The sequence below is a fragment of the Corallincola holothuriorum genome (assembly GCF_003336225.1).
Classification (GTDB): domain Bacteria; phylum Pseudomonadota; class Gammaproteobacteria; order Enterobacterales; family Neiellaceae; genus Corallincola; species Corallincola holothuriorum.
On record NZ_QPID01000001.1, the window covers coordinates 343375 to 458717 of the forward strand.

The window sequence follows — 115343 nt, forward strand, 5'->3', positions numbered from 1 at the left end:
CTGAATTCTTGCTCTGTCTTGGCGAACGGCGTCACGTAGACGGTTTTCTACTGCGCGCTGGTTACGTACAGGAGACATATCGATAAAGTCGATAACGACTAAGCCACCCACATCCCGCAGGCGCAACTGGCGAGCAATCTCGTCAGCAGCTTCCAGGTTGGTATTGACTGCTGTTTCTTCAATATCGCTACCTTTGGTCGCTTTAGCCGAGTTGATATCGATTGACGTCAATGCCTCTGTCGGATCGATAACAATAGAGCCACCAGAAGGTAATTTAACTTCACGTTGAAACGCTGATTCGATCTGGCTTTCAATTTGGTAGTGAGAGAACAGCGGTACTTCACCGGAATAAAGCTTCACTCGTTGTACGAAGTCGGGACGCACTTGCGAGATGTGTGCTTTTCCTTGCTCGTAAACGTGTGGGTTATCAATAATCACTTCGCCAATATCGCGACGCAGATAATCACGGATAGCGCGAACGATGACATTGCCTTCCTGATGGATAAGGGCTGGGGCTTTAGTGGCTTTGGCCGCTTCGTCAATGCGCGTCCAATGGTTAAGCAGGTTAGTTAAATCATACTTTAACTCTTCCGCTGACTTACCAACGCCGGCAGTACGTACGATGAGGCCCATACCGTTAGGCACATCAAGTTCGCTAAGTGCCGCTTTCAGCTCAGAGCGCTCATCACCTTCAATACGGCGAGAGATACCACCTGCTCTAGGGTTATTTGGCATAAGTACCAGATAAGAGCCTGCCAAACTGACAAAGGTCGTCAGTGCAGCACCTTTATTACCGCGTTCCTCTTTGTCGACCTGAATGAGTACTTCCTGGCCTTCTTTGATGATCTCGCGAATATTAGGGCGGCCTTGGAACTCATAACCTTTAGGGAAATAGCTACGAGCAATCTCTTTTAGAGGCAGGAAACCGTGGCGTTCAGCACCATAGTTTACAAAAGCAGCTTCAAGACTGGGTTCTACGCGGGTAATTGTACCTTTGTAGATATTGGCTTTTTTCTGTTCTTGATTCGGATTTTCAATATCTAAGTCGTACAGCTTTTGACCGTCGACAAGCGCAACGCGGAGTTCTTCTTCCTGCGTTGCATTAATAAGCATTCTTTTCATGCGTGTGGCTCAACTTCTCATATATTGTAGCCACAGCCCATTACGCCGATTATGACGTGCGCTGGTATTACGCCGGTCCCTTGCAACCTCCCGGTTGTATGACACAGTGCTTGCCGACTCATGGTCGGCTCCAATTTTTAAAACCGCTGCTCTATATTCAGGGAAGCAACGATCAGGAATAGGTTCCAGTAGCTCGCAAATCGTCCAGCATAATGCGCTATGGCGTCTCTTAAAGGACGAAACTTTTCTTTGGCAGAGCACAGAGGCGTAATCCGACGAGGTAGGTTGGTTCCGCCCGGAACGAATACAAATGGGCGATAAATTCATGGAACCAAGCTTAACGTGCGGTTAAATTACGCGATATGATGCCTAAGCGTTGCCTGCTTGCCGGTTGTTTTTGGGCGTTAATCAGGCGAACGTCGACGAACTATAGCAACCCCACTTGGAACAGGCAATCTTAAACGCTTTCTGATAGACTCTCGCGCCATGACACAGAGCACAGATTTACCACGTCCCCAGGTCCAAAAAGTGGTCATCACCGATGATCATGTGGGCCAACGTATAGACAATTATCTCCGCCTAAAACTTAAGGGCACACCAAAGAGTCTGATCTACAGGATCATCAGAAAAGGTGAGGTTCGTGTTAATGGCAAACGGATAAAAGCTGAATATAAACTGACATCGGGCGATGAAGTTCGTATCCCGCCGGTGCGCGTTGCTGAAAGAGAAACGCCCGATATTTCGGCCAAACTGGATCAGGTTGCTAAGTTAGAGCAATGCATCTTGTATGAAGATGACTGGCTACTGGCGATCAATAAACCATCAGGTATTGCTGTTCATGGCGGCAGCGGTTTGAAATTTGGCGTTATTGAGGCATTGCGTGCGTTACGCCCTGATGCCAGGTATTTGGAACTTGTTCACCGCATTGATAGGGAAACGTCCGGCATTTTGTTAGTCGCTAAGAAGCGATCAGCGTTACGTGCGTTACACCGTCAACTGCAAGACAAAACGGTGCAGAAAAATTACCTCGCCTTGGTAAAGGGACGTTGGCCGGAACGTCGAAAAGTGTGTGATTATCCGCTGCAAAAAAATGAACTGCAAAGTGGTGAACGGGTGGTCAGAGTGAACCCCGACGGGAAGCCTTCTGAAACACGAATTAAGATCCTTAAACGCTTAAAGGGCGCCACCTTGATTCAGGCAAGCCCTGTGACTGGTCGTACTCATCAGATACGCGTTCATACGGCAGCCGCTGGTCATCCTATTGCCTGTGACCCTAAGTATGGTAGTGAGCCCTTTACCAAGGCGATGTCTGAACTTGGTTGCTCACGTTTGTTTCTCCATGCGGCTGAGATTCGCTTTGCTCACCCCAAAGATGAAACCACACTGTTTATAGAAGCGCCGTTAGACGCCCCCTTATTAAAGGTAGTGGAGCGTATTGGCGTAGAGGAACACGCCCCGCAAATACCACGTGAACCATCCCGTAAACGGGCAAATCAACGTAGGAAAGCGAAATAGTGGTTGGAAAGTTTGATCTGATCGTTTTTGACTGGGACGGCACGTTGATGGACTCAACGGCGCGTATCGTATCCAGTTTACAGAAAGCGTCTGCGCTAAGTGGATTGCCTGTGCCATCGGACGAGGCTGCGGCAGGCATTATCGGTTTGAGCCTCGATCAAGCATTTACAGAGTTATTCAGGCCTGCGTCCATCACAGCGCAACAGCGTGACGAATTGATGGACCACTATAGACAACAATTTGTTGTCGATAATCCTCAACCCATGCCCATGTTTGCTGGTTCTTCCGCTCTGCTGGCGTTACTTCAGCGCAATCAAAAGCAGCTTGCTGTCGCCACAGGTAAATCGCGAAAAGGCTTAGACCGAGTGCTGGAAGAGACTGGGGTAGGGCAATATTTTCACGCTACTATTTGTGCTGATGAAGCGGAGTCAAAGCCTCACCCCGACATGTTACACCGACTCATGGCTATCTTTAATGTTAAGCCAGAGAAGACGTTGATGATTGGCGATACAGACTATGATCTGCAGATGGCGGAAAATGCAGGCGCAAAAAGCATCGGGGTAACTTATGGGGCTCAACCAAAGGAGCGCTTGCTGCCATTTTCGAGCTTAGCATTGGTTGATTCGGTGGCCGAACTCAGAGATTGCCTGCTGCAACCCTGCTAAGTATCTTCGCCACCATATAAGGTCCGGTACACGCCTTCGGCACTGATTAACTCATGGTGGCGCCCCGACTGACAGATCTGTCCATCTTCAAATACATAGATAGTATCGGCTTGTTTAACCGCACTCAGGCGATGGGCGATGACAATTGTTGTACGCTGCTGAAGGAAGCTTTTTAGATTGCTATGAACTTTAGCTTCGGTTTCTGTATCGAGTGCAGATGTCGCTTCATCTAAAATCACAATAGCAGGGTTACGCAATACCATGCGGGCTATGGCTATACGTTGACGCTGACCACCGGAAAGTCTGACCCCCCGCGTGCCGATAGGTGTATCCAGGTTTAATTCCATCTCGGCTACGAAATCGGCGAGCTCGGCAACCTTAAGTGCGTCCCAGCAGGCATCAGAAGAGTAATGCTCTCCCATGCACAGGTTATTACGGATGCTGTCATTAAATAGCGTAGGGTGTTGCAGGACGGTGGCAATATTTTCACGCAAGGCGTCGGGGGCTATGTTGGATATTTCGCAGCCGCCATAGCTAATACTGCCACTGCTCTTGGGATAAAGCGCGAGTAGCAGTTGGATCAGGGTTGATTTTCCGCCGCCACTGGCACCAACAATAGCGATCTTTTCGCCGGCAGCAATGTCCAAATTGATACCGCGTAGGATCTCTCTGTCGTCTTCATAGTTAAAGGTAAGCCCCTTCACGTTGATAGCAACGGGCTCTCCTTTTGTAAACGGATCTGCGTTACCGTTTTGCTCGGGAATAGTTGGGTAAGTAAAGATCTTGTTGAGTCGCTGCAGGGCACCGTTAGCGCTGTAGAAGGCGACCTGCATACCGAGTAACTCATTGACCGGTGTCATCATGAACCATAAGTAGCCAAACACGGCAAATATCTGGCCCACCGTCAGGTCAGAGAAAACTACCATCAACATGGCAACCGCCCTGAACAGCTCAAAACCAATGAGAAAAACAAGAAAGCTTAGCTTGCCCGCCGCTTCACTCTTCCATCCAAATTCAATTGCCCGATGTTTGACGTTACCAGCACGCTCGGCGATGCGCTTGAGGTAATGCTTTTCTCTATTCGCCGTGCGTATCTCATGAATCGCATCCAGCGTCTCTACCAGTGACTGCTGAAACAGCTCGATGGCGGAGTTTTCATCCTTTTTTAGTTCTTTAACTTTGCTTCCCAGTATCTTAGAAAAATAGATAACGATCGGGTTACACAGCAAGATGAAAAGACCAAGGCGCCAATCGATCAACAGAAGGATCACCGCCGTACCGAGTATCGTCAGGCCGCTAATAATGAGTTTGCTTAGGGTTTCACCTACAAACCGATCAATGGTGTCGACATCGGTGATTAGGTGGGAGCTAAGGCCACCACTACCGATGGTTTCATAGCCCTTTAAAGAGATCTGTTGTATTTGCTGCAGCAGGCGTTGCCGGAGCTTTAGGGTCAAACTTTTCGATATGATGGTGAATTGGCGACTTTGTAACACACTCAGTAGTACGCTACTGATCCGCAGCGCCACGGTGAGCACGAATATTAAAGTGATATAAACCGTCGCATTTTGCCAACTAGTTGGCAGCAGCATATTGAGGGTATCTAGTGTGCTTCCCGGGTTATTTAGCAGTACTTCATCAACCATTAATGGCATAAGCAGAGGTACTGGGACGCTTAACGCGGTTGCTAGAATGGCGACGACATTAGCGATTAGTAAAGGGCGCTTAAAACCGCGGATCTCATTGCTTATCCACTGCCAACTTAGCAGGCGGGGTTGTCTATCTTTCATCCAGTTATCGAATTATTTACGTTAAAAATGCATTAATAAGGCGCGAGAGGTTAGCATGTCCATTCCCATTGCCCAAAAAATCGGGTAGTTTTGTCCGGCTAGCGATGTAACATGGCGGAATTATGAGCAAACAAGAATTTTACCGGGAGCTTCAGCTGCAGGCTGCGGCATTAATCGAAGGTGAAACGGATCATATAGCGGTGTTGGCTAATTTGTCTGCGTTGATATGGCAGCGCTTGCCAGACATCAACTGGGCTGGTTTTTACTTCGCCAAGGGCGAAGAGCTTGTGCTGGGGCCGTTTCAAGGCAAACCAGCCTGTTATCGAATCCCTTTTAATCGAGGTGTTTGTGGTGCTGCAGCGCGTGAGCGGCGAGTTATCCGTGTCGACGACGTGGAACAGTTTGAAAGTCATATAGCATGTGATGCAGCCAGTAATTCTGAGCTGGTTGTACCTATTTACTTAAATGGGGCGGTATTTGCGGTGCTGGATATAGATAGTCCACACCTTGCCCGATTTGATCTAGAAGATGAAAAAGGCTTGAGCGTTTTTGCCGATATTATTGAGAGCGCACTCTCTCAGTAGTGAGACAGACAAACGCAAATAAGGACCTAACGGAAAAGTTTAATGGAAAACCAAAGTAAAGCTCAGTCGATTGAGAACACCCTTAAGTTGTTAACGGATACGTTCCCTAGTTGTTTTACAACAAGTGGTGAAGCTAAGCCTCTTAAGATTGGCATATTTCAAGATTTGGCAGAGCGTTTTGCTGATAATGAAACTGTCAGCAAAACTCAACTCAGGGTCGCACTGCGCCGTTACACCAGCGGGTGGCGCTATTTAGAATGCGTAAAAGAGGGTGTTGAACGAGTTGACCTCGACGGCGCATCTGCCGGGGTGGTGTCATTAGAACATGCAGAGCATGCCGCTGTGCAGGTTACCGAAAGTAAGCAGCGTGCAGCTGAACGCAGAAAACAGCGCCTGGCTGAAAAAAGCGCCGAGAAAAAAGCAAAAGCGGCCAAAGTAGCAAAATCTATCCCCAAGCGGGGAACCAAACCTAAATCTTCGTCCCCTAAGACTAAAGCCCCAGAGCTTAAAGACGTATCAATAGATGCGCTTTCTGTTGATCAGTCGGTAGTGATGACCTTAGGGACTCGTCCTGTAAAAGGGATCATTACTGACATTGGTAAAGACGAAGTGCAGGTACGGTTGAGCACTGGTATGGTGTTAAAAGTGCAACCAACGCACTTAAAAGTTGAAAAATAGAGGATTCCTTTTGAAGAGACTCATCACTCATAGCGTTACTTCGCTGCTCATCGGTGGCTTGTTATCTGCATCCGCCTATGCGCTTGCGCCAAAGTATGACGAATCGAGCTTGCCAGCATTGGTGCAGCAAAGTCAGCATAAAGATGCTGCAATGCGGATCACTAATACGTTTCAACGTTCGCATTACAAAAAGATCGCGTTAAATGATGAGATGTCTTCGCAGATATTAGACCGATATCTTAAGCAATTAGATTTTCGGCGGAATATCTTCCTCGCTAGTGACATTGAGGCGTTTGAAAAGTACCGCTTTGAACTAGATAGCGCGTTGAAGAAAGGGCAATTGGCACCTGCTTACGAGATCTACGACGTTTTTCAAAAGCGCCGCTATGATCGCTACGTATATGCATTGAGTTTGTTGGATAAGCCTTTCGATTTTAATACTGACGACAAATATGTCTATGAGCGTGAGGATGCGCCTTGGGCCAAAAATAGCGCAGAGCTTGATGAACTATGGCGACAGTGGGTTAAGTATGAAGCGTTAAACTTAAAGCTTGCTGGTAAGACGCCTGATGAGATCAAAGAGTTATTAAGTAAGCGTTATAACTATGCCATTAAGCGTCTCACACAAGCTCAGAGTGAAGATGTTTTCCAAACATTTATCAATGCATTCGCCCGCTCGATAGAGCCGCATACATCTTATCTTTCCCCGAGAAATGCTGATCGTTTTAAGATGGAGATGAATCTTCAACTTGAAGGTATTGGTGCTGTGTTGCAATCGACAGATGATTACACAGTGATTAGAAGTCTTGTCAAAGGTGGCCCTGCTGAAAAAAGTAAGCAGTTGGCTCCACAGGACAAGATTGTGGGAGTTGCCCAAGAGGGCAAAGAGATGGTCGATATTGTCGGCTGGCGTTTAGATGATGTGGTTGATTTGATTAAGGGCCCTAAGGGCACCGAAGTCAGACTCGAGATCATGACAGAAAATGCAGGTGGTGATGCTAAGAGCAAGGTTGTCACCATCGTACGTGACAAGATCCGCCTTGAAGATCGTGCCGCAAAACTGACGTATGAGAAAGCAGAACTTGAAGGGTACGAGGGCAAGAAAGTTGCGGTGATTGAGATACCGGGTTTTTATGTCAATCTCAGTAAAGACGTACAAAAATTGCTGCTTGAGCTTAATGAAGTTAAAGACGTTGACGGCTTGATTATCGACCTACGCAATAATGGCGGAGGCTCTTTAGAAGAGGCCAAACTGCTGACGGGTCTGTTTATTGATAGTGGCCCTGTGGTACAGGTTCGTTCGCAGAACGGACGCATTGAAGAAAAAGTTGATGTCGACAATGAGAAGCTTTACCAAGGCCCGTTGACTGTCTTGGTTAACCGCTACAGCGCTTCTGCTTCTGAGATCTTTGCTGCGGCATTACAGGATTACGGTCGCGCCTTGGTTGTCGGTGAGCAAACGTTTGGTAAGGGGACTGTGCAACAGCATAAAGGTATCGGTCGAATATATGACCTGTACGATTCTCCTATGGGTGATATCCAGTACACCATTGCTAAGTTCTACCGTATCAGTGGTGGCAGCACGCAAAATAAAGGTGTTGTTCCGGACATCAAATTCCCTAGTGAAGTTCGCCCTGGAGAGTTTGGTGAAAGCACAGAAGACAATGCGTTGCCTTATGACCAAATCACTCGAGCACGATACAAGAGTTATGGCGAGCCGACGCCAGCATTGGACAGCCTGGTTCAGAAGCATGAATCGAGGCTAACTCAAAACCCTGAATTCGTATATGTGTATCAAGATATTGAAGAGTATCGGGCACGAAAAGACGACACGTCAATCTCGCTCAACGAGAAGCAACGTCTAGCTCAACGCGAAGCTGAAGAGAAGAAACGTTTGGCTCGGCTGAATGAGCGTCGGGTACGGCACGAGCTGAAACCATTAGAGTCACTCGAAGCATTCGATGACTTAAAGGACGAAGAAAAAGTGCCTGACCAAGACCTTTATCTTTCAGAGACAGTTTACATCACACTGGATCTGGTGGAAGCAGGGCGGTTGGCGAAGGCCAACTAGGAAACAGTCTTAATTTAGAAAGCCGCAATCGTCAGATCTGCGGCTTTTTGCATAAATAGATACCAATAAAAAATAATACAAAAATTGAGCGGAACACTTTAGATGTACCGCCACAAAAGCCTCCACTCCAGGACGTAATTCATGAGTAATCAAAACGATACGCTTAAATCGCCATCGATTGTCGACGCATTAATCCCCATTGTTTGTTTGGTGGTGATGTTGGCAACATCAGTCACGCTCTACGGAGATAACTCCTCCTATGGGCCGAATCAAATTGCGCTGCTATTGGCTGCCACTATTGCGGCATTGGTGGGGCTAAAGAATGGCTATCGATGGGATCAGTTAGAGCAAGGGATCGTGAAGGGGATCTCTATCGCTATGGGTGCCATTTTGATCCTGCTGGCCGTCGGCGCGTTAATCGGGACATGGCTGTTGGCGGGTACAGTGCCAGCGTTGATCTACTACGGCTTACAAATTATGCATCCGGACTGGTTTTATGCCGCGACGTGTCTTATCTGTGTGATTGTGGCAATCAGTATTGGCAGTAGCTGGACAGTTGCTGCCACTGTTGGTGTAGCATTTATCGGCGTAGCAAATGGTTTTGGCTTGTCGTTGCCGGTGACTGCGGGTGCAATTATCTCAGGCGCATATTTCGGCGATAAAATGTCGCCCTTATCGGAAACAACCAATTTAGCTCCGGCAGTTGCTGGCAGTGAGCTGTTTGAACATATACGTCATATGACGTGGACCTCTATCCCAAGCATCGTATTGGCACTTATCATCTTTTCATTTATGGGCATGGGAGCAGGTGCTGACGTGGCCTCAGAGCGGATCGCATCGATAAGTGATGGTCTAAACGAGCAGTTTAGTATCAGTATCCTGAATATCGTGCCGTTATTGGTTTTATTAGCTTTGGCAATTAGTCGCGTACCTGCGCTTCCTGCGGTTTTTTGTGGTGCTTTAGTTGGCGGGGTATGGGCAGCGATTTTTCAACAGGACCTCATTCAAGCGACGTTCGCTACCGATGAGTTACGCGGCGGTATGGCAACACTCAACGCGGTTTGGACGGTGATGTTTGACGGTATTTCGGTAAACACTGGAAATAGCGATGTTGATGAACTGGTGAGTGGTGGCGGTATGTCGAGCATGCTAAATACTATCTGGCTTATCATCAGTGCAATGACGTTCGGCGCAGTGATGGAATCGACGGGTCTTCTGCAACGTATCGTGAAGGCGCTGCTTCGCTCGGTTAAAAGCACTGGTTCACTTATCGCCAGTACCTTAGCGACCTGTTTCGGTACAAACATCATTACTGCGGACCAATATATCGCTATCGTCATGCCTGGGCGTATGTACAAGGATGCATATGCTGAAAAAGGGTTGGCCCCAGTGAATTTGTCGCGCACGTTAGAGGATGCGGGAACGATTACCTCACCGCTGATCCCTTGGAACTCCTGCGGTGCCTATATGCAGAGCGTATTATTGGTCAACCCGCTTGAATACTTTATGTATTGTTTCTTCAACTGGACCAGCCCCTTGGTCGCTTTGCTATACGGCTATATCGGCTTCAAAATTAAGCCATTGAAAGACGCCAAAGTTGTCGCTGCGAGAGGTCATAACGCCTGATGAAAACAGAACAAACCCCAACGGTAAAACGGCTTGTAGATTATCGCCCACCGAATTTTACCATTAGCACGGTGGAGCTTGATTTTGTACTCGACGAGAGCAAGGCGATCGTTACCAACCGCATGCAAGTAAGCAGAGCAGGGAGGCACAATGAACCCTTGGTATTGGACGGTGAAGGCTTAACGTTGGTGTCATTGGCTATCGACGGTCAACCGTTACCAGCTGAGCGTTTTCAATGTTCGGACACCACACTGACAATATCATCGTTACCAGAGTGTTTTGAAGTCACTGTTGTCACTGAAATTGACCCTAAAGCAAATACGTCACTAGAAGGGCTGTATCTGTCTGAAGGTTCATATTGCACGCAGTGCGAGGCCGAGGGCTTCCGCAAAATAACCTATTATCTTGATCGTCCAGATGTGCTTGCTGTGTTTACTACGCGTATTGAAGCTGACGAAAAATGCAGTTACTTGCTATCTAACGGCAATAAGACCGAAGAGGGTCGCCTGCCGGACGGCAGACATTATGCCTCTTGGCATGATCCTCATCCTAAGCCCTGTTATCTATTTGCTCTCGTAGCGGGTGAATTTGATCTGTTGTGCGACAGTTATCGCACGACGGAAGGTCGTGATGTTGCATTGCAGCTGTTTGTAGATAAGGGCAATAAGCCACGCGGCGAGTTTGCGCTTGCCGCGTTAAAGCGTTCAATGGCGTGGGATGAGCAGCGCTTTGGTCTAGCTTATGACCTTGATATTTACATGGTCGTTGCTGTCGACTTCTTCAATATGGGCGCAATGGAGAACAAGGGGCTTAACGTATTCAATAGTAAATACGTTTTGGCAGAGCCGCAGTCCGCTACGGATACGGATTATCACAATATCGAAGCGGTGATCGGTCATGAGTATTTCCACAACTGGACCGGTAACCGGGTCACTTGTCGCGATTGGTTCCAATTATCACTGAAAGAGGGGCTGACGGTTTTCCGTGACCAAGAGTTCAGTGCCGATATGGGGAGCCCTGCTGTAAATCGCTTGCAGAATGTTCGGGTTATTCAGACCCAGCAATTTGCTGAAGATGCCGGGCCTATGGCGCATCCGATCAGACCTGCGCAAGTGATCGAGATGAATAACTTCTATACGGTCACGGTTTACAACAAGGGTTCGGAAGTGATCCGTATGATCCACACTTTGTTGGGCGAAGCGTCGTTTAGAAAAGGGATGGATCTGTATTTTCAACGTCATGATGGCCAAGCTGTAACCTGTGATGACTTCGTGCTGGCAATGGAAGATGCGTCAGGGATCGACTTAACGACATTTAGACGTTGGTATAGCCAGTCGGGTACCCCTGAAGTAACCGTGACGGATAGCTACGACGAGGTGCGTGAGTGTTATACATTAAACTGTACTCAAGTAACGCCGACCACCGCAGATCAAACAGAGAAAGCGCCACAGCATATCCCCTTAGCTATTGCGCTATATGCCGACAACGGCGAGGAGCTTCCTCTAAACGATCAAGTTGGTGAGCTGCAACATTCGGTACTCGATTTCAAGCAGACTGCACAAACATTTGAGTTCTTTGGGATCAAGCAGAAGCCGACACCAGCTTTGCTCGTAAACTTTTCAGCGCCAGTAAAACTGCATTTTGATTACACTGAAGCGGACTTGGCCTTTTTGGTTAAGCACGCCAGCGACGCTTATGTTAAGTGGTCGGCACTTCAGTCACTGTTGTCTGAGGCTATCTTTGCAGCAGAACAGAAAGGCTTGGATTCATTGGTGCTGTCTGACGTTATTATCGCAGCGTGCGAGGCTTTAATTAAAACGACGCAACTCGATGAGGCGATCGTCGCTGAAATCCTTTCGGTGCCATCGGTAGCAACACTCATTGAACAACGCAGTTTTAGCGATATTAGCCGTCTTGCTATGTTACGTGACAGTGCCGTCCGGTGTCTGGGTGAAAGACTAAGTGAGGTTATTTCTGCGCGGCTAGCTACGCTAAGACCAGGGCCATACCAATATGCGGCTAAAGATGTCGCACAGCGTTCACTGTCAGGGGTATTGATTAGCTACTTAGCCGCAGGCGCTCCAACGCATTTGCCGGATATCGTCGAGCGCTTTAATCGCGTAGACAATATGACCGAGAAGCTGGCGTTACTGGCGGCAGCAAATCATTGGCAGCTCAGCTGTAAAGAGCGTCTGTTAAGTAGTTATGAGGCGGCGTGGAAGCACGACCCGCTGGTGATGGATAAATGGTTGTCTATACAAGCTTTAAGCCCGGCAGATGGCGCAATTTCTACAATCCGCCGCTTATTTGATTACGAGGTATTTAGCTTTTCTAATCCGAATAGGGTAAGAGCTTTAGTCGGGACATTTGCGGCAAGCAATCCATACCAGTTCCATCGTATTGATGGTGAGGGGTATAAGTTGCTAACCGAGGTCGTGATTAAGCTGAATAAGCTCAACCCGCAGGTAGCAGCTAGAATTATCACGCCTTTAACCCAATGGAAAAAGATGGACGTAACGCGACAAGGGTTAATGAAAGGATGTCTGCAAGAGGTTTTAGCGTTGCCCGAACTGTCGAAAGACCTGTTTGAAATAGTAGATAAAAGCTTGGCGCAGTAGCGCCAAGTATTCTTGTAGAAGAACTGATTTTACTGATGGCTGTTTACTATTTTAATGTGCGTTTGAGCTTCCATGAGTTTCAAGCGCTCTACAAAGGGCAAGCAAGTACCGTATTGGTCTCTGATCAATACGGTCGTCGTATTCAGCTCCCCGCCACCAGGTTTCGCCCATTTTTAAGCCAAAGAGGGATTGAAGGGCGATTCGAATTACAGACAGACAGTGAAAACAGGTTCGTAAGCCTCAAAAAAACTTAATATTAGAGTATTCACTTCAAACGCCATCTTCATGCAGAACATCATGGCTAGCGTGACTCAGTTGGTGCATTTTAAACAGGTGTATAAATCGGTTTTTCAAAAAACGATACACAGCTCAAAAATTCGTTAAAAACCCACGCGTTGAGACTGGTCTAATGACTTGAAATGTTATCCTTTTGTTGTAACTATGCTGTGTTAATGCAACCTAACCATACAGAAATTCAAAATAACAAATGGGTTGCTTTACTGGGGAGAACATATAATGACAACAGGGCAATCCCGTTTTATCAGACGACCCATAGCCAAAGGTATTTCTATCGCACTGCTGGCCTTATCTGGCCATCAAGCCGCAAATGCAGTGACTTTCGACTGGGGTGAAATTGAGGGCTCTTTTGACTCTACTTTCACCGTCGGTGCAAGCTGGCGGGTTGAAGATCGTGACTATGATCTGATTGGTAAGTCAAACCAACCTGAATTCAATAATTCAACCAATAATTGGCAGGGTTATGATCCTGTCACTAATCCGATATTTGATCCTGCGACAGTTTGGGCCAACCCAACGGGGATATATTCAACCAATAGCGACAATGCGAACCTGACGTATGACGCTGGGGATTCATTTTCTCAGATCGTTAAAGGTGTGCATGAGCTTGAGTTGAACTATCAAAACTTCGGGCTCTTTGTTCGTGGCATGTATTTCTATGACTTTGCCATGATGGACACAGATGAATGGGATAATCCGGTAACCGGAGAGTCTTATGATCCTTGTCGCGACGGTGAAGCGAAAGATGAAGTTTGCCGCGATATTCGACTGCTGGATGCCTACATTACTGCAGACTTTGATTTAGGCGAAAATGGCGATATGCCGTTGTCTTTGCGTCTAGGTGACCAAGTAGTTAACTGGGGTGAAAGTACCTTTATTCCTCACGGTCTTAGTGAAATTGTTCCTGTTGATATTGCACAGTTACGAACCCCAGGCGCAGAACTGCGAGAGGCGTTTATTCCTGTAGGCATGTTGTTTGCCTCCTTGGGCCTGACGGAGAACGTCACTTTAGAAGCTTTTTACCAATATGATTGGGAAAAGTCAGTCTTACCACCGCCCGGCTCATACTTTTCAACCAATGACTTCGCTGGTTCGGGCGGCCATTTGAATACTGTACAGTTACAGTTCGCGCAAAACCCCGATCAAGATCTGGATGGCTTAGTGTCACGCCTGAACGGCTTGGATGGCCAGTACCAAGCGTTAACAGGGATGAGCCTCCAGCAGCTCATGGATAACTGGGATGTTTTGCCGTCAGAAGTGCAGGATCAGGTAGCCGGTTTGTATATTGCTTCCGGTACGGAACAAGCACTGAAAATCGGTACGGAGACGCCTGATGATGGCGGCCAATACGGTATTAAGCTGGGCTGGTTCGTTCCCGAGTTAAACGATACTGAATTTGGCTTCTACTATGTTAACTATCACAGCCGTCGTCCGATTATCTCAGGCTATGCATCTAATTTTTGTGTAGATCCTAACTCTGGCGTGTGTGCTGGCGATAGCAGTGTTGTTGATGATCTGAATATGATCGCAGCCAACACGATTGATAATGACAACGTCAGCGAGCTGACTGCATTTACCCGCGGGGTTTTAGTTTACCCTGAAGATATCAATATGTTCGGTTTGAGCTTCAACACCGGTATTGGTGATACGTCTGTTGCTGGTGAGGTGAGTCACCGCCAAGATGAACCTCTTCAGATCGATGATGTGGAATTGTTATTTGCGTTTATGCCAGAGCAGTTGGCAAATGCGGACCCTGACACCTACGGCGCATTAGCCGGTATTTCGCAGCTTGATGCGCCGGCGCCCGGCGGTTGGGTTGATGGCTATGTCGAGTCAGATACTACTCAGATGCAGTTTACATTGACGCACCTGTTTGGTCCTACATGGGGCGCAGATAATTTCTTCGCGTTGGTTGAATTTGGCGGCATCTATATTCATGACATGCCAGACCATGATGATCTTCGTTTAAATGCACCGGGTACCGATCGCAGTGGTGGTTTCCCAGAGAAACAAGGCCTTGAGCTGGCCGTTCAGGATGGTGTTGAAACAAACCCATTCCCGGATGATTTTTCATGGGGTTACCGCTTACGCACACAGTTTGTTTTCAATGATGTGTTCTCTGGCGTAAATATGTCACCGCGTTTGTTCTTTGCTCACGATGTATCGGGTACCACCCCCGATCCGTTATTCATGTTCATTGAAGAACGCAAATCAGCCGGTTTAGGTGTAGGCTTTGACTATCTACAGCGTTGGAGTGCTGACTTTAGCTACAACACCTTTTGGGACGGTAAAGGCACATCCAATCGTATGGAAGATCGTGACTTCGTTTCTTTCAATATCAAGTATTCGATCTAACGGGGAAGAGAACAACAATGATAAAAATTACTCTCGTTGCGTCAGCAATTTCGATGATTTTCGCAGTGTCTGTTCAAGCCAAGGTCTCAGAGGCTGAAGCGGCAAAATTGGGTGACACTCTTACACCTATTGGTGCCGAAAAAGCGGGTAACGCCGATGGCAGTATCCCGCCTTGGGAAGGGGGCATTACGGCCCCTCCAGCTTCTTACGAAACGGGTATGCATCACCCTAATCCTTATCCTGAAGATAAGGTGTTGTACACCATCACGAAAGAGAACCTGGCGGAACACCAGGAACTCCTCACACCAGGGCAGATCGCGCTGTTTAATACCTACCCAGACAGCTTTAAAATGAGCGTGTATCCGACTCGGCGCAGCGCGTCATTTCCGCAAGTGGCCTACGATTGGACAAAAACCAATGCCACGAGAGCGGAATTGGTTGATGGAGGTAATGGTTTAAAGAATGCCGCTATTGGTACTCCATTTCCTATTCCTGCCAACGGTCTGGAAGTGATTTGGAATCACCTGACCCGTTATCGTGGCCAAGCTTTAACTAGGAAAGCAGGGCAAGCGGCACCGACGGCTAATGGCTCTTATACCTATATCGGCCTAGATGAAGCTCTGTTGCTACCCTACAACAATTCAAATGCCGATCCCGCAGTACTTGAAGAGACAAACATTCTTTTCAAATTTAAGCAAAAAGTAACCCAACCAGCTCGCCTTGCAGGCACGGCGTTGTTGGTTCACGAAACCATGGATCAGATAAAAACGCCACGCCAAGCATGGACCTACAACACCGGTCAACGTCGCGTGCGTCGTGCCCCCAATGTTGCTTATGATGCTCCAGGCACAGCAGCCGATGGCTTAAGAACGACTGACGACTATGACATGTTTAATGGTTCGCCAAACCGTTACAACTGGACACTGGTGGGTAAGAAGGAATTGCTTATTCCTTACAATACTTATGAGTTACATAGTGACAAACTCGCCTATGACGATATTTTGAAAGCAGGACATATCAACCCTGAATATGTGCGCTACGAAAAGCATCGTGTATGGGTGGTTGAAGCTAATCTGAAAGAAGGCATCAGCCATATCTATAAGAAGCGGGTGTTTTATATCGATGAAGATAGCTGGCAGGTGAGTGTTGCCGATATGTACGACAACCGTGACCAACTCTATCGGGTCGCGATGGCGCACGGGCTAAACTATTATGAATTGCCTGCCCATTGGTCGACACTGGAAGTCTTTCATGACTTGAACTCGAAGCGCTATATCGCCATTGGCTTAGATAATCAGGAGGCGATGTATAACTTCGGCGTAGAACTAAAGGATAATGCATTTAGTGCGTCGGCACTTCGTAAAGAGGGTCGCCGTTAAACAAGTGCACTAGCGGGTCGGACGACCCGCTTTTCTTTTCTGACAATTTGAGTATTTCATGGGTCGCATAGCTAGTTTTTGGGTGAGCCTTATTGGTGCTTCAGCCCTTTTTTCTGCTTCATCAATTGCAGGTTCCGATTCGAAGGCACTTATGGTGCCTAATGTCACTAAGGCGTTAACATTAGATTTTTTCTCCGCGCAGAAACAACATTATGCCGTCGGTGAGAGGGGGCATATCCTCAAGTCTGATGATGGCGTCAACTGGATCCAGCTAGAGGTTCCAATAAAAACCACATTAACACGTTCGTTTTTTGTCGATGATGGCCAAGGATGGGTAGTTGGTCATGAAGCATCCGTACTGCACACAATCGATGGCGGTGAGTCGTGGGAGATCCAGCATGCCTGGTTAAAAGAGGATCGCCCATTACTGGATCTGGTATTCCTCACTGAACAACACGGTATTGCGGTCGGCGCTTACGGTTTATACCTAGAGACAACCGACGGTGGTAATAATTGGCACCAAAGATTTCTCACGGAACTGTTACATGAGGAAGATCGTGAATATCTCACAGAGATCCGGCTAGAGGATGAACAAGCATACCTTGAAGAGCTAAACAGTTTGCTACCACACTTTAATGCGATCACCAGAGTGGGAGAGCGTTTGGTGATGGTTGGTGAAATGGGGCTGGTTGCAGCGAGTGACGACAATGGTGCCAGTTGGCATAGTTTAGAGGCAAGCTACGAGGGGTCGTTCTTCTCGGTATTGGCGCTTAATAATCACGATTTCATGGTGGCGGGTTTACGAGGCACGGTACTGCGATATCAAGCTGGGATGTGGTCAAATATCTCGTTGGACCAACCCATCACGATCAACAATATGGTTAATTCTGAAACGGGTGTATGGGCGTTAGGTAATGGAGGTCATTACTATATTGTTGATGGAGATAGTGGGCGCAATCAACACTTCCAGCTGTCAACCACCCCGGCGTTACTCGATGTTTTGTTCTCCGGCACAGTACCGGTGATGGCAAGCGCCGATGGCATATTGATCGAACCGCAGCTAAAAGCGGCAAATTAAGGTAGTAAAAATGGGACTTTCTAGAACGGTCGACCTCTGCGAGTTAGCTATTTTTCGTCACAGAGGGGCCGTGATTACGCTGTTTGCCTTGATGACCGGCTTTCTGTTGTACCAAGCCACCATGCTTCGTATGGATGCTGGTTTTATAAAGAATATCCCGTTGCATCACCCCTATATGAAAACCTACATGAAGCATCAAAAGGATTTTGGTGGTGCGAACTCCGTGTTGGTCGCGGTAAGGGCAAAGTCAGGCGATATATCTAACCCGAAATTTTTTAAGACATTAAAGAAAGTTCATGATCAACTGTTCTTTATTCCCGGTGTTAATCGCACCGCTGTATCGTCTGTCTATTCACCAAGCACGCGCTTTGTCGAAGTTGTAGAGGACGGTTTTGCCGGTGGCCCGGTTATTCCTGCTGACTTTGATCCTGATGATCTGCAGGATTTGGAGAAGGTAAGGGAGAATATTAATAAGGCCGGTATTGTCGGGCGTCTTGTTTCTGAAGATTTTTCAGCGGCCATGGTTCGGGCCAGCTTACTTGAGTTTAACCCTGAAACAGGAGAGAAGCTTGATGTATTGGCGCTAGCTTCGCAGCTTGAGGAACAGATACGCGCGGAGTATGGCGATGACGATATAGATATTCATATTATCGGTTTTGCAAAGATGATCGGTGACATCGCCGATGGCGCAAAATCTGTCGTGACGTTTTTTGCTATCGCTTTTGCCATCACGGCGGTCTTGGTGTTTATTTTTAGTGGCTCACTGCCGATGACTGTATTGGCGTTGTCATGCTCTCTCGTCGCTGTCGTTTGGCAGGTCGGATTGCTGACTGTGCTTGGCTTCGGCTTAGATCCTATGTCGATATTAGTGCCGTTTCTGGTGTTCGCTATTGGTGTGAGTCATGGCGTGCAGATGATCAATTCGGTTGGTCGGTTGTGCAGTCAGGGAATGACAGGGAAAGAAGCCGCACAACTCAGCTTCCGCAGATTGCTGGTACCAGGTGGGATAGCCTTACTCTCCGATACGATCGGTTTTCTCACCATTCTTTCTATAGATATCGGAATAATCCGTGAGCTAGCGATTACAGCTAGCTTAGGTGTTGCCGTTATTATTTTAACCAACCTCATTTTACTGCCAGTACTACTTAGTTATACGTTCAAATCAGCAAACGCAGATTGTCATACGGAACCTCGGGTTTCTAGAGTGAACTGGCTGTTCCAGATCGCTGCTATGTGTGCCGATAAACGGGTCGCTGCGGTAATCCTGATAGGTGCAGCTGTCTTGTTTGGCGCATCATGGAAATACGCTGAGAAGATGCAAATTGGTGACTTACAGGCGGGGGCGCCGCAGTTACATGCGGATAGTCGTTATAATCAGGATACTTTCTTAATCACAGAAAAATTTTCTGTCAGTGTTGACATTATTACCGTGATTACGGAAACCAAAGAGGAAGCCTGTACTTACCATGAGTACATGAATGCCATTGATGAATTTCAATGGCGCCTAAGTAGCTTACCTGGGGTGCAATCAGTTGTTAGTTTGCCTAGTATCGCAAAGAAGGTGAATGAAGGGTATAACGAGGGCAGTGCTCGCTGGCGAACGCTGCCGTTTGAAACCGCTTCATTGGTTCAAACTGTCGCCCGGGTCCCGACCTCTTCAGGATTGCTCAATGGTGACTGCAGTGTGCTACCTATCTATATTTTCCTTAAGGATCATAAAGCTAAGACGATACAAGACGTGGTTGACGCGGTAAAAGAACTACGTCGCGAATATGAACGTCCGGATCTTAGATTTAGGTTAGCATCGGGTCCGGTAGGGGTGATGGCTGCTAAAAATGAAGCGGTCAGCGCAGCACAAGCGCCAATGTTGCTGTACGTTTATAGCGCAGTGATTATTCTCTGCTTGATCAGCTTCCGTTCTTTACGCGCAACGATCTCAGTTGTGTTGCCGCTTTATGTCGTGTCGACGATGGCTCAGGCATTGATGACCATATTAGACATTGGTTTGACCGTCGCAACGTTACCGGTGATCGCTCTTGGTGTTGGCATTGGGGTTGATTACGGTATCTATATTTTGTCGACCATGGTCGGGCGGTTAAGCCAGGGCGTATCGGTTAAGACGGCCTATTTAGAAGCACTGCGAGAGCGTGGTAATGCCGTACTTTTCACCGGCTTCACCCTCGCTATCGGTGTCAGTACTTGGTTTTTCTCGGCGCTCAAGTTTCAGGTCGATATGGGTATTTTGTTAACCTTTATGTTCTTGGTGAACATGCTCGGTGCGATCATTTTACTCCCCGCATTGGCCAGTTTCTTTTGGCCAAAACAAAGCAAGTAATCGAGAAGGCCGCATTTGCGGCCTTTTTTGTAAAGTTTGCGAAACAAAACAAGTGATTGGACACATTGTAGGATCTCATATCTAAGCTAACCTAAGAGCTAAAGACCAGTTCAAAATAGTAAAGACAAAAACAAGGCACTGGTCTTATAACAACAAGCCTGCAAGGTGATATTTATGGCCCAACATGAAGCCAACTTCTCTGTACTCCTAGAACGATTGAATTCACTGATATATACCAAGCTTCCACAACAGGAAGCCGTTATGGTCGAGCAGTTAGCTCAACGTTTATATCGCAATATTTCTTTAGAGGATCTCGCTGGCCGCAGTGACAGTGATCTTTATGGCGGCGTGATGAGCCTTTGGCATCTGATGCAATCCCATGACCTTGAGCATCCAAGCATTGAAGTGTTTAACCCAGAAGTAGCAAGCCATGGCTGGCATTCAAACCACACCATCATAGAGTTAATTCAACAAGATACACCGTTCATGGTGGATTCGTTGCGGATGGCGTTAAAACGCCTGGGGATCACCGCCCACTTACTGCTCAATGCGCCGCTCTCGATAGAGGTGAAAGACGGCGAAATATCCGCGTTGCAGCAGCTTGATGCCAACGCTGAGCGCAACATAACCGCATTTCATGTCGAGATAGATCGGCAAACCTCAGAGAGTGATAGGCATAAGATAGCCGAAGAGTTGGCATCAGTATTTCGCGACGTAGCACTTGCGGTGGCAGATTGGATGCCAATGCAGACGCAACTGCAATCGGTGCTAGCCAGCCTTGAAAGCGCTCCGTTTCCAGGAAATGAGGAGGAGCGCCACGAGGCGATCGAGTTCTTAGCCTGGGTTAAAAACCATAACTTCACTCTGATGGGGTATCGAGAATACAAAGTCGAGGCGGTGAAAGGCGATCACATCTTAAGTCAGGTGGATGGCTCTAGCTTGGGCTTGATGCGCTCCAGCCATACTAAACGCTCACGTAATTTAAGCTCATTGCCGACCAGCGCCAGAGAAAATGCGTTAGATAGCAGCCTGTTGGTACTAACTAAGACAAACTCAAAATCGCGCGTTCATCGACCGGCATATATTGATTATATCGGTATCAAGCAATTTGACGGTAAAGGTAAGGTGATCGGCGAGCACCGATTTATCGGCCTCTATGCGGCGTCAGTTTATAACCAGAGTGCGACACAGGTACCGCTGATCCGTAATAAGCTTGAAAGAGTGATGGCAGGCTCTGGCTACGCCGTTGGCTCCCATGCCTACAAAGCGCTTCTGAATATTCTTGAAACTTACCCACGCGACGAACTATTGCAAAGCCCAGAGTCCGAACTGTTGAACATTGGGCTCGGCGTGCTGCAAATGCAAGAGCGTGACATGACTCGTCTGTTTGTGCGCCGGGATCTTTTTGGCAGATTCTTCTCCTGCATGGTTTATGTACCGAAGGAGCGTTACAACACATTGTTGCGACAACAAACGCAGTCGATTTTGAAGCGATACTTTAACAGCGTCGAACCGGTTGAGTTTACGACGTTCTTTTCAGAGTCGGTACTCGCGCGCACCCACTACATAGTGCATGTCAAAGATAATACGATGGATATCGATGTGAAGCAGATTGAACAGAACTTAATCGAAGCGGCGCGCTCATGGGAAGACAAATTCCAGGATGCACTACTTGGGCAATTTGGTGAGGAGGAGGGCAAAAGGCTGCATCAGAAATATGCTGACGGCTTTCCTCGCGGTTACAAAGATGATGTGCTTCCTGGTAGTGTACTCGCAGATATTGAACAGCTAGAACGTCTGACTGAACAACACCGTTTGGGTATGCTGTTTTACCGCGCTCAGGAGGAAAAACAGAGCTCAAAAGAGGTGAGGTTAAAGCTCTATCATCAAGACCTGCCGTTGCATCTTTCGGATATCTTGCCGCTATTAGAAAACATGGGCTTACGTGTAATTGGTGAGCGTCCATATAAGATCCGCGATAACAGCGGGTTGCTGCATTGGGTGCTCGAGTTTCATATGGCCCATACCAATGAAAAGCCACTCGATATCAGTAAAGTCCAGGGGCGCTTTGTTGAAGCGCTGAGCGGCGTATGGGATGGGATTTATGAAAATGATGGATTTAATCGGCTGATCTTAAGTGCCGGTCTAACTGGGCGACAGGTTTCTATGTTACGTGCATATGCCAAGTATATGCGCCAGATTGGCAGTAGTTTTAGCCAGCAATATATTGAAGAAACACTCTCGCGCTATCCAGCGATCGCCCGTCAACTGTTGGCAATATTTGAAACTAAGTTTAGTCCAGCGATTCAGCAAAGAGATCTCTCTCTATTATTGATTGAACTCGAAGCATCGCTTGAAAGTGTCAGCAGCCTAGATGACGACCGAATAATTCGCCGCTATGCCGAATTAGTTGAAGCGACATTACGCACTAACTACTACCAGGCGTTAAGCGATGGCCGTGATAAAACGTACATCTCTTTCAAATTGTCGCCTGAACATATCTCTGATGTGCCACTGCCGCTACCCAGATTTGAAGTGTTTATCTATTCACCGCGGGTGGAAGGGGTTCATCTACGCGGCGGTAAAGTAGCCCGTGGAGGATTGCGCTGGTCTGATCGTCGGGAAGATTTTCGTACCGAAGTGCTCGGCTTAGTTAAAGCTCAGCAAGTTAAAAATACAGTGATTGTGCCCGTCGGGGCGAAAGGCGGTTTTGTTTGTAAAAAATTACCTGGCAGCAATGACCGCGAAGCATTTCTAGCCGAAGGGCAAGCGTGCTACCGCACCTTTATTCGCGGTTTATTGGATATCACTGACAACGTAATTGAAGGCAAGGTCATTCCGCCGAGTAACGTGGTTCGCCATGATGAAGATGACACATATCTGGTTGTCGCGGCAGACAAAGGAACCGCCACTTTTTCTGATATCGCCAATGAAATATCCGCACAGTACGACTTTTGGTTAGGGGACGCATTTGCCTCAGGTGGTAGCGTAGGATACGACCACAAAAAGATGGGGATTACGGCTAGAGGGGCGTGGGAATCGGTAAAACGTCACTTCAGAGAGATCGGTGTCGATTGTCAGCAGGATGAGTTCACCTGCGTTGGTGTTGGTGATATGGCAGGGGACGTGTTTGGCAATGGCATGTTACTCAGTGACAAAACCAGGCTTATCGCGGCGTTTAATCATCAACATATTTTTATCGACCCCGCCCCTGATGCCGCTAGTAGCTTTGCCGAGCGCACGCGCTTGTTTCATTTAGCTCGATCCAGTTGGAGCGACTATAACCAAACATTGATCTCGAAAGGCGGTGGCATATTCGAACGCAGCGCCAAGGCGATCCCTTTAAGTGCAGAGATCCAAACCCTTTTAGGTAGCACTGAACGGTCATTAACGCCGACAGAGTTGATAAAGCAACTGCTGCAGATGCCTGTTGACCTGTTGTGGAACGGCGGTATCGGTACCTACATCAAATCCGAAGCTGAGAACAACAGTGATGTTGGCGACCGTGCTAATGACGCCGTGAGGGTTAATGGCCAGCAGGTAAAAGCGAAAATTGTTGGTGAGGGCGGAAATCTTGGCGCCACGCAGCTTGGACGTATTGAATACGCCGCCAAGGGGGGCCGGGTTAACACCGACTTCACTGATAACGTTGGCGGTGTTGACTGTTCTGACAACGAAGTGAATATCAAAATTCTACTAAACACCTTAGTGAATAATGGCGATCTAACGGTAAAACAGCGCAACAAACTGTTGTACGAAATGACTGATGATGTGAGCCGTATTGTATTGGACAACTGTTACCGTCAAACCCAAGGTTTGTCGGTATCGCAGCTACGTGACGAAGAACAAGTAAAAGAATACCAGCGCTTTATCCATGCAATGGAGCGCGAAGGATTGCTCGATCGCAACCTCGAGTTTTTGCCTAACGACGAAGAGTTAGCAGAACGACTACTCGCAGGGAAAGGGCTGACGAGACCTGAACTCTGCGTGTTGTTGGCTTATGGCAAAATGTACCTTAAAGAGCGTTTATTGGTGCCGGAAGTGACAGATGTCGGCTACCATAACCGTTCACTGGTAGGGGCCTTCCCAGCTCAGTTGCAAAAGAAATACAAAAAGCAGATGCAGCATCATCCGCTTCGGGCAGAGATCATTGCGACACAGATCGCCAATGCCTTGGTTGATGATGTGGGCTTTAATTTTGTCGGCCGACTACAAGACGAAACGGGTGCATCAGAGGCCGAAATCGCGAACTGCTATACCATGGCCCGCGAAGTGTTTCAGCTGGAATACTTATGGCAAGCAGTGTCTGTTTGCGACAATAAGATCCCGGCGATCGTACAAAGTGAATTGCTGTTTCAAATGCGTCGAATTATCCGCCGCGCCACACGTTGGTTTCTGCGTCACCGCGATAGAACACTCACTATTGAGCAGACGATAAAGCGTTATCAACCGACCTTTGATGAACTGCGCAATAACCTCGCCGAGTACCTGATTGATGATGAGGTTGCAGAGCTTTCTCAAGCTATTTCGCAATTGGAGCGCGAAGGACTGCCGACAGAGGTTGCCACCCACATGGGGCAGCTTAGTACACTGTTTTCAGCGTTGGACATCGCCGAAGTTGTCATTGAATCAGAGCGTCCAATCACGTTGGTGGCGGATGTCTATTTCAAACTCGGTGCCCGACTTGATCTGCACTGGTTCCTGAAACAGATCTCGGAGCAACCCGTCTCGAATCACTGGCAAGCGTTAGCCCGAGCCTCTTTTAGAGAGGAACTTGATTGGCAGCAGCGCGCTTTATCTATTGTGGTGTTGCGATACTGTAGCGGCCTATGCGAGCCTTTAAAAATGCTGGACACCTGGTTTACCGAGCATGAAAAAGAGATCCAGCGCTGGTTCCATATGCTTGGTGAATTCCGTACCAGTCAAAGCCATGAGTTCGCCAAGTTCTCAGTCGCCTTGCGTGAGCTTATGCTTCTGAGTCACAATTGCGAACCGAAATAAGAGCTGGGTGCCATCGCGGCACCCGCAACAGATAACGGTTAATGATGCTGTATAAATTTGCGCGTGCCTTTCTTTTCGCCCGTGATCCGGAATGGGCTCACGATTTTACGATCCACCGCTTCAGCCAATTGCGTGATAGCTGTCTGTTGTCGCTATTACGCCAAAACCTGCCAGCTAAACCGGTCACGGTGATGGGGATCGAATTCCCTAATCCCGTGGGCTTGGCTGCGGGCCTTGATAAGAACGGTGAATGCATCAATGTATGGGATGCGTTAGGTTTTGGTTTCGTGGAGATAGGCACCATTACTCCTAGAGCACAGCCGGGTAATGATTCTCCTCGGATCTTCCGCTTAGTGGAGCATCATGCGTTGATTAATCGCATGGGCTTTAATAACAAAGGCGTTGATCACCTTGTTGATGAAGTGAAAAAGTCCAACTTCAAAGGTGTTTTGGGAATAAATATTGGCAAAAATAAAGACACACCAGTCGAGCAGGGCAAAGATGACTATCTCATCTGTATGGATAAAGTGTATCCGCATGCATCCTATATCGCTGTCAATATCTCATCACCTAACACGCCGGGTTTAAGAAGCCTGCAATATGGTGAAGCGCTCGATGAGCTGCTCGCTGCATTAAAGCTGCGACAAAGCGAGTTAGCTAAAATCCACGGTAAATACGTGCCGTTGGCAGTTAAAATCGCCCCCGATCTTGATGATGAGGAGCTCGCGCAAGTGGCGACATCCTTGATCAATCACAATATCGATGGTGTCATTGCGACGAACACGACACTAGAAAGATCGGCGGTAGCAGGACATAAGCATGCCGATGAAGCAGGGGGGCTTAGCGGGCGTCCAGTAGCACAAAGCAGCACACAAATAATCAGTAAATTAAGTGCCCTGTTAAAAGGCGAAATACCGATAATTGGTGTCGGTGGTATCGACAGTGCTGAAGCCGCTCAAGACAAGATCAACGCTGGCGCCAGTTTGGTACAGCTGTATACCGGCTTTATTTATGAAGGCCCACCGCTAATTAAAGATATCGTCAACCGACTGAAACTCTAAACTGATAGTTAATTAAATAACGTGGCTTAACGGCCACGTTATTTTTTATCACACTTTTTTATTAAAACACTTGCTTAACTTGGCCATGGTAAAGACAATGGCCGCATATAAAAAATACAATAAAACTAATAGAATAGAGTAAATAGATGTTAATGCAGCCTAGACAGGGATGGCGCTGGTACTTCGATGAGTCGGCAGATCGCTTATGTGTCGCTCTAGACGATGATATGCATTTTAAGACGCATTTTCGTCGTAAACAGCTTTGTCCCGTTGCGCTTCAGTCGCAACCATTCTCAACGGATGATGCAAAAGAGTACCACCAGATTTTGGAAGTGCTTCTGGCCTATAAGCTGTTGCCTCAGCCGCTGCTTGTCCAGTGTGCGCTTAATGCCGTTGCGGCAAAACGTTTCTTATTGCCCATGATGCCGAAAAGCTGGTTTTTTACTCCTGGTGCAGCACAACTTAATGTTCATGACGATTTGTTGGTTGAGTTGCAGTGTCTGAGTGGGGCGGTCGGGCAATTTTTGGTGCTGGAAACGACGGAGCAGGCGTGCCTGTGTATGCTTTTAGATGACTCAATCGCTTTGAGTGATAGTAAATCGATGCAGATGTTTGATTGCATCAAAGTGATGAACGATCGCGTAGTGGGTTATGTAAGTACCAGTCAATCTTTTACCGGCTCGCAAATCGCCTAACCATTTTTATCCCTATCCGGTTAGGCGTCTTCAATATCCCTTCTGTTAAGCAGCCAATAAGCTAATCCTCCGTAGCCAATCGTTTGCAACCAAAGCAACGAGTACTGAGGAAGGATCTGCGAAAAATCTGCGCCCATCTGGTTGAGCATAAGAAAGCTTTGGATCGCCGGGGTTGATGGTACGAGATTGGTTAACCAAACTAACAGCGGCGGGACTGAGGACAGTGGCCAGATAAAGCCTGCACTGAACGCTAGGATTAGAGAACTGAGCAGCACAAGTAGAGATAAGATCTCTGGTCGTCGAATCAGCTGCCCAAGTACAACGCCCAAAGCAATCACGGATAAGATGAATGGAATTATTAATCCCCACAGCTCTAATGGCGAAGCTAACCGGGTGATGTCATAAAACTCGAAGGCAAAACCAAAATAGTAGAGCGCTCCGAGTGCATAAATTCCCCCAAAGGTCAGCACACGAACGATAAGTAACCGCCATATTGGTATTTGCAACCAATAACCTTCGCTCCGCTTCTTGCTGTGGTTTTGATGACTGCTTAATTCGCCGACGGCCATCAACAGCGTCTGATGCAAAATAAGTACAAAGACTGCAGGGACGACATAATTGACGTAACCCATGGTGCTGTTGAATACCGGTTTCACATTGAGTTGTAGCGGTGAGTACTGTTTTTCTGCACGGGGTAGTGCATCGCCGGATAGTATGTGGTTTAACACCTTAACTTCAGCTCCCAGCGTACCTGCGGCTTTCGCCATCCCTTCAACGACGGTGCTGTAAATCAAAAAATAGCTGGCGTTGCCAGCATAGCCAAGCACGGGGCTCTTACCCAGCAACAGGTCGCGGTAGAAGTCGCTTGGTATGACCAATATGCCACCAGCTTCACCACTGAGCAGCATGGTTCGCGCTTCCGCGATGGTATGCACGCGCTTCACCACTTTAACTTCCGGCGTGGCATCTAGCATCCGTTCTAACTTGCGACTAAGTTGGCTGCCATCCTCATTAACAATCACAGTATGTTGTTCACGTGGCACTTGGTTGGAATAGGGCAAGGGGTAAAGAAACGAATAGGCAACAATGCCTCCGAAGATGGTAAAAGCAACTGAGAAGTCACTTAAAATCGCCCTAAATTCGAGTCGGAATAACTGTAACCAAGCCACTATTTAGCACTCCACCGACTGATGTTGATTCGCCTTGTCGGTGAGAATCACCAGAACAAACGCGGCGCAAAGCGGTGTAAACAGTGCACCTAACCAACCCAGCTGCGGCAAAGATTGCATCAATGTCGCTGCGTAATTAGCCTGCATTATCTGAAGTTCAACATAATGGCTCACTGGTAACATGTTGCGCCAGATCTGAGCCATTAACGGCATATCGGAGGATGGGAAAGTTACCCCCATAAATGCAAACGCAGGGGCTGTGTAGCCAGAAGCAAGGCTCATGGCATGTGATGCATTTTTAAATATCAGAAAGAGCATCGCCCCCACACCCTGGCAGGCAATAATCATTAGCAGTTGTCCAAGCAATAAAATTAGCCAACTGCCATGCATTGGCCAGCCAAGTAAATCATACATAAAGATGAGAAAAGCAACGCCCATTGCCAGATGAAGAAGGGTGTATGGCAGTAATTTAGCCGTTAAGGTTAAGATCGGTGTACCGTTTAACCAAGTGTGCAACTGGCCAGCCTTAATACTGGCATTCAGCGCCAGAACGGCTGTTACGACAATAACAATTTGCCAGATGGCCGGGATTGCTGCGGTAACAAGGAAGTGCCCGTAGTTACTATTGCTGTTAAACAGTGGTGTTATTTGTCCGCGGATCGGCACCGCTTTCGCGAAAGCCTGTTTAATTTCTGGGCTTGAATTAGCCATGTTTTTAAACAGATCAACGCCAGCAGAAAAGGTGCCATGGGCTTGCATCAATGCCGAATTAACTAACTTGGCAACCAGTAGCACCTGACCATTAGTAAATGCAGTGACTTGGGGAGGGAAACCTTTGATGGTCTTCTTTTCCAAACCAACCGGCACAACAATCAGCGCATATATCTCACCGCCCCGCAGTGCAAGTGTACCTGATGCCACATCATCGTATTCATCGCTGATAGCAATCACCGAGTTGGCATCATAGTAACGCACAAGCTGCCGAGACATGGCCGACTTATCGAGGTCAACCACGCCTACTTTGACATCACTGGCCACACTGGCGGAAAAAATATACCAGAAGGTTAGAAACAGCAGGGGTGGTAACCAAAATAGGAGCGCCTTAAGCCAAAAGTCGCCGCGAATAAGCTGCCACTCTGCATGCCATTTTGATTTAAACCCTTCCATATTAATAGCTAGCAAGCACACTCATGCCTGCTCGCAACCCTGGAATGGGTGTGACAGGCCTAGCTTCAACTTCAAATGTGCGCATATCAAAACCTTGGCTACTGTCCGTACTACGCCACGTGGCAAAATCGCCCATGACTGCAACATGGTGCACCTTAAAGGTAATGCTTTGCTCCCCTAACGCCGGGATAACGGCTTCAAATTCACTATCTTTATTAAAGCGTTTAAGGCGATCTTCACGAACATTAAACACCGCCCAGGCGTCGTTCATATCGATCAGTGTGACGACAGGGAACCCCTGTGGCGCAAGTTCGCCTGGACGCAATAAAACGGCACTGATTTCACCACTGTGACGACTGTTAACCTGGGTATCTGCAACATAGGCTTCAACCTCGGCAACAATGCCTGCCGTCATTCTGGCATTGGCTTGCGCCGCCCGTTGTGTTTCTTTCCGCGCGCCTTCCTGCGCCATTTCGTATAACTGCCGTGCTGTACTCTCGGTATATTTTGCTGCCTGCCACTCGGTATACACTTCGTCGCGTTTCTGCTCCGCCAAAACGCCATCTTGGTAAAGGTTGTCGATCCGCTGATAAGTCTTCTCAAATAGTTTGGCGGCGGCTTTTGCCATAAGCCATTGATCTTTTGCTGCTGCGATCGCCTGGCGGCGGGCACCATTTAGGGCTTCATCAGCCAGCGCTGACGCAGCCTCGTTGCCAGCCTTTGCCTGGGACAGCTTAGCGGCGAGTTCAGGGCTGTTGATGGTAAATATTGCTTGGCCGACCGTGACAGAGTCCCCTTTCTTTACCAGAAGTTCACCGATACGACCGGGCACCTTGGAAGAGACACTATATTGACGCGCTTCAATCTGGCCTTGTAGTCGCATAGGTTGCGGTTGATAGGCGAGGTAAAAGCGGTAACCGAGCCAACAAACTATCAGGAGTAGAGCTGTAATGATGGCGACTATTTTAAATTGGCGCATTACTGAACCTCGGGCGCAGAATTGTTTTGGTAGCTTTCAAAGTTATTAATTCCACCACTGATGGCCATTAACTGAGAGAGTGAAATAACATAATGATATGAGGCGACAAGACGCTGAGTTTTAATAGAGGCTAAAAAAAGCTCGGCATCAATAACATCGATAGAAGTGGCTAACCCTTGGGAAAATGCTTTGCTACGTAGATGAAGGTTTTCTTCCGCCAACGCAATACTGCTTTTTAAACCCGCATACTCTTCTAGTGCCTGCTGCGACTCACGGTATGTTTTTTCTACCAGCGTCGTCAGGTCTCGTGTCGCCTGAGCGCGCAGGTAATCCACTTGTGTCACAGTGCTGTGTGCCGCATTAAGCTTGCCGGAACGCCCACCAGGATCCAACAATGGCACACTGACTCCAACACCGACAATCCAGTCAGGTCTTAGGTCGGAAACAATGGAGTCATCTTCATAAACATTGTACTCACCGAAGAGGTAAACGTCGGGATAATAGTTACCTTGTTCTACTTTCACTAATCCCTTGGCTTGCTCACGTTTGGCTGATAATAAATTGAGTCCGGGGTAAGTGGCTAAGGTGTTGCGTAAGAAGTCAGATTTTGGCGGAATAGTTTCATTGGTAAACAGCGCACTACTGGGGATGGTATTGTCCTGTGATTTAATCATTTGCGTTAATGCTATTTGAGCAATTTCGACTTGGCGCTCCGCTTTTTTCCGCTCAACGGTTGCTCTATCAAGGGAAGCCTCAGCCTGCAGCCGTTCAACTTTGGCGATCTGACCTTGTGCCTCATATTTCAAGGCGATGTCGCGATGTTTTTGCAGGCCTTCTTCGACCTGTACCCGTGTGCGTAATACCTCTTTCGCCAATACCGTACCAAAATAGATTTTTGCTAAGTCTTCAAACTTGGCGTGTTGTTCCATCTCTAACAGATGCCTAGCTTCTTCTGTCCGATAGTGGGCAATATCTTGTGCTGCTTCAATCTTAAATCCAGTAAAAACAGGCCAAATAGCCGTCACAGAGCTTTTGAACTGGCTCTGCTTGGCTATCTGTGTCGTGAGGGCCTCATTAAGTTCACCTGCTACATTTGGGAACAGCTCACCAAGATCTGGCGCATTGTTCATTCGATCAAGGATTTGAGAAGGCTTTAATTCTATGTCGTCATCAAAGTAGGTGTATCGACCACGGAGATCGACTTTAGGTAGGTAGAGATCACCTGCAGCGTCTTGTAAGTGTTTATTCTTATCAATATTGGCACGCTCAGCGGCGAGGCCGTCGTTGTTTTTAAGCAGCGCCTGCCATGCTTCGGAAAAACTGACACTCTCAGCAGCAGATGGCAACGCTAGCTGCCATAAAGCCAATAAGAGTGCCATTGAAAACGATCTGTTCCCTGATAACTGAATAACGCTCACTTCAATTTAATCCTTTAAGCTAAACAATACGTTATTAAAAAAACAAAATAGTTTTATTAGTTAGTGCAGCTTATTTATCCGTTCCCACATTTGACTTAACTCATTGAACACCTGCGCATCGCTGCCGGGCAGTTCTAAAAGCTTTAACCGAGAGATAGTCGATTCTGCGAGATCGAGCTGACTTTGGTTGTGATGCTCACTGCGCCTGATTTTAATAAGCACCTTTAATAAGCTAATGGCTAACTTATAGTTTTTCGGTGATAACTGAAGTGCTTGCTCAAGAACATTGGCTGCGGGAGTCAGTTTGTTCTTTTTATAGAACTCCACGGCCATGGAGTTAAGTTGCTTCGGCGTAAAATGGATCTCTTCACGCTCATCGGCTTCCTGTTCAACATACTTTCCTACCACCTGGCTGGTCAGCGTATCACCGCCTATCTGACGCTTTATCGCTTCAAGTAGCTTCATGGACTCTTCGCGCATGTTGAGTTCATGGAAGACTTTTACTTTATCTAGGTTATCTTCGATAGAAACGCTTGGGCGCAAGGAGACGTGGTTCTCGACCATTTTTTTAGCTTTATCTTCTTCGTTGCGTGCATTGTGCAAGCGTGCCTTTGAGATCACTATCTGTTCTTTAAAGTAATGTGCGTCTTCGTAGTCTTGTTCAATTTGGTTTAGCTTCCGTTCTGTTTCTGCCAAGATCGTTGTCGCTCGGCTATCTGTCAATGAGTTAGCAAAATCGATCCCAGCACGTATCACGTTCAGCTGTAGCTCCGGTGAGTCATGTATTGAGTTGCGTGCATACTGCGCCATGTTTTTAGTCGCAATATATTGCCCTTCATGATCATGGGTTAAACGAGCTAAGTCCCATGACTTCTTATTGCGTTCAATATTTCGAGGGGCGAGGGCAGTTGCCTTTTTTATCTCGCTGTAGGCGCGTTCGTAGTCTTCAGCTTCAATATAGTACTCAGCTAACATCTCATAAGTCGCAAAGCGCGTTTCCGGTTGCGTGGTTAGCTTCGCCAGTAACTCGTCAATTTCAGCTAATTTCTCCTGCTTTAGCAATGACTTAACAAAACCGATGTAGGTCCAGGGGTATTTATAGCTACAAAGAAGATCACGGTAGAATAGTTCGGCACTGCCGAATTCACGCAAATTCAACAGCGCTTCCGCTTTCATGCGCAGCAAATTGGCCTGATATTTTTTTAGTTCAGGAGAAAGAAGATGGCGTTCCGCATAATAGATGACCTTAGAGTAGTTACCACAATCTATAGCTTGATAGATATTGAATAGCTTCTGCTTGATCAGCAGTGTCGCCTCTAGTCGTGATTGCACTGCTTTTGCGGATAGAGGTTTTACCCAAAAATCATCTGGCTGAAGTTCAACAATGCTATTAACAAGCGCTTCACTGGTCTCAGAGCTAAGGAAGATAAGTACGGTTCGCTTATTGACGTACCCTTTAAACTTCAACTCTTCCAGCAGGTGGAAGCCATCTTTATCACTATTTACATTGAAAGCACAGACAACGACGTGAAAGTTATTTTCTTCACACAGACGCAGACCATGGAAGGCGTTCTGTGCACTTTTGATGTTCCTTATCCCCATTCCTTCAAATGCAGCTTTGAGCGTGTCATGAACGATAGGGTTGTCATCTATGATCAGGACATTTAGGCCTGGAAGGTTATCTAGCTCGCTATGGTCAACCGCATTCATTTATTAGCTACTTTAGAGGAGTTTTGTTAACAATATTAAAACAGAGTATACAAGTCAGCGGGAAAAGGTGGCAGTCCGATCGTTTATGTTTATGCGCAGGGACGCACATTTTGTTAACGCATAACTGCTATGGCAGGGAATAGCTAGTTTAAGGTAAGGGGAAAATACTCATTGTTGAGTTAAGGTGGATATTGCTGAAAATTGGTTGCGGGAGCCGGATTTGAACCGACGACCTTCGGGTTATGAGCCCGACGAGCTACCAGACTGCTCCATCCCGCGTCCGAGGAGGTGTATCACTATAAACAAGTAGTTGGTTGCGGGAGCCGGATTTGAACCGACGACCTTCGGGTTATGAGCCCGACGAGCTACCAGACTGCTCCATCCCGCGTCCGAAGACACTACTCTTTGCATATATTCGGCAACCAAGTAACTGAATGATTCAGGAAATTGGTTGCGGGAGCCGGATTTGAACCGACGACCTTCGGGTTATGAGCCCGACGAGCTACCAGACTGCTCCATCCCGCGTCCGAAAATATCTCTCAGTACGCAACCAAGTCCTGGTGTCTTTTCCGAAGAAAAAGAATTGGTTGCGGGAGCCGGATTTGAACCGACGACCTTCGGGTTATGAGCCCGACGAGCTACCAGACTGCTCCATCCCGCGTCTGAGAGGGACGCATCATAGGGAAGTGATCTGTGAGATGCAAGCACTAGTTAATCGTTTGCTGCATCTTTAGCCAGACAAAGACATTCTATGTGGTTTTCTCTATAATGCGCTGTCCTTTTTCTCGCAGCCGAACATTTATGACCCTGCCATTTTTTATTACTGCCCCTTTAGGCACTGAAGACCTTGTAGCGCGCGAAGCCGAACAGTACGGCGCCGCCGAAGTAAAAGTTACGCGTGCTGGCGTTAGAGTCGAGGCGGAAACGGCATTCATTTATCGTTTTTGCCTTAATAGCCGAGTCGCTTCTCGTTTACTATTTCGATTAGGTGAATATGACGTTAATAGCGCTGATTCACTGCATGCGGCGGCAAAACAGATCGATTGGCAACAGCATATGCATGCAGATGCGACGATCGCAGTTCATTTCGATGGCACCAATGATTGGATGCGGAATACCCAATTTGGTGCGCAAACAGTTAAGGACGCGGTTGTAGACTATATGCGTGATGCTGGGTTGCCACGGCCTAATGTTGATAAAACCCATCCTGACCTGCGTATTCATGCTTATTTGCATCGTGATCGGATCAGTTTGGCGATCGACCTCTCCGGGCCACTGCATATGCGTGGCTATCGCGACAAAGCAGGTAAAGCACCGATGCGCGAAACACTTGCCGCAGCTATGTTAATGCGCGGTAATTGGCAAGCAAGTGATGATCAGCCTTTAGTCGATCCCATGTGCGGTAGTGGCACTATTCTGATTGAAGCGGCCATGATGGCGGCGAATGTTGGCCCGGGTTTGCTACGAGATTTCTTCCCGTTTCAACGCTGGCCGTTGGCAAATCAAAATGAATGGAAGTCGGTACGAGATGAAGCAGAGATAAAGGCGAAAGAAGGGCGCGCAACAACTGGCAAACGCTTCTTTGGCTTAGATCTCGACCGCAGCGTACTCGGGCTGGCAAAAGATAATGCCCATGCAGCAGGTGTCGGTCACCTGATCAATTTCGCTTATGGTGACATAGCAGACTTGACCAATAAGTACGGCGCCCAAGGGACGGTGATCTCTAATCCGCCATATGGCGAACGTCTTGGTACGTTGGCTGAAGTGCTTGCCTTGCATTATCAGTTCGGCACCCAGTTAAAGGCACACTTTGGTGACTGGCGTGCATTGATATATAACATTGATGGCAGCTTATTGAACCAGTTGCGCATGCGGGCAGATAAAAGGCACACACTTTACAACGGTCAACTGAAAGGCACGTTAGCCAGCTATCAGATTAGTAGCAGTGAGCCGAAACCTATCGCAGAAGACTTTATCAATCGTGTGAAAAAGAACATGAAGCGATTGAATAAGTGGATTAAACAGTCGGATACCGATTGCTACCGTGTCTATGACCGAGATTTACCCGAATATAACCTAGCTATCGATTTCTACGGTGATTGGGTGATCGTTCAGGAGTTTGCGGCACCGAAGACGATAGATGAAAAGAAAGCCCAAAACAGGCTAAATGATGCGCTAGTCGCACTTGCAGATCTGCCGCAAGTGGACAGTCGCCAGATCGCGTTGAAAACCCGAATGCGGCAACGGGGCGCACAGCAATATGAGCGCCAGCAACAAGCTAACGTCTGGTTTAAAGTTAACGAGGGACAGTGCCGCTTCTGGATCAACCCGCTTGATTATCTAGACACTGGTTTATTCCTTGATCATCGCACTGTGCGCATGGAGCTTGGTGCTATGGCCGAGGGCCAACGGGTACTGAATCTTTTTTGTTACACTGGCACTGCGACCTGCCATGCTGCCAAAGGCGGTGCAACTTCGTCAGTTAGCGTAGACATGTCCCGCACCTATTTGGACTGGGCAGCTCGAAACTTTGAACTCAACGGCATGGATCCAAAACAGCATCAGCTAATTAAGGCTGACTGCATGAAGTGGTTAGTTTCAACTTCTGACCGCTTTGATCTGATTTTTATAGATCCGCCAAGCTTTTCCAATTCGAAGAAGATGGAAGGGCATTTTGATGTACAACGTGATCATGTGGAATTGCTAGCCTACGCAAGAGAATTGTTAACCCCTGGTGGGGTGATCGTATTTTCTAACAACCTTCGCGGCTTCAAGCTAGATAGCGAAAAACTGGCAAAATACGACTTGTCTATACAAGACGTGACAGAGGCCAGCCTGCCAGAAGATTTTAAACGAAATCAACGAATTCACCACTGTTTCCTATTGGAGTGTGAGCGTTGATTGAGGCAATCCTCTATAGCACTGATGGTTGTCACCTTTGTCAGGAGGCGCAGCAGTTATTAGCACCTTTGGTTGATAATGGCATGCAGCTGAGAGTCGTTGACATAATGGATAATGATGACGACTTGCAGCGTTTCCGCATTCGTATTCCGGTATTGGCACTAAACCATTCTATTGAACTTGATTGGCCGTTTGATATTCAGCGTGTCCAGCATTCTATTGAGAGTATTTCATGACCCTGCTTGTTTTAGAGGACGCTTGCCTGGCATACGGCCAGGTACCTTTGTTAGAAAACGCAAACTTTACCATTGAAGCTGGCGAGCGAGTTTGTTTGGTTGGCCGCAATGGCGCTGGAAAATCCAGCTTAATGAAAGTGATTTGTGGTGATGTCCAGCTAGATGATGGCCGGCTGCAATTGCGAAGCGATGTGCGCATGGCACGCTTAGATCAAGACCCGCCGGCGAAAGCTGACGTTACAGTCTTCGACTACATCGCTGGCGGGCTAGGAGACACTGGTAATCATCTGCGTGATTTTCAGGCACTGAGCTTGTCTATGGATGCTGATGATGCGGCCGCCATGTCGAAACTTGCTGATTTGCAAAGTAAACTCGATGCAGTTGATGGTTGGAGCTTTCAAAGCCAGATTGAAACAATTGCGAAGCGACTCGAATTGGATATTAACGCTGATCTGGCCAGCCTCAGTGGTGGTTGGTTGCGGCGAGTAGCGCTTGCTCGCGCATTGGTCACGCAACCCGATCTGTTGCTACTTGATGAGCCTACTAACCATCTGGATATCGACGCAGTACTCTGGCTAGAGCAATTTATCACCCAGTTTAAGGGTGCGATCATCTTTATTAGTCACGACCGAACATTTATCCGTAAGCTGGCAACTCGTATCGTTGATCTTGACCGAGGCGTGCTAACGAGCTGGCCGGGAAATTATGACAAGTATCTGGAAGGTAAGGCGACCTGGCTGGAGACTGAAGCGAAACATCAAGCTGAGTTTGATAAACGGTTAGCAGAAGAAGAGAAGTGGATCCGCCAAGGGATCAAAGCGCGACGCACTAGAAATGAAGGAAGGGTGAGGGCGCTCAAAGCGATGCGGCAGGAGCGTAGCGAACGTATCGAACGCCAGGGTCGCGCAGCGATGCAGATTAATGAAGGTGAGAAGTCGGGTAAATTGGTCTTCGAGCTTAAAGAGGTCGCATTGTCCCGTGGCGATAAGTTGCTGTTTGATGGTATGACGACACAAATCATGCGCGGTGATCGTATCGCACTGGTTGGCCCCAATGGTTGCGGTAAATCGAGCTTAATTAAGATGCTTCTTGGCGAAATCTCCGCCACTCAAGGTGCATTCCGTTGTGGCACGAAACTGCAAACTGCCTACTTCGACCAATACCGTGATCAGTTAGACCCGGATAAAACTGTAGTCGATACGGTCGCTGACGGTCGCCAAGAGTTCGAGTACCAAGGGCGTATGCGTCACGTGCTTGGCTATCTTCAGGACTTTTTGTTTGCACCGAAACGGGCGTTACAACCCGTTAGAGCTCTATCCGGCGGCGAAAAAAACCGACTGCTGTTAGCAAAGCTTTTCCTAAAGCCTTCTAATTTGTTAATTCTTGATGAACCTACAAATGATCTGGATGTCGAAACGCTGGAGTTGCTAGAAGAGTTGGTTGCTCAGTATCCCGGTACGGTTTTATTGGTAAGTCATGACCGTGCTTTTATCGATAATGTGGCAACGAGTTGCTGGCGCTTTGAAGATACCGCAGGCCTTAATATTCATGTCGGCGGGTATTCAGAGCTGCCGATGTTGGAAAATGGCCTAAAACGTGAAGCAAGCGCCGAAACGAAACCAAAACCAACGGTTAAGGCTTCTGCACCAAAAACCAAAAAGTTATCATACAAGCTGCAGCTTGAGCTGGACGGATTGCCGCAACGCATTGAGGTCTTAGAGCAACAAGTAGCCGAATTACAAACACAGATCAGTGAGACCGAATTCTTTTCCCAACCTGTCGCTAAAACGCAGCCGGTTCTTGATTCACTCAATGCAGTGGAGAAAGAGCTTGAAAGTGCTTTCGAACGATGGGAAGAGCTTGATTCACAAGCCAACGGTTAGCTGAAATTAGGGTAGACCAATGCGTATAAAACAATTATCAACCGCTTCTTTTCTTCTCAGTTTTATTCCTCTGAGCGCAACAGCGGTTACCTACACAGTCGAAGACCTTGGTACTGTGGACAATGTAAAAAGCAGTTACGCAATGAAGAGTAATGCTGCCGGCGACGTTGCCGCAACTGCAAAGGATCGATTCGAGCCCAACCTCGGTATAGATCCGGAAGATGGTGATGATGAACTTGACGATGATATTGACGATAACATTAACGACGATATCAACGACGAAATTGAAGACGATGATGATGAAGATGAAGATTACCTAGAGCCGCCCCAAGGAAATGAAGTTGCATTTGCTACTGATGGTAATGTAACCCAGCGCTTGGTTATTTTTGACGAAATAGAAGATGAAACCAACGAGCTTTCGGGTAGCACCAATGATATCGCTTTTGCTATTAACGATGGGCAGATGATCGTCGGCATGGGTACCGCACCTTATTATGCTATTCCCTACACTGAGGAGGATGGTGATGAGCTCACCTATTTTGCCCGTGACTTCCAAGCTAGAGGTTATGTTTATGTAATAGATGAAGCCCTGCCTCTGTTGGCACCAAATATAGAATATGGTGGTGTCAGTGTAGCTTCAGACATTAATAACAGTAATTTAGTTGTCGGTTATGCCAGCATAGATCTGACTGAGTCGAGCCGTGAATACGCAGAAGAGAGTTGCCCCGAACAGGATGTCCCGTTAGCAGTATGTACTCGATCGCTAAACTATCAGTTACGCGCTTATCAATGGCAGCTAGATGACCAGGGTAACGTTTTATCATCGAAAGATTTGGGGATGCTCGCTACCCCGGATGAAGATGACGAACGACAGTTTATCAGTCAAGCACTCGCGGTAAATGCGCAGGCTGTCTCAGTTGGGATGAGCTACGCATTTGAGGACGGTGACGACGATTTTATTCGTACATATGCAGCAATTTATCAAAATGACCAGGTGATCGATATTACTGATCCTGATGAGTATCGCGCCAGTGTCGCTTACGACATCAGTGATGAGAATGCGCAAGGCATCAGCTATGTTGTTGGTGATGTGACGCGTCTTATTAATGGTTATTGGCGGAGTAAGTTTTTCTATTATGAGTTGGGTAAAGAGGGAGCCGAATTGATCTCTGCCTATGGTGACAACTCGCCGGTGACAGATTTCTATAACGGTTCATCCAGTACCGCGCGTAGCGTCAATAGCAGCGGCTATGTGGTTGGTTTCGGCGAATACGAAAGGGTCAATCCGCAAATACCACGGCGCAAGCACGCTTTCGTTTATGACATCAACACCAACACATTTAGTGATATTAACGCCTTATTACCTTGCGATTCAGATTATGAGATCGTCGAAGCTAACCATATTGATGAAGAGAATAACATCATGGCTGTAGCTCTAATCACTGTGCCAGCAGTAGATGACGAGGGAGAGCCGATTATTGGTGATGATGGCGAACAAGAAACTGAGAATGTTGCGAGAGCCGTCCGATTGACCGTTGACCTTGATGGCATTCCAGAGATTTGCCCTGAGGAAGAAGAAGAATCATTTTCCCGTTCAGGCGCCGCAAATAGTTTTGTTAGCTTCTTGGGCTTGCTAAGCGCCGCAATCCTGCGTAGACGCTGGCTTATTCGAAAAGTTGATTAACTAATAGCCAATATGACTTTGTGTCATCATGTTGTCTGACTGAGTATATAAGTGTAGGCGGGCTGTCACCGGCGCGCTTTCTTCTGAAAAACGAGGATGACACTGTATGATGAAACGGCAAAAAAGAGATCGTATGGAGCGTGCACACGCTCGTGGTTATCAAGCTGGCGTAATAGGTCGTTCAAGAGAAGACTGTCCGTACCAAAGTATTGAGCCTCGCTCTCAATGGATGGGGGGATGGAGAGAAGCGGTAGAAAACAGAACCGCAGGTATTACCCCTAAGTGACAAGTATGTTCTATCGATAAGCCCACATCACAGTGGAATCAAAAAAGCCCCTCGGAAGGGGCTTTTTTTCGCCTGTATCAGCGATTAGAAAGTCGTTGTATCAGTGAAAAGACCCACTTTAAGATCTGTCGCTTCATAGATCTTCTTACCATCAACTTCAACGATACCGTCACCGATACCCATTACGAGTTTACGGCGGATAACACGCTTCAAGTCGATTTTATAGGTGACTTTCTTTGCTGTTGGCAACACTTGGCCGGTGAACTTTACCTCGCCCACACCAAGTGCGCGACCACGGCCTGGGCTGCCGCCCCAACCGAGGAAGAAACCAACCAGCTGCCACATCGCATCAAGGCCCAAACATCCCGGCATCACAGGATCACCAATGAAATGGCAATCAAAGAACCACAGGTCTGGAGTTACATCTAGCTCGGCGATCAATTGACCCTTACCAAATGCGCCACCGTCGGCGTTTATCTCGATGATGCGATCCATCATGAGCATATTAGGCACTGGCAATTGAGCATTGCCCGGCCCGAATAACTCACCACGACCACAGGCTAATAGTTCTTCTTTGCTGTAACTTGATTGCATGATTTCTTCCATTACCATTTTAGGCGGCTAGATTAGCGAACAGGTGTACGCTGAACAACTCCGATCAGCGGAAATATTACTTCCATGGGTTTAACATAGACCAAATCGATGGTTTTTCGTGGCTATGAATACTGTCAACTCGCCGTTGAATACGACCGAATACCGATTCATCGCCATAGTCACCGAATTCATCTAGTTCACCGGCAGGCCTTGCCATCGTTAACGCGATCGCTTCTTCCACTGTATCAACGGGATATAGTTTCAACTTATCATTGGTGATCGCTTCAATTGTTTCTTCTGACAAGTTTAATTCGTTAGCATTCGCTTTCGGTAGGATCACACAGACATTTTGCTCTGGTGCCATACGTTTTGCCACATGCCAAAAACCTTCAATTTTTTCGTTTATACCGCCGACCGCCATGACCTGACCGAACTGATCGATCGCACCTGTCACCGCAAAACTTTGGTCGATCGGCAGGTGGCTGAACGAAGAGAGCAGGGCGAGTAACTCTGCTAGCCCTGCGCTGTCACCGTCTACGTGATAATAGCTCTGCTCAAACACTAAACTGCAGGACAGGGGTAAAGGTGTATCCCTTGAAAACAAGCTATGCACAACAGCACTTAAAATCATGGTGCTTTTAGCGTGAATATTGCCAGCCATGTCAGCTTTACGCTCGATATCGATGACATCACCATCGCCGATATGAACGGAGGCCGTGATCCGAGCTGGCTCTCCAAACTGTTCACCTGCAGCATCAATCACGGTCAAACCATTAATTTGGCCTATCTGTTTACCGGTCAGTTGCAATTTCACCTGACCGGACTCAATGCCATACATATGTTCATCAGCAACAAGGCTCAGTCTTTTCTTAGAAGCAGCGATCGCTTTCTCTATGTGCTTCTTATCCAGCTGCAACGATTTTTCGGCATGACAGTAATGACAGGCTTGTGCCATCAAATTACCCAGCTCTCTGCTGGTGAGTAACAGCCGTTTGTTATCTTCACATTGTCGAGACGACCAAAGTAACACTGAATCCAGCGCCGAGTCGGACAGCGGCAGTAAACCTCGTGCTTTGGCTAACTGTTTGATATACAGCCGGTATTTTAGATGGTCAGCGGAGCTATCTACTTGAAAAACACTTCTTATATCGCAGATAAGTGAGAAAAACTCAGTGAATTCAGGATCTTGAAGTTCTAATTCGGCTAAACATTGACGATCACCTATAAGGATCAAGCGAATATCTAATGGCACGGGTTCAGGGTTAAATGCTGTGGCAACGTGTTGACCTTCAAGTGGCAACCAATCGAGCATCCCCGTCAAAATAACCGCTTTTAGGCGTCCCCAGATATCAGGACGCTCAATGAGATGTTCAGCTTTTATAACCAAAACACCACCATTGGCCAGGTGTAATAGCCCGGGTTGCAATAGTTGCTGATTGGTAATGACAGTGCCGGCTTGTGTTTCGTAGCGGATCTCACCAAACAAGCGGCGCTCATCCAAGCGATAGCAATGTATTAAAGGAAACTCATTGACTTGGCTATGACTCACTAATACCGCAGGGCTCATATCCACATCAGTATCAGCCAAGGCCAATTCAGCGAGATAACCCCTTAAATTTTCAGTATCACCGTAGGCTGCAAGAATCGACTCAAACGATGGGCCTTGAGCATCTGATTGCAACGCTTGATAGTACTGATTAATCTCTTGGCAAAAAACTTCTGCAGATGCAGGAGGTAGCGAAAGTAAACGTGGGCAATAAGGATTGTTTGCTCTTGGTACGTAAACCCAGTCTCGGCTAGCCAATTGGTGCTCTGCAGATAAGCCTTGTGACAAAAGATCAGCTATTAAAGATTCGTCGTCAAAGCCGCCACGGGAATTAAAGAATATGTGTTGGCCGCGGCACGCGTCGGAGAAGGCGATGGAAATAGTTTCGACGGCTGCTGTCTGACCGAGCGACAAGTCGACTTGGCAGGCTGAAGTATCGCGGGTGTCAGGCGCTAAGGGCTGCTTTAAAAATTCTGGGCCGATGGCAGAGGCTGGCAGTGGGTTTGGCGTTTTAAGCAAAGGGATCCTCAATAGCTAGTGATATCAAACGTCTAATGAGTGAAGTATACGATACAGTGGTGAACGAAACATCCTATTTGCATGTAGCGCCAATGCGAAGTGCGCATAATGTATATTATGTTAAATCACCAATTATTAGACGCTACCGTTTATCGCCTTGCATTAGGATGAGCGTGACAAATATTTTAGATGGGATCAGGACAAACAACCCTCCGCCAATAAGTAACGCAACCCAACGAATGGATGCAACGCCACCTGTACTGGCGAGATCGGTAAACAAAAATATAGACACACCCGTAGCGACCATTGCGATACCCAGTACCATCAAGCAATTAAATAACCACTTCCACTTCTGTTCGCTCACGGTGTTCTCTGTATGTAGTTAGTTAATGCATTAATAATGCGAGGACCGTTAGCGCTGTATGATGAGCTAAAACAAAAATGGTGCAATATCTTGTCGATGAATGCGTGGCAATGACTAGTTCGGCCCTGAAAAAACGAACTGAAATTCTATTACTTCGGCGTTAGCTTTCTGAACTTCAAGTGTCAGTATCCAGCGCATATCGTTTTGGGTGCAACTCGCTAAATACATATCACCTTTAAAATGCCCCACTTTATGTTGGTCGAGCAATACGGGGATGTATCCCATATACATATTGTCACCAGTCAGTTGGCTACCGATGACAACAGCTGATGACTCAGAAAGCATTATGTTTATCGGTAGTGGGATCTCATTGGCGTACTCTTCTTGTTCCAGCCAAAACGCAGCAGTTATCCCTGCGACTGTTGTATTGCATTTAGTTAGTTGTGGGCGACAATCATTACTATCCAGGTTTTTTGGTGCATCGTGCTCACCACAAGATTGCAAAGTAAAGACGATAAAAACTACCAACAAAAATGGTGAAAGCTTGTGGAATGTATTCATTAGCATGCGCTTTCTCTCACTACGAAAATCTTTAATTAGAAGCCCATTTGTTGTGTGGGGTCATCGCTATCTTTTTACAAATGAGTGACGTAGAATGCCGACCGGTTTAACGTTAGGTTAAAAACCACTGATATTTTGTGATTTTAACTGGCGCTTTTACTGAAACACCATAACAATTTAACGATTCGACCTCTTAAGTCGAACAACGTAGCAAAAAGCAGCAGCGGAAGCCCGAATATGAGCCAAGCAACCACCTCTCACGCTGATTATAACTACACCGTAGTACGCCAATTCACAGTGATGACCATCATCTGGGGAATTGTCGGCATGGCGGTCGGCGTTCTAATCGCGGCCCAGTTAATCTGGCCAGCATTAAATTTTGAAACTCCTTGGCTGACCTACAGCCGATTAAGACCTCTTCATACCAATGCGGTTATCTTCGCATTTGGTACTTGTGCATTAATGGCGACATCTTTATATGTTGTCCAGCGCACGTGTCAGACAAAACTCTTTGGTGGCTCGTTAGCTAGCATTGTGTTCTGGGGGTGGCAGCTCGTTATTGTCTCTGCGGCAATCACCTTGCCGATGGGGCTGACTACTTCAAAAGAGTATGCAGAACTTGAGTGGCCGATCGATATCTTAATTGCTGTCGTCTGGGTCATCTACGCTGTGGTGTTCTTTGGTACGCTAGCTATTCGCAAAACGTCACATATTTATGTGGCAAACTGGTTCTTTGGCGCTTTCATTATCACCGTTGCCATACTGCACATTGTTAACAGCATGGCGATGCCTGTATCACTGTGGAAGTCATACTCAATTTACGCTGGCGCTGTCGACGCGATGGTTCAGTGGTGGTATGGACATAACGCGGTAGGTTTTCTGCTGACCGCAGGTTTCTTAGGAATGATGTATTACTTCGTACCTAAGCAAGCTGGACGTCCGGTCTACTCATATCGCTTATCAATTGTTCACTTCTGGGCATTGATCAGTCTTTACATCTGGGCAGGCCCACATCACCTTCATTACACCGCCCTGCCCGATTGGACACAGTCTGTTGGCATGGTAATGTCAATTATTCTATTCGCCCCGTCTTGGGGGGGAATGATCAACGGTATCATGACTCTGTCTGGTGCTTGGCATAAGTTGCGTACGGATCCGGTATTACGCTTCCTTATTGTTTCTCTCTCTTTCTACGGCATGTCGACCTTTGAAGGTCCAATGATGTCGATTAAGACGGTAAATGCACTCTCCCATTACACTGACTGGACCATTGGTCACGTTCATTCTGGCGCGTTAGGTTGGGTGGCGATGGTTTCCATCGGTGCCGTATACCACCTGATCCCAGTACTGTTTAACCAAGGCCGCATGTACAGCACTAAGTTAGTGAATGTACATTTCTGGTTAGCAACAATCGGTGTGGTGTTGTACATCGTAGCTATGTGGATCAGCGGTATAATGCAGGGGATGATGTGGCGCGCGGTTAACACCGACGGCACCCTCACCTACAGCTTCGTGCAAGCACTAGAAGCATCGTATCCGTTCTACTTCGTACGTTTTGTTGGCGGAGTGTTCTTCCTGGCAGGTATGTTCGTGATGGCATATAACGCCTTCAAGACCATAGCAGCGCCCGACGGCTCACTTGAAGAAGTGGTCGACGGCGAAGTTCAGCCAGCATAAGGGAGCGCGAAACAGATGAAATTTTCACACGAACTTATAGAAAAAAATGTTGGCATGTTGGCGATATTTATCGTCATCGCCATTAGCTTTGGCGGTTTGGTTGAAATCACACCGCTCATCTTCCAAAAGGAAACAACGCAACCAGTTGATGGCTTGCGTCCATATACCGCGTTAGAGATGGAAGGCCGCGATATATATATCCGTGAAGGTTGTAACGGCTGCCATAGTCAAATGATCCGTCCATTCCGCGCTGAAACTGAACGCTATGGTCACTACTCTGTGGCCGGAGAGTCGGTATGGGAGCATCCATTCCTTTGGGGCTCTAAGCGTACCGGGCCAGATTTGGCTCGAGTTGGTGGGCGTTATAGTGATGAGTGGCATCGTTTACACCTGATCGATCCTCGCGCAGTGATCCCTGAATCGAATATGCCGGGCTTTCCGTGGTTAGCTGAAAATGCTGTATCTAGCGAACTTACGCTGAAGAAAATGCAGGTTTTCCGCGATAATTTTGGTGTGCCATATGGCGATGACGCGGCACTCGAAGCTGACGTTGCTACGCTTGAAGGCAAAACCGAAATTGATGCATTGGTGGCCTATCTTCAATCACTCGGTAAAGCACTCAAATAAGGTGCGATGATGGATTACGGAACATTTAGAGGTGTTATCACTGTCATCATCCTGGTGGTTTTTATTGGGATTGTTGTCTGGGCGTACAGTAAGCGTAGGAAGTCAGCGTTCGATGAAGCCGCGAACATGATTTTTGACGACAAAGATGCCCAACAGGAAAAAGACAACAAGCAGGAGTCTTAAAGAATGAGTACCTTCTGGAGTTTATGGATTATCGTCCTCACCTTTGCATGCTTGATACTTTGTGCGGGCATTCTTTGGTGGTGTTTAAAAGACAAAATGGGTGTTGAAGAGGGCCAGAGTATGGGCCATAGCTTCGACGGCATTGAAGAGTTGAATAACCCGCTGCCGAGATGGTGGAGCATCATGTTTATCGTGACCTTCATCTTTGGTTTGGGCTATTTGGCACTGTATCCTGGGTTAGGTAACTTTGGCGGATTGCTGGGGTGGAAAAGCTCTAACCAAGGCATCTTATCGCTAGAGCAATCACGCGCTGAAGCAGCTAAAGGCGAAGGTATTGTTCAATACGATCGTGAAGTTGCGATGAAAGATGCGCGCTTTGCTGAGGTATTGAAACCTTTCGTTGAGAAGCCTATCGCTGAGTTGGCCTATGATCCGGAAGGATTGCGTATCGGGCAACGCTTGTTCCTGCAAAACTGCGCGCAATGCCATGGTTCTGATGCCCGAGGTGGTACTGGATTCCCTAACCTGACCGATGGCGCTTGGTTGTATGGCGGTGAGCCTGAAACAATCCGTCAGACGTTACTGCACGGTCGTCAAGGTGTAATGCCGGGCTGGAGCTCAATGGGCGAGCAAGCGATCGAAGAACTTGCTTCTTATGTTTTGAGCTTGTCTGGCCGTAAGGTAAACGATAAGGAAGCGCAAGCTGGTAAGTTGAAGTTCGCAGTTTGCGCAGCCTGCCACGGTGCCGATGGTAAAGGTAATAAAGCACTTGGTGCGCCGAATTTAACCGACAACATCTGGTTATATGGTGGTTCACGTAGCGCGGTATTAGAAACGCTGCGTAACGGGCGTAACGGTGTGATGCCTGCTTGGAAAGATATTCTAGGTGAAGACAAGGTTCATATTATCTCTGCCTACGTCTACCGTTTATCCAACCCCGAAAAGCCAGCTGAATAAGCCTGCACTCAGGAATAAAGGCCGCTTACTTTAAGCGGCTTTTTTATTTCTTCTGTTAAAGACGCTCTGCACTAGTGTCAGGTTCAAGCTAGCGCAGTATAATAGCGCCGCCCTATTACATTGGAATCGTTATGCAAACTCCCTGGTATAAGCAGTTTTGGCCCTGGTTTCTGATCGCACTGCCAAGCGCGGCAGTTATTGCTAGTTTTAGCACGCTATATATTGCCGCAAACAATGCGCCCAACATGGTAATCGACGATTACTATAAAGAAGGAAAGGCAATTAACCTTGAGTTAGCGCGAGAAAAACACGCTGCCGAACTAGGTATCGCGCTCAAAGTTTTGATTGCGCAATCCGAGTCCGGTGACGTTGAATTGCGTGTAAGCCACCAAGGTACTGTTCCGGCCACGCTTGGCGCCTTACGCATTCACCTGTATCACCCAACCATCAGTGACCGCGATATCCATCAACTGTTAACCGCTGATGCCAATGGTGATTATCGCACCTCCATCGATGGCTCTTTTGATGGTAAGTGGCGATTATCTATTGAATCTCTAACCGATGATTGGCGTCTGCAGAAAACCTTCACCTACCCCAACGAAACACAGATTGCGCTGATCCCATAGCGTTCGTGTTGTGCACAATAGAAGGCCTGCAGTTTTAGGAGCGATACTTGACTGACTGTTTTCACTGCGGTGACCCCATACCTGCGGGCCCTCTACGAGTTGTAACGATTGGCGGCAACGAACAGCCGATGTGCTGTCCCGGCTGCCAAGCGGTTGCGCAAAGCATTGTCGATGCCGGGCTCTCAAGTTTTTATGACTACCGCACAACAGACTCAGACAAAACAGATGTACCGAATACGGAGCAACTCAACGAATTGCTCGCCTATGATCTTCAGGAAGTACAGCAAGAGTTCGTTGCCACCAACAGCGAAAATCACAATGAAACCATACTGACCATTGATGGTATTCGCTGCGCGGCCTGCGCCTGGTTAATAGAGCACCATGTTGGGCAACTTGCCGGTGTCTATAAGGTCAGCGTTAATACAACAACCCACAGGGTCGTCGTCGCTTGGGAGCAGTCAGAGATAAAGCTGTCTGAGATCCTCGCTCAGTTACGCTCCATTGGCTATCGTGCAACGCCTTTTCAGCCCGGCGTTGAAGAGGCTGAGTTTCGCAAGCAGTATCAACGTTATTTAATACGTTTAGGGATCGCCGGGCTTGCGACTATGCAAGTGATGATGTTTGCAATTGGGCTCTATTTTGGCGTGTTCAGTGACTTAGAGGATCAGTTCAGGGATCTTTTGCGTTGGACAAGTTTGATTATGGCCACACCCGTCATACTCTACTCCGCTCTACCCTTTTATCGCAATGCACTCCAAGGACTGAAAGCTTTGCAGTTAAACATGGATCTTCCTGTTTCAATTGCCTTGCTTCTAGCCTATTCAAGTAGTGCCTATGCCACCGTTTTAAGTACTGGCGAAGTCTATTTCGAATCGGTTTCTATGTTCGCCTTTTTCCTATTGTTAGGACGATTCCTGGAGATGAAAGCGCGGCGGCGCGCCAGCGAAACAGGTTCGAATCTGCTTAAGTTGTTGCCAGCTAAGGCCAATAAGCAAAACCAGTTCGGGGAGTATGAACTGGTCGCAGCGTCAATACTGACGGAAGGTGATCTCATTCGTATCGTCCCCGGGGAAACTATTCCCGCGGACGCTATCATTAGTACCGGTCAAAGCCGTTTTGATGAATCGATGCTCACAGGTGAGAGTTATCCTGTGCAAAAAAGTGTCGGTGAAACTATTTATGCCGGCAGCGTTAACCGCGATCAGATAGTTACTGGTCAGGTGCTACGCAGCCGCAATAATAGCGTGTTGAGCGATGTTGTACGGCTACAAGCCTCGGCCTTGCAAGATAAACCTAAAATAGCCCACATTGCAGATGCGATCGCTAAATGGTTTGTTCCGGGCTTACTCATTATTTCGATTGCTACGTATATTGCTTGGTTACAGATTGATGCCACTGAAGCCTTTTGGATCACTCTATCTGTACTCGTGGCGACGTGTCCTTGCGCCTTAAGTTTGGCGACGCCAACTGCAATTACCTGCGCCTATGCCAATCTGAGTCGACTAGGTTTGTTGGTTAGGCGTGGTAACGTGCTTGAAGCCTTATCTAGGGTAACCGAAGTAATTTTTGATAAGACAGGCACCTTAACCGAAGGTGACCTTGTCGTTTCAACGTTTGCGGTTGCGACCGGTCACTCAGAGAATGATGTTTTAAGTCAGGCCGCAGCGCTTGAGCTAGGGCAACAGCATCCGGTAGCAGTTGCTATCATGGCTAAGGCACGTCATCTATCGCTGCCCTTACCCCAAGTCCACGATATTCAGGTATACCATGGTGATGGTGTTACAGGCTCCATCGAACAAAGGAAAATCTGGTTAGGGCGCCCTGGTTGGTTGCAAGAAAATGGTATTTCAATCCCTACCCCATGGCTAGATGCCAGCGCTGTGATCTGCTTTTCCGAACACCCTGTTGGCGCCTTTTATGTTGACGATAATTTGCGACAAGATACCAGCAGCGCATTGCAAGCGCTGCAGTCGCGAAAGATCCAAACCACTATTTTAACGGGTGATGACTCCAACCGATTGAAAAAGTCATTCTTGGCCTTGTCTCTTAAACGTTATCTGTCTGGCCAACGTCCTGCCGATAAGTTGGCATATATTCGCCAGAAGCAAAATGATGGCGAATATACTTTGGCCGTTGGCGACGGTGTTAATGACGCACCACTGCTGGCTGCGGCCCATTGCTCAGTAGCCATGGGCGGCGGCACGGATTTGGCTAAGGTCAGCGCAGATGCGATCCTTCCCAGTAACAGGTTAACGGTTTTGATTGATGCATTGGATCTGTCAAAACGTGCGATGCGTATTACCAAGCAAAACTTGGCATGGGCATTGGCCTACAATTTATGCATCATTCCGCTGGCTGTCAGCGGATATATCGCGCCCTATTTCGCAGCACTTGGTATGAGCTTAAGCAGTCTACTCGTTGTCTCCAACTCACTAAGGTTACTGAATCGAAAATGAGCATACTTTATGTATTGATCCCTATCGCGATTATATTTGTCTTTGTCGCCATTGGCGTTTTCGTTTGGGCCGTGCGTAGTGAACAGTTTGAGGATTTGGAGCGCCATGGGAGTGACATTCTGTTTGATGAGAAGCAAAACACCCCTGTGAAAGACGCAACCAAAGCACAGTCAGGCAAGTCCGCCAAATGATTGAAAATCAAGTCGTCGCGGCTTTTATGGTTGGCGTGCTAGGTAGTGGCCACTGTGCGGGTATGTGCGGTGGCCTGGCATCTGCAATTCTCACTGGCACAAATCGCCATGCATTCCTGCGTTCACTGTTTTTATCACTCGGTCGTGTTAGTAGTTATGCTATTGCAGGTGCACTTATTGCCTCTGCGTCTACCTCTTTAACCTCATTGTCGGCGCTTAAATCTATTGTCACAGCATTTCAGTTGCTGGCAGGCTTGATGATTGTATTGGCTGGACTCTATATTTCGGGCTGGTACTTAGGCTTAGCCAAATTTGAATTGGTCGGCCAGGGTTTGTGGCGGAAGCTGCAGCCGATTTCAGTTAAGTTTCTACCTATCACCTCGCTGAAATCAGCTGCCTGTTACGGCTTTCTATGGGGCTGGCTGCCTTGTGGTCTGGTTTACTCGACACTGACTTGGACGTTAAGCGCTGATAGCCCATGGCATGGGGCTGCAATAATGTTGGCGTTTGGCATCGGTACAATGCCAACAATGATAGGTATTGGTACTTTTAGTGAGCAGGTTAAAAGAGTACTAAAGAACAAACAGTTACGTAACTTGTTTGGGATCATGGTTATTAGTTTAGGATTGTTGACACTATATAGTGCGCTAGAACGTACCAGTTGGTTCTAAACAAGGTAAATAGTGTGTATCATTACGTATCTGTGCAATATTTAGGTAACGTAATGGGATACGATAAAGCCAGTGGAGCCGCAGGCTCTAGAGTTATGAACGGCGCCTGTGCAATTCATTGTCAAAACTGCAGTATCAGCCAACTCTGCATTCCTTTTACACTTAACGATAGTGAACTCGATAAGTTAGACGAGATCATTGAGCGGAAAAAGCCGATCCATAAAGGTGATGAGCTTTTTCAAGCCGGCGACGAGCTCAAGGCGCTTTACGCTATCCGCTCTGGCACTGTTAAGAGTTATACCATCACTGAGCAAGGTGAAGAGCAAATTACCGCCTTCCATTTGGCTGGTGATATTGTCGGCTTTGATGCCATTAACACGGGTCAACATCAGAGCTTTGCTCAAGCATTAGAAACTGCGATGGTGTGCGAGATCCCCTACGACACATTAGACGACCTGTCTGGTGCCATGCCCAAACTTCGTCATCAGGTAATGCGCTTGATGAGTAACGAAATTGTTGGCGACCAAGAGATGATTGTCTTACTTAGTAAGAAGAGTGCTGAAGAGCGGTTGGCCGCTTTCATTTACAGTTTGTCTCGTCGTTTTGGTGAACGTGGGTTCTCCTCAAAAGAGTTCCGCCTTAGCATGACTCGCGGCGATATAGGGAACTATCTAGGCCTGACGGTAGAGACTATTTCCCGACTTCTCGGACGTTTCCAGAAAAGCGAAATGATAGAAGTTAAGGGCAAATACATCACTATTTTAGATGATGACCAATTGACCGAGCTAGCCGGCGCAAGCGGCGAGTAACATCTCTCATCTGTTTTTGCGCTGGATTGGTTAATGGTTGATCCAGCGCAACCTCCTTCCCTACCGTTTTTGATTTAAAAAGCCTACATTTAACTACGAGCCCAGTAGTCTATCCTTAGCACAAACCCCCTTTATTTTGGGCTTGGAGGATGTATGGCAAACTTCAATTCTCTACTTGTCGTTGTTGACCCTACGCGCAGTGAGCAAGGGGCACTTAGTCGGGCTGTTGAACTGGCCGAAAAGACCGGTGCGCAGATCAAAGTCTTCTTGGCAATTTATGACTTTTCCTATGAGATGACCACCATGCTTTCCGGCGAAGAGCGTGAAGCTATGCGCCGTGGTGTGATCAGCCAGCGTGAAGAATGGTTAACTGAAGTTATTGATGGCTATGCTGATCGCGAGCTGCCTATTCAGGTAAAAGTCGTGTGGCACAATCGTCCTTTTGAAGCAATCATTCAGGAAGTGCTCCGTGATGGCCATGATCTGATTGTCAAAGCCACTCATGAACATGACAAACTTAAGTCTGTTATTTTCACACCAACTGATTGGCACTTAATGCGCAAGTCACCCGTACCTGTGCTGCTGGTAAAACAACATGCCTGGCCAGCTAAAGGTAACATTCTTGCTGCGGTGAATTCCGGCAGTGAAGAAGAGGCGCACATCTCGTTGAACACGCAGATCGTCACGGCGGCCAATGATATGGCAACCCTATTGGATGCGGATGTTCATTTGGTTAATACCTACCCGGGTACACCAGTGAATATCGCCATTGAGATCCCAGAATTTGATCCTAAATCTTATAACGAAGCAGTTTGCGATCACCATGTGAAAGAGTTACACAAACAAGCTGAACATGGCGGTATAGATGTTTGCAACTGCCACGTAAAAGAAGGCCTACCGGAAGATATTATTCCCCGTTTAGCTGACGATCTTGATGCTGAGCTGGTTATTTTGGGTTCTATCGGTAGAACAGGTTTGTCAGCGGCTTTGATTGGGAATACCGCTGAGCATATTATTGACAGTTTGAACTGTGATGTATTAGCACTAAAACCGGCGGGGTTTGTCTCTCCGGTTGAACTTGATGATTAAGGTAAAAAAATAATAACAATAGCCTGGGGGGCTTGAAGCCCCGCTGTCCAGAGAACAGTCGGTGCAGCTATGAGTTAAAAGGCTGCACCTTAAAAGGGATAGCCTTATGCACGTTAAACAAAGTGAAGCGCTGCTCGAAGAGTTGCGGCGCAGTAAAGCGACCTTAGCTGAAGATATACTGAGTTGGATAGATCAGCAGCCCAATTCGCTATATGAAAAAACCCATGTACCGATGGGGCTTTATGCGACGATATACGAAGGCCAACCGCGGCGTTACCTCGAAGGTATCAAGATTGTTGGTGTCAATCGTGACAGCGCCTTTAAGTGGTTCGCAGATATGCCCACTACCTGCCCTATTCGTTCACTGTTTGCTGCTTGGTTGCATAATTATGATGAACGAGATATCGAACTAAACCCCTCTTCAACGCTACTTATTACTCGCCAAGGTGTAGTTTATGGTGATTACGACAGTGAGTATGCCAACATGCAATTAGTGGAGTTGTTGCAGGTTTATCGGTTCCTTACCTCTGTTTGCTGTTCACTGGTAGACACTGAACAAGCGACTATGGCTCAGCCTACTGCAAGTGACATTCACAAGAATACAAAGACAAAACGTCGGCATATTCACTTTCGTTTAGCATTGCCCGGCGCAAAATTGATGCGTCGCCTAGCAGGTGCGGCGAGGTAGGTAGTTACATGTGCTAGTTAATAACGCTTACCTTATCTAGCGGCAATCCGTATAATGTGCGCCCTCTTTGATCTGTCATCGAACTTCAGGGCGCACCATGAAACCCAAAGCACAGTACAACTTCAATAAATTACATAAGCGCTTACGTCACTCTGTCGGGCGTGCTATTGCTGACTTTAATATGATCGAAGAGGGCGACAAGATCATGGTCTGCTTGTCCGGCGGTAAAGACAGCTACACCATGCTTGAGATCCTGCAAAATTTACAAAAGAGTGCACCGGTTAATTTCCAGCTAGTGGCCGTCAACCTGGATCAAAAGCAGCCTGGTTTTCCGGAGCATATCCTGCCTGCTTATCTTGAAGATCTTGGCGTTGAGTACAAGATCGTTGAGGAAGACACCTACGGTATTGTTAAAGAAAAAGTGCCTGAGGGAAAAACAACCTGCGCACTTTGTAGTCGGTTGCGTCGCGGCATCATCTATCGAACCGCAAAAGAGATTGGTGCGACTAAAATTGCCCTTGGCCATCACCGAGATGACATCTTGGAGACGCTTTTTCTGAATATGTTTTTTGGTGGCAAGATGAAATCAATGCCACCTAAATTAGTTAGCGACAACGGTGAGCATGTTGTTATTCGTCCGTTGGCTTACTGCAGAGAAAAAGACATTATCCCTTTTGCCGAGCATAAAGGATTCCCGATCATCCCATGTAACTTATGTGGTTCTCAGGAAAATCTGCAGCGCCAATCAGTCAAGGCGATGCTAAGTGACTGGGACAAACGGTTCCCTGGACGGATAGAAACAATGTTTCGGGCGATGCAGAATGTTGTTCCATCTCACCTAGCCGATCATCAGCTATACGATTTTGCTTCAATAGAAGCGACCGGTGCACCTGTTGAAGATGGTGACACCGCCTTCGATAACGAAACATTCGCTAGCCAGCCTGTTAACAAAGATATCAACGCAGGTGAACGCTTAGAAATAATCGAAGTCAGCTAATTACTTCTTCGGTGCCAACCAAAGTCGGATAGAGGTTGGTACCGAACTCATGGTTAATCGGTTTGCCATCGACAGCTGCGCTAATGAAAGTTGTATCTCATCGGTTTGGCTAACTAACACGGTTACGTCATCCCCAGCCTCGGACGAAATAAGTGTGACTTCGCTCTCTGCATCGAAAGATAGTGTGGCACCGACAATTTCTGGAAGCATAAACTTGCTGACCCCAGCAAAATCCCTCATCAGCGCGTAAAGCTGGTTAAGTTGTTTAACCAACTCGTCGGCGTCATAACTGGCTTTCGGTCTTTTTAGCGCTAATGCAATGGTCAATTCGCAAGGCTGTTTTGTTTGTAAGGCGACAACCGCTTTGTCACTGTACAGCTTCCTATCATAAGGAATTAACAATACCGACCCGCTTGTATAGACAAGTGGTAACTCATAGTTTTTATTAAATATTTTCCCTGACTCGATGGCACATGCCGCGTTACTTGCACCAGCTTCTAGTAGACGAAAAACGATATTAGAATCAGGGTAATCACCTTGATAAAGCACCTTAAGTCGCTGATAGAATGGCTTGTATTCCATCGTTAAGGTATTTGCATTCGCCTGCGTGCCGTACGCCAAGCCGATGGTTAGCAGTAAACCAACAAACAGTTTTGTACTGCACGATGTCATTGTGTTAACTCCGTAAATAGCTTGGCGTTGTAGCGTAACATAGCGGCTAGCTCTTCAACGTAAGCCTCACCACGTTCAGAATATCCGACCAATCCAGAGACCAACTCGTTAGCATTGATCTGCCGTTGTTCTTCACGCTGGGCTTGGCGAATGTCTCTAAGCGGCTTATAGGTTGGATGGGTATTAAGGTTCAAGAAGTAAGCGTAAACCGCCTCTTCCATCGAAGCGAAACGGGCGACCTCATGGACGGCGCCGTCATTGCGCGCCTTCGGCACCATGCCACAGCCTTGGCGATAGCACCAAAGCCCAAACAGGTTATACCCTTCCCTAGCGAATCTTGATGTTCCCCAGGCGGACTCGTTTGCAGCCTGCACCAGCACAAGTTCATACGGCAATATGTCCAGGCGCTTTAATAGTCTGTTGAGACTTTCATCTGATACTGAAAATGACTGGATACGGTAACGCACGGCCATCGCCTGCAGTTGATAGAGAGACTTCGCCGACAAGCTACCTTTTGCTTGCAGCTCATCGAGGAATCCTTCAACTTGGCGCCGCATTTCTAAAATCTCAGCGTTGTTCGCCATCACAAATGGCTTTAGGTAGCGAAAGAAGGCGATTTTCTTCGTTTTGACATCGCCAATGGCGGCGAAATCAGGAAGATCTTTGGCGCTCGCCACTTCTTCCTTTTCAACAACGTCTGGCGTACGAAAATAGCTGATCATGCTTAAACTCAGCAACGAGATCAGGGCAATACTGAAAATGAAGCGGGTATCTCTAGTCACCATACAACTACTACTTCTCACTGGCTCTATGCGGAAAAACTACCATCATCTGTCGAGGAACGTTCGACTGGTTCCTCTACGGTTGCATCTCCAAAAATGGCATCAAACATCACCCCTTTAGCGAAATACAACATGGGCACAGCCCAAATCAGGAGTAAGCTGAACATCATGGTGCTTTGTACCTGCTCCATGCCTTGACCAGATAAATATACAGCCAAAGGAATCGCCGCCAGACCCATTGCCGGCGTGAGTGCCAAGAACACTAGAAACAGTTTAAACCACTGATGGTGGGCAGCGCGTATTGAGAGGTAAACCGCCTTGGTCGGCGATATGCCGCGATCCAGCATCAGCATGATGGCGAACGATGTACCGACCGCTAAATAGATCGCAGGCAATAACAGCAACACTAAGCCCAGTTGTAACAATATGGTAATTAGCACCTGTACCAGTGCCAGTGGCGCGAAGTATTTCAGGTAATTAAACACGTCGGTAACCTGAACCGGTGCACCACGCGAACGGCGCAGCGCCATCATATCCAAGCCGCCCCAGAAAGGCGCAGCGATCAACGTTGCTATCAAATTGGCTACGCCATCAATACCTTCATTACCGCCCTCTCCGCCGCCTAGCATCAAACTCATAATATGCTGAGCGCCAATATTGATGGCCACTGCGAATAGAAATGCGAATAGCACGGGCAGTTTATTTTGCTGGGTCAGTTGCCAGGATTTTTTCAATACCTGTTTTACACTGACGCTGTATTCACCACTTATAGCCCGCTGAATAGCAGGTGAATCTTTAGGATCGTTAAACATATTTCACTAACTGATCGATGAGTTGAGGGGGATTATAGAGGATCAGCGCTGGAGGTGAAGCTTTGTCTCAATATTCGAACGCATCCCTTCCCATAAGCAGAACTTACCAACGTAACTAGATCGCCGCGTAGTCACATTCAGTTGGTCATCGGTCAGCGACAACGACCAGTGATGGTTAAGCTCCTCTTCAGCCTCCAACGACTCAACCAATGCCCTGTCCAGGCACCAGACATTAGTCTGTTGAAAAAGGTGGGGGCGGAATGCTTCGTTGTCTAGCTCATCGGCAAACAGAACGATATGTAGATTTTCGAATTGATGTAGGTAGCGCTTCAGCTGATGCTCCGCGGGGATCGCGATAACCACGCCGAGCGCTTCATCTTCGGTATAAAGATCTGGGAACTCCTTACTTTCAGCATTGGCGTTTATCTGTAGAGATTCATCGTAAAACAGACAAAACATCAGTAAGCGGAGATACAGGTGGTCGCTAATCTCGGAGCCACTTAGCGCCATCGTGGTGCTGACACGATAGTAGCGTTGCTCCGATTCGATGGCGATATCAGCATGTAACCTGTGTACCAAACGTTTATCACTCATATTCGCCTCATTACTGATCAGTTAGTGATGACAAGATCAATGACTAACTTAATGGCTAACACAACCAGCGCGACGCCGGTGATCCGCTCAAGCCAATAGCCCTTGCGTTGCAATGTACTTCTAAATCTCGGACTACCAATAAGCCACGCCAATAAACAGAACCAGGCAGCAGTGGCTAACGCCATATAGATGCCATAGAACAGCTTAATACCAACATCACGCTCCGGCGATATCACTACCGCAAACAAAGCAATGAAAAATAGCGTCGCTTTTGGATTAAGACCGTTAGTCATTAATCCCTTAACGAAAGCGGAACGCTGCATCACCTGCTCGCCATTTTGACTAAGCGTATCTGCAGCTGGTTTGGCTAGCATTGCTGACACGCCCAAGTAACCCAAGTATAGAGCGGCAAGCAGCGTAAACAGCGTTAATAATGCAGGCACCTGTTGAAAGAGCAGTGACACCCCTGCCAACGACAAACCAACATGCCAAAGAATTGCGGTGCCCACCCCTAGTGCGGTTATCATTGCAATGCGCCTGCCTGAGCGGATCGCCGTTTGGGTCACCACCGCAAAATCAGGCCCTGGGCTTGCCACGGCCAAGCCATGGATAACCACGATAGTAAGAAACTCTGGAAACCAAGGTGAATTCAACATAATCAGCGACGGCTAGTTACCTGCAATGGGTAACCTCTTTAAATAATCGATAAATGCAGGCACCAAACTGCCTGCGGGGCCATAAAATGTGTATTGAAACTCCGAGCTGGTGGATGATGGCTCCAGGTTCAGTTCAACCGTGCAAGCACCAACTTGGTTTGCTTCGCGACAAAAACCTGCTGCAGGGTAAACATTGCCCGACGTACCTATGGAGATAAACATATCAGCGCAGGACAGTGCTTGGTAGATCCGATCCATCTCCATTGGCATTTCGCCAAACCAAACAATGTCAGGGCGCAGTGTCTCACTCAAACCACAGCAGTCACACTTCATTGATTCATCCAAAACTAACGGCGCACGGGTCACTTGGCCGCTAACCGAACAACGTGCCTTTAATAACTCACCATGCATATGGATCAATTGCGCTTGGCCCGCGCGGTCATGTAGATCATCGACGTTTTGAGTAACGACCAAAAGTTGGCCCGAAACCGCTTTATCAAATTCTGCGAGTGCAAGATGAGCCGGGTTAGGTACCACATCATCACTCTGCAGGTGTTGGCGTCGGGCATTGTAAAATCGATGCACCAAGGCTGGATCACGGGCAAACCCCTCCGGAGTCGCAACGTCTTCGATTCTGTGGTCTTCCCACAAACCATCGGCCGCCCTAAACGTACGTATGCCAGATTCCTGAGATATACCTGCGCCAGTCAGTACGACGATGTTTTTAGGACGATTCTTCAATGGTAAATCAAAGTGTTGCATAGAAATCCTCCAGTGAGCCTGAGTTCAGCCTACACCCTTAAACGGGCAATTAGTTAGACCCAGCGCAAATGTTTTCTCTGTCGTTTTTTGTCGGAGGGGATGAAATAACCAAAAAACGCAGTACTTCAGTGCCATTATTTTTTAGCTGATGGGGTGTCTCGGGTGTTATTGCTACACCCTGCCCCTGCTTCAAGTGGAAGTCTTGGCTGGCTGTGATGATGGTGACAACGCCGCTTAAAACATAAAAAAATTGTTGTGCTTGATGATGAATATGAAGCACCTCGCCCGCCCCTGGTGCAACCTCCTCTTCGATAACACTGAGCTTAGGATCAGCCAGAAGATGCCAACCAAAACATCCTTGGTTCCATTGATAAGGCGTGATGCTTTTACGATCTACAACTTGGTTTGACACAGTCGCTTTACTCCGAAAAAAAGCCCGCTAGAGTGCGGGCTTATTTAATCACGGTAAATTTTTTAACGCATATTGCGCAGCGCTTCAATACGCTTATCCAGCGGGGGGTGGCTCATAAAGAACTCAGACATACTCTTTTTGCCATTGATACCAAAGGCCGCAAGTTGCCCCTCCAACTGTGTTTCAGGAGCTGGTTGCTTCAATCGTTCGAGTGCTGCGATCATTTTCTCTTTACCTACCAACCGTGCAGAGCCCTCATCAGCACGAAACTCTCGTTGCCGTGAGAACCACATAACAATGGTACTTGCCAGGATCCCGAATACCAGTTCGAGTACCATAACAACACCAAAGTAAGCAAAACCGCCTAAACCGCCACCCTCTTCATCACCACGTAAGAAGTTATCAATAATATTGGCAACAATACGGGCAAAGAAAATAACAAAGGTATTTACTACACCTTGCAGCAAACTCATCGTGATCATATCGCCGTTCGCCACGTGGCTCACTTCATGGGCCAACACAGCTTCTGCTTCATCACGGGTCATGTTATTAAGCAAACCAACGCTAACCGCTACCAGCGCATCATTGCGTTTCATTCCAGTAGCAAAGGCATTGATCTCCTGACCAGGATAGATGGCCACTTCTGGCATACCAATGCCCGCTTTGGCCGCCTGACGCTGAACGGTGTCGACTAGCCAGCGTTCGGTCTCGTTCGCTGGATTGGTAATAACATGCGCCCCAGTGGAACGTTTCGCCATCCACTTAGATATGGCCAGTGAAATGAAAGAGCCGCCAAAACCAAACACGGCTGCCAGTACAAGTAGAGACGCGATGTTGCCACGGCCATACTGTAAGCCTGTCACGGAAAAGATAACGTTCAATACGATACCTAGCACTAATACAACGGCCAGGTTCGTTGCAATAAACAGTAAAACGCGCTTCATAAATGAAAACACCTCTTAGTACATAGTTATTTTATAGGTATGGTCGTTAAGACCGTTTTCAATGGGGTTTTACTTCATTTAACAGGTAAAAAAATGTAACCAAATAAAAAGCCACCTGTGACGCAGGTGGCTTTGACGGTATTTTGGGAGACATGCGCAACTTTCGCTACGCTGCATCTGAGATTTGCTCAAATGCACGATTCCAATATAGTGTATTCTGGTAGTTCGAACTACAGATCTAGCTCAAAAAGCATTTCAAAATATTAACCAAAATTATGAAAAAACTCTTATTGTTAAGCAGCTCACGTTATCGCGATAATGCCTACCTGGCGCAGCCTCTGGCGATGGTCCGTGACTTTTTGCCAAGCGGTATCCGAAAGGCTGTTTTCATCCCTTATGCGGGTGTCACCATCAGTCACAGCGTATATCACCGTATGGTCGCCGAGGCGCTACAACCTTTAAACCTGGATATCACCAATATCACTGATATGCAGGACCCGATCAAAGCCGTTCAAGCCGCTGAATTGATACTGGTGGGCGGTGGTAACACCTTCCAATTACTTGCTTCGTTATACGATCAAAAGTTGATCGATGCGATCCAAAACAAAGTAGATGCTGGTACGCCTTATATTGGTTGGAGCGCTGGTAGCAATATGGCTGGCCCAACGATTTGCACCACCAATGACATGCCGATCGTCTGTCCGCCGAGTTTCAATGCGTTAAACTTGGTGCCTTACCAGATAAATCCACACTTCACCGATGCAACTTTACCCGGTCATAACGGAGAGTCACGCAGTCAACGTTTGGCAGAATACCTGACCGTTGCTCAAGATCAGCGGGTCATCGCCCTGCCAGAGGGATGCTGTATAAAAGTTGATGGAGAACAGCACACCTATCATGGCGACACCGATGGTAAGGTACTACGTTACCAAGTCGATGCTGTGACACTGAAAGATGGTGACGACGTTCTTAACGCCTGATAAATCGCAGTAGCTAACACGCCTTTCAGCAAATCAGCGTTTTCCATCGTGGGAAAGCGCTGCACAATGCCTACAAAACTAAATCGAAATTGGTCATCTCTGTTTGCTGATAGCCAATTGTCCCGATCAGTGGCGCATCAATAAGCGATGCCAAGGTATCAATGTTTTCTGCTAGGAATTCCATCTCAGGCAACGGCGAGTTTGCTATCCACCCAACCAAATGACCACCCTGCGCTTTTATTTGCGCTGCCGTTAACAAAGCATGATTAAGGCAACCAAGTTTCATTCCCACCACCAAAATGACCGGCCACCGCATCGTAATAGGTAAAGCTGAAAGTAGCTCACTATCATTAATCGGCACCATCCAACCGCCCGCACCTTCTACCAAGCAGATATCTGCACCGCGCGTTGCTATCACGTCCTGATGATGTTGTTGTAGCTCAGCGAGTGATACCTGAGCGTTATCTTGTGCGGCGGAGATATGGGGAGACGCTGGTGCATTAAAGCAGTACGGATTGACCTCTTGGTAAGTTGTTTCCAACTGCGTCGCAGCCATCAGCGCTAAGGCGTCCTCGTTCTCCAGCCTACCTGCGGGATTGAGTGTCCCGCCTGCTGCAACAGGTTTTGATACAGCCACCGACAGCCCTTGGTTTTGCCACCAGTGAATTAACTGAACCGACGTAAATGTTTTGCCGGCATCAGTATCCGTGCCGGTTATAAATACTGTTTTCACATTGTCCCTTTTGCTTAACGCTGTAACACCAACACACCGATCTGATAGGTCGCCGGCAACTTATCATTGCTCAGGCGGAATGGTTCGTAGCCCGAAAGTAACCGCTGCACATCTAACTTACTCAAAGGGCTCTTGCGCTTATTCTCGGTCACCACATTAGCACCTACCGACTTCAATTCTCGGGTTAATGCAGTCAATCGCTGGTACTCAAGTGTCAGCGGTTCAACTTGAAGTCTTGCCACGCTAAAACGCTGTGTCTGTAGTTGTTCTGAAATATGCTCCGCGCTGAGGAAGTCATTCACATGGCGGTAATCATCCACTGAGCGCCATGCTTGTTCTAATTCAGCCAGTGAACCACGCAATAAGGTTGAAACTACCGCGCGCCCACCAGGCTTTAATACGCGATAGATCTCCCGCAATGCCTGGTCAAGATCGTGGCACCATTGCACCATGAGGTTGGAATACAAGGTATCAACGGTCGCATCTAACAGTGGCAAAGACTCCGCATCCCCCTGCAACCAAAGGCATGAATCATCAGGGTATTGGCATTGCGCATGCTTGAGCATTCCCCGCGATAGGTCGATAGCGATAACGGCATCGGCGTTTTGCTGGATCTTACTTAGCTGCAAGCCCGTGCCACAGCCTAAATCCACCGCAACTCCGAGCGTCGGGCTTGGGTCTAAACATTGCCACAAACATTCGGCAGCATAACGCTGCAGCCTTGCGGCATCATCATAACTCTCTACAGCACGGCCAAAACTGGTTGCGATACGTTGTTTACTGCTGTTCGACGACAACCCTGTATTCCTCTGCGATTGCGGTGACAAGTGCTGCTATATCTTGTGCTTCATGGCTGGCGCTGATGGTGATCCTTAATCTCGCGCCGCCGACCGGCACGGTTGGTGGTCGAATCGCTCCTACCCAAAAGCCGCGTTCTTTAAGGCGCTCAGCTAACGCCATGGTGATAGCTACATCGCCAAGCAAAACAGGTTGAATAGCCGTGCTCGAGTCACCTAGCGGTAAACCGGCATCAGCAGCTTGTTGGCGAAATAGCATAATGTTCTTTTCAAGTAACTCTCTGCGCCACGGCTCCTCTTTCACTAAGCTGAGTGAAGCAAGCACAGCACACGCCTGTGCGGGTGGCATTGATGTTGTGTAGATGTAGTGACGACCAAACTGTTTCAGATACTCGATCACCGTATTACTGGCCGCAACAAACGCACCACCAACGCCTAACGCTTTACCAAAGGTTGCCATATAGATACGGATCGCTTGCGGCATTACCTGGGCTAGGCTGCCGCGGCCGTTGCCGGTCACACCAAACGCATGGGCATCATCAACCATCAACCAAGCGTCGTGTTGATTACACAAAGAAGCAATATCATGGATCGGCGCGGTGTCACCATCCATGCTGAAAACCCCTTCAGTCACCACCAGTTTGTTGCGACCAGATTGCTGAAGACGTTGCCCAAGATTGGCCAGATCGTTGTGCTTAAAGCGGGTCATTCGTGCGGCGCAGTTCAATCCACCGTCAATTAAAGAGGCGTGATTAAGCTTATCTTGGATCAGTAGATCCTCTTTGGTCAGCAACGTAGCTAACACGGCTGAATTAGCCGCAAAGCCAGAGTTAAACAGCAATGCACTTTGTTGGCCAGCAAAGTCAGCGACAGCTTCTTCCAGTTCAGCATGGGCGTGGTTATAGCCTGTAATAAGAAAGGAGCCGCCCGAGCCGCAACCGTATTTATCTGCGCCGGCTTTCCATGCTGCGATCACTTTAGGGTGATGGGCTAGGCCAAGATAATCGTTACTGGCGAAATTAAGATAACGCTGACCGTCACCTTCCTGATCCAACGCCAAATAACGACCACTGCCGGTAACAAATAGATGTCGCTGCCGCTGCAATGACGCTAAACGGCGCGCATCTAATTCATCTGCCAGATGTTCAAACGCCATCGCGATTAATTGGCTTCGTAGAACATTTTGTCCTGCTGGCTTTCAACCACGGCGGACATAAGAACCTGCTCATGGGCCTCGTCACTGGCTTCTTCGCGCTGCTCCACTTTGATGCCCAGCGTATTGAACAAGCGGTGATCGTCAGAAGTTTCAGGATTGGGTGTTGTCAGCAGCTTATCACCATAGAAAATCGAGTTGGCACCAGCAAGGAAAGCCAAAGCTTGCATCTGGTCATTCATCTTTTCGCGGCCAGCAGACAAACGCACATAAGAAGCAGGCATCAAGATACGCGCGACGGCAATAGAGCGAATAAACTCAAATGGGTCGAGGTCATCCACTTGATCAAGCGGGGTGCCTTTTACTTTAACCAGCATATTAATTGGTACGCTTTCTGGCTGCATTGGCAAGTTAGCCAATTGCACCAACAAACCGGCACGGTCCTGACGGCTTTCCCCCATACCGACAATACCACCTGCACATACTTTCATTCCTGCAGAACGCACATGGGACAACGTGTCTAAGCGGTCCTGATAAGTTCGGGTGGTAATGATTTCACCATAGTATTCAGGTGAGGTGTCTAGGTTATGGTTGTAGTAATCCAGCCCGGCCTGGCCTAGCACTTCTGCTTGCTCTACCGTCAATTTGCCCAGCGTCATACAGGTCTCCAGACCCATCTCTTTCACGCCTTCAACCATCTGCACCAAATAAGGCATATCCCGTTCTTTTGGATTGCTCCACGCAGCCCCCATACAAAAACGGCTTGCACCTTTATCTTTTGCTTGAGCCGCTTCCTGCAAAACTTTTTCAACTTCTAGCAAGCGCTGGCGTTCAACATCAGTATGGTAATGCCCACTTTGCGGACAGTACTTGCAATCTTCTGCACAGGCGCCGGTTTTAATCGACATCAACGTACTGACCTGGACTTGGTTCGGATCGAAGTTGGCACGATGAACGGTTTGCGCCTGGAACATTAAATCGTTAAAAGGTAATGCAAATAGCTCTACAACCTGTTTAACGGTCCAGTGGTGACGGGGTGATTCAGTCATCGGGATAACTCTTCCATTGATTCTTTTGATATTCCCGCTAGTCTACTTCAGCTTACGACCCTGTCAACGCAGACCAGAATCAAAGGTTTACAACAGAGTATTAAATGAGCAATAACAACCCAAATATTGATGTCGACTTTGACAAGAACCACCTATGGCACCCATACACATCCGCGCTAAACCCATTGCCATGCTTCGGAGTAGCGTCCGCGAGCGGTGTCAGGATCAAGCTTGATGATGGACGGGAACTGATCGATGGCATGAGCTCATGGTGGTCTGCGATACATGGCTATAACGTGCCTGCGCTTAATGACGCTGCAACCACTCAGCTTAGTAAAATGAGTCACGTTATGTTTGGTGGCCTTACCCATGCGCCGGCCATTGAACTCAGTAAGAAACTACTGGCACTGTTACCTAAGCCATTGTCACAGGTGTTTCTTGCCGACAGCGGCTCGGTTGCCGTCGAAGTCGCATTGAAAATGGCGCTTCAGTATTGGCAAGGAAAGCTCCAGCCCGCTAAGACCAAGTTTGTCAGCTTTAAACGCGGATACCACGGCGATACGTTTGGGGCGATGTCGGTATGCGATCCCAAAACAGGCATGCACTCCCTGTTTGAAAACGTATTGGCCAAGCAACTGTTCGCCGAGCCACCAAAAAATATCACCGAAGGCGAATTTGACCCGGCATCGCTAGAGCCACTGGCACAGCTACTAGCAACACAACATGAACAGATCGCTGCCGTTATTATTGAGCCCGTCGTACAGGGCGCTGGTGGTATGCGTATCTATCATGGCGCCGTTTTAGACCAGCTACGGGCACTGTGTGACCACTATAATACGCTGCTCATATTCGATGAAATAGCCACAGGTTTCGGCCGCACAGGCAAAATGTTCGCGCTTGAGCACGGCGAAAGTGGTGCCGTGGTACCGGATATTATCACCGTGGGCAAAGCACTTACCGGCGGATACATGACCCTTGCTGCTACGGTGTGCACAAAAGAGGTCGCGAACGGTGTGTGTGAAAGTGAAGCGGGGGTATTCATGCACGGCCCTACATTTATGGGTAACCCCCTCGCCTGCGCTGTCGCTTGTGCCTCACTCGATCTGCTGGCCACGCAACAGTGGCAATCCCAAGTGGCAGCAATTGAGCAACAACTCCATCGTGAATTAGCTAAATGCCGGGATCTAGCTGCCGTCGCAGATGTACGTGTCATCGGTGCTATTGGCGTGGTTGAAGTGAGAGAAGATGTGAACGTCGCCGAGATCCAGGCATTCTTTGTTGAACAAGGAGTTTGGATCCGCCCGTTTGGCACACGGATCTACGTCATGCCGCCATACGTTATCGCCGCTGAAGATCTTACACAGTTAACGGATGCGATCTATCAAGCGATCGCATCGGGGGTCGGTATTAGCTAGACACTAAGCAAGCATCAATTTGACGCTGCTTAGCCTAAGCCCCAAAGGTATAGATACCATTAGACACTTCGACGTTAGGTGGGCGTTTGTGTTCGTTAAAGTAGTCATAACCTTGTTTAAGGTTTTGCCAAAATTCGTACCACTGATTGTCCCGGTACTTGGCAAGCGCATCATTTTCTAACTCAAATGGAAATGCATGTACTCTGAAATAGGGCTGGCCTGACCTTAATGCCGCAACTGCTAATGCGTATATTTCGTTTATGTAGCTATCAGTCATCGCGTAGCAGCCGATCGAAACACAGTTGCCATGTACCATCAGCGCGCTACCTGTTCGCCCATGATAACGGTCGTAGCGATTGGGGTAACCGAGGTTAAAAGACAGGTGAAACTGGCTCCATGGGTTTAATCGTCCAGCGTTTACAAAGTAGAACCCTTCGGGGCTTTGGTAATCCCCTTCCTTCACCTTCGGTCCCAGATCGCCGGAGAAATCGCAAATATCGTAGCTTTTAAAATGTTTAAACTCACCGCTGGCCGATTCCAACCATAATTCGAGTACGCCAGGCGTCTTAAATATACGGATAAATATCGGCGCACCGTATTTCAGCCCTTTGGCTGCCAGTGCCTTCTTTAATGCCGGTTCGACCTGTGCAATGGCGGTTTCTGAACGGGCACTGGTAGGGAGCTCTACTGCCCACAAACATGGGACAAAGCTGCATAACATTGTCGCCCAGGTAATCCACTTAAATTTCATAATCCCTTCAAATCGTGTGTATTAGCTGCTAACCCAGTTTCTGCTAACCCAGTTTCTGCTAGCGCAGTAAAAATCTTGTGGCGTGAAAATGCGTGGGTTAACCACGTTCCTTATGGTTCTACTTTACAGCCAAATTTAAGCTCAGCTTGATCTGGCACTTCAAACCTTGGCTCCATAAAGTTGAACATCATATCTGTAACTTCGAACGAGTATACTGCGGGATCTTTTTCCGCATTACGCTGTGAGACTCTCTGTTTCCGTAACGCCTTAGGGGCGTCGACAAAATGCAGTTCTGGCTCAATACCTAACGCTCTTGCTTTGTCGGCAAATGCCGCGCGCTGCTCACGCGTAGTAAAACCTAAATCGAGTATGACAATACCTTCAAGCATCAAAATCTGCTTACTTACTTCCCATATTTGGGCGTAACAACGTTCCACCCGTTCGATCATCCAGCTGTAATCCAGTGACACCATATCTTTGGAATACAGAGTTTGCATCCATGGGTCTATCGAAAAACGGACGGCGCCCAGCTCATTGGCAAGGGACAACGAATAGGTTGTTTTACCGGCACCAGTCGGGCCACACACTAAGATCATCCTTGCCATATCGTGTCTCTCCTTCTTTGTATCGCGCTAGAGTTGAGCCGTTAGAAGTTTTGTCAGTGCCTTCACAGCCGCCGGCCTATTTTTTGCTAATTTAAAATGCTTGGGGATATGCAGCAAAAATACCGAGTGTTTGTAATGAGATAGATTTCGGTCTTTAGCGGTTAAGTAGTCTAAGACGAGAGCAGCATGTTTGCGAGACCATGCCCAAAGCAATTTACCCTTCACATCGCAGCACCAATACAGATCAGCTGGCAAACGAATGAATGTCGATTTTCTAAAACCGCAGTGTAAGCAGCTGATGCTGCCTGACAACCGGCTCTTCGCTAGCGGAGCTGGTTTCCTAGCCAGATTGATAATACAGCCTTTCTCGCTAGTTTTAACATCCTGACACAGCGCGGGCCGCCCGCAATTCGGGCATACAACATCAAACTGTTTAGGAGGGGAATACCATTCGTATAAATAGGTCATGGTCAGATCTCGGTGACGCTATTCAAACCTCAATCTCACAGTGTTCGTACGAGAGCCACGTCTCAGTAGGCAATAAATCATCGCCTTTGCACAAGATTGAATAAATAGCCCTAGTGCTAAAAACAAATATTGTGGCTTTTGACCCGACTGTCTATTTGGCTTGTTCATTCGTTTCACGGGTGTCAACACGTATTAGATGAAAATGGCAGAATAATGCCTGATAAAACAAACCGATGCATAAGCTAGTAGCTAGCAAGGTACATGACACTTGTAGCCATGAGGCCTTTGGCAACTTCAACAACCTTAGTGAGCAGTTCTCCCTCACCTTGTTCAACCGACACAGTGCTAAACGCCACTGTAGAAGCAACAAGAGCCAGAATCAGAAGCCAGCTTAGTGTCACGCTATAGGTTGAATGCCAAGCGGGGAAACAACCGAAGATCCAGTAGATACCTGGCGCACTTAGTGCTGATGTACCCAAAGCAGCAACGAAGGCAATAGCTACGCAATATGTCATACTATTGAGAAACATAACGTTAAGTAGAAAGCACGTGCTTCCTATCTCCATTTAGAGAGCATGCTTGCTATCACCGAACTTGCCCAGCAGGCGGGCTCGTCTGGGATCATGCATCTCGCACTTAACTTATTGACTAATTTCAACAAATCTCGCACTAATTGCAAATGCCTTTATCTCATTTCTTGACACAGCTTTGGCATAGGAAGCCAGTCCAAATCAGGGGAACTGTAAGGGTACACAGCAAGAAAGTGTGCAACTTAATTTGTTGCGGGCAACAAAAAAGGGGCTTATTAGCCCCTTCTCTTATGGTTTACCGCAAACTTAGTTAGTCCGGCGTTTTCTCAGCGCAACACCAACTAAGCCTAAACCGAGCAGCGCTAGTGTGGCAGGTGCCGGCACCTGATATTGAATACCACCGATAGCGCCGGAGCCGCCAAATGTGACGTCGACACGGTCGAAGGTGGTACCTAACAGTGAGGCGGTGATCGGGTTAATTTGGTTGATGGTGTTATCGCCAAAAACCGCATTGCTGCCGTAGGGGCCAGTATTACCGACCAATGCACCAAAGCCAACGCTTTCGAGTAGTGTGTCGCCATCATAAAATGATGCGAAGAAACCACCGTCGATGCCGTACTCTGACGGACCCTCGATATCAACCAGTACAAAACTAAAACTGAATAGGTCAACATCAAATGCGAAACTGATCGTACCTGCGTTTGGTCGTGTGCCCTCGTCGTCTGGAAGGTCAAGCACGCCATCGTCGGCACCTACGTTGTTTTCAGCAATGATAAGAATATTGCCTAAATCGGTATCGGTTGGCAGGTTGCCGCCTGACCAGGGTGATTCCAGGTCGGGATCTCGAGTCGCATCTTTATTGGTATCAAATGCTGCAACGTAATCGAAACCACGATTTGGGTTGGTGCCCGACACTGTGACCCCATCAAACTGGTCGTTTACAATCTCGCCATGGCTTAACGCGTCAAGATCCATCGAGAGAGGCGCGGCGCTAACGCTCAAAGGTAGAGCGAGGCTAGCAAGCAGTAATCGTTTTAGCATTCACTTGGTTCCGTTCAAGTTTATCTTGATAATGAATGGTAGGTTAGCAGTCGCTTAGGCAGGGCTCAAGCGAGTGTTCGAAAGTTTTACAGTTAGCAACAAAAAGCGGCCATTTTTGCTGAAAATAGCCGCTTTTAACTAAAAACTTGGGATTGGTTGAACCAGTAGTTAAGTGCCCGACTTGCTTACGTCACCTCTTCAAATGCACAATCCTGAATAATCTCTTTCAGCTCTGGTACACATGAGCCGCACCCTGTACCCGCAGTGGTTTCACACTGCAGCGCATCAAGATCAGTCGCGCCATTTTTTACTGCGGCACAAAGCGTTTTATAGCCCACCTGCTTACAAGCGCACACAGTGCGTCCTGCTGCCAGTGAGCCTTGTGCTTTACCGCTCATAATACTGCGCATCGCTTCGCTGCCCAGAGGCTTATCTAGCAGCGTGGCTAACCAGTCATAGTCGTCTCGTTGCAGGCGTTTACCAACGATATAGCAGCCCAACAAGCGTCCCTCTTTTAATACGGCGTAGCGATAACTGCCCGTCGCAGTATCAATGAAGCTAAGCTTTTGCTCGCCGATAAAGGGTTGCATGCGCGCTTGCAACAAACCGGCGACGGTATCACTACCTTGCAGGCTGGCCATGCGATAGAGAATGCCCTGCTCGACGCGTTGGTTGACCCAATATTCCGTTTCATGGATGGGAGTGTCATCCGTGGTGAGTAACAAGGCTTCACTTTGACGAAACCAAGGGCTGACTTTTACTGGTGTATGTTTGAATTCTGGTTGGCCGGATGTGGGGTCCACTTCCGGTGACACCAGTGCGCCAACCCGAGCTCTAGATGAGGTAACGCCGGTCCAGTGGATCGGCATAAAAATCTCACCCTGACGCATACGCGCGGATGTTTCTACCCGTACTAATGCGCTGCCGTGGTGACTTTCCACATTGGCGAGGCCTTCCTTTTCCAAGCCAAACTGTTTCGCGGTATCAGGGTGGATCGATATAAATGGCTCTGGCAAGTGGGCGTTCAGCTTAGATGCTAAGCCTGTACGCGTCATGGTATGCCATTGGTCGCGAATACGCCCACTATTCAATACCAGTGGATAGTTGTCGCTGACATCTTGCGCCGGTTGTCGATGCTTAACTGGAATAAGCCGGGCACGGCGGTTTGGCGTGTAGAAATTTCCTTCAGCAAAAAAGCGTTTATGTAGACTGATGTCGCCTTTCGTTATCATCGGCCATTGGAACGGCGTCAGTGCATCAAACTCTTCGTTACTCATATTACTGAAAGCGCTGATATCGAAGTCGCGCGAACCGTCGTTTTCATATCCAGACAGCTGTGCATGCTCGGCAAATATCTCGCCTTCGTGGGAGAAGTTAAACCCTTGTTTATATCCCATGCGTTTGGCGACTTCACAGATGATCCACCAATCGGCCATGGCTTCACCTGCTGGCGGTACAATAGCGCGCTGCCGCGAAATTCGCCGCTCTGAGTTGGTGACTGTACCTGATTTTTCTGACCAACCGCGCGCCGGTAACAATACATTGGCTAAACGGGTGGTATCTGTATCTGCTATGCAGTCCGATACGACCACAAAATCACACTTCTGTAGCGCAGCCTTTACGCGATCGGCATCGGGCAAGCTGACGACAGGGTTAGTCGCCATGATCCAAACCGCTTTGATCTCGCCTTGTTCCATCTTATTAAACAGATCGACCGCTTTGGCACCTGGCTCTGTGGCCATTGTCGGCGAATCCCAAAACGTCTGCACCCGTGCAATGGCATCGTCAGTAAACTCCATATGGGCAGCCAGCATATTGGCCAGTCCACCCACTTCGCGTCCACCCATCGCATTAGGCTGACCGGTAATCGAAAACGGGCCCATGCCGGGGCGTCCGATACGACCCGTTAACAGATGACAATTGATGATCGCGTTGACTTTATCCACGCCACTGGTGGACTGGTTTACGCCTTGAGAATATACGGTGGTGACTTTTTCTGTGGCAGCAAACAGCGCCATAAATTCGGTCAACTTAGCGTTATCTATACCTAACTTTGTGGCGATTTGTTGTAAATCACCCAAATCGCCCTGATCGGCATGGGCGGCGTGCAGTGCCTGCTCGGCCCCTTCGGTATATTTGGAAAGATACTCAGGATCTTGATGATCGTTCGCTGCCAGATAAGCCAGTAATGCATTGAACAGTAAGACATCGCTGCCGGGCTTGATCGGCAAGTGTAGATCGGCGATATCGCAGGTATCTGTTACCCGTGGATCGATCACAATGATCTTCATGTTTGGCCTGTCTAACTTGGCCTGCTTTACCCGCTGAAACAGGATGGGGTGACACCAGGCTAAATTCGAACCAACCAGCACAAGTAGATCTGCCACTTCAAAATCCTGATAACAACCAGGTACAGTGTCAGTACCAAATGCACGCTTATGCCCCGCCACCGCAGATGACATGCAAAGTCGGCTATTGGTATCGATGTTGGCTGAGCCAACGTAGCCTTTCATCAATTTGTTGGCGACGTAGTAGTCTTCGGTGAGCAACTGGCCGGACACATAGAGCGCGACAGAGTCTGGCCCGTGGGCATCTATCGTATCGCGAAACTGCTTCGCTACCGTATTCAGTGCCTGTTGCCAGTTAATACGCTGACCATCTTGATAGGGGTGCGTTAAGCGCCCGGTGGGTACAACCGTGTCGCCTAGCGCGAGTCCTTTAGAACACAGCTTTCCATAATTCGCTGGGTGGGATTTGTCACCGCGAATAGTGACCTTACCCGATTCATCTGCATTGGCTTCAACGCCACACCCGACGCCACAGTATGGGCAGGTTGTTTTCACCCAGTCGTTGGTCATGGAATACTCCTAATAAACATCTCTGCGTTGCTTTGGTGCAATACCCTTGCCACACTGGCAAAACATCGTAAAACCCCCGCCGTAACGGCATTTCAGCCTTAGTACCTTAAATTGACAACTCGTTAAAGCTGCCCCGGCTGCACTTTATTGGCGCAAGATAAAAGTGCAACCTAGATCACATTGGGCAAGCAGCTTGTCAAAACACTACCTATAGCGAGATAGACCTACTACCCCTACTCATAGAGTGGATTTAGACACCACCAATCGAGGCTGGCAAATAAATCATTAAATTACAGTGCGTTAGATAAAAACAACCAATCAAAAACACAGTTGGCCTCAACCTTGCTTTGTACCTAGTTAAATAGCGTTGTTTTTACAACCAGCAGCAAGTTTGAGGGTAAATGATGGGAAATAAGATTATCGCGCTGAACAATGAAACAAGAGCGCTTAAGCAGCAGTCAACTCCATCAAAGTCAGCATCTTCGCAAGGTAAAGTCTGGTTGGTCGGCTCGGGCCCAGGTGACGCTGAACTACTAACAGTTAAAGCTCTGCGCATTATTCAACAAGCAGACCTAATTCTCTACGATGCGCTGGTCAGCGATGAAATTAGGGCGTTGTTTCCAGAACAAACCGCTGCGCTGTTTGTCGGCAAATCGAAAAATCATCATAGTATCAGCCAGTCGGCACTAAACGAGTTGTTAGTCACTAAGGCGGCTGAAGGATTTAACATCTGCCGTCTTAAAGGAGGCGACCCGTTTATATTTGGTCGTGGCGGTGAAGAAGCCTTAACCCTGCGCAAGATTGGCGTTGATGTAGAGATCGTGCCAGGTATCACTGCGGCATCGGGCTGCACCAGCTATGCAGGTATCCCACTCACTCACCGCGGTATGGCACAAGCTTGTACCTTTATTACCGCCCACGGTGAAACCGGACTTAACCTCGATTGGCATGCCCTTGCCCGCCCGGCACAAACGCTAGTTATCTATATGGGGCTAAGCAAACTTCCTGATATTCGCCGTGAACTGTCTTATCACGGTATGCCAACCAACACGCCGGCCGCTTTGATTTCCAATGGCTGCCGTCCAGAACAACAAACCGTTATAGGCACATTAGAAACGTTGCCCGAATTGGCAAAGCAACACCAGTTGCCATCTCCAACATTGGTCGTTATTGGCGAGGTAGTTACGTTAGCCCCTGCCCTTAACTGGTTTAACACTTTAATCGAATCAGAACAGCACGAGCTGTCAGCATAATTTAGAGGGATCCCACTATGACAAATAAAACGAAAGTCATTGTTGTCGGTAATGGCATGGTTGGTCATAAGTTCATTGATGAACTTAGCAGCCACCAAGCCGCTGATAGTTATGAAGTAACCACTTTTGCAGAAGAGCCTCGTTTGGCTTATGACCGCGTCCAGTTGTCGAGCTATTTTACTGGCGCAACGGTTGATGATCTAATGATGACCAGCGAGGCTTATTACGATGAGCGTCAGGTACGTTATCTGGTGAATCAGCAAGTTGTCTCTATCGACAAAGAAGCCAAAACTATCACCACGGACAAAGGCATCGTAGAAAGTTACGACAAGCTGATCCTGGCAACGGGCTCTTTCCCGTTTGTGCCACCAGTACCAGGGCATGAACAAGAACACTGCCTGGTTTACCGCACAATTGAAGATTTAGAAGCAATCACCGCATCCGCCGAAGGCAGCAAAGTCGGTGTTGTTGTGGGTGGTGGCCTATTGGGCCTGGAATGCGCCAACGCGGTTAAGAACCTTGGCTTACAAACCCACGTTGTCGAGTTTGCACCACGCCTGATGGCAGTGCAGTTAGATGAAGGTGGCGGTAAGTTACTGCGCCGCAAGATTGAAGATATCGGCGTGACTGTTCATACCGAAAAGAACACCACTGAAATCGTTGCTGGCGAAACCTGCCGTTATCGCATGAACTTTGCTGACGGTAGCTTCCTGGAAACCGATATGATCGTTTTCTCGGCAGGTATCCGTCCACGGGATAACCTGGCACGTGAGTTTGATATTGAAGTAGGCCCACGTGGCGGCATTGTGGTTGATGACAAATGTCAGACCAGCGCTGAAGATATCTACGCCGTGGGTGAATGTGCCCTCTGGGACGGTCGTATTTTCGGTTTGGTCGCGCCGGGTTACCAGATGGCCAAAGCCGCCGTTGACCAGATCACCGGTGGTGACCTTGAGTTTAAGGGCGCAGACATGAGCACCAAGCTCAAGCTGCTTGGTATTGACGTTGCCAGCATCGGTGACGCCCACGCCAATACAGAAGGCGCCCAGTGTTACACCTTCTGTGATGAATACACGCAGGTTTACAAAAAGTTGGTTGTTTCTAGCGACAACAAAAAGCTTTTAGGCGCTGTTCTGGTGGGTGATGCTGACGCATACGGTTCACTGTTGCAGCTTCACCTAAATGATATGGAGCTGCCTGAGTCACCGGAAGTCTTCATTTTACCTGCAATCGACGGCGAAGAAGCCAGCGCCGGACTTGGCGTAGATGCTCTGCCTGACAGCGCTCAGATCTGTTCTTGCCATGACGTCACCAAAGGCGACCTGATGGCGGCGGTACAAGCCGGCGCGACAGATATAGGTGCCATCAAGGGCGCGACTAAAGCGGCTACCGGTTGTGGTGGTTGCCTGGCCTTAGTGGGTCAGGTGATGAATGCCGAACTACTGAAGCTAGGTGTCGAAGTTAACGACAATATCTGTGAGCACTTTGACCATAGTCGCCAAGAGTTAGCCGACATTGTTCGAGTTAAACAGATAGGTACCTTTGGTGAGTTGTTGGCCGAACATGGCCGTGGTGATGGTTGTGAAATTTGTAAGCCCGCCGTTGGTTCTATCTTGGCTTCTTACAACAACGAATATGTACTGAAAGACGAACATATATCGCTGCAGGACACTAACGACATCTTCCTTGGCAACATGCAAAAAGATGGCACCTACTCTGTTGTTCCCCGTGTTCCTGGCGGCGAAATCACCCCTGAACAGCTTATTGCGATTGGTGAAGTAGCGAAAGAATATGACCTCTACACCAAGATCACTGGCGGCCAGCGCGTCGACTTGTTCGGTGCTCAGCTCCATGAACTGCCACCTATCTGGGCCAAGCTCATCGACGCTGGTTTAGAAACAGGTCACGCCTACGGTAAATCACTGCGTACTGTTAAGAGTTGTGTGGGGAGCACTTGGTGTCGTTATGGTGTTGATGACAGCGTCGGTTTGGCTATCGAAGCAGAGAACCGTTACAAAGGCCTGCGCGCGCCACACAAAATCAAGTTTGCCGTATCCGGTTGTACCCGCGAATGTGCCGAAGCACAGAGCAAAGATGTCGGTATTATCGCCACTGAAAACGGTTGGAATTTGTATCTGTGTGGTAACGGTGGCATGCGCCCTCGTCATGGCGATCTGTTTGCTAGCGACCTCGACAAAGAAACGCTGATTAAGTACATCGACCGCTTCCTGATGTTCTACATCCGTACCGCTGATCGCTTACAGCGTACTTCGGTTTGGATGGAGAACCTTGAAGGTGGTTTGGACTATCTACGCAAAGTCGTGATCGAAGACAGCCTGAATATCGCCGACGAGCTGGAAGCAGAGATGGCGAAGGTGGTTGCGACATATCAATGTGAGTGGAAGACCACCATCAATGATAAAGAGAAGCTGAAGCGCTTTAGTCACTTCATCAATGCGGATGTGGGTGATGACAAACTGAGTTACGTCACCGAGCGTGGTCAGCGACGCCCAGCCACAGAAGCCGAAAAAGCCGCTGCAGCCGCAGGCACAGCACAAACCGAAGACCTCAACGTCGTTGAGTTAGTGGATTAAGGAGCAGGATCATGAGTAACGAAACTTGGATAGATATTTGTGACGCTGGTGATATCCACGCAGGCGTTGGTGTGTGTGCCTTACATCAAGGTGAACAAGTAGCGATTTTCCGCTCAGGTTGCGGTCAACAACTGTTCGCGATTGGTAACTATGACCCATTCGGCAAAGCCAATGTGCTTTCCCGCGGTATTACTGGGTCATTGCAAGGCGAGCCGGTGGTCGCGTCCCCCCTTTATAAGCAACATTTTTCACTGCGTGATGGCAGCTGTATCGAAGATGCAAGTGTTGCCATTCCTACTTACCCAGTTCGCGAACTGGAAGGCCGAGTTCAGCTGCAATCCCTCTGAGCATTTGGCAGGCGGATTTCCGCCTGCCGTTTTTTTTAATTCAGGCGGCAGAGCGAAGCTACGCTCTGGCAGCAAAATAAATATTAATTATAAAACGTGCCGTTAAAGGCACCAGGAGTTTGTAATGACTGGAGAAAAGTTCAACCTGATTTCCTTTACCGGAAAAATGAAGGTTTTACATGCCAGCTGGATCGCGTTCTTTATTACGTTTTTAGTTTGGTTTAACCACGCACCGCTGATGCAAGCGATTGCTGGTACATTAGGGTTATCGTCGCAGGAAATAAAAACCCTGTTAATTCTAAACGTGGCCTTAACGATCCCTGCGCGGGTCATCATTGGTGCCCTAACCGACCGCTTCGGCCCCCGTCTGGTTTATTCGGTGCTTTTAGCTGTCAGCTCTATCCCCTGTTTTATGTTTGCCTTTGCAGATACCTTCTTACAAGCTGCCATTGCCCGTTTTGCATTAGGTTTTGTGGGTGCCGGATTCGTTATCGGTATTCGTATGGTGTCGGAATGGTTCCCTGCCAATGAACTAGGCACCGCCGAAGGTATCTATGGTGGCTGGGGTAACTTTGGCTCAGCCGCAGCCGCTATTTCATTACCGACGGTTGCCCTGCTGTTCGGCGGTGACGAAGGCTGGCGATATGCGATTGCATCCACCGGTGCGATTTGTCTTTTCTACAGTGTTATCTACTACCGTACAGTCCGCAACACACCTGAAGGTTCTACTTACTTTAAGCCAAAGCAAGTCGGCGGTATGGAAGTGACCAGCAAGGGTGATTTGATCTTCCTGCTGATCATGAAAGTGCCAATGTATGCAGCGTTAGCCTTGCTGACCTGGAAGTTGTCACCGAGCAATATTGATATGTTAAGCAGCACCGTGTCATACGGTATGTATATCGGCCTAGTGTTCTTGTACATCTTTGACTCTTACAAAGTGATACAGGTAAACAAGAACCTGTTCAAAGAGCCAGTACCAGAGATTCATCAGTACAAGTTTAAGCAGGTCGCTGTATTGAATATCCTTTACTTCGCGACGTTCGGATCTGAACTGGCTGTGGTATCTATGCTGCCGCTGTTCTTCAGTGAAGTGTTCGCATTGGATATGGTTTACGCAGGTCTGTTGGCTTCTGCCTATGCCTTTATGAACCTGATGTCACGTCCTGGTGGCGGTTGGATATCTGACCGTTGCGGCCGTAAGAAGACCCTGCTTATCTTGACTGCCGGTTTAGCGGTTGGCTATCTGTGTATGGGTCTTGTTGATGGTACTTGGCCGCTTTGGTTAGCCGTTGCTGCAGCGATGGCATGTTCATTCTTCGTGCAAGCCGGTGAAGGCGCAGTATTTGCCGCTGTACCATTGATTAAGCGTCGTTTGACTGGACAAATAGCCGGCATGACAGGTGCTTATGGTAACGTGGGTGCGGTAACCTATCTGACAGTATTGTCGTTTGTTGACTATCAGACTTTCTTCTTTGTTATCGCCGGTACAGCCGTTGTTGGCTTTATCACGCTGCTATTTATGGAAGAGCCGAAAGGTCAGATGGCAGAAGTAAATGAAGATGGCACGGTTGAACTAATCACGGTAAGTTAGCCTTGATTGAGCGCAACTAGCTAGCTTGAAATGGGAGGTTATGCCTCCCATTTTTCTATGTTTTTACTGTGTGTTTTTTATTAGTTTAAAGCCCTGCAGGAAGCCATTGATGTCGGTTTTGAGTGTTCGCTTTGCCAGCCATAGTAGTGCTGGTGTTAAACAAAAAAATGATGACGCCTTGGCGGTGAAAGTTGCTCACGGTGGCGAGCTTGTACACAAAGGGATCACGGCTGTGATCGCTGATGGCGCCAGCTGTTGTAGCAGCGCCGAAATAGCCAGCCGCACCGCAGTGACCGACTTTATTAATAACTACTACAGTACGCCAGATAGTTGGACGGTTGAAAAATCAGCCACCCGTGTTTTGAGCGCGTTGAACAACTGGTTATTCGCTCAGGGCCACCGTGCACTGAACACCGAAGACAGCTTGGTAACGACATTAAGCGCGGCAATTATTAAGGGGCAAACCGCTTATCTTTTCCATGTCGGCGACAGTCGGATCTATCTTTATCGCGACAATGAACTGGCACTACTAACCCAGGATCATTGCCATTATCAGCGAGCCAATAAGCTTTATCTGACACGCGCCTTAGGTATAGATAACAAGCTCCAGATCGACTTTAAATCTGTGCCGCTGCAAGTAGGTGATCAACTGCTGTTCACTACGGATGGGATCCATGACGCGATCAGCCCGCAACAACTGACAGAACTGATGGCTTCGCAACAGGAGCTACAGGATAAATCAGATGCAATCGCTGCGTTCGCTGCTGATTCTCATAGTGACGATAACCTGACCTGCCTGCTTGTCGAGGTTGAGTCGCTGCCCTTGCAGACGATGACCGAAGCCCAGTCGATACTCACCTCAAAAGTGATCCCGCCGGTGATGGCTGTCGGTAACGAGATTGACGGCTACAAGATCGTGAAAGTGCTGCATAGCAACACGCGCAGCCATGTCTATCTTGTGGAGTCATCAGATGAGACCCAATGGGTACTAAAAGCACCATCAGAAAACTTTTCCGATGATCCGCAATATCTCGAAGGTTTTGTGCGCGAAGCCTGGGTCGGTGAACAGATAGATCACGATAACGTGATGCGCTGTCAGCCCGCGGATTCAGAAAGCCCGTTTCGCTACCATCTTTGCGAATACATAGATGGTATTACGCTTCGCCAATGGATGTACGACCACCCCACACCGGATATGGCGCTGATCCGCCCAATATTGAAACAGGTCATTAGCGGCATTCGTGCCTTGCAAAGGCACCAAATGGTGCATCGTGATCTTAAACCAGAAAACATCATGATCCGAAACGATGGAACGGTGAAACTTGTCGACTTTGGGACGGTACAGGTGGCGGGCTTAGATGAGATTGAGCGCTTTAATTTAGAAACCTGCCCAGTCGGCTCTGTTGACTATATTGCCCCTGAATACTTAATGGGACATAAAGGTACCTTTCAATCCGATCTGTTTAGCCTTGGCGTGATCGTTTACGAAATGCTTTGTGGTGAGCGTCCTTTCTCTTTGAAAGATCCAAAGCTTAACCCCCCAACCAGCCTTAATGTCTGGCAATATACGCCGCTAGCACACCGAAAAACCAAACGACCGCTGTGGATCGATTTAGCCATTAAGAAAGCGTGCTCTCCGAACCCTAAAAACAGGCAGCACGCGTTATCTGAATTTCTTCACGATATCTCGCAACCAAATGATGAACTGATTGAAAAATTTGAACGGGCACCGCTCATTGAGCGCAGCCCCCTCACCTTTTGGCAAGTGGTTGCAGGCCTATTGTTACTGGCTAACTTGGTGCAGCTTTACTGGTTTAACCGTTAGTTAGTTCGTGACGATCGCAATCACCGACGCATATGGTTCGGGTGCTATCTGCGCGTAGGCCTCGGGGCGCACCCGCCGGCAGTCCTGGCGGATAAAAGTCTCTATCCGTCGTTCATCTTTTTCGCTGACGATAACCAGATCTGCTTGATGAAGCTTTTTCACCATACCAAAAGAGAGATCATCAAGATCATCCGGTAGTACACAAGTTAACTGAACCGCAGCGCTAGCCTGCTCAGTGGCCTCACTTAGGTGCTGTTGGTATAGTTTTGCATAGTCTGTGTTGTCCGGATTTAACGCTTTACTGAAGAAGCCCTCCCAGAATCGCCGCCGATGACTGACCGTACTGAAGGTGCGCTTTATGTCGGCGCGTTTTGCCGCAGAAACCGCTATCAGTTGTTTCAGATGGCGCGGCAAAATTGCGCGGATGCGGAATTTTAACAGCCGAGTGAGTACGGGCGCAGCGCCCCCTGTTGCAATGGCGATCTGGCATTGCCCGTCATTGATAAGCGAAGGGCAAATAAAACTGCCCGTATTTGCATCGTTCGCGACATTACAAAAGATCCCGTCAGCTTCCGCCTGCTGTGCGATCGCCGTATTTAGTTTTGCACTGTTTGTTGCTGCGATAACTAACCATTGCCCTGCAAGCAGCTCTGCGGAATAAGAACGACATAGCCATTTGAGGTCATGCTTTTCCACCAACATGGTCGCTTCGTCAACCAGCTGTGGCGCCACGAGCGTCACCTTTGCTCCGGCTTCAATCAATGGCGAAAGTCGACGGCAACCAACCGCACCGCCACCTACAACGAGCACGTTCCGATCTTTCAGAGTTAAATATGCGGGATAGTAAAGCAAAAGAGCTCCTTAACGCTGCCGGCAAGCCTTGACGTTAAGGAGCTCTCTACCTAATGGCAAGAACTATTCACCAAATTAGAAAGTTGAGGTGAGTTGTAGCCAGAACTTGTCGGTGTCGGTTGCATGGTCATCGGCATCGTAGGAAGCATACTTACCGAGAATGCCAAAGTGTTTGTTGATCTTATATGAAGCAACCAGATCAATCTCTGTACCGTAGTCTGTGCTGCCCTCATCCGATTCGAAATTGTGATAGAAGGCGGCTAACTTAACACCCGCTACTGAGCCTGCGACTTTTACATAGGTATCGACAACACCATCACCTGGTGTAACGAGGAACTTGTCGGCAAAACCCTGGAATTTATGCAGCGTGGCCAACGGTGTTTTAAAGCTAACGCCATCGTCTGATCCCAGAACTTCGTAGCCAGCACTGACAGAAACAGGCTTGAACTTCACACTACCTTCAACCAAATAGTAATCTGCATCATAGCTGGCTGGGTTATCACCGGCGTCAGACTGCATCGCATAAGACGCTTTTAGTCCAAGCTTGGTCGTCTCGCTCAGCGCATAACCGCCGTTATAAACAAAACCAACGGTGTTGCTCGATAAACCATCGTTGTTATCGAAGTCGAGATAGTAGTCAAACGCCGTCACCTTACCAAATTTACCGGCATCATAAGTGAGGTTAAGCGCACCGATATTACCGTGCAGATCTGAGTCAGCACCATCTGGGCCAAAGATGCGGTTCACGTTCCAGATATATGATGCGTCAACAGAGAGCGCCTCGGAGAATGCGTATTCGACACGGCCACCATCATAAGTCTGCTCGTTTTGGCGCCAGCCAACACCGCCGACAAAACGTTGGTCACCGAGATTAATGCGCTGACGACCGAGCGTAGCAGTGGTATTTTCAAAGCCAACGTACTTTAAAAACGCTTGGTTCAGATCTGTGCCTTTCGGATCAGCAACCACTGGGTATTCAGTCTTTCCGTTCTCGGTACTGTTGTAGTTATCGTTACCCACAACCAATACATGGTCCGCTTCTACTCCGGCAATGAAACCACTGATAGGTGCTGACGTATAGGTAATGCGTGACTTTAATGTACTCGCGTTGGCTTCTTTGTCCTTACCGTCTTGGTCCACATATTCATAACGGTAGCGCATGCTTAGTTTGGTGCTACCTTCTTTAATACCGGTGGCTATATCGTCAAGTAACTCTGCTTGAACAGGTGCAGTGGCTAGGCCGATAGCCAAGGCGATCGGGCTAAGCTTGATAGCATTTTTCAGTGTATTAGATGTATGCATTAGTAGAACTCCCTTAAACATTATGTGACGCGATTAGATAAAGATATTGGTCGCGTGCAATCCCGAATCGCGGCTTATGAACCGTCTGTTATGTTTTGGTTACGGGTATGTAAAGGCAGGTTCCATGCCAACACTGTTGATTTAGATCAATATGTGACAGTTAGGTGACAAAAATATCTCTAAGGGGGTATGAAAATGACGAGGATACAAAAAAGCCGACTGACGTCGGCTCATTCAACGCCCCATTCTGGGGGCTTATTTAGTGCTTATAATGACTCGTCTTCACTAATTCGGGACGCCACTGCACTTTGTTGATCCTTGTATTTAGCGTCAGTGCGTTTGTTATAAGGGCGTGCAGCCGGCGCGGTGAGCGTTTCGAAGTTTAGTGCTCCGATCTTCATTTTGGGGCGCAATGCTAATGGCAACTTACCACTGTTATAGAACTCCAACACGATGCGTCCAGACCAACCCGGATCAATACGGTGGGCCGTCACGTGCACCATGAGTCCCAACCGAGCCAGTGAAGAACGACCATCTAACCAACCGACAATATCGGCGGGCAGTGTCACAGACTCATGGGTCACGGCTAATGCCAACTCACCTGGGTGCAGAAAGAACGCATCGCCATCGGCAATGACAATCTCTTCGCTCATCACCCGTTGCATTGCCGCCTGAACCTCTTCTCTGGGGCCACTCAAATCAATGTAAGGGGCGGTGTGATCATTGAACGTACGGAAGGTGTTACCCAAGGTGACATCGACACTAACCCCGCTAATCAGTTCGCTCGATGGCCGTGGATCAATGATTATGCGCTCTTCGTCTAAATAACGTTCAATATCGGTATCACAAAGTCTCATGCTGTTCCCCTATAGATCGGCGCGCTCATTAAAACGCTGACGCCTATTTTTCGCAACCTTTTGCTTATTGTATTTCGATAATAGGTACGTTATCGGTTGCGGCTTGATGCCGAGACCAAACAAACGCACCGACTTTTCTCGCCAATTCTATGTAAAGCTGGCTCACAGGCTTACTTGGATCGGCAGCGACTGAAGGGTTGCCAGAGTCGGCATCACTTCGGATCGAGGGTTCCAGCGGTAAACGCGCCAACAGCGGGACGCCCGTCTCTTTAGCTAACAGATCGCCCCCTTCTTTACCAAAGATGTGATTAATGTGGCCGCACTGTTCGCAAGAATAAAAGCTCATATTCTCTACCACGCCGCAAACGGGGATATTGACCTGATTGAACATATCCACACCACGCCTGGCATCAGAGAGCGCAAGATTTTGCGGCGTCGTGATCACAAGGGCGGCACTGACTGGTACTTTCTGCGCCAAGGTGAGCTGAATATCGCCGGTGCCCGGTGGCATATCGATGACCAGATAGTCCAGCTCAGGCCATTGGGTGTCATTTATCAGTTGTTGTAACGCACCCGAAGCCATTGGCCCGCGCCAAACAGCAGCTTTATCGCTGTCGATAATAAAGCCCAACGAGTTACAGACAATACCGTGAGCCGCAACGGGAGCCATTACTTTGCCGTCGGGTGACGCGGGCGTTGCACCTTCTACACCTAGCATAATAGGTACAGAGGGCCCGTAGATATCTGCATCTAGTAGGCCAACAGCAGCACCGTCATGGGCTAGCGCTAACGCTAAGTTAGCAGCCGTGGCTGACTTGCCCACGCCGCCTTTGCCACTCGCCACAGCAATAATACTTTTCACTTTACTGAGGTTTTCGCGGGATTCATCTACTAGGTAATCCGGCACTCGGGTTAAAATAGTTATTGCTATATCACCCAAACCATACTGCGCAACTAAGCGCTCAACCAGCCCCGTTAATTGGTCTTTGAATTCTTGATTAAAACTGCCAACAGTGATGGTAACTGCATTATTGTTTAGCTCTATCTGTGCGGACAACTGGCTTAACGTACGTCCTGTCAGCGGCTCTACTAAATCACCAACAGCGACTAAAAAGGCGGATCTATTATCGATTGTCATGGGTAATTCTTATCGTTCTGCGGGCTCAGAAGTGTATCACGTCAATTGTTTAGGCCGAAGCGGGTGCAAGCTGGCGCTGCTTCTAGTAAAATCCGCTTCCTTATAAAAGTGCAACGAATTCAGGATTTGGACGACACCATGTCGCGAAACATTTTGGTTACCAGCGCCCTGCCTTATGCAAATGGGCCGATCCATCTAGGCCACTTGCTCGAGTATATTCAAACGGATATCTGGGTACGCTTTCAAAAACTCCGTGGTCACGCTTGTCACTATGTGTGTGCCGATGACGCGCATGGCACGCCGATCATGCTTAAAGCGCAGCAATTGGGTATATCGCCTGAAGAGATGATTGCGCAAACAGCGATTGAGCATCAGCAAGACTTTGCCGATTTTCAGATCAGCTTTGACAACTATCATTCTACTCACAGTGATGAAAACAAAGCGCTGGCGGAGATGATTTACACCAGATTAAATGACTCTGGCTATATCAAGACCCGTACCATCAGTCAGCTATTCGACCCTGAAAAAGAGATGTTTCTGCCTGATCGCTTCGTTAAGGGCACCTGCCCGCGCTGCGACGCTGAAGATCAGAACGGCGATAACTGTGACAACTGTGGTGCCACTTATAGCCCAACAGATCTGAAACACCCTAAATCTGTCGTCTCAGGTGCTACCCCTATCCTCAAAGATTCAGAGCATTTCTTCTTCGATTTGCCACAATTTAAAAAGATGCTTGGTGAATGGCTCAATAGCGGTGCCCTGCAAGAAGAGAATGCCAATAAACTGAAAGAGTGGTTTGAAGGCGATCTCAAGCAGTGGGATATCAGCCGTGATGCCCCCTACTTCGGTTTCGAGATCCCTAACGCACCGGGTAAGTATTTCTATGTCTGGTTAGATGCGCCTATCGGCTACCTCGCCAGCTTTAAGAATCTGTGTGATAAGCGTGACGACCTGAACTTTGATGATTTCTGGGCACCCGGCTCCGATGCAGAAGTTCATCATTTCATCGGTAAAGATATCACCTACTTCCATTGTCTGTTCTGGCCTGCGATGTTACACGGCGCAGATCTACGCCAACCGACGGCGGTACACGCTCACGGTTATGTGACGGTCAATGGTGCGAAGATGTCCAAGAGTCGGGGTACGTTTATCAAGGCGCGCTCTTACCTTGATCATTTAAATCCTGAATATTTGCGCTACTTCTATGCGGCAAAGCTCAGCAGCAAAATCGATGATTTGGACCTGAATCTTGAAGACTTTGCCCAACGGGTAAATTCAGACTTGGTCGGCAAGGTGGTTAATATCGCCAGCCGTACTGCAGGGTTCATCAGTAAACGCTTCGACGGCACCTTATCAACCACTATCGCTGACCAAGCGTTACTTGATGAGTTCGTAAATGGGTCTGAGACCATTGCTGAGCATTATGAAGCTCGAGAGTTTGGCAAAGCGATGCGCGACATTATGGCATTGGCGGACAAGGCTAATGCCTATATTGCCGAGCAAGCACCATGGAAACTGGTGAAGACCGAAGGCCAAGAGCAACATGCCCATGACGTCTGTTCACTGGCGATCCACCTGTTCAGGATCTTGATGGTCTACCTTAAGCCTGTGTTACCAGCGATGGCTGCTGAAGTCGAACTGTTCCTAAATGACAGCTTAACTTGGGAAAGCACAACTAAGGTGCTTACAGGCGCTAAAATCAATAAATTCAAACCGCTAATGCAGCGGGTAGAGATGGATAAAGTAACCGCGATGGTTGATGCGTCAAAAGAGAATTTGCAAACAGCAAACGTGGCCGGTCCAGCTACTGAAACACCAGAGCAGGCTGAATCAGAACTGGCAAAAGATCCTCTAGCTGATGAGATACAGTTTGACGATTTTGCCAAGGTTGACCTACGCGTGGCACTTATCGCCAAAGCAGAAGAAGTGCCGGAAGCGAAGAAGTTACTGAAACTCACTTTGGATCTTGGCGGTGAAACCCGTCAGGTATTTGCAGGGATTAAGAGCGCCTACTCGCCAGAAGATCTGGAAGGTAAGTTAACCGTTATGGTCGCTAACTTGGCACCACGCAAAATGCGCTTCGGCATATCAGAAGGCATGGTGGCAGCCGCAGGGCCGGGCGGCAAAGAGATCTATATTCTCAGCCCAGATAGCGGTGCCAAACCCGGCATGCGTATCATGTAATATAGAAAGCCCGGATAGCTTAGTTATCCGGGTTCTTTTTTGCGTGACGCATTTTCTTCTATAAGGTGCGAAACTCGCTAACATTAGCGCACGGTACTTGGTCTATTTTTAAAGACTCCACAGTCGCTGTTCGCGGCCCAGTTTCTAACCACACCAACATGGCGCTAATTGCACTCAATTCGCCTTCGATTAATAATTCCACCCGACCATCCACCAGGTTTTTGGCATAGCCCGACAGTCCGCGCTTTAGCGCTTCCTGCTGAGTATAGTAACGAAAGCCAACACCTTGAACACAGCCCTCGACAAGACACAACCTCGCCTCTCGCATCGTTATTTTCGCCTCTTTTTCGTTTCCTGAAGTTTAGCTTGCGTTGAGTTAAGTCATGATTCTGCTATCCCTGCTACGCTTTAGCCCTTACAATCCCGCCTCTTTTATCTTGGAATAGCACAATGACAGCCTCAATTACATTAGCCAAAGGCCGTGAAAAATCATTACTCAGACGCCATCCATGGGTCTTTTCTGGCGCCGTTAGTAAAGTTAAAGGCAAACCGCAATTGGGTGATACGGTCAATATATACGCAACCGACGGCAGTTGGGTAGCCAGAGGCGCCTATTCCGCAGAGTCTCAAATACGCGCCCGTATCTGGACTTTTGACGAGTCAGAAGAAGTAGATGAAGCATTTTTCCTTCGTCGTATTGCGGCGGCGAATGCCCGTAAACTTAAAGTGTTGGCGGATAACCTTCCGACGGCCTATCGCGTTGTTGCTGCAGAGTCTGATGGCTTACCGGGGATCACTATCGATAAGTATGCCGATACGGTGGTGTGTCAGCTACTCTCAGCCGGTGGCGAACGTTGGCGCGGCGCTATCGTAGCGGCACTGCAACATGTCTTCCCGCAGCATTCAGTCTATGAACGCTCAGACGTAGATGTTCGCAAGAAAGAAGGCTTATTACCGGTTACCAACCTGTTGCATGGTGAGATGCCTTCCACCGAAGCCGTTATTGAAGAAAATGGCTTAAAGCTGCTAGTCGACATTCAGCAAGGACATAAAACAGGCTATTACCTGGACCAAAGAGATAATCGTCTGGTTAGTGCTGATTACGCAAAAGATAAAACTGTACTCAACTGCTTTAGTTATACCGGCGGTTTTGGTACCTATGCTCTGAAAGCCGGCGCTGCTCATGTGGTCAACGTCGACATGTCACAACCCGCACTCGATATTGCCAAGCAAAATGTTGAGCTGAATGGGTTGGATCTCAGCAAGGCTGAGTTTATTCGTGAAGATGTGTTTAAGTTGCTGCGTCGTTATCGGGCAGAAGGAAAGCAGTTCGATACGATCATTCTTGATCCACCAAAGTTCGTAGACAGTAAGCAACAGTTAACTCGTGCTTGCCGTGGCTACAAAGATATCAATATGATTGCAATGCAATTGCTTAAGCCCGGTGGGATCTTGCTTACTTTTTCCTGCTCAGGCCTGATGCCAACGGACCTGTTCCAAAAGGTTGTCGCAGACGCGGCACTAGACGCAGGTCGCGAAGCGTGGTTTTTGAAGTGGCTTCACCAAAGTCAAGATCACCCAGTGTTAAGCAGCTACCCTGAAGGGCTCTATCTAAAGGGTTTGGTAGTTCAAGTTGATTGAGCTTCTAGCTTCATGTGACTGATAGAAGCGGAGAATAAGCTCCGCTATCATACTTGCGCACTGCCTATCACTGAGGTTTGCTGGCGGTGCCAAGTGTAAATATCGACTTTTGAGGCGATTACAACTGCGGGACAAAAACACCTTAGCGTGTGCCATAGAGATCGGCAGTTGCTTCGTTTCGTTCTCGTCCACCGCTATCCGCGCCATATCAATAGTTATCATCGAAGGCAATTTTGCGTCAGCAAGATAGTCCGCATGAGTAATAACCGTTTTCGACCATGACACATCATCAGCACTATATAGTGTATTCAGATCGCTAAAGCAGGCTCTTTCTAACGCTGCAAATAGCGGCTTTACAACCGTCCCCGCCATTGCCGATAAACGGCCCACTTCACCCTCTTCGTATTGCATAACGGCAGCTTGCAATAATTCAGGCTGTGGCAGTTCGACGTTATCAGCTTGAAGAAACAAGCTGGCGAGCGGCGCGCCAGTATAAGCGCCGATCCCTTCGGTCATGCCGATCAACGCTTCTTGACCACCACCGATGAGTACAACTTTAAGGTTGCACATGGCAGCCATGTGAACAACGCGACTGACATCAGCTTGGTCCACTTCCAACCCGGCACAGATCTTATTCTCAGGGTGGCTATTCAACAGCTTAATGGCAAGCGCTTTGAGCACAAACGTAGATAACTCTCTCGTTGGCGCCGTTCGCACAAAGATTAAGACATACTCCGAGCCGTCACGGTTCAAACCCAGCATACTGTCGATCAGATGATTATCGGCTGCGGCAGTGTCTTCAGGCAGTTGACTAAATGCTTCCAGCATCGCGGTTTGAGTACTCTCTTCTGTGGCCATAAAAGCGCTCGATAATAAACGTACACTCTTTATCACTGGTGACTCTCCTGAACGCCGCCTAAGCAGTGCAATATCCGCTGTATATACAACTGTATTCTTTGCTATATTGATAGCTCTAAGGGTATGACACACTATAAGGGAGTTGGAGCTTACATGCCTAAGTTTTTAGATATCCAACAATCAATTAGAGATGCGATCAGGGAAGGAACACTCAAACCTAATCAACAAACGCCTTCCGAAAATCAGTTAGCCTCCACGTTCAGCGTTAGCCGTATGACGGCAAGGCGGGCATTACAAGAATTGGTGGCAAAAAATGTTCTCTTTTCAGTTAAGGGGCGTGGCACTTTTGTCAGTGATCCTCGTGGCCAATCACCGATTTTTGAATTCAAGAATATTGCCGACGAGATCCGTGAACGTGGAAGCCATTATAAGAGCCGAGTTCTTTTGCTGACATCGCGCCCCGCCGACCGCGAAACAGCGTTTGCGCTCGGTACAGCGGAAGGCAACGAGGTGTTTTTCAGCATGATAGTGCACCTGCAAGATGGCATTGCAGTGCAATTGGAGCAGCGTGCGGTCAACCCCGATTTCGCGCCGCAATATCTTGCTCAAGACTTCAATCATACGACGCCCCACGACTATCTCTGTGGTGTCGCGCCACTGACGGAGGCCAGCCATCAAATAGAAGCAATTCTACCAACATCAAGTATGTGCGAATGGCTTAAGATTGATGCAGCACAACCCTGTATACAGGTAACCAGGCAGACGCTGAGTGACAAGAGTGCGGTAAGTTTTGCCCGGTTAATCTATCCCGGGCATAGATATAGATTAGGTAATGAACTGGTGTCTGGGTAAGGAAACGATGGCGCTACTTGAAGCTTCGGATTAAACCATCACAAGCATCTTCAAGTAGATTCAGTACCACTTCAAAACCTTTTGCTCCGCCGTAGTACGGGTCGGGTACTTCTGACAATGAGGAGGTTCCGTAGCTGAGCATGAGTTTTATCTTCTCGCGGTATTCCGGCGGACAGATCTCGGCTAGGTCATCCATATTTTGGTTATCCATCACCAATATTAAGTCAAACTCTTGGAAATCACTTGCTACGATTTTTCGTGCTTTGAGACCTGTAAAAAAGTAGCCGCGCAACTCCCCTGCCGCTTGCGCACGGGGATCGGGTGAAGTGCCCTGATGGTAGCCAATAGTACCGGCAGAATCCGACTTTATATTAAAACCAGCCTCTTCGGCTTTTACTTTAAAGACGGCTTCAGCTGTTGGCGAACGACAGATGTTCCCCATACATACAAACAGAACCGATTGCACTTTGCTTACCATTACTTACCGTTCACTCGTTTCGCACTAACAATGCAGCAGATAGTAACAGAGCTCATTTCTTTTAATCACTAATCTTCTCAATTAAGACCACTTTTCCGGCTTTGAATGTGAAGATCGTGATCTGTTTTTCATTTTCGAGTTGAAAACCGACGCGTTCAACTTTGGTTTCGTCATCGCCGGAGACCACATCTGACAACACTGGGGAGCCACACTTAGATATCACAACCAATTTGTCGTCTTCACGGGTTACCCAGCCACCTTCACATTTTACGTTGGTTACAGTGTAGGTACCCGCCACGACGATAGCTGACGAAATAATAGATATAAAAAGAAGAGAGACTTGATAGAAACTGCGCATTTTTCTCACATCCTTGTGGTCATTTATAAACCGAATTAGTTCTCCTAGATTACCATTGTGCCAGCTCACCGATCAAATCACTGTAACCGCGCATCTCTAACGTATCTAGTAGAACGCTAACCGACTGCCAATCACTTTGAACTGCATCATGAAGCGCATTACTTAATTCTTGTGCATGATTGGCGCTATAACCTTCGTTTATCGCCAAGGCAAAGACCTCATTTCGATTAAAGCCTCTGGCACCGGATTTGATTTCTCTGATCGCTTGATCCAACATAAATACGCCCAATTTTTCAGCATCGCTATTCGGTAACATTAACAATAGAGATTGGCTTCATCGAACGGATTTTGAGCAGGTCGTGATCCAGCGCAAGGCGATTGTAAAAAGAGAGCCTAGTTAAGGTGATTATCATCACAGATATAGTTCGCCGTAAGAATCATCGACGATGACAGCATACGGAAGCAAAGATAAACCTCAGTATTAAGCAACATCAAGGATTTAACTATCTACTCTCAGGCTGTCATATCATTACTCTCTTGCGTAGAAGAGCATTACCCTAGCGTAAATGTACGCCCAACCTACTCCTTTAATCTGACCGGTGTGGCAGCTGGTAAGTGCACAACGCAGTTCTCGCTATTTGGTCAACTAACCCACTGTCATCTGGAGTTTAATGCCAAAGCGATCGCCGCTGATAAAGCGTTCTTTGAAAATGAAACTCTTCCCCATGAGGTAGCCCACTTTGTTATCGCTTCTTTGTATGGAAGAAGTAAAGCGATAAGACCTCACGGGCCAGAATGGAAAAGGATATGCATAGAGTTAGGCGGTTCTGGAGCAAGAACTCACAACCTCGCGCTAAAAAGGTCGAAACAATATCGGCAGTGGTTGTATATTGATTCAAATGGCCATCGCCACATGCTTAGCACCATTCGCCATCGCCGCGTGCAAAGTGGAACCGTATATAAAGCGCGCTCGAGTAAAGCTACCATTGAAGCAAAAGGTTTTGTGGAAGAAGTAATACAGGATGCAGAGTAGTCACTTTATTATTGTTAACTCGGCAGAAATAGGTGATTCTAGGTTGAAAATGCGGGTGTAGTTCAATGGTAGAACGGCAGCTTCCCAAGCTGCATACGAGGGTTCGATTCCCTTCACCCGCTCCAAATTCGCAGCCAATCTATCCTTGCCAAGTTAATAGGGCTGCAGACCGATATGCATATTCTGATATATCTAATTGTAACCGGTTGCCGACATCACACGAAGTTTGTGCGACTCCTTGGCGATAGTAATTTATAACCTCAAACAGGCCGCTGGCTGCACCAAGCTCGCCAAGGAATAAGTTAGAAAAGCTCGTTTTAGTTTGTGGGGAGAGCACCTTAGCCAACTTTTGATAGCTACAAAGCCATTCATCTCGCTGCTCTTCTGCTGCGTGCGTCACACAATACTGGTCTACAGGAGACCCTATTTCTGTCACATAGCCGCTGAAAATCGCACTGACAGCACCACCCACCTCCGTTGTAGTAAGTTGCGCTTCCGTTTTGAACCAGGGAATCAGGACACCAACATCGCTCTTTGCGACGCGAGTAAGCAATAAACAATCATTCGCTACATATTCATTGGTCAGCGACAATTCACAGCAGTCAGCAGCGACAATAGTAACGTGCGTGACCTGTGACTGTTCAAGGAGCGTATCTAAACGCTTCATACCCATTAATGCAGATGCGCGCCCATAAGGGTAGAGATAACAGTTGGCAGAGGTGGCGAGCTCAGGAAAAAGCGTGGTTACCAAGTCAAAAGCTAGCTTCCCCGCTTCATCTGCAGACGGGGACAGTTGCGGCATTAAAAAGATAACAGGCAGATCAGAACTGACTTGCTCACGCAGCAGATCTCTTTTCGACAACAAATAGGCCTGAAGTCTATCGAACTTGGTTAGCCCGTCCTGGAACTGGTATGAATGACTAAATCGCGCGCGTAGTTGGTGCGCTTTATAAGCCAAATAATCTACCGTCGGTAGCTCATCAGTAGGAAATATAAGTTGATCCTCATACGCGGTATCACCGAGAAAAAACTTTGAATCTGAATATTTTAAGGCCATCGCTAACCAATTAGTACCGTCGGATTACCAACGACTATCTTCCCGCCATGAGCCGTACCATCGCCCAGCCTCGCAGCGGGTTTTCCATTAATTTTAACGCTACTTGAGCCTTGTTTAATTGTGTCTGGTGGGCCAATGCAGATCAACTTATCCCCTTTACACGCCGCTGGTAAGCCACCGATTAGTACGTTGCCAGAGCCGCCGACGACAGGCCCTCCGACGTGGGGGACCTTCGACGTCACCTTTGGACAAACGTGGAAACTGGTTAAAGTCGCCGCAGGTTTTCCCATTGTAATTGCCCTAACCTTAGTTCAGAGAAATGCTGCCAGCTTTTAACGCGATAGCACTGCCATTTATTGAAATTTTCGAGCCTTTAATATCTACCGAACCACTACTCGACAACGTTATAGATGCACCGCCAGTTTTTATCGTTATCTTGCTACCAGCATCGATAACTAGCTCTTTACCTATGGTCAATTTATCGCTCTTACCAACCTCGGTAACCCGTTCACCTTTAATCGCTGTTGTGTCATCTTTATTAATCTGAGTCAGACGATCTCTTTTAATCGTTTCAGTGCGATCGTTCTTGACGAGTAACTCGAGATCCTTTTCTGCCTGGGCATATAGCAGCTCTTTACCTTTTGCATCCTCAAATTTTATTTCATTAAAATTATCGGCGCCGCCAGATTTAGATGATCGGGTTTTAATTCCGGAAACCGTCTTATCCGAAGGAAGGTCATAAGGCGGCATCAAGTCGCCGTTATATACAGCACCAATAATGATCGGCTGATCGGGATCCCCACCGAGGAACTCAACGAGCACTTCCTGTCCCTTACGCGGAAAAAAGAATGCTCCCCAACGGTCTCCCGCCCAGTTCTGCGCCACTCTTACCCAGCATGAACTGGCACTATCAAGAATTCCTTCACGGTCCCAATGGAAAAGCACTTTGACTCGACCATACTTATCGATTGTTATCTCGTCAGTCGAATCCCCAGTCACTACGGCAGTTTGCACACCCGTGATAGTCGGCTTAACGGTCAGTTGACTGGGCACAAAACAGACGTCAACAGGTATACAGCTAATGCTATTAGTAATGAGCTGGTCTTGTTGTTTCTCGGCACCAGTTTGACTGGCAATTTTTATCACTAAATGACTTTTAGTAATGAGATATGATTTGTTAATCTCGGCCGGATCTTCATGGGCAGAAAAAGAAAAATAATGCCCTGCCGTAAAGCTTCGGCAATTACTACTGGCATTTGCCTCAACCCGGTCTTTTTGCAAGGACGCGAGAGTAACTTCTGCAGCAAGGTTGGAACGGTTATTCCATTCTGATTCACTTACATACTCATAGACTTCGAGTTCGTCACTTTCTGTTGCTGTGGCACACGGCTTCTTTGTAGGCTTAGCAAAATCGTATCCAGCGATAACCGCCTTGGTTGACGGTAGATTAATTGAGCCACTCCAGCTGTGGATGTGGGCCTCAGAAAGGCTTCCGGTCGTGAAAGCCACTTGACCTTCTGGACTTTTACGATAGGAGGCTACATCATCGGAAAATACAATCGTATGTGCGCCTTTTACGTGTTCGAAGAAATAGAATATTCCTTCATCTTCTAATAGCCTTGAGATAAATGAGAAGTCGCTCTCATGATATTGAACTTTATAATCGTAAACGGCGTGAGTTTTATTTAATTCAAACTTTGATTTTATTCCATATACAGAAAGTATATTTCTAACAATATCTTCGATGTTTTTCTTTTGAAAAATCTTACAGTTTGTTCGTCTATTTAGAGACCAAAGATCTGGAGAAACGGTAAGTTGATAGTCTTGATACTTATGGCCATCAGCATCAGCTGAAACACGACTACCCAAGGACCTCAAGTTTGTGATCTGTCCGTGTAAATAACGTTTTTTATTACCTCCAAGCAATATAGTTATCGTCGCATCAGTACCGATCATCCGATCACAGACAACGAGTTCTTCATTAGCGTATACGTTAAGTTGAATACTAAATAGGGTGGAAATACTCTCTACGGCTTCCAATGAAGTAATGTGGAGTTTGTCTTTTCCAAGATCAGTTTCAACGCTAATGATATTGTTGTCTTGCGACGCCTTTTCCATGGCTTACCTATTTACTTTTCAGTAACTAAAAATGGGGTGCCTAAGCACCCCTTTATACAGAGTAGCTTGCGCTTACAGCTGCTGTCCTTTAACACCGCTATAGCCATAAACCATAGGTGCTTGAACATTGTTTTTGTCGTCGGTAGGTGTCACTGTCATCATCATCTCGGTATAAGAGATAGTCAGCGTTTCAACTGGACGATCGTTTTGTACTGACACTGAATAGCTAGAAATCATAGCGTCAGTCAGTTCAATCTTCATGATCTCTTCGATTTTCTCACCCTGCTTGGTAATGTGGAAAACCGCTTTTTTACCTTTACCAATGGTTGCTTCTTTGAACAGATCTGGTGATGCCTTATCTTGCATCTTAGTGATAGTAATATCACCTAATCTTGTAGCACTTGCTTCACGATCTTGTGCAGTACCAGTGAAAGATGTAATTTCACGATTTACTGCCCAATCAACAGAAAGCAAGGTGATAAGATCTTTATACTGCTCAGCTGTTGCTTCGCCTTTGATGCCTTCATAATTTAGATAAGTATTTGCTTGCACGCTAATCTCCTTTAGCATTATCAATGTCACAGCCAATGATTTAACTGCAACTTTTATATCATCACTTCGTTGATGATTTGTGATATTGACAAAAGGAAATTGGCTCATTCCCGAACGGGTTTGAAGTGCCAATTCCTTTTGGCTTAGCGACCGAAAACATTTATTGGTCACAGTGATTATATCTTTATAGTCGATATTTACAAACTATAAACAACGATATATTTAAATAATTAAACCTTTCATTCAAACTAAATTAGCGCCACCTAACTTACAATAGGCCGATCGTAATTTCTCCATTCTCTACATCCAAAACAACATGATCAAACTCGCTATTTTCAGACAACGCGAGTAGTACTTCTGAAGATAGGTTGGGTAAAAGAATATTTTGCAAATTATTGTGTAAAACACGCGCACCTGATCCTGCATCATCACAGAGAGAAATCAGATGGTTAATTAGCGCTTCAGAATATTCTGTAGATGCTTGATATGCTCGTTCGATTCTTCCGGCTATCTTATCAAGTTGCATCTTAGCGATAATAGTCAACAACCCATCATTTAATGGCAGATATGGAATTACATTTATCCGACCAAGAAACGCGGGCTTGAAGACCTCTAGCAGATCGGGTTTTATTGCTGTTAACAGGCCTTCGGTAGACGGCGCGGTATCAGGATCTTCATGTAACCGCATTATCGTGTCGGTTCCAACATTTGAGGTCATAATAATGATGGTATTGGAAAAATCTATATCACTCCCCTCACCATCCTTAATCGTACCTTTATCAAAGACTTGGTAAAAAATATCCTGTACACCTGGATGAGCTTTCTCCATCTCATCAAGCAATACAACGCTATAAGGTTTGCGACGAACCGCCTCAGTCAACACACCGCCTTCGCCAAATCCAACGTAACCCGGAGGTGAACCAAGAAGAAGAGAAACTTTATGCTCCTCTTTGAACTCCGACATATTGATAACCGTCATTGCGTCCTCGCTACCATAGATCTGTTCAGCGAGAGCCAGCGCCGTTTCCGTTTTACCTACACCACTGGGACCGGAAAGAAGGAAAACACCGTTAGGCTTTCTTTCATCCGCTAATTGAGCCCGGGCAGTTTGTACAACTTTTCCGATCAGTGCCAATGAGTGATCTTGCCCAACGACGCGCTCTTGCATCGATTCACTAAGGTTTAGTACGGTCTTAATCTCATCGCCCTGCATTCGTCCAACAGGAATACCGGTCCAATCCGCTATAATTTCAGCGACTAATGTTGGCGTTACAGACTGATGAACTAATGGCGCAGCGGTGGCTTCAACTGAGTCTTTAAGCGCAATTAGTTTCGACCGACTTTCCTCGTCGGCTTGTTGGCTTTCGGAATTATAGAGCGTGTGATACAGATCGTTGAGTTGTTCAACTATCGCTTTCTCATCGCGCCAAGCGGACTCTAAACACGATTCTTCAGATTCAATGTTAGTCAGTGCTTCACGTAACTCAGAGATCGTTTCAGCATGATCAGATCCGGTTACCTGCTCTTTTTCTAACAGTGCAACTTCAGCGGTCAGCTCTGACTTTTTCTTTTTAATTTGTTCTAAACTGGGCGGCACTGATGCTTGGCTCATCGCTACACGTGCACATGCAGTATCGAGCAACGCAACAGCCTTATCTGGTAGTTGGCGGCCCGTAATATAACGGCTAGATAACGTCACCGCCGCGCGCAGTGCGCTATTAGATATGAACACGCCATGGTGCTTCTCCATGATTGGTAGAATACCGCGCAACATAACCACCGCCGTTTCTGGCGAGGGCTCTTCCACTTTAACTACCTGGAAGCGACGCGCCAATGCTGCGTCTTTCTCAAAATATTTTTTATATTCAGCCCATGTAGTCGCAGCGATAGTACGTAATTCCCCTCGAGCAAGGGCGGGCTTTAATAGGTTTGCCGCGTCATTTTGTCCTGCTTGACCACCGCTTCCTATTAAGGTGTGCGCTTCATCGATGAAAAGCACGATTGGCTGTTCTGATGCTTTTACTTCTTTGATCAGATTCTTAAGGCGACTTTCAAATTCACCTTTCATGCCTGCACCGGCTTGAAGTAACGCTAAATCCAACGAAAGTATACGGATCTGCTTAACCGCATCAGGTACATCACCGTTTGCAATGCGCTGTGCTAGTCCCTCAACGACCGCTGTCTTACCCACACCAGCTTCCCCCGTTAGGATCGGGTTGTTCTGTCGCCGCCGCGTTAAGATATCGATCATTTGTCGTATCTCTATGTCACGCCCCAATACAGGATCAATTTTCCCCTGTTTGGCCATATCAGTCAGATCAGTTGTGAACTGCGTCAGCGCGCCGCCAGTGGCAGCCTTTTGAACTCCGGCGTGTGCTGTGTTTTGATCGGTCGTGATCTCCACGCTTTTCTGTCTTAGCTCCGGCCACACATCAACTAATTTCGCTGGGCTAATCGCCTCCAGCGTTGTGGTATAGCGCATAGTGGCGGTGACTAATTGATCGTCATTAATCAACGCATAGAGTAGATGAACTGTACCAATTTGATGATCGGAAAACTCAATTGTCGCAGCCATCCAAGCTGATTTTAGCCACGCAACTAACTGCGGTGACAGTCCCGGAGACGAATCATAGCCGCTACTTAGCTTGTCCAAACTCGAATTAAGATTTGACCGTAGTTCGCCCATATCCACGGCAAAGTAATCAGCTAATAGGGCAAAATCTCCCTGCTCATTAGATGCGAGCGTAGACAGCCAGTGGAGCACCTCAACCGTCTGGTGGGACTTCGAATGACACAATGCGGCAGCCGATTCTAAGCTTACTTTGCAATTGGGTGACAGTTTTTCAACGAGTGACTTCAATGTCATCGTGGACATACCAGTATCCTTTCCAGTTAATCAGTAGTAAATGTTGTGATTGATAGATTTATGCAATCGTTATCGTTGTCTGTTCTGTTAGCCTCTGACTTCTTACTTGTAATCCAGCACCTTGTCCGAGCCCCGGACTGCGATTGCCAAGAACCGCGCTCGGCAGATCACCGTATTGGGCTGTCATTCGCCAGCGTACTTTCATACCCGCGGGGAGGTATCGTTCGCTGATCCGTTTTACCGCCATGAAGAGCTTCATCCCCGGTAGCAATGCCCGCGCCTTTTCCATGCTATCCACATGGAACTCAATATCGATTGCCGAACTTGTATCCCATACTTTTTTACCTATGGTTGCCCCCATACCAAGGGCTGCATACTGCCCTTCCGGTTGCAGACGCCCCGCAAGTCGAGTCTGCTCTTCTTCGCGCAATGACAGCCAGCGCCCGACAAATTGTTTAACTGAAACGACGCTACCACTAAGGTCTTCAAGAATATTCTGTAGCGATTTGGCATTTCTAATTTTGTTAGCAAATAAGCCACCATAATAGGCTTCTAAACTCGTAGAGCCACCGGCAAACGCGTGCATAACATCATCTAAAGTTTTCCGTTGGCCGTTAGGTTTATTCTCATACGCTACGGGGACCCGATATTTTTCCCAAGCACGGAAAAAAAGTGACAGCACTCGATGATTAAACAGGTCATAAAACTCCGCCATCGCGGTGTCTTTGTTTTTAATTCGCTGCATAACGAGTTCGGAGTAATGCTTCGGCAGCACACCGTTAACACCGGTTAAGCCAAACAGCGCGGTCTGCAGTTTAACTCTCTTATGACTGCGAATCAGGTAGGGGCCGATATGAACATTTTCAACAGAGTGACTTGGGACACCAAGGTGTTGAGATGTTTTAAAGCGAACCAACTCTTTTGATGGCAGACTGTCCGTGCCAATCCAATGCACCTCATCGGCAGCGCGCCACTGTTTTTGTATATAACGCACGGTCTCAAAAAAATCATAATGGTGCGTGTTTTTTGCCAACTCGTTTAGATTCATAGCAAAGGCACTCCACCAGAAACTGCAGGCCATTGATGAAAATGACGGTTCTGGTAACGGAGTTTGATCGACAATTGCGTAAAACTGTTAACCGCTGCAAATAGAGAAAAGAACTCAGATAAGACACTACCAAAAAAGAACAGTTGGCTCCCCGAAAGCTCATCCTCGATAAACTCGATAATGACTTCTGAACCGTGACAAAAAGCCACCCTACCCTTGCTTACGACTCTAGATGTCGCTGGTTTAACCTCCACCGAATGAATAGCGTCAATCATGGATGCGGTTTGTGGTGACGACGTAAAGTCGTACAACTTTAGACAATCAACCAGTATTTCGCGGCTATTACCATCTGCAAAATCGTTTAAACAAAGGTTGCGCATCAACTGCCATCGTGTCGCTTCACCAAGGGCCGGGCGTATCGGTTTTGTTGGCGGCACCAAGCACCGCACAGATTTAATAAGGTCTGCTTTTGCACTTATTTGAAGTTTCGGCTGGCCAACACCAAATGGTAAGCGGCTAGCTAAGTTCCTATTGCTACACGTGGCTGTAACATCAACAACCAAACGTTGCTCTTCTTCCAACTCCACTAACTGAGCCTCTGGATCAATGACAGAGAGATAAGTTTCATGGCCTGGCTCAGTAAAGCCACCGGCCCAGCTAACTAACTCGCGCCGACTGCTCCAATAAAGGTCGTTTTGATTTGAATACCGCGGATGGGATTCACTATAAAATGGCTTCAGTTGTAGCCTTTCACCCTGATGATCAAACGCCTCTACATTGTCAATTTTGATCACTTCCCGAGCATCAGCATCACCATATTGCGGAGTTAATTGGTATTCATATCGCGCAGGTTTAACCTCAAATGTCTCCATTTTTTGTTCAAACAAGTTGATTATCGGCGTACAGCCTAACAAAACATGCTCTTTGTTGAGTTGCTTGGTGAGTGTTTCAGAAGGCGCACTAAAAAAGAGGGTGATCTCAACCTTGTTATCATCACCCAACCACTCGGGCAAAAGCTCATCAAGTTCGAAAAATAGAAACTTCTCAGGAAAGGCAAATTGCTCAACTAACAACCGGTAGCCATCAAAGCTTCTTTTACTATAAGGCACCACCGCCTGCTGACTATCAAAACCAACTCTTTTGAGGTGTCTCGGCTGCAAGTACCGAGTATGTCCCTTTGCGCCTGATTTTATGGCAATTCCAAGCGCCGATTGGAATATGAGTTGATACAAAGGCAGTGTAACCTGGGGTTGTCCATTAAGATGGAATCTTAATCGATCAATCCCCATCTCTTTCAGCTCAACGTTCGCAAATTCGCCTGTGACATTTAGACGCAACATTGACTGTGCTTTACTAAAAGGCCCTACAGGATCTTTAAACGGCGCATTGATAAAAGATGCATCTGCAACACTGATTGGCCAAACATCGGTCTCATAGCATGTTCTAAAAGTGCAATTTTTATAACCTTCGTTGCGACTTTCCACCACGGATTGTGCAGGTAATTTTAATGCAGAATCCGTCAGGTTCTGACTTGATACCTGAATAATGGACATTGAGGGGATCGGCGCTTGATAGTCAGGGTACAACATGCCTAACAAGCCATCGGTTAACTCTGGGAAGCTGTCATCCAGCTTTCTTCGCACCTGAGCTGTTAGTAGAGAAACACCTTCAAGCAAACGCGAGACGTGAGGGTCTTCGACTACCTCCTCACTCATTCGAAGTCTTCCCGCTACCTTGGGGTAACGGTTGGCAAACTCTGCTCCCATATTTCGCATATAAGAAAGCTCGCGATTATAGTACTTCAGCAGTTGATCACTCATCCATGAACCTCTTTCACAAGCATACCTAAATGAACCGGCTCCAGTTCTGAGTCAAATGAAACCTCTTCGGGGAGCGGATCAGCATGCAAATATGCGTTAATACGTATCTTTAAAATGCGATCTAGTGGCATCTCTTCATCCAGCGCCGTTACTGATACTTCGACAAATCGCGGCTCGAAGCGCAAGATAGCCTCTTCTATTATCTGGCACAGCCTTTGACGCCCCTCTAAGTTACTCGTCTGCATAGAGGAAAAGTCAGGTAAACCATAATTTACCAACGAAGCCTGAAGCTCTTCATAGTGATCAGGGATCTCCAACCAACTACTTCGTGAGTTCAGCAAGGCTTCAAGATCCCGGCGAACACTGTCACGTAACTCGCGAAGACCGAAATTAGTCATCGCTTTACTGTCACGAACACCGGTAGGGTCATCATCAATCAAACGATCCAGTAATGAACGCTGTAGGGGTTGTTTACTGTGCAGTGGCATTAACGGCTAGACCGATACAGCTTCACAGTGCACATTTTCGTGCAACTTCACCGTCGCGCACGCGTTCAGTGCTAAATCGGCTTCGCCAACCAGCCAAACTTTGAGTCCCCGGCCAACATAGACTTCACTACCTTCAAGTTGCGCCCAGTTAGTTTCTTGACCTAGCTTTTCCTGATCACTTTCCGAACCGAGATACGTCATAGGGATGAAAGCATCACCACCAGGGCCGTCTTTAACTTCTATCTCTACGCGACGCCATACCGACTCAACCAAAGAGCTCACCGGTTTAAAAACGATGCTCTCTATTTGGCTCAACGGGAACAGATAGTAGAGACCATTGGTACCAAACACTTCGACGTAGTTACACAAGGTGTCATCAAGATCTCGAACGGTCGTCTCGAGTACATCATTTATGCCCAATTGCACTTCGCTGCGAAGGCTCTCCAGCTGTTCTGCATGTGTCGTGATCGCTTCTGAATTTTGTTCTTTCATCGCTATGCGCAAACCGACTAATGCCTTAAACGAGTCATCTGCTTCACTCGTCAACGTGACAGTGTCACCACCATTAGCGAAGTCAACGCGCGCTTGCGCCGCGCGGATAAGTTGACGCAGACTGCTGGCGCCGCCGAGGCACTCAGGGTGTTGACGCACCAGCATATCAAGTTGCTTATCAGCCCGCTCGATCTGACCATCTATGCAAAGCAGTTCAATAAAACTGCTGCGATAGTCGATATTCAGAGGGTCAGCCTTTAGCTTTTCTCCGAGATATTGAATACCATCGGTTAACTTTCCCTGTTGTATTAATGTCTTTAGTTCCTTCATGGGGCTCTCACACGGCTGTTTTAAATTTGGGGGACAATTCAGTAACCAAGCGCATACTCGACACCATCTGGTCCAACTGAAAATGCGGACGAAGTCTGATGACCGAGTAATAGTGTCCCGGCTGACCAAGTTTTTCTTTAACTTCTATATTTGCTTCACCTAACGGGTACTTAGCTCTGACCTCGTTTGATGCATTATCACTGGCGGTCGTATAACTATGGAGCCAGCGCTGTAACTTTGATTCGATGGTGGAAGATGTTTCGTAGGTGCCTAGCAGATCCCGCCCCATCACTTTTATGTAGTGAGCAAAACGGGATACACACATGACATACTGAAGCATGGACGACAGCCGCGAATTGATAGTCGCCGCTGGAGAATCGTATGCCATCGGCGTTTGCACGGAGGCATTACTATAGAAGACCAAGTGCGGCGAATACGGAACGGTGGACAACGGTACCAGACCTGAGTCTGACAACGCTTTCTCGAGACGGTCACTAACTTGCAGGTCAACACTATTCATACCTAGGCCTGTCTCGACAATTTCGCTAGCGACGCGACACGGAAGCTCACACACTAGTCCGTTCGCTTGTTTTCCAGGTTGTAACCCACGTATTTGACTGAACCATCCACATTCAGCGAAAGTTCGAACAAGTACCGCAGCAAAGCCAAATGCAGCATTACCCCAAAGGAGATCCTGTTCGCCGGAGGCCACGCACTCCTGATAATGGAATGCTTCCTGCCGACTACCATCTCTCATATAAGGACGACGCATTAATATCCGTGGCAGTGTTATACCGAGAAAACGGGATTCCTCCATCTGCCGGAGTCGGCGCCAATTAAGGTAATCCAGCTGTTGGAACTGTGTTGACACGTCGGACACCGATGACAGCTCACTAAATTTGTCGACACCTAACAATGTCGGCGACGCGGAAGTAATAAACGGCGCAAAGGCAGCAGCTGCGGTTGATGCTATCTCCTTCAACACATTAATATCATTCAACTGTTCGCCGGCGCGTTGACGATGACTGACTTCGTAATCACCAACTAAAAGACCAAATGGCTCACCACCCGCCATATCAAATTCATTGCTATAGATCAGCTTAAAGAACTCACTTTGGTCGAAGTCGATTGCGCGATTAATATCACGACTCAACTCATGCCAACTAAGCGATATCACTTTAATACGGCACAAACCGTTGCGATCATGTTGCTCAGTTTGCTCTGCCAAATAGCAGAGCCCTCGCCAACTAGCCTCTAATCGCTGAAAGGCAGAATGGTGGAGAATGGTATCAAGTTGTTGCTGGATTTTTTTATCGATACTGGTTATCGCGCGCAGAAGCCTAGCACGCAAAACCGCCAAAGCGTGTTGCTCTTTGCTTTCACTTACGCCAACCGATGTTGCCTTAAACTCAGCACCCATGTTTATCCACTTCCTTGTGTCACTGCTAGGCTTACCAAGCTATTGCCCGGTAAGCCTAAAAACGATCAGCTGCCAATTTCAGGGATCTTGGCGACCAAACGAAGTGACGTGGTCAGCTCTTCCATCTGCAACCAGGGGCGTAACCATGCAATAGCATTGTATGCGCCAGGCTTTCCAGGTATTTCCTTCACCTGAACCTTGGCATCAGCTAACGGGTACTTGGCTCGAATATCTTGACCACCACCTTCTGATGCGTTCACAAAAGTTAGGATCCAGCGATTCAACCAAGCCTCAACATCTTCAGCTTCCATATAACTACCGATCTTATCCCTTGCCATCACTTTCAAGTAATGAGCAAAACGCGAGGTCGCCATCATATAAGGCAGTCGAGAGGAGATCGCTGCATTAGCAGTTGCTTCAGGGTTATCGTAACGCTTAGGCTTTTGGCAAGATTGACCACCAAAGAACACGGCATAATCGGTATTCTTATAGTGACAAAGCGGCAAGAATCCTAATTTACCCAATTCAGCTTCTCGGCGGTCTGTAATACCGATTTCTGTTGGACACTTCAGATCAGGGTCGCCATCATCACTAACAAATAGATGTGATGGCAAGTTTTCAACACGACCACCGCCTTCCGCACCACGGATGGCAGTACAGAAACCATACTTTGCAAATGCTTCGGTTAAACGCACACCCATTACATAAGATGCGTTCATCCAACAGTAATCATCGTGTTCAGCGGTCTTAGACAGATTCGTCTGAGCGTCAACTTCAAACTCTTCGTAGTTAAACTCTTCTACCGAAGTCGTCGCTTCGCCATACGGCAGGCGAGCCAAAACACGCGGCATCGTCAATGTCACGAAACGGCTATCATCACTCTCACGGAATGAACGCCACTTACTGTATTCAAGTGATTCGAATACCTTTTCCAAGTCTCGCGGCTTAGATAGCTCTGTCCAGTCGTCGAAGCCAAACAGTGATGGTGAAGAGGCAGAGATAAATGGTGAGAAACCCGCAGCGGCCACATTGGACATCAAGCTAAGGGTTTCAATGTCTTCGGGGTGATTAGTGAACTCGTAATCACCGATAAGCGCACCATAAGGCTCACCGCCAGGTGTACCAAACTCGGACTCATATACCTTCTTGAAGATTTGGCTTTGGTCAAATTCAACCGCTTTGCTTAAGTCTTTGTGCAGCTCTTTCTTATTCATGTTGAGCATACGAACTTTAAGCGTTTGGCTGGTCTCACTATTCATGACAAGGTAGTTCAAGCCGCGCCAGCTTCCTTCAAGCTTTTGAAAACCTTCATCATGCATAATGGCAGCAAGTTGGCGCGATATTGTTTCATCGATCGCTGCGATTGCTTCATTAAATGTGACCGTTAAGTTTTTCTGCCACTTCACAGTGCCCGATAACGCTTCTTCGGTCAGCGTCTTAATCAATTCTTGAGCACGGCTACTTTCCGTTTGTTTGGTCGCGTCAATCGCTTGAGAAAGTAACGAGCTGGTAACCTCTGCCGTCTCTGTGGCTAATGCTTCTGCTGCTTCCGTGCTCATTCTGCAGGCTCCTTAGTTGATATATTCAGTTCATCAGCTAATTTCTCAAGATCGCCAGTATTACTAAGCACCTTTTCAAGGATGTTTTCCAGATCTTCTGAACGATCAATCTTGGTCATCAAATCACGTAATTTATTACGAGTTTCCATTAGCTTACGCAGAGGGTCCACTTGATTTACAACCGCTGCAGGCTCGAAATCAGACATTGAATTAAACTCAAGTGCCACTTTCATCTCTGTGCCGTCGTCAGCCATCTTGTTATCAACTTTAAACTCCAACTTTGGATTCATGCGCTTAAGCACATCGTCAAAGTTATCACGGTCGATTTGAATAAAGCGGCGTTCCTTTAACGGTTTTAAGGCACTGGTATTTTGCCCTGCAAAATCACCCATAACGCCAACAACAAAAGGCAACTCTTTTTTAACCGTCGTTCCTTCTGTTTCAACATCATAGGTAATGTGAACCCGAGGTTTACGTACCCGGGACAGCTTGCCGTGGATACTATTCATCTTGATCTCCTTTCAATGTTCCACACCCAAGCGACCCGTCCGCGCCGCTTTTCTGGGCAAATAACAACTTATTCAATGGGTATTCCCGTTAAACGGAAATAACCGTTTCTAGCTTCACCATCACTGATCAGTTCACTGAGCAGATCCGGTAATGACATGTCACTCCAACGCACAACTTGTTCAATGCCGTAAGCCATTGGGCTATGTGGCTCAGAGCTCTTAAAAAACGCAGCAACTTGACGTAGGGTTTCTATCGCTTGCTCTCGATTAGCGACGTGAGATTGCGAGCCAAAAGCCTGCGATGTTGTGCCCAGCTCTTCATCTGCAACGCGCTCTTCGGCAGACTCAGGCATTTCAGCCAATTTGTCGCCAGCCAAATAGACTACCGCTTCTTGGGCAGCATTCAGGCGCTTGGTTATTTGCGAAGTTGGTTGCGGGGAACTGCAGGCAGCATCCATCGCCATAGAGAGTTGTTCAAACGACGCGATGGCATTACCAACATCTCTATTAAGTTGCAAAAAGAAACTCTTGGGTGCAGCCTTCGCTGCTGATAACACATCGGCCAACTCAACTGCACCAGCATCAATACGGTTGCGCTTCTTTTCGTCGTCCAATCGCTCTACTTCTAGCGCCTGTTCGTATTCCCAAAGAGAAAAGCTAAATTCGCCGCTCTCTGGTGTCAGGGGGATCGATGAGATTGGCATCAACAATGCGCCTTCGCCTTCAATGCCATTCAACCCAATCAGAGGTGATATGCGAGTCTCAAGCCCCTCCTCATCTGGAGATGGGTAAAGCTGTTGCCAATGGTCTTCTATAAGATGTGTCGCCAGCGAAAATCCGGCTGCCAGGCCAGCAAATCCATGGAGCCTCGCGAGTGCTTCTATTAGCCAAGCGGTTAGCTCTAAATCTTTATAATGGCTCTGCAGTAACTCGGGGACTTGGTCGGCAATAGGTTGCCAAAGAGATGACAAGCTTAGTAGTGATTCATTGTCGATAAGCGCATTACGCTCATTCGCCCGTGCCGTGTTCCGCACATCTTTAAGTGTGTAGTATGGCGATGTGGGCGTGACATCAAGACGAGGATCGATCCCCGTTGGGGCCTCTTCAGAAATAGGCGCGATGAGCGCGGAGATATCTAACAAAGTGTCGTCCATGAGTCCTGTAAACCAAACTGCATCCTGCATTGGCGTTAAAGAGTATAAGAGGATTAACTTAGTTTCAATCCCCTAACGTTGAAAAGTGTCAAATATAGGTATGGTATCGTCAATTATATGACGCACCTCTGAAACAGAAGCCTCTTCAGTAGCGCGAACTAACGCGATAGTGACATTGTCAGACGCACCTTTAACTAACGCGGTATGCAACATAGCCATACCCGCATTGGTTAGACTATCAGCAGCGAAGCAGCTGGCAATCTCTTCATCGGACAGTTCTTTGTTCAAGCCATCACTACATAAGAGAAACTGATCCCCGGATAAAAGAACCCCAGAAACCTGGTCCAACGCTAATTCACTGTGTACACCTACCGCTCTAGTGATCACATTGGCAAGGGGATGGCTTTCAGCTTCCGACGCTAACAGCAAACCTTCGCTGACCATATCCATCACCTGACTATGATCCCGGGATTTCTGCAGCAAGCGCCCCTCCCTCTTAAGATAAAGGCGACTGTCTCCGGCCCATAAGCAGTGAAAATAACCATCTTGAATAAATAGTAGGACAACGGTGGCACCAATAGTTTTCCCACTGAGGTGTGAGGCTGAGTGACGTAATATCTGTTCGTTAGCCTGCTCTAACGCGGTTCTGAGTTTATCAATTGATAACTGCTCTGCGGTTAAGTCCTTCACCGCCATTTCTACGCAGTCAATAACGATACGGCTAGCCACTTCACCCGCTTCATGCCCGCCCATACCATCCGCGACCACCCAAACGCCAGCTTCAGGGTTGTCGAAACACGCATCTTCGTTATGGTCTCGAACTTTTCCTTGGTGAGTCTGGGAAAAGCTAAAATAGTGCCAGAGGCTCTTCTGTTTCATGTTTACCATCCCCACGCCTTCCAATCACCATCAAGCATTGCCGCGAACTGACTGACCAAAGGCAGCTTTGATGTGATTAAGGTGCACTGTTGCACTAGTTCTGAACCCTCGGTCCACCATATACAATAGGCGTCGTGTTGTTCTTTTAAATACTGATCTAATATCGCCGGGCAACTGGACAATCCGCTATCAGAAAACACAATACCACTGCCTTTGTTCGCAACGGCGTTGAGATCCGCAGGCTCTATTGCAACCTCGCTTAAGGGGTGCTCATCCGCGAGGCCTTTTGCCCATTTTTTAAGATCAATATCGTCATCCAACACATCTAATGCTTTTTCCGAGGTGTAGTCACCCCACTGCCTATCTTTCCAATAATGAATTGCAGCTTCTTCGACACCCGCAACCAAAGTAAACGGATAGTGACGGCCAATCGCATCAACGCTCGGGATCATAGTGCCAACCAAGGTTTCATCGCCACAGACCCCGGACGAAAGCGCAAAATGCCAAATAGGTGACGTTAAGTAGCATGACAACCATTGATCGCCTAGCTGTTCTTTGCTCACCGCCAAAGCAGATTGGATCCATTCATGCCAAACCTGTTCAAACGCTTCCGGCAATCCATCTTTGACAAAGTCCCGCCGCGCAGGGAGTTTGCCACAATAGCCAAAAGACCCACTTACAGCTGTATCGGACATTTAAAACGCTCCAGATCTGCATTCCAAAATGGATGATTAACGCTGCTAGGTATCAACTCCACGTCAAACTTATTACCTTGTAACGATATCTGCACCAACTTGTCTTTGACAGTTTCAGGCCTTGATTCGGCGGCCTTATCAAGTAAGCGGAACCATCCCCAATCGCCATCATAGGTTGCAGTTATTGAACGCCCAACTCGTGGTGGTGCAAACATTACCCGTGTCGTGCGGTCAGCTTGTCTTCCCGGCCACTCAAAGTTCGATAAGCGCAACGGGCCGTGGCGATAAGACAATGTCTGTCCGTCCAACTCCAACATGAAATGGCTAATGCTACGATCCAAATACGCGGGTTTTAAGCCAAACTCAACATGGGGGATCTGAGATCCGTCGGCAAAAAATGCGTCCCGGATCCGTCTTGCCCGTTCAAATACTTTCAGCGTCGACGCACTAACCCCGATATTTTTCTCAAAACGCCAATTTGTTTTAGAGGTATCAACAAAGGGCTCTAGGTATGTAGTGAAAAAACTATCTAGCGTGCCGCCGTAGCCAAAAAATCCACCAAAGTCCTTTAACGTCACCTCCTTGGTACTGGATGGCGTTACTGGGTAGCGCCCTTTGATAGCTGAACGGTACTCTGCCAATACTTTATCGCGCCAGATATCATTGAGATGGGTACGCGCCCCTTGCTGTGCCAAGCTCGAGGTCTGATTCGCTAGGCCATTTATCCACTGATCGAATGGTGAAGGGAGGCTGCGCTTAACCTGATACATGGCACGGCTCAATTTGCCTTGCCCATTCCCCCCCAACTGACTTATATAAGCAGCTTTGTCGTTATCTCCGGGAGCTGAAAGCTGATCTAGATAGCGATGTAAGGATTTTAAGGATTGATGCAGTTTGTCCAGTTCAGCATCGGTGATCTCGATAACACCTTCAAAATGTGCTTCTACTTCTGCTCCAGGCAGTTGCACCTCAATATCGGGCATACTATTTGGTAGGTAACGACTGATCCTGCTTTTTTGCCGCGCCAGGGCAACATCGGCGACGCTTGCCGCCACTTCGCCAGCTGCCGCAGCCTCATCGCTGATAGGTAGTTTGGTCAAGGCAACCTGCTCACGTACCGCCTCGATGATATTCTGCAGAGGCTGCTCAGGGCCGGCGAGCACTTTCGCTTGATAAGCACCCTGTTCACTGTCAGTAAACGGCTTTAACTCAACGTCACCTAATAGATCATCCCAAAAGTGGATGTAATCGCGGTAATACTTCAAACTCACTTCGGCCGCTAGCCTATCTTTCGCACGTCCTCCGAGTTCGCCGAGTTCATCGCCATATACCCAGCTATCTTCCATCAGCCGTTTAACCACCCGGCCATTTTCCAATTGAAATAAGGTGTGAAAGCCCTGATAGGTGTATAGCCCCGGAACGCCTTGATTCAGAGGTTTACCGCTGCGCCGTTGAAACACTCTAAGGCTATCGGTTCCCAGCACTTCTGTCAGGCGAAAATCTGGTACATGGCTGCTTAGAAATTCAGTTCGGAGGCGCTGATATGCACGTTCAGAGAGCGGCATTTGAGTTAGTACAGCGCGAGCATTCGCTGTTGCCTGTTCATCCTTGAACGAAGGATCGACACCCAATAAATTCAATTGCCGGATGTGACCAATCAAGGCCACGCGCAGATCTTTGTTTATCTCACCAGGTAACTTACGTTCAAAATAAACCTCGAACCAACTAATGATCTGCGTTTCATCCCGCTTTGATTCATCGAACAACATCAAATACGTTTTTAGCGATTCATACAAAAACTCCAAAAAGTCTTCATTAGCGCGCATCTCTTGTTCCAGCGTTTTCGCCATGAACGGCGCTAAATAGCCCTGTAACGCTCGGGTATATGCAGACTTTGCCGGTTGACCGATTTTTTCCCCTTGGTATAGACCTAACCCCTTAATCCCATCTTCATTGATGACAGTTCCGTCCGTCCCTGCAGGCAGCTCTCTAAGCGCCGAAAGGGCATGCCCAAGCGTGACAACGTCGGCATCTTTGGTTAACTCGCCACCAACGATCTCACGATAGCGTTGGACGGCCGCATCACTTTGATCAATCAGGCTGTGATTCCAGCTATAACTGCCATACCAAAGTAGCGAAAAAGTGAGCGTGAGCAACATCGATGCCGCCAAAGCGCCGCGGGTCAACCAACGATGCTGCTTCTCATGGTGTAGATTAGTGGACGCAACATTTTGCTCTGGAAAGATAATCTCTTCTAACAAACGCTTTAAGAAAAAACCTTTTGTATCACCGGCGGAGTGACGCAGCGGGATCTGTCCTAAACCAAGGCCGCCAGACGTGTAAGTCATTACCCGGTCGATCGGTTTTCCTTCCTGGGTTGCACTGACGATGTAAACGCCCCTTAACATTGGCGCTTCTTCAAATGCGTTTGGCGCGAAGATCTCTTTCAAAAAATCATCTGCGTGCGCTTGCAACATACGCAACTGTTTCGGGAATTCATAGATCAGCGTTCGACGATCGGTATCATGTTCCTGCAACAGCTTCTGGTTCATCGACTGACGTAACGAAGAGAGTAAACCATGAAACTCTTTATTAAATTCACCAACCACACCGCGTTCGCTGTCTTCGACATCTAACGGGAAGGTCATACCCCACACTTGCTCGCGTTGCTCCTTGTCAAAGTCAGAAAAGAACTCAGAGAAACCTGCGACCAGATCTGCCTTAGTAAGAATGACATAGACGGGAAAACGCATACCAAACTGATTTTGTAGCTCCTGCACCCTGTGCTTAATCGCTCTGGCATGTAGGTTTCGCTCGGTTTTCGTTTGCGTTAATAGATCGGCGAGGCTTACTGTAATAATGGCGCCGTTAATTGGCCGGCGTGGGCGGTATTTCTTTAGTAATCCCAAAAAACCAAGCCAAGCACGGGCGTCTCTCTTGGCATGACTGTCTTGCGTGGTATACCGACCGGCAGTATCAATTAGCACAGCTTGATTAGTAAACCACCAATCACAATGTCTTGTACCACCGATCCCTGACAACGCATCTGCGCCCAGCTTATCTTTTAATGGAAACTCCAAGCCTGAATTGACCAGCGCGGTAGTTTTGCCGGTGCCCGGTGGGCCAATGAGAACATACCAAGGCAGCTGATACACACTCTGACCTTTATTCAAGCGAGCGCTTTTCAGGATTTCCAACGCCTGAGTAATGCGTGTTTTTAAGGTGGCAACCTCTTCGTCAGATACATCTTCGCCACTTTCATCATCACCATCTAATAGACTTTTAATTGCTTCGTCATTATGACGGCGGTGACGCGCCTGGTGGCCGACATTAATCGCTCCCCACGTTATCGCGAAGATGAGTAACATCACCAGTCTGGCGACGGGACTTGCTAAAGGTTCATGCCCTGCGATGGCAAGTAAGGGGCCACCAAACCAAATAAGCAGTGAGAGAGCCACGAAGCCTATCAATGTAACTAACCACTTCGACTGAAATACAGACAAAGAGCGCTGGAATACGCCTTTAATTGACATAAAACTTCCCTGTTTTTAGCGGTAAAGGATATCTATTTCGACACGGCGGTTCTGCGCACGTGTGGATATACTACTATTTTTGACAAGCGGCTCTGCTTCTCCCCTGCCCTCCGGCCACAATCGACCATGAAGATCTGCGCTATACGATAGAACATTCGCCACCGAAGTAGCGCGTGCTAAAGATAGGTGCCAGTTGGATGGGTACTTGCTTGTAAAAATAGGTTGGTCATCTGTATGGCCAGTAATAAGTATGCGACCCTGACTTGTTTCTAGTGCTCTTGCCACCTTAGCTAGTACGGGAGAAATGCTCTCCTTTATCTCTGCGCTGCCAGAGCCGAACAGCTCACTAGAGCGTAAAGTTAGCCTTAATCGATCGGGTTGATGGCTAATCGCCAAAATACCTCGATCTACTTCCGTTTGTAGTAACTGCGCAATATGGCGGGTATCGCCATACTCGGCGACAATCCCCTGTTGAACAGGTTTTTGCCAAGGTGCTAAGGTATTTAACTCTGTATATATTTGATTGGAATACTCATTTATTTGATAGTTAAATACCATATAGATGGATAGCAATACCAAACCTAGCACGCTACCAATCACCCATACCGGAAATCCCCCCTGCAACTCTTCACCATTCAGCACGCGCTCACGCCAGCGCCACGACAGCTCTTTTGGCCTTTCCGGTTGGTTGATTTCAATCGCCCGTAAAGCTCTGGAACGATAATCTTCGAGTTTTGACAAACCTTGTGGTTCTATGCGCATTTTGCCGTTAAACCCTAAGGACAGGCAGAGATATTGAAGCTCCAAAAGGTCTCGATAACGGTGAGGCTCAGCAAGTGAACGGTCGAGCAAAGTGAAGAAATACTCGCCTCCTAACGTGTCAGAGTGAAACGTAGACAACAGGCTTTGGGATGACCATATAGACTGCTCCCCCCATGGTGTATTCAATACGGTTTCATCAATTAATGAACAGATACAGTACCGCGCGCCTTCGATCTGTTCACCATCAATCCCATGCTTCCGCAGATCAGTCTCAAATTCTCTCACAAGATCGATACAGGCTTGACGTAAAGATGGAACATCACCATGACGAGGCGTGGCACGGATCTGTGATACGAGGGAGAGCAATACGCTCGCGCTATCAACCACTAAGTTATCCCCCAAACCAGGGATCTTAGCTTTTGAATGCTTCAAGCTCGGCTGGCTGAATATCACAGTGCTCTCAGCCGCCTGATCGTTTGCGGGTGCAGGTGCAGGTGCAGGTGATAAATCCCTTTTACGACCACCTGGACGAGGTTTAATAATTGTTGACTCAGACATTACTTATCATCCCTGACATGCCATTAACGCGATTATTGATTAATTGCCCAAAGATCCATCTCTAATCCCGGGTAGTTACCCGACAAATGCACTGCAATACCGCCACTGGCATTCAGGCGTTTCCAATAGTCATTGCTTTTGTCCAACTCGAAGTAATGATAACCAGCGTGATATGGGATTTGGCGTGGTGCAACCGGTAATACCGCAGCTAAGATCCCTGGCAATTGGTTATTTACCAAATCACGAATATGTTCGACTGGTCCCACTTTAAGCTGGGCAGGTAGGTTACTCCGCAGCTCTTCTGGCGGAATATCGGCCTTAACCGCCAGTACAAATGTCGCGGAAGTGAACAAGCCTTTGTCTGGCACAGACGACACCCGAATACCAAATTTAGTCACTTCCATAGGAAGATTAATCGCTGTCTGCTCAAGCACCGTACTTAAGCTTTGGTTTAGAAGTACGTCTAAACTGCCAAACAAACTGGTGAGTTCGTCATGGCGATAGCTTGGCATCGGTTGTGGCCGCTTGCTATCAGAACAAAACGTGCTTAGCTCGCCAACCAAACCATATAACTGCTGCACCAGCGCATAGGGATGGGTTCCTTCATGGCAAGCAAGTTGCTCGATCAAAGGTTGCTGCCGGTTAATTAATTGCAACATTAAAAAGTCTGCAATTGAACTCGCGGTACCTTGCCCTTGACTGAGTCGGCCAGCTAAAGCATCTCCTCGCTGCGCCAGCATTCCAGCCAACTCTTTGATCAATGCTGCGAGCCTGGGGATCCGTTGCACGTTTAGGCAGGGTGGAACGTATTTAGGATCTAGGGCTACTCCACCTTCTTCTGTGACCTCTAATACTTTGGCAATAGGCATAAAGGTGTATCCAGCCATCTCATCGCCTTCCAGTTTCAGACTCATCACCAACCTGGCGAGTTGCAAAGTTTCTGCGGCATCGCAGCCAACAGAAACATCTATAACCTCATGGTCCGCGTATTGAAACCGGGTAACTTGCCCATCTTCAACAGCAGACAGATTCAAATTATTCGCATGCTCAGTAGGTACGGCAATGTAAATTAATTTGTTTCTCGTCGATGGCGGGATCGCCAATGCTTGCGGGAGCGCTTCTCTCGCAGGTGCATTTACAGAAACGCCATCCGGCAAGATACCGCTGTACTCACGCAAACCAAACTGGCCGCACTTTAATGCTGCAGTATCTGTTTCATAGGAGGATACCCCCCAAGCAAAAGGCAGCAGCTGACTCACTAGTGCCCGATGCTGCGCACTAACATGACGCTCCTGCTGTTGAAAATGCTGTGGCCGCAAGAACATACCTTCTGTCCAAGCCACACGACAAAAATCGCTCATTAGAATCCTTTCCGAACTATTGTTTGGTATTAACGCTGATATACAGCAAGCTCTTCGATATAAACATCAAGGTCATCGTATGCGGTGGTATCAATCTCTATCACTTC

At 47.7% G+C, this 115343-nt stretch carries 99 protein-coding genes and 5 tRNA genes (2 of these 104 only partly in view); 44 read left to right on the top strand and 60 right to left on the bottom strand.

Annotation, left to right across the window (positions count from 1 at the left end; translation table 11 throughout):
* Window positions 1–1122, bottom strand: the beginning of a protein-coding gene (gene rne, locus DU002_RS01385) for a ribonuclease E (protein WP_114336559.1). 1824 nt of this gene lie to the left of the window's left edge; 1122 of the gene's 2946 nt are visible here — the first part of the coding sequence; the start codon lies at window positions 1120–1122; its stop codon lies off the left edge, out of view.
* A 486-nt stretch (window positions 1123–1608) separates the two neighbouring features.
* Here rne and rluC point away from each other — a divergent pair, with 486 nt between their 5' ends.
* Together rluC and DU002_RS01395 are read left to right on the top strand one after the other, a co-directional pair.
* On the top strand, window positions 1609–2637 hold the full coding sequence (gene rluC, locus DU002_RS01390) for a 23S rRNA pseudouridine(955/2504/2580) synthase RluC (protein ID WP_114336560.1): 1029 nt from the start codon (window positions 1609–1611) through the stop codon (window positions 2635–2637).
* The gene (locus tag DU002_RS01395; protein ID WP_199405135.1) at window positions 2637–3302 is read left to right on the top strand and encodes an HAD family hydrolase; all 666 of its coding nucleotides are present in this window, start codon (window positions 2637–2639) and stop codon (window positions 3300–3302) included. Before rluC ends, DU002_RS01395 begins: the two co-directional genes overlap by 1 nt.
* Here the strand turns inward: DU002_RS01395 and DU002_RS01400 are convergent.
* Window positions 3299–5092 (bottom strand): ABC transporter ATP-binding protein, encoded by a 1794-nt coding sequence (locus DU002_RS01400; RefSeq protein WP_114336562.1) that lies wholly within the window; start codon window positions 5090–5092, stop codon window positions 3299–3301. The genes DU002_RS01395 and DU002_RS01400 overlap by 4 nt on opposite strands.
* Before the next feature lie 122 nt (window positions 5093–5214).
* On the opposite strand from DU002_RS01400, the gene DU002_RS01405 reads away from it, so the two are divergent.
* The 13 genes from DU002_RS01405 to DU002_RS01465 all read left to right on the top strand — a co-directional run bounded on the left by DU002_RS01405 (window position 5215) and on the right by DU002_RS01465 (window position 26870).
* Window positions 5215–5676 (top strand): GAF domain-containing protein, encoded by a 462-nt coding sequence (locus DU002_RS01405; RefSeq protein WP_170308606.1) that lies wholly within the window; start codon window positions 5215–5217, stop codon window positions 5674–5676.
* A 42-nt stretch (window positions 5677–5718) separates the two neighbouring features.
* Window positions 5719–6354: an RNA chaperone ProQ gene (proQ, locus tag DU002_RS01410; RefSeq protein ID WP_114336564.1), complete on the top strand. Its 636-nt coding sequence runs from the start codon at window positions 5719–5721 to the stop codon at window positions 6352–6354.
* 10 nt (window positions 6355–6364) lie between these two features.
* Window positions 6365–8425, top strand: coding sequence for a carboxy terminal-processing peptidase (prc, locus tag DU002_RS01415; RefSeq protein ID WP_233496361.1), 2061 nt, complete (start codon window positions 6365–6367; stop codon window positions 8423–8425).
* A 141-nt stretch (window positions 8426–8566) separates the two neighbouring features.
* Window positions 8567–10051 (top strand): Na+/H+ antiporter NhaC, encoded by a 1485-nt coding sequence (gene nhaC / locus DU002_RS01420; RefSeq protein ID WP_114336565.1) that lies wholly within the window; start codon window positions 8567–8569, stop codon window positions 10049–10051.
* Window positions 10051–12669, top strand: a complete 2619-nt coding sequence (gene pepN / locus DU002_RS01425) for an aminopeptidase N (RefSeq protein WP_114336566.1) — start codon at window positions 10051–10053, stop codon at window positions 12667–12669. The genes nhaC and pepN overlap by 1 nt, the downstream gene beginning before the upstream one ends.
* Window positions 12670–12704: 35 nt before the next feature.
* Window positions 12705–12923 (top strand): DUF2835 family protein, encoded by a 219-nt coding sequence (locus DU002_RS01430; RefSeq protein WP_114336567.1) that lies wholly within the window; start codon window positions 12705–12707, stop codon window positions 12921–12923.
* Between the two features lie 262 nt (window positions 12924–13185).
* Entirely contained in the window at window positions 13186–15321 is a 2136-nt protein-coding gene (locus DU002_RS01435) for a DUF1302 domain-containing protein (RefSeq protein ID WP_114336568.1), read from the top strand.
* Window positions 15322–15338: 17 nt separating this feature from the next.
* A complete protein-coding gene (locus DU002_RS01440) occupies window positions 15339–16700 on the top strand; it encodes a DUF1329 domain-containing protein (protein WP_114336569.1) in 1362 nt (453 codons plus the stop codon).
* Window positions 16701–16758: 58 nt separating this feature from the next.
* On the top strand, window positions 16759–17778 hold the full coding sequence (locus DU002_RS01445; protein ID WP_114336570.1) for a WD40/YVTN/BNR-like repeat-containing protein: 1020 nt from the start codon (window positions 16759–16761) through the stop codon (window positions 17776–17778).
* Window positions 17779–17788: 10 nt separating this feature from the next.
* Complete coding sequence (locus DU002_RS01450) at window positions 17789–20113, top strand: efflux RND transporter permease subunit (protein ID WP_114336571.1); 2325 nt, start codon at window positions 17789–17791, stop codon at window positions 20111–20113.
* Window positions 20114–20287: 174 nt separating this feature from the next.
* Window positions 20288–25114, top strand: a complete 4827-nt coding sequence (locus tag DU002_RS01455; RefSeq protein ID WP_114336572.1) for an NAD-glutamate dehydrogenase — start codon at window positions 20288–20290, stop codon at window positions 25112–25114.
* A 44-nt stretch (window positions 25115–25158) separates the two neighbouring features.
* Window positions 25159–26175: a quinone-dependent dihydroorotate dehydrogenase gene (gene pyrD / locus DU002_RS01460; protein WP_114336853.1), complete on the top strand. Its 1017-nt coding sequence runs from the start codon at window positions 25159–25161 to the stop codon at window positions 26173–26175.
* A 146-nt stretch (window positions 26176–26321) separates the two neighbouring features.
* Entirely contained in the window at window positions 26322–26870 is a 549-nt protein-coding gene (locus DU002_RS01465; RefSeq protein WP_114336573.1) for a cell division protein ZapC domain-containing protein, read from the top strand.
* Window positions 26871–26890: 20 nt separating this feature from the next.
* On the opposite strand, the gene DU002_RS01470 is transcribed toward DU002_RS01465, so the two are convergent.
* The 9 genes from DU002_RS01470 to DU002_RS01510 all read right to left on the bottom strand — a co-directional run bounded on the left by DU002_RS01470 (window position 26891) and on the right by DU002_RS01510 (window position 33974).
* A complete protein-coding gene (locus DU002_RS01470) occupies window positions 26891–28039 on the bottom strand; it encodes an ABC transporter permease (protein WP_114336574.1) in 1149 nt (382 codons plus the stop codon).
* A gap of 3 nt (window positions 28040–28042) precedes the next feature.
* Entirely contained in the window at window positions 28043–29221 is a 1179-nt protein-coding gene (locus DU002_RS01475; protein WP_147271755.1) for an ABC transporter permease, read from the bottom strand.
* Window positions 29208–30185 carry an HlyD family secretion protein gene (locus tag DU002_RS01480; RefSeq protein ID WP_114336576.1) on the bottom strand — a complete coding sequence of 326 codons (978 nt, stop codon included), beginning with the start codon at window positions 30183–30185 and terminating at the stop codon, window positions 29208–29210. Before DU002_RS01480 ends, DU002_RS01475 begins: the two co-directional genes overlap by 14 nt.
* Entirely contained in the window at window positions 30185–31564 is a 1380-nt protein-coding gene (locus DU002_RS01485; RefSeq protein ID WP_114336577.1) for a TolC family protein, read from the bottom strand. Before DU002_RS01485 ends, DU002_RS01480 begins: the two co-directional genes overlap by 1 nt.
* Window positions 31565–31663: 99 nt before the next feature.
* Complete coding sequence (locus DU002_RS01490; RefSeq protein ID WP_114336578.1) at window positions 31664–33313, bottom strand: response regulator; 1650 nt, start codon at window positions 33311–33313, stop codon at window positions 31664–31666.
* 202 nt (window positions 33314–33515) lie between these two features.
* Window positions 33516–33592 (bottom strand) — tRNA-Met (locus tag DU002_RS01495).
* Window positions 33593–33624: 32 nt separating this feature from the next.
* Window positions 33625–33701, bottom strand: a tRNA-Met gene (locus tag DU002_RS01500).
* Between the two features lie 60 nt (window positions 33702–33761).
* Window positions 33762–33838 (bottom strand) — tRNA-Met (locus DU002_RS01505).
* Between the two features lie 59 nt (window positions 33839–33897).
* A tRNA-Met gene (locus DU002_RS01510) sits at window positions 33898–33974 on the bottom strand.
* A 140-nt stretch (window positions 33975–34114) separates the two neighbouring features.
* Between DU002_RS01510 and rlmKL the strand changes: the two genes are divergently transcribed.
* The 5 genes from rlmKL to rmf all read left to right on the top strand — a co-directional run bounded on the left by rlmKL (window position 34115) and on the right by rmf (window position 40303).
* On the top strand, window positions 34115–36214 hold the full coding sequence (gene rlmKL / locus DU002_RS01515) for a bifunctional 23S rRNA (guanine(2069)-N(7))-methyltransferase RlmK/23S rRNA (guanine(2445)-N(2))-methyltransferase RlmL (protein ID WP_158537927.1): 2100 nt from the start codon (window positions 34115–34117) through the stop codon (window positions 36212–36214).
* On the top strand, window positions 36211–36450 hold the full coding sequence (locus DU002_RS01520) for a glutaredoxin family protein (RefSeq protein ID WP_114336580.1): 240 nt from the start codon (window positions 36211–36213) through the stop codon (window positions 36448–36450). The genes rlmKL and DU002_RS01520 overlap by 4 nt, the downstream gene beginning before the upstream one ends.
* Window positions 36447–38333 (top strand): ATP-binding cassette ATPase Uup, encoded by a 1887-nt coding sequence (gene uup, locus DU002_RS01525; RefSeq protein WP_114336581.1) that lies wholly within the window; start codon window positions 36447–36449, stop codon window positions 38331–38333. The genes DU002_RS01520 and uup overlap by 4 nt, the downstream gene beginning before the upstream one ends.
* Window positions 38334–38352: 19 nt before the next feature.
* Window positions 38353–40017 (top strand): DUF3466 family protein, encoded by a 1665-nt coding sequence (locus DU002_RS01530; RefSeq protein ID WP_114336582.1) that lies wholly within the window; start codon window positions 38353–38355, stop codon window positions 40015–40017.
* 109 nt (window positions 40018–40126) lie between these two features.
* Window positions 40127–40303, top strand: coding sequence for a ribosome modulation factor (gene rmf, locus DU002_RS01535; protein ID WP_114336854.1), 177 nt, complete (start codon window positions 40127–40129; stop codon window positions 40301–40303).
* Between the two features lie 84 nt (window positions 40304–40387).
* Here rmf and fabA read toward each other — a convergent pair whose 3' ends face one another.
* The 4 genes from fabA to DU002_RS01555 form a co-directional block, all read right to left on the bottom strand.
* Entirely contained in the window at window positions 40388–40897 is a 510-nt protein-coding gene (fabA, locus tag DU002_RS01540; RefSeq protein WP_233496362.1) for a 3-hydroxyacyl-[acyl-carrier-protein] dehydratase FabA, read from the bottom strand.
* A 76-nt stretch (window positions 40898–40973) separates the two neighbouring features.
* Window positions 40974–42962 (bottom strand): AAA family ATPase, encoded by a 1989-nt coding sequence (locus DU002_RS01545; protein ID WP_158537928.1) that lies wholly within the window; start codon window positions 42960–42962, stop codon window positions 40974–40976.
* 142 nt (window positions 42963–43104) lie between these two features.
* Window positions 43105–43326 (bottom strand): hypothetical protein, encoded by a 222-nt coding sequence (locus tag DU002_RS01550; RefSeq protein ID WP_114336584.1) that lies wholly within the window; start codon window positions 43324–43326, stop codon window positions 43105–43107.
* 114 nt (window positions 43327–43440) lie between these two features.
* Window positions 43441–43887, bottom strand: coding sequence for a hypothetical protein (locus DU002_RS01555; RefSeq protein WP_114336585.1), 447 nt, complete (start codon window positions 43885–43887; stop codon window positions 43441–43443).
* Window positions 43888–44124: 237 nt separating this feature from the next.
* Between DU002_RS01555 and ccoN the strand changes: the two genes are divergently transcribed.
* The 12 genes from ccoN (at window position 44125) to ttcA (ending at window position 54858) form a co-directional block, all read left to right on the top strand.
* Complete coding sequence (gene ccoN / locus DU002_RS01560) at window positions 44125–45564, top strand: cytochrome-c oxidase, cbb3-type subunit I (RefSeq protein WP_114336586.1); 1440 nt, start codon at window positions 44125–44127, stop codon at window positions 45562–45564.
* A gap of 15 nt (window positions 45565–45579) precedes the next feature.
* Window positions 45580–46191: a cytochrome-c oxidase, cbb3-type subunit II gene (gene ccoO, locus DU002_RS01565; RefSeq protein ID WP_114336587.1), complete on the top strand. Its 612-nt coding sequence runs from the start codon at window positions 45580–45582 to the stop codon at window positions 46189–46191.
* 9 nt (window positions 46192–46200) lie between these two features.
* Entirely contained in the window at window positions 46201–46374 is a 174-nt protein-coding gene (locus tag DU002_RS01570) for a cbb3-type cytochrome oxidase subunit 3 (RefSeq protein ID WP_114336588.1), read from the top strand.
* Between the two features lie 3 nt (window positions 46375–46377).
* On the top strand, window positions 46378–47331 hold the full coding sequence (ccoP, locus tag DU002_RS01575) for a cytochrome-c oxidase, cbb3-type subunit III (protein WP_114336589.1): 954 nt from the start codon (window positions 46378–46380) through the stop codon (window positions 47329–47331).
* Window positions 47332–47462: 131 nt separating this feature from the next.
* Window positions 47463–47957, top strand: coding sequence for a FixH family protein (locus DU002_RS01580; protein ID WP_114336590.1), 495 nt, complete (start codon window positions 47463–47465; stop codon window positions 47955–47957).
* A gap of 47 nt (window positions 47958–48004) precedes the next feature.
* Complete coding sequence (locus tag DU002_RS01585) at window positions 48005–50413, top strand: heavy metal translocating P-type ATPase (protein WP_199405136.1); 2409 nt, start codon at window positions 48005–48007, stop codon at window positions 50411–50413.
* Window positions 50410–50604 (top strand): cbb3-type cytochrome oxidase assembly protein CcoS, encoded by a 195-nt coding sequence (gene ccoS / locus DU002_RS01590; RefSeq protein ID WP_114336591.1) that lies wholly within the window; start codon window positions 50410–50412, stop codon window positions 50602–50604. Before DU002_RS01585 ends, ccoS begins: the two co-directional genes overlap by 4 nt.
* Entirely contained in the window at window positions 50601–51275 is a 675-nt protein-coding gene (locus DU002_RS01595) for a sulfite exporter TauE/SafE family protein (RefSeq protein ID WP_114336592.1), read from the top strand. Before ccoS ends, DU002_RS01595 begins: the two co-directional genes overlap by 4 nt.
* A gap of 95 nt (window positions 51276–51370) precedes the next feature.
* Complete coding sequence (locus tag DU002_RS01600) at window positions 51371–52084, top strand: FNR family transcription factor (RefSeq protein ID WP_233496388.1); 714 nt, start codon at window positions 51371–51373, stop codon at window positions 52082–52084.
* Between the two features lie 153 nt (window positions 52085–52237).
* Complete coding sequence (gene uspE, locus DU002_RS01605) at window positions 52238–53173, top strand: universal stress protein UspE (protein WP_114336594.1); 936 nt, start codon at window positions 52238–52240, stop codon at window positions 53171–53173.
* A 106-nt stretch (window positions 53174–53279) separates the two neighbouring features.
* Complete coding sequence (locus DU002_RS01610; RefSeq protein WP_114336595.1) at window positions 53280–53861, top strand: hypothetical protein; 582 nt, start codon at window positions 53280–53282, stop codon at window positions 53859–53861.
* Between the two features lie 97 nt (window positions 53862–53958).
* A complete protein-coding gene (ttcA, locus tag DU002_RS01615; RefSeq protein ID WP_114336596.1) occupies window positions 53959–54858 on the top strand; it encodes a tRNA 2-thiocytidine(32) synthetase TtcA in 900 nt (299 codons plus the stop codon).
* Here ttcA and DU002_RS01620 read toward each other — a convergent pair whose 3' ends face one another.
* From DU002_RS01620 to htpX, 8 genes are all read right to left on the bottom strand, one after another.
* Window positions 54859–55530, bottom strand: a complete 672-nt coding sequence (locus DU002_RS01620; protein WP_114336597.1) for a DUF2987 domain-containing protein — start codon at window positions 55528–55530, stop codon at window positions 54859–54861.
* Window positions 55527–56315 carry a glucosaminidase domain-containing protein gene (locus DU002_RS01625; RefSeq protein WP_114336598.1) on the bottom strand — a complete coding sequence of 263 codons (789 nt, stop codon included), beginning with the start codon at window positions 56313–56315 and terminating at the stop codon, window positions 55527–55529. The genes DU002_RS01620 and DU002_RS01625 overlap by 4 nt, the downstream gene beginning before the upstream one ends.
* Window positions 56316–56338: 23 nt before the next feature.
* On the bottom strand, window positions 56339–57124 hold the full coding sequence (locus DU002_RS01630; protein ID WP_114336599.1) for a hypothetical protein: 786 nt from the start codon (window positions 57122–57124) through the stop codon (window positions 56339–56341).
* 42 nt (window positions 57125–57166) lie between these two features.
* On the bottom strand, window positions 57167–57718 hold the full coding sequence (locus tag DU002_RS01635) for a YaeQ family protein (RefSeq protein ID WP_114336600.1): 552 nt from the start codon (window positions 57716–57718) through the stop codon (window positions 57167–57169).
* 17 nt (window positions 57719–57735) lie between these two features.
* The gene (locus DU002_RS01640; RefSeq protein WP_114336601.1) at window positions 57736–58374 is read right to left on the bottom strand and encodes a LysE family translocator; all 639 of its coding nucleotides are present in this window, start codon (window positions 58372–58374) and stop codon (window positions 57736–57738) included.
* 12 nt (window positions 58375–58386) lie between these two features.
* Window positions 58387–59136: a Sir2 family NAD+-dependent deacetylase gene (cobB, locus tag DU002_RS01645; protein WP_114336602.1), complete on the bottom strand. Its 750-nt coding sequence runs from the start codon at window positions 59134–59136 to the stop codon at window positions 58387–58389.
* Window positions 59137–59185: 49 nt separating this feature from the next.
* Window positions 59186–59548 (bottom strand): cupin domain-containing protein, encoded by a 363-nt coding sequence (locus DU002_RS01650; RefSeq protein WP_199405137.1) that lies wholly within the window; start codon window positions 59546–59548, stop codon window positions 59186–59188.
* Window positions 59549–59610: 62 nt separating this feature from the next.
* Window positions 59611–60492, bottom strand: coding sequence for a protease HtpX (gene htpX / locus DU002_RS01655; protein WP_114336603.1), 882 nt, complete (start codon window positions 60490–60492; stop codon window positions 59611–59613).
* Between the two features lie 275 nt (window positions 60493–60767).
* Between htpX and pepE the strand changes: the two genes are divergently transcribed.
* Window positions 60768–61472 carry a dipeptidase PepE gene (pepE, locus tag DU002_RS01660; protein ID WP_114336604.1) on the top strand — a complete coding sequence of 235 codons (705 nt, stop codon included), beginning with the start codon at window positions 60768–60770 and terminating at the stop codon, window positions 61470–61472.
* Between the two features lie 70 nt (window positions 61473–61542).
* On the opposite strand, the gene bioD is transcribed toward pepE, so the two are convergent.
* The 4 genes from bioD to bioB are packed head-to-tail and all read right to left on the bottom strand — an operon-like array spanning window position 61543 to window position 65204.
* Window positions 61543–62205: a dethiobiotin synthase gene (gene bioD / locus DU002_RS01665; protein WP_114336605.1), complete on the bottom strand. Its 663-nt coding sequence runs from the start codon at window positions 62203–62205 to the stop codon at window positions 61543–61545.
* Between the two features lie 14 nt (window positions 62206–62219).
* Window positions 62220–63002 (bottom strand): malonyl-ACP O-methyltransferase BioC, encoded by a 783-nt coding sequence (bioC, locus tag DU002_RS01670; protein ID WP_158537929.1) that lies wholly within the window; start codon window positions 63000–63002, stop codon window positions 62220–62222.
* Window positions 62983–64158: an 8-amino-7-oxononanoate synthase gene (bioF, locus tag DU002_RS01675; protein ID WP_114336607.1), complete on the bottom strand. Its 1176-nt coding sequence runs from the start codon at window positions 64156–64158 to the stop codon at window positions 62983–62985. Before bioF ends, bioC begins: the two co-directional genes overlap by 20 nt.
* A gap of 5 nt (window positions 64159–64163) precedes the next feature.
* On the bottom strand, window positions 64164–65204 hold the full coding sequence (bioB, locus tag DU002_RS01680) for a biotin synthase BioB (RefSeq protein WP_114336608.1): 1041 nt from the start codon (window positions 65202–65204) through the stop codon (window positions 64164–64166).
* 104 nt (window positions 65205–65308) lie between these two features.
* Here bioB and bioA point away from each other — a divergent pair, with 104 nt between their 5' ends.
* Window positions 65309–66619 (top strand): adenosylmethionine--8-amino-7-oxononanoate transaminase, encoded by a 1311-nt coding sequence (bioA, locus tag DU002_RS01685; protein ID WP_114336609.1) that lies wholly within the window; start codon window positions 65309–65311, stop codon window positions 66617–66619.
* 34 nt (window positions 66620–66653) lie between these two features.
* Here the strand turns inward: bioA and DU002_RS01690 are convergent, their stop codons facing one another.
* The 5 genes from DU002_RS01690 to DU002_RS01710 all read right to left on the bottom strand — a co-directional run bounded on the left by DU002_RS01690 (window position 66654) and on the right by DU002_RS01710 (window position 72872).
* A complete protein-coding gene (locus tag DU002_RS01690) occupies window positions 66654–67370 on the bottom strand; it encodes a L,D-transpeptidase family protein (RefSeq protein WP_114336610.1) in 717 nt (238 codons plus the stop codon).
* Between the two features lie 110 nt (window positions 67371–67480).
* Entirely contained in the window at window positions 67481–67975 is a 495-nt protein-coding gene (locus DU002_RS01695) for an AAA family ATPase (protein ID WP_114336611.1), read from the bottom strand.
* A gap of 710 nt (window positions 67976–68685) precedes the next feature.
* Entirely contained in the window at window positions 68686–68958 is a 273-nt protein-coding gene (locus DU002_RS01700) for a hypothetical protein (protein WP_147271756.1), read from the bottom strand.
* Window positions 68959–69279: 321 nt separating this feature from the next.
* Complete coding sequence (locus DU002_RS01705; RefSeq protein WP_114336613.1) at window positions 69280–70014, bottom strand: PEP-CTERM sorting domain-containing protein; 735 nt, start codon at window positions 70012–70014, stop codon at window positions 69280–69282.
* A 185-nt stretch (window positions 70015–70199) separates the two neighbouring features.
* A complete protein-coding gene (locus DU002_RS01710; RefSeq protein ID WP_114336614.1) occupies window positions 70200–72872 on the bottom strand; it encodes a nitrate reductase in 2673 nt (890 codons plus the stop codon).
* Window positions 72873–73273: 401 nt separating this feature from the next.
* Between DU002_RS01710 and cobA the strand changes: the two genes are divergently transcribed.
* The 5 genes from cobA to DU002_RS01735 all read left to right on the top strand — a co-directional run bounded on the left by cobA (window position 73274) and on the right by DU002_RS01735 (window position 80482).
* The gene (gene cobA / locus DU002_RS01715; protein WP_325048483.1) at window positions 73274–74125 is read left to right on the top strand and encodes a uroporphyrinogen-III C-methyltransferase; all 852 of its coding nucleotides are present in this window, start codon (window positions 73274–73276) and stop codon (window positions 74123–74125) included.
* Between the two features lie 17 nt (window positions 74126–74142).
* The gene (nirB, locus tag DU002_RS01720) at window positions 74143–76719 is read left to right on the top strand and encodes a nitrite reductase large subunit NirB (RefSeq protein WP_114336615.1); all 2577 of its coding nucleotides are present in this window, start codon (window positions 74143–74145) and stop codon (window positions 76717–76719) included.
* Window positions 76720–76730: 11 nt separating this feature from the next.
* Window positions 76731–77066: a nitrite reductase small subunit NirD gene (gene nirD, locus DU002_RS01725; RefSeq protein ID WP_114336616.1), complete on the top strand. Its 336-nt coding sequence runs from the start codon at window positions 76731–76733 to the stop codon at window positions 77064–77066.
* A 124-nt stretch (window positions 77067–77190) separates the two neighbouring features.
* Complete coding sequence (locus DU002_RS01730) at window positions 77191–78657, top strand: NarK family nitrate/nitrite MFS transporter (protein WP_114336617.1); 1467 nt, start codon at window positions 77191–77193, stop codon at window positions 78655–78657.
* A 109-nt stretch (window positions 78658–78766) separates the two neighbouring features.
* Window positions 78767–80482: a bifunctional protein-serine/threonine kinase/phosphatase gene (locus DU002_RS01735; RefSeq protein ID WP_158537930.1), complete on the top strand. Its 1716-nt coding sequence runs from the start codon at window positions 78767–78769 to the stop codon at window positions 80480–80482.
* Here the strand turns inward: DU002_RS01735 and DU002_RS01740 are convergent, their stop codons facing one another.
* The 4 genes from DU002_RS01740 to apbC all read right to left on the bottom strand — a co-directional run bounded on the left by DU002_RS01740 (window position 80483) and on the right by apbC (window position 84631).
* Complete coding sequence (locus DU002_RS01740) at window positions 80483–81334, bottom strand: precorrin-2 dehydrogenase/sirohydrochlorin ferrochelatase family protein (RefSeq protein ID WP_114336619.1); 852 nt, start codon at window positions 81332–81334, stop codon at window positions 80483–80485.
* A 75-nt stretch (window positions 81335–81409) separates the two neighbouring features.
* Window positions 81410–82636, bottom strand: coding sequence for an alginate export family protein (locus DU002_RS01745; protein WP_114336620.1), 1227 nt, complete (start codon window positions 82634–82636; stop codon window positions 81410–81412).
* Between the two features lie 266 nt (window positions 82637–82902).
* Window positions 82903–83493 carry a dCTP deaminase gene (gene dcd / locus DU002_RS01750; RefSeq protein WP_114336621.1) on the bottom strand — a complete coding sequence of 197 codons (591 nt, stop codon included), beginning with the start codon at window positions 83491–83493 and terminating at the stop codon, window positions 82903–82905.
* Window positions 83494–83557: 64 nt separating this feature from the next.
* The gene (gene apbC / locus DU002_RS01755) at window positions 83558–84631 is read right to left on the bottom strand and encodes an iron-sulfur cluster carrier protein ApbC (protein ID WP_114336622.1); all 1074 of its coding nucleotides are present in this window, start codon (window positions 84629–84631) and stop codon (window positions 83558–83560) included.
* A 138-nt stretch (window positions 84632–84769) separates the two neighbouring features.
* On the opposite strand from apbC, the gene metG reads away from it, so the two are divergent.
* Window positions 84770–86815, top strand: coding sequence for a methionine--tRNA ligase (metG, locus tag DU002_RS01760; RefSeq protein ID WP_114336623.1), 2046 nt, complete (start codon window positions 84770–84772; stop codon window positions 86813–86815).
* A 58-nt stretch (window positions 86816–86873) separates the two neighbouring features.
* On the opposite strand, the gene DU002_RS01765 is transcribed toward metG, so the two are convergent.
* A complete protein-coding gene (locus DU002_RS01765) occupies window positions 86874–87128 on the bottom strand; it encodes an acylphosphatase (protein WP_233496363.1) in 255 nt (84 codons plus the stop codon).
* Window positions 87129–87265: 137 nt separating this feature from the next.
* On the opposite strand from DU002_RS01765, the gene DU002_RS01770 reads away from it, so the two are divergent.
* Window positions 87266–88456, top strand: coding sequence for a class I SAM-dependent methyltransferase (locus DU002_RS01770; RefSeq protein WP_114336625.1), 1191 nt, complete (start codon window positions 87266–87268; stop codon window positions 88454–88456).
* On the opposite strand, the gene DU002_RS01775 is transcribed toward DU002_RS01770, so the two are convergent.
* On the bottom strand, window positions 88427–89314 hold the full coding sequence (locus tag DU002_RS01775; protein WP_114336626.1) for a hypothetical protein: 888 nt from the start codon (window positions 89312–89314) through the stop codon (window positions 88427–88429). The genes DU002_RS01770 and DU002_RS01775 overlap by 30 nt on opposite strands.
* 153 nt (window positions 89315–89467) lie before the next feature.
* On the opposite strand from DU002_RS01775, the gene hutC reads away from it, so the two are divergent.
* On the top strand, window positions 89468–90166 hold the full coding sequence (gene hutC / locus DU002_RS01780) for a histidine utilization repressor (RefSeq protein ID WP_114336627.1): 699 nt from the start codon (window positions 89468–89470) through the stop codon (window positions 90164–90166).
* A gap of 13 nt (window positions 90167–90179) precedes the next feature.
* Here hutC and DU002_RS01785 read toward each other — a convergent pair whose 3' ends face one another.
* The 3 genes from DU002_RS01785 to DU002_RS01795 form a co-directional block, all read right to left on the bottom strand.
* Entirely contained in the window at window positions 90180–90644 is a 465-nt protein-coding gene (locus tag DU002_RS01785) for a low molecular weight protein-tyrosine-phosphatase (RefSeq protein WP_114336628.1), read from the bottom strand.
* A 61-nt stretch (window positions 90645–90705) separates the two neighbouring features.
* The gene (locus DU002_RS01790) at window positions 90706–91002 is read right to left on the bottom strand and encodes a DUF2845 domain-containing protein (RefSeq protein WP_114336629.1); all 297 of its coding nucleotides are present in this window, start codon (window positions 91000–91002) and stop codon (window positions 90706–90708) included.
* A 49-nt stretch (window positions 91003–91051) separates the two neighbouring features.
* Window positions 91052–91279 carry a hypothetical protein gene (locus DU002_RS01795; RefSeq protein ID WP_131415400.1) on the bottom strand — a complete coding sequence of 76 codons (228 nt, stop codon included), beginning with the start codon at window positions 91277–91279 and terminating at the stop codon, window positions 91052–91054.
* 246 nt (window positions 91280–91525) lie between these two features.
* Between DU002_RS01795 and DU002_RS01800 the strand changes: the two genes are divergently transcribed.
* Together DU002_RS01800 and DU002_RS01805 are read left to right on the top strand one after the other, a co-directional pair.
* Complete coding sequence (locus tag DU002_RS01800; protein ID WP_325048487.1) at window positions 91526–92035, top strand: SprT family zinc-dependent metalloprotease; 510 nt, start codon at window positions 91526–91528, stop codon at window positions 92033–92035.
* Window positions 92036–92086: 51 nt separating this feature from the next.
* Window positions 92087–92160 (top strand) — tRNA-Gly (locus DU002_RS01805).
* 14 nt (window positions 92161–92174) lie between these two features.
* Here the strand turns inward: DU002_RS01805 and DU002_RS01810 are convergent.
* The 19 genes from DU002_RS01810 to tssJ form a co-directional block, all read right to left on the bottom strand.
* Entirely contained in the window at window positions 92175–93092 is a 918-nt protein-coding gene (locus DU002_RS01810) for a hypothetical protein (protein ID WP_114336632.1), read from the bottom strand.
* A gap of 2 nt (window positions 93093–93094) precedes the next feature.
* Window positions 93095–93382 (bottom strand): PAAR domain-containing protein, encoded by a 288-nt coding sequence (locus tag DU002_RS01815; RefSeq protein ID WP_114336633.1) that lies wholly within the window; start codon window positions 93380–93382, stop codon window positions 93095–93097.
* Window positions 93383–93398: 16 nt separating this feature from the next.
* Window positions 93399–95210 (bottom strand): type VI secretion system Vgr family protein, encoded by a 1812-nt coding sequence (locus tag DU002_RS01820; RefSeq protein WP_114336634.1) that lies wholly within the window; start codon window positions 95208–95210, stop codon window positions 93399–93401.
* A 72-nt stretch (window positions 95211–95282) separates the two neighbouring features.
* Window positions 95283–95762 (bottom strand): Hcp family type VI secretion system effector, encoded by a 480-nt coding sequence (locus tag DU002_RS01825; protein WP_114336858.1) that lies wholly within the window; start codon window positions 95760–95762, stop codon window positions 95283–95285.
* A gap of 268 nt (window positions 95763–96030) precedes the next feature.
* Complete coding sequence (tssH, locus tag DU002_RS01830; protein ID WP_114336635.1) at window positions 96031–98637, bottom strand: type VI secretion system ATPase TssH; 2607 nt, start codon at window positions 98635–98637, stop codon at window positions 96031–96033.
* 49 nt (window positions 98638–98686) lie between these two features.
* Window positions 98687–99676, bottom strand: coding sequence for a type VI secretion system baseplate subunit TssG (gene tssG / locus DU002_RS01835; protein WP_158537933.1), 990 nt, complete (start codon window positions 99674–99676; stop codon window positions 98687–98689).
* Window positions 99673–101496, bottom strand: coding sequence for a type VI secretion system baseplate subunit TssF (gene tssF / locus DU002_RS01840; protein WP_114336637.1), 1824 nt, complete (start codon window positions 101494–101496; stop codon window positions 99673–99675). Before tssF ends, tssG begins: the two co-directional genes overlap by 4 nt.
* Window positions 101493–101984 (bottom strand): type VI secretion system baseplate subunit TssE, encoded by a 492-nt coding sequence (gene tssE, locus DU002_RS01845; protein ID WP_114336638.1) that lies wholly within the window; start codon window positions 101982–101984, stop codon window positions 101493–101495. Before tssE ends, tssF begins: the two co-directional genes overlap by 4 nt.
* A gap of 6 nt (window positions 101985–101990) precedes the next feature.
* A complete protein-coding gene (locus DU002_RS01850; RefSeq protein WP_114336639.1) occupies window positions 101991–102806 on the bottom strand; it encodes a type VI secretion system accessory protein TagJ in 816 nt (271 codons plus the stop codon).
* Window positions 102807–102813: 7 nt separating this feature from the next.
* Window positions 102814–104226 (bottom strand): type VI secretion system contractile sheath large subunit, encoded by a 1413-nt coding sequence (gene tssC, locus DU002_RS01855; protein ID WP_114336640.1) that lies wholly within the window; start codon window positions 104224–104226, stop codon window positions 102814–102816.
* Between the two features lie 65 nt (window positions 104227–104291).
* Window positions 104292–105785, bottom strand: a complete 1494-nt coding sequence (gene tssC, locus DU002_RS01860; RefSeq protein ID WP_114336641.1) for a type VI secretion system contractile sheath large subunit — start codon at window positions 105783–105785, stop codon at window positions 104292–104294.
* Window positions 105782–106294 (bottom strand): type VI secretion system contractile sheath small subunit, encoded by a 513-nt coding sequence (tssB, locus tag DU002_RS01865; protein WP_114336642.1) that lies wholly within the window; start codon window positions 106292–106294, stop codon window positions 105782–105784. Before tssB ends, tssC (DU002_RS01860) begins: the two co-directional genes overlap by 4 nt.
* A 68-nt stretch (window positions 106295–106362) precedes the next feature.
* Window positions 106363–107448, bottom strand: coding sequence for a type VI secretion system protein TssA (gene tssA / locus DU002_RS01870; RefSeq protein WP_114336643.1), 1086 nt, complete (start codon window positions 107446–107448; stop codon window positions 106363–106365).
* Between the two features lie 72 nt (window positions 107449–107520).
* Window positions 107521–108327, bottom strand: a complete 807-nt coding sequence (locus DU002_RS01875) for a PP2C family protein-serine/threonine phosphatase (RefSeq protein WP_199405138.1) — start codon at window positions 108325–108327, stop codon at window positions 107521–107523.
* Window positions 108328–108329: 2 nt separating this feature from the next.
* Window positions 108330–109022, bottom strand: coding sequence for a type VI secretion system-associated protein TagF (tagF, locus tag DU002_RS01880; protein ID WP_114336645.1), 693 nt, complete (start codon window positions 109020–109022; stop codon window positions 108330–108332).
* Window positions 109004–112555: a type VI secretion system membrane subunit TssM gene (tssM, locus tag DU002_RS01885; protein WP_114336646.1), complete on the bottom strand. Its 3552-nt coding sequence runs from the start codon at window positions 112553–112555 to the stop codon at window positions 109004–109006. Before tssM ends, tagF begins: the two co-directional genes overlap by 19 nt.
* A 15-nt stretch (window positions 112556–112570) precedes the next feature.
* Window positions 112571–113875, bottom strand: a complete 1305-nt coding sequence (gene tssL / locus DU002_RS01890; RefSeq protein WP_114336647.1) for a type VI secretion system protein TssL, long form — start codon at window positions 113873–113875, stop codon at window positions 112571–112573.
* A 32-nt stretch (window positions 113876–113907) separates the two neighbouring features.
* Entirely contained in the window at window positions 113908–115236 is a 1329-nt protein-coding gene (tssK, locus tag DU002_RS01895; protein WP_114336648.1) for a type VI secretion system baseplate subunit TssK, read from the bottom strand.
* A gap of 29 nt (window positions 115237–115265) precedes the next feature.
* Window positions 115266–115343 carry the end of a type VI secretion system lipoprotein TssJ gene (gene tssJ, locus DU002_RS01900; RefSeq protein ID WP_114336649.1) on the bottom strand. 375 nt of this gene lie beyond the right edge of the window, so 78 of the gene's 453 nt are visible here — the last part of the coding sequence; the start codon falls outside the window, past its right edge; its stop codon occupies window positions 115266–115268.

What these genes read in the sequence shown, in the direction of transcription:
- proQ (WP_114336564.1), top strand. Translation starts at nt 5,719, where the DNA reads ATGGAAAACCAAAGTAAAGCTCAGTCGATTGAGAACACCCTTAAGTTG.
- htpX (WP_114336603.1), bottom strand. Translation starts at nt 60,492, where the DNA reads ATGAAGCGCGTTTTACTGTTTATTGCAACGAACCTGGCCGTTGTATTA.
- rluC (WP_114336560.1), top strand. Translation starts at nt 1,609, where the DNA reads ATGACACAGAGCACAGATTTACCACGTCCCCAGGTCCAAAAAGTGGTC.
- DU002_RS01600 (WP_233496388.1), top strand. Translation starts at nt 51,371, where the DNA reads ATGAACGGCGCCTGTGCAATTCATTGTCAAAACTGCAGTATCAGCCAA.
- dcd (WP_114336621.1), bottom strand. Translation starts at nt 83,493, where the DNA reads ATGAGACTTTGTGATACCGATATTGAACGTTATTTAGACGAAGAGCGC.
- DU002_RS01625 (WP_114336598.1), bottom strand. Translation starts at nt 56,315, where the DNA reads ATGGTGACTAGAGATACCCGCTTCATTTTCAGTATTGCCCTGATCTCG.
- DU002_RS01455 (WP_114336572.1), top strand. Translation starts at nt 20,288, where the DNA reads ATGGCCCAACATGAAGCCAACTTCTCTGTACTCCTAGAACGATTGAAT.
- DU002_RS01875 (WP_199405138.1), bottom strand. Translation starts at nt 108,327, where the DNA reads ATGAAACAGAAGAGCCTCTGGCACTATTTTAGCTTTTCCCAGACTCAC.
- DU002_RS01735 (WP_158537930.1), top strand. Translation starts at nt 78,767, where the DNA reads ATGTCGGTTTTGAGTGTTCGCTTTGCCAGCCATAGTAGTGCTGGTGTT.
- DU002_RS01850 (WP_114336639.1), bottom strand. Translation starts at nt 102,806, where the DNA reads ATGAAGGAACTAAAGACATTAATACAACAGGGAAAGTTAACCGATGGT.
- tssL (WP_114336647.1), bottom strand. Translation starts at nt 113,875, where the DNA reads ATGTCTGAGTCAACAATTATTAAACCTCGTCCAGGTGGTCGTAAAAGG.
- DU002_RS01595 (WP_114336592.1), top strand. Translation starts at nt 50,601, where the DNA reads ATGATTGAAAATCAAGTCGTCGCGGCTTTTATGGTTGGCGTGCTAGGT.
- DU002_RS01810 (WP_114336632.1), bottom strand. Translation starts at nt 93,092, where the DNA reads ATGGCCTTAAAATATTCAGATTCAAAGTTTTTTCTCGGTGATACCGCG.
- ccoS (WP_114336591.1), top strand. Translation starts at nt 50,410, where the DNA reads ATGAGCATACTTTATGTATTGATCCCTATCGCGATTATATTTGTCTTT.
- ttcA (WP_114336596.1), top strand. Translation starts at nt 53,959, where the DNA reads ATGAAACCCAAAGCACAGTACAACTTCAATAAATTACATAAGCGCTTA.
- pepE (WP_114336604.1), top strand. Translation starts at nt 60,768, where the DNA reads ATGAAAAAACTCTTATTGTTAAGCAGCTCACGTTATCGCGATAATGCC.
- DU002_RS01630 (WP_114336599.1), bottom strand. Translation starts at nt 57,124, where the DNA reads ATGTTTAACGATCCTAAAGATTCACCTGCTATTCAGCGGGCTATAAGT.
- DU002_RS01570 (WP_114336588.1), top strand. Translation starts at nt 46,201, where the DNA reads ATGGATTACGGAACATTTAGAGGTGTTATCACTGTCATCATCCTGGTG.
- tssC (WP_114336641.1), bottom strand. Translation starts at nt 105,785, where the DNA reads ATGAGCACGGAAGCAGCAGAAGCATTAGCCACAGAGACGGCAGAGGTT.
- DU002_RS01795 (WP_131415400.1), bottom strand. Translation starts at nt 91,279, where the DNA reads ATGTTGGATCAAGCGATCAGAGAAATCAAATCCGGTGCCAGAGGCTTT.
- DU002_RS01400 (WP_114336562.1), bottom strand. Translation starts at nt 5,092, where the DNA reads ATGAAAGATAGACAACCCCGCCTGCTAAGTTGGCAGTGGATAAGCAAT.
- nirD (WP_114336616.1), top strand. Translation starts at nt 76,731, where the DNA reads ATGAGTAACGAAACTTGGATAGATATTTGTGACGCTGGTGATATCCAC.
- bioF (WP_114336607.1), bottom strand. Translation starts at nt 64,158, where the DNA reads ATGGCGTTTGAACATCTGGCAGATGAATTAGATGCGCGCCGTTTAGCG.
- DU002_RS01820 (WP_114336634.1), bottom strand. Translation starts at nt 95,210, where the DNA reads ATGGAAAAGGCGTCGCAAGACAACAATATCATTAGCGTTGAAACTGAT.
- DU002_RS01480 (WP_114336576.1), bottom strand. Translation starts at nt 30,185, where the DNA reads ATGCGCCAATTTAAAATAGTCGCCATCATTACAGCTCTACTCCTGATA.
- DU002_RS01490 (WP_114336578.1), bottom strand. Translation starts at nt 33,313, where the DNA reads ATGAATGCGGTTGACCATAGCGAGCTAGATAACCTTCCAGGCCTAAAT.
- DU002_RS01485 (WP_114336577.1), bottom strand. Translation starts at nt 31,564, where the DNA reads ATGGCACTCTTATTGGCTTTATGGCAGCTAGCGTTGCCATCTGCTGCT.
- pyrD (WP_114336853.1), top strand. Translation starts at nt 25,159, where the DNA reads ATGCTGTATAAATTTGCGCGTGCCTTTCTTTTCGCCCGTGATCCGGAA.
- DU002_RS01450 (WP_114336571.1), top strand. Translation starts at nt 17,789, where the DNA reads ATGGGACTTTCTAGAACGGTCGACCTCTGCGAGTTAGCTATTTTTCGT.
- rmf (WP_114336854.1), top strand. Translation starts at nt 40,127, where the DNA reads ATGAAACGGCAAAAAAGAGATCGTATGGAGCGTGCACACGCTCGTGGT.
- nirB (WP_114336615.1), top strand. Translation starts at nt 74,143, where the DNA reads ATGACAAATAAAACGAAAGTCATTGTTGTCGGTAATGGCATGGTTGGT.
- DU002_RS01610 (WP_114336595.1), top strand. Translation starts at nt 53,280, where the DNA reads ATGCACGTTAAACAAAGTGAAGCGCTGCTCGAAGAGTTGCGGCGCAGT.
- DU002_RS01635 (WP_114336600.1), bottom strand. Translation starts at nt 57,718, where the DNA reads ATGAGTGATAAACGTTTGGTACACAGGTTACATGCTGATATCGCCATC.
- DU002_RS01790 (WP_114336629.1), bottom strand. Translation starts at nt 91,002, where the DNA reads ATGCGCAGTTTCTATCAAGTCTCTCTTCTTTTTATATCTATTATTTCG.
- DU002_RS01815 (WP_114336633.1), bottom strand. Translation starts at nt 93,382, where the DNA reads ATGGGAAAACCTGCGGCGACTTTAACCAGTTTCCACGTTTGTCCAAAG.
- DU002_RS01710 (WP_114336614.1), bottom strand. Translation starts at nt 72,872, where the DNA reads ATGACCAACGACTGGGTGAAAACAACCTGCCCATACTGTGGCGTCGGG.
- ccoN (WP_114336586.1), top strand. Translation starts at nt 44,125, where the DNA reads ATGAGCCAAGCAACCACCTCTCACGCTGATTATAACTACACCGTAGTA.
- tssK (WP_114336648.1), bottom strand. Translation starts at nt 115,236, where the DNA reads ATGAGCGATTTTTGTCGTGTGGCTTGGACAGAAGGTATGTTCTTGCGG.
- DU002_RS01695 (WP_114336611.1), bottom strand. Translation starts at nt 67,975, where the DNA reads ATGGCAAGGATGATCTTAGTGTGTGGCCCGACTGGTGCCGGTAAAACA.
- tagF (WP_114336645.1), bottom strand. Translation starts at nt 109,022, where the DNA reads ATGTCCGATACAGCTGTAAGTGGGTCTTTTGGCTATTGTGGCAAACTC.
- hutC (WP_114336627.1), top strand. Translation starts at nt 89,468, where the DNA reads ATGCCTAAGTTTTTAGATATCCAACAATCAATTAGAGATGCGATCAGG.
- tssE (WP_114336638.1), bottom strand. Translation starts at nt 101,984, where the DNA reads ATGCCACTGCACAGTAAACAACCCCTACAGCGTTCATTACTGGATCGT.
- DU002_RS01445 (WP_114336570.1), top strand. Translation starts at nt 16,759, where the DNA reads ATGGGTCGCATAGCTAGTTTTTGGGTGAGCCTTATTGGTGCTTCAGCC.
- uup (WP_114336581.1), top strand. Translation starts at nt 36,447, where the DNA reads ATGACCCTGCTTGTTTTAGAGGACGCTTGCCTGGCATACGGCCAGGTA.
- tssF (WP_114336637.1), bottom strand. Translation starts at nt 101,496, where the DNA reads ATGAGTGATCAACTGCTGAAGTACTATAATCGCGAGCTTTCTTATATG.
- metG (WP_114336623.1), top strand. Translation starts at nt 84,770, where the DNA reads ATGTCGCGAAACATTTTGGTTACCAGCGCCCTGCCTTATGCAAATGGG.
- DU002_RS01580 (WP_114336590.1), top strand. Translation starts at nt 47,463, where the DNA reads ATGCAAACTCCCTGGTATAAGCAGTTTTGGCCCTGGTTTCTGATCGCA.
- rlmKL (WP_158537927.1), top strand. Translation starts at nt 34,115, where the DNA reads ATGACCCTGCCATTTTTTATTACTGCCCCTTTAGGCACTGAAGACCTT.
- tssH (WP_114336635.1), bottom strand. Translation starts at nt 98,637, where the DNA reads ATGTCCACGATGACATTGAAGTCACTCGTTGAAAAACTGTCACCCAAT.
- tssB (WP_114336642.1), bottom strand. Translation starts at nt 106,294, where the DNA reads ATGAATAGTATCCACGGCAAGCTGTCCCGGGTACGTAAACCTCGGGTT.
- nhaC (WP_114336565.1), top strand. Translation starts at nt 8,567, where the DNA reads ATGAGTAATCAAAACGATACGCTTAAATCGCCATCGATTGTCGACGCA.
- DU002_RS01785 (WP_114336628.1), bottom strand. Translation starts at nt 90,644, where the DNA reads ATGGTAAGCAAAGTGCAATCGGTTCTGTTTGTATGTATGGGGAACATC.
- cobB (WP_114336602.1), bottom strand. Translation starts at nt 59,136, where the DNA reads ATGCAACACTTTGATTTACCATTGAAGAATCGTCCTAAAAACATCGTC.
- DU002_RS01690 (WP_114336610.1), bottom strand. Translation starts at nt 67,370, where the DNA reads ATGAAATTTAAGTGGATTACCTGGGCGACAATGTTATGCAGCTTTGTC.
- DU002_RS01440 (WP_114336569.1), top strand. Translation starts at nt 15,339, where the DNA reads ATGATAAAAATTACTCTCGTTGCGTCAGCAATTTCGATGATTTTCGCA.
- ccoO (WP_114336587.1), top strand. Translation starts at nt 45,580, where the DNA reads ATGAAATTTTCACACGAACTTATAGAAAAAAATGTTGGCATGTTGGCG.
- ccoP (WP_114336589.1), top strand. Translation starts at nt 46,378, where the DNA reads ATGAGTACCTTCTGGAGTTTATGGATTATCGTCCTCACCTTTGCATGC.
- fabA (WP_233496362.1), bottom strand. Translation starts at nt 40,897, where the DNA reads ATGCAATCAAGTTACAGCAAAGAAGAACTATTAGCCTGTGGTCGTGGT.
- tssM (WP_114336646.1), bottom strand. Translation starts at nt 112,555, where the DNA reads ATGTCAATTAAAGGCGTATTCCAGCGCTCTTTGTCTGTATTTCAGTCG.
- DU002_RS01620 (WP_114336597.1), bottom strand. Translation starts at nt 55,530, where the DNA reads ATGACATCGTGCAGTACAAAACTGTTTGTTGGTTTACTGCTAACCATC.
- DU002_RS01430 (WP_114336567.1), top strand. Translation starts at nt 12,705, where the DNA reads ATGGCTGTTTACTATTTTAATGTGCGTTTGAGCTTCCATGAGTTTCAA.
- DU002_RS01745 (WP_114336620.1), bottom strand. Translation starts at nt 82,636, where the DNA reads ATGCATACATCTAATACACTGAAAAATGCTATCAAGCTTAGCCCGATC.
- DU002_RS01775 (WP_114336626.1), bottom strand. Translation starts at nt 89,314, where the DNA reads ATGGCCACAGAAGAGAGTACTCAAACCGCGATGCTGGAAGCATTTAGT.
- DU002_RS01705 (WP_114336613.1), bottom strand. Translation starts at nt 70,014, where the DNA reads ATGCTAAAACGATTACTGCTTGCTAGCCTCGCTCTACCTTTGAGCGTT.
- DU002_RS01435 (WP_114336568.1), top strand. Translation starts at nt 13,186, where the DNA reads ATGACAACAGGGCAATCCCGTTTTATCAGACGACCCATAGCCAAAGGT.
- uspE (WP_114336594.1), top strand. Translation starts at nt 52,238, where the DNA reads ATGGCAAACTTCAATTCTCTACTTGTCGTTGTTGACCCTACGCGCAGT.
- bioA (WP_114336609.1), top strand. Translation starts at nt 65,309, where the DNA reads ATGAGCAATAACAACCCAAATATTGATGTCGACTTTGACAAGAACCAC.
- tssC (WP_114336640.1), bottom strand. Translation starts at nt 104,226, where the DNA reads ATGGGTGCTGAGTTTAAGGCAACATCGGTTGGCGTAAGTGAAAGCAAA.
- DU002_RS01700 (WP_147271756.1), bottom strand. Translation starts at nt 68,958, where the DNA reads ATGACATATTGCGTAGCTATTGCCTTCGTTGCTGCTTTGGGTACATCA.
- tssA (WP_114336643.1), bottom strand. Translation starts at nt 107,448, where the DNA reads ATGGACGACACTTTGTTAGATATCTCCGCGCTCATCGCGCCTATTTCT.
- DU002_RS01555 (WP_114336585.1), bottom strand. Translation starts at nt 43,887, where the DNA reads ATGAATACATTCCACAAGCTTTCACCATTTTTGTTGGTAGTTTTTATC.
- apbC (WP_114336622.1), bottom strand. Translation starts at nt 84,631, where the DNA reads ATGACAATCGATAATAGATCCGCCTTTTTAGTCGCTGTTGGTGATTTA.
- tssG (WP_158537933.1), bottom strand. Translation starts at nt 99,676, where the DNA reads ATGAATCTAAACGAGTTGGCAAAAAACACGCACCATTATGATTTTTTT.
- DU002_RS01730 (WP_114336617.1), top strand. Translation starts at nt 77,191, where the DNA reads ATGACTGGAGAAAAGTTCAACCTGATTTCCTTTACCGGAAAAATGAAG.
- DU002_RS01770 (WP_114336625.1), top strand. Translation starts at nt 87,266, where the DNA reads ATGACAGCCTCAATTACATTAGCCAAAGGCCGTGAAAAATCATTACTC.
- DU002_RS01530 (WP_114336582.1), top strand. Translation starts at nt 38,353, where the DNA reads ATGCGTATAAAACAATTATCAACCGCTTCTTTTCTTCTCAGTTTTATT.
- pepN (WP_114336566.1), top strand. Translation starts at nt 10,051, where the DNA reads ATGAAAACAGAACAAACCCCAACGGTAAAACGGCTTGTAGATTATCGC.
- DU002_RS01465 (WP_114336573.1), top strand. Translation starts at nt 26,322, where the DNA reads ATGTTAATGCAGCCTAGACAGGGATGGCGCTGGTACTTCGATGAGTCG.
- cobA (WP_325048483.1), top strand. Translation starts at nt 73,274, where the DNA reads ATGATGGGAAATAAGATTATCGCGCTGAACAATGAAACAAGAGCGCTT.
- bioB (WP_114336608.1), bottom strand. Translation starts at nt 65,204, where the DNA reads ATGACTGAATCACCCCGTCACCACTGGACCGTTAAACAGGTTGTAGAG.
- DU002_RS01405 (WP_170308606.1), top strand. Translation starts at nt 5,215, where the DNA reads ATGAGCAAACAAGAATTTTACCGGGAGCTTCAGCTGCAGGCTGCGGCA.
- DU002_RS01640 (WP_114336601.1), bottom strand. Translation starts at nt 58,374, where the DNA reads ATGTTGAATTCACCTTGGTTTCCAGAGTTTCTTACTATCGTGGTTATC.